This window comes from Streptomyces malaysiense (genome assembly GCF_000980885.2).
Taxonomy (GTDB): domain Bacteria; phylum Actinomycetota; class Actinomycetes; order Streptomycetales; family Streptomycetaceae; genus Streptomyces; species Streptomyces malaysiense.
Window position 1 is genome coordinate 283829 of the sequence record NZ_LBDA02000012.1, and the last position, 110120, is coordinate 393948.

The following is a 110120-nucleotide window of genomic DNA, read 5'->3' on the forward strand; positions in this document are numbered from 1 at the left end:
GTACTGAAGCGCGTCAAGGAGCAGCTGCGCGCGATACCCCGGCACGGCCTGGGCCATGACGCGCTGCGCCACCTGACCGGACCAGGCGGGGAACCCGGCACGCCGGACGCGCGGATCAGCTTCAACTACCTGGGCCGGATGGGGGTGTCGGCCGCACCCGACGGACTGTACCGGGGCACCGTCCGGCCGCTGGAGCTGGACGCCGACCCGGCGGCCGAGCGCCCGCACGTCCTGGAGGTCGTCGGCCGGCTCGTCGACGAACAGCTGGAGTTCACCTGGTTCTACTCGGACCGGCTGCACGCCGAGGACACGGTCGGGGAGCTGGCCGGAGGATTCACCGACGCGCTCGCGGACCTGGCCCGGTTCGCCGCCCGGCCCGGGGCCGCCGGGCGCACCCCGTCCGACTTCCCGCTGGCCCGGCTCGACCAGGACGCCGTGGACCGCCTCACCGGCACGGACCCGGCGGCCGTCGCGGACGTCCTGCCGCTCACCCCGACCCAGGCGGGCATGCTCTTCCACGGCCTGTCCCAGGACGACCGGGGCGTCTACTTCCAGCAGCTGACGTTCGTCCTGGACGGCGTGCCCGACCCGCGGGTCCTCGCCGCCGCCTGGCAGCGGGTGACCGACCGCGCCGAGGTGCTGCGCGGGCGGGTCGTCTGGCAGGACGTGCCCGAGCCGCTGCTCGTGGTGCGGCGGCACGCGGCCGTACCGGTCACCCAGCTGGACTGGCGGGACCTGACGGAGGAGGAGCGGCGCACCCGGCTGGACGACGTCCTGGCCCACGACCGCGCCGAGGGCATCGACCTCGGGCGGGCCCCGCTCCAGCGGCTGCTGCTCGCCCGGGTCTCCGACACCGCGGTGCGCGTGGTCTGGTCCTTCCACCACCTGCTGCTCGACGGCTGGAGCCTGTTCCAGGTCCTCTCCGACGCCTTCGCCCTGCTCGGCGGCGACGGTCCGGACGCCCTCCCGGACCGCCCGCCGTACCGGGACTACGTCGCCTGGCTGCGCGGACGCGACACCGCGGAGGCCGAACGGCACTGGCGGCACCGGCTGGCCGGCCTGACCGAGGCCACCCCGTTGCCGTACGACCGCGAGCCGCGCGAGAGCCACCGAGCCGAGTCCACCCACGCCGTGCGGGTCACCCTGCCCGGCACCGCCGGGCGGGCACTGGAGGAGCTGGCGCGGACCTCCGGCCTGACCCTCAACACCCTGGTGCAGGGCGCCTGGGCGCTGCTGCTGGCCCGGCAGTCCGGCCGGGACGAGGTGGTGTTCGGCACCACCGTGTCCGGCCGGCCGCCCGAGCTGCCCGGCGCGGACGCCATGACCGGCCTGTTCATCACCACCCTGCCGACCCGGGCCGCCGTCCCCGGCCACGGAACCCTCCTCGACTGGCTGCGCGCTCTCCAGCAGGACCAGAGCGAGGACCGGCGGTTCGACCACGTACCGCTCACCCGGCTGCGCGCCCTCACCGGACTCCCGGAACGCGTCGGCCTGTTCGACAGCATCGTCGTCTTCGAGAACTACCCGGTGGACGACGACCTCGCCGCCGCCCACGGACTGCGCCTGAGCGGACTGGAGGGGATCGAGACCACCAACTACCCCCTGAGCCTGACCGCCTACCCGGGGGAGGAGCTGACCCTGCGCCTGGGCTACGACCCCGACCTGTTCGACGCGGGGACCGCCGAGCGGCTGGCCGAATACCTGACCGTGCTGCTCGCCGGGATGCCCGACGGCATCCACCGCCCGCCCGCCCGGCTCCCGCTGCTCGCACCGGAGCGCCGCGAACAGGTGCTGCGCGCCTGGAACGACACCGCCACCGGCCTGCCCGCCGCCACCGTCGCGGACCTCTTCGCCGCGCAGGTGCGCCGTACCCCCGACGCCGTGGCCCTGGAAGCCCCTGACGAGCACCTGACCTACGGTGAACTCGACGCCCGCGCCGCCCGGCTTGCGGCCCGGCTGACCGGCCTCGGGGTAGGGCCGGAACGCCCGGTCGGGGTGCTGATGGACCGTTCCGTGGCACTGGTCGTCACCCAGCTGGCCCTCGTCCGCACGGGCGGGGTGTACGTGCCGCTGGACGGCCGGGCGCCGGCCGGACGGCTGCGCCGGATGCTGGCCGAGGCCGGCGCCGGACTGCTGCTCACCGACTCCGCCTGGGAGGAGACGGCCCGTCGGGTGCTGCCGGGCGACGGCGTGCTGCGCGCCGACGGGGCCCCGGAGACGGACGGCCCCGCACCCGCCCGCTCCGCGTCTCCCGTCCCCGCACCCGCCGTCCACGTGGCTCCCGTCCACCCCGACAACGTGCAGTACCTGATGTTCACCTCGGGCTCCACCGGCACCCCCAAGGGCGTCGCGGTGCGCCAGCGGGACGTCGCCGCCCTCGCCCGGGACCGCGCCTTCGCCGGGCACGACCGGGTCCTCGTGCACTCGCCGCACGCCTTCGACGCCGCCACCTACGAGGTGTGGGTGCCGCTGCTGCGCGGCGGCACGGCCGTGCTCGCCCCGCCCGCCGACCTGGACGCCGCGCAGGTGCGCAGGGCCGTCACGGAACAGCGGGTGAGCTGCCTGTGGCTCACCGCGGGGCTGTTCAGACTCCTCGCCCAGCAGGATCCCGGCTGCCTGCGCGGCGCGCGCGAGGTGTGGACGGGCGGCGAGGCGGTACCGGGCGCGGTCGTGCGCCGGGTGTTGGACGCCTGCCCCGGGCTGACCGTCGTGGACGGCTACGGCCCCACCGAGACGACCACATTCGCCACCCGCCGCGCCTTCCGCTCCGGCGACCCGCTGCCCGCCGTACTGCCCATCGGCCGCCCGCTGGACGACACCCGCGTGCACGTCCTGGACGCCGCCCTCCAGCCGCAGCCGCCGGGCATCCCCGGTGAGCTGTACATCGCGGGAGCCGGCCTGGCCCGGGGCTACGCGGGCCGGCCCGGGGCGACCGCCGCCCGCTATCTCGCCGACCCCTTCGGCCCGCCCGGGACCCGGATGTACCGCACCGGCGACATCGTGCGCTGGAGCGCCGACGGCGAGCTGCACTTCGTCGGCCGCGCGGACGACCAGATCAAGATCCGCGGCTTCCGCGTCGAACCCGCCGAGATCGAGGCCCGCCTCACCGCCCACCCCGCCGTCGCCGAGGCCGTCGTATCCCTCTACCAGGACGCCGGACGCAAGCGGCTGGCCGCCCACCTCGTCCCGGCCGCCGGCGCCGCGCTGCCGGCCGCCGCCGAACTGCGGGCCCACCTCGCGGACGGCCTGCCCGACTACATGCTCCCCGCCGCCTTCGTCACCGTGTCCGAGCTCCCGCTGACCGTCAACGGCAAGGTCGACCGGCGCCGGCTGCCCGCACCCGACTGGTCGGCCGGCGGCGAGCGGGCCCACCGCGCCCCGGGCACCGAGGCCGAGCGGCTGCTCGCCGGGATCTGGGCGGAGCTGCTGGGCGTGGAACGGGTCGGCGTCGACGACAACTTCTTCATGCTGGGCGGCGACTCGATCCTCAGCATCCAGGTCGTCTCCCGTGCCCGTGCCGCGGGACTCACGCTCACCCCGCGCGACCTCTTCCGGCACCCCACGGTGGCCGAACTGGCCGCCGCGGGCGGCTCCGCCGCGCCCGCCGTCGCCGGCACCGCACCGGTCAGCGGGGCGGCGGACCTCACCCCGATCCAGCACTGGTTCCTCGACCCCCGGCCGGCCCACGCAGACTTCTTCGACCAGTCCGTCGTCGTCGAGGCGGCCGGCCCGGTGGACGAGGACGCGCTGCGCCGCGCCCTCACCGCCCTGTGGACCCGGCACGACGCCCTGCGCGCCCGGTTCACCGCCGACGCCGACGGCACCTGGCGACAGGACGTCCCCGCCGCCGGTGCCCCGGCACCCGAACTGCTCCAGGTCCACGAGCCGCGCGCCGAGGAGCTGGTCACGGCTGCCGCCCACGCCGGACTCCGGCTGGAGAGCGGACCGCTGTTCACCGCCCGCCTGTTCACCGGCGACGGCACCCGGCCCGCCCGGCTGCTGCTGGTCGCCCACCACCTGGTGGTCGACGGCGTCTCCTGGCGCATCCTGCTGGAGGACCTGGAGACCGCCTACCGGCAGGCCGTGGCCGGACAGCCCCCGCGACTGCCCGCCCGCACCACCTCCGTGCACGCGTGGGTCCGCCGGCTGCGCGACCACGCCGGCACCTTCGCCGCCCGGCTCGACCACTGGGAGCGGACCGCCCGGCACTGCGCCGGCCCGCTGCCCGTGGACGGCACCGGCGGCAACACCATGGCCGACGTCAGGGAGGTGACGGTCCGGCTGGACCGCGACCGCACCGACGCCCTGCTGCGCCGCGTCCCCGGGGTCTACCGCACCCGCGTCGACGACGTCCTGCTCACCGCGCTGGGCCGGGTCCTCGCCGACTGGACCGGGCACGGCACCGTCGCCGTCGGACTGGAGGGCCACGGCCGCGAGGACCAGCTGTTCGAGGACGTCGACCTGTCCCGCACCGTCGGCTGGTTCACCTCCCTGTACCCGGTCGCCCTGACCGTCCCGGCCGGCGACTGGGGCACCGCCCTGAAGGCCGTCAAGGAGCAGCTGCGAGCCGTACCCGACCGGGGACTCGGTTACGGCGTCCTGCGCCACCTCGTCCGCGACGCCCGGCTCACCGACGCGCCCGCGCCCGCCATCAGCTTCAACTACCTGGGCCGCTTCGACTGGTCCGGGCCCGGCGGCACCCTGGTCGGGGCGGTGCCCGGCGGCCTGGGCGGCGCTGAGGCGCCCGGCAGCGAACGCCCGCACCTGCTGGACGTGGTGGCCCGGGTCGAGGACGACCGGCTGGAGATCACCTGGTACTACAGCGCCGGACGGCACCACGAGGAGACCGTCACCGGGCTCGCCGAGGGCGTGCTGCGGGCGCTGGGCGACATCGTCGCGCACTGCGGCCGCCCGGAGGCGGGCGGCCGCACCCCCTCGGACTTCCCGCTGGCCCGCCTGGACCAGGCCGCCGTCGACCACGTCGCCGGCACCGGCCGGGACGTCGCGGACGTCTACCCGCTCACCCCGATGCAGGCCGGCATGCTCTTCCACAGCCTGCTCGACCCGGCCGGCCGCACCTACGTCAACCAGGTGCAGCTGGTGCTCGACGGGGTCACCGACCCCCGGCTGCTCGCCGAGGCGTGGCAGCACACCGCGGACGCCAACCCGGTCCTGCGCACCCACCTGGTGTGGCGGGAGACCCCGGAACCGCTCCAGGTAGTACGGCACCGCGCCGTCGTGCCCGTCACCCACCACGACTGGTCCGGCCGGCCCGCGGACGGCCGCGCGGACGACCTGGACCGGCTGCTCGCCGAGGACCGGGAGCTGGGCATCGACCTGGACACCGCGCCGCTGATGCGGCTGACCCTGATCCGGCTGACGCCGCGGCGGGTCCGCCTGGTGTGGACGTTCCACCACGTCCTGCTCGACGGCTGGAGCGCGGCCCAGGTCTTCGACGAGGTGTGCGAGCGGTACGCCGCCCTTTCCTCGGGGCAGCGACCGCGGCTGCCCGAACGCAGGCCGTTCGCCGAGTACCTGCGCTGGCTCGCCGGACAGGACACCGGACGTGCCGAACGGCACTGGCGGTCCGCCCTCGCCGGCTTCCGGGCCCCCACCGAACTGCCCCGGGACCGGCGGCCCGCCGAGGCCCACCGCGCCTCCTCCTGCGGGACGGTGCGGATGACCCTCGGCCCCGACGTCTCGGCACGGCTGCGCGAGACCGCCCAGCGCTCCGGCCTCACCCTGAACACCGTCCTCCAGGGCGCCTGGGCGCTGCTGCTGTCCCGCTACGGCGGCGGCGACGACGTGGTGTTCGGCACGACCGTGTCCGGCCGGCCCGCCGACCTGCCCGGCGTCACCTCCATGGTGGGCCTGTTCATCAACACCCTGCCCACCCGGGCCCGCGTCGACGGGGAACGCCCGCTGCTGGACTGGCTGCGCGAGCTCCAGGCAGCCCAGTCCGAGGCCCGCCGTCACGACTTCGTCTCGCTCGCCCAGCTGCAGTCCTGGAGCGAGGTGCCCGGCGGCACCGGCCTGTTCGACTCCATCGTGGTCTTCGAGAACTACCCGTTCGACGAGAGCGCGCTGGCCCGCCACGGCCTGGCCATGGAACAGGAACGGGACCTGGAACCGACGAGCTACCCGCTCAGCGTGGTCGTCGCGCCCGGCGACACCCTGGCCGTGAACCTGGACTACGACCCGGACGCCTTCGACGCCGCGACCGTACGGGCGCTCGGCGAGAGCCTGCGCACCCTGCTGACCGGCATGGCCGACGACCCCGGCCGCACCCTCGCCGAACTGCCCCTGGTCGAACCGGCCGGGGAGCGGGCCCTGGTGGACCGCCTGGGCGGACCCGTGACGCCGCTCCCGCACGGCACCCTGCCCGAGGCGTTCCGGCGGCAGGCCGAGCGCACCCCGCACGCCGTGGCCGTCCGCCACGGCGACCGGAGCCTCACCTACGCCGGACTCGACGCCCGCGCCAACCGGCTGGCCCGGCGGCTCATCGCCGCCGGCGCCGGGCCCGAGCGCTTCGTCGCCCTGTGCCTGCCCCGCACCGCCGACCTGGTCGTGGCGCTCCTCGCGGTGCTCAAGAGCGGTGCCGGATACCTGCCGGTCGACCCCCAGTACCCGGCCGAGCGCGTCGCGTTCCTCTTCGAGGACGTACGGCCCGACGCCGTGATCACCGCCGCCGCGACCGCCGGCCGGCTGCCCGAGGGGCCGTTCACCCGCATCATGCTGGACGAGGAACCGGATACCCGGGTGCCGGACACCCCCGTCGGCGACGGCGAACGCCGTACCCCCCTGCTGCCCGGCCACCCCGCCTACGTGATCCACACCTCCGGCTCGACCGGCCGCCCCAAGGGCGTGGTCGTCAGCCACGCCTCCGTCCTGGCCCTGACCGACTGGGCGGCGGCCGAGTTCACCGGCCGCGGACTGGCCCACGTGATCGCCTCCACCTCGCTCAACTTCGACGTGTCGGTCTTCGAGATCTTCTCCCCGCTGCTCTCCGGCGGCTGCGTCGAGGTCGTCCGCGACCTGCTGGCGCTCGCCGAGCGCCCCGGGCCCTGGCGGGCCGGGCTGCTCAGCGCGGTGCCCTCGGCACTGGACCGGCTGCTCGCCGAGGACGCCGTACAGGTCACCGCCGACACCGTCGTCCTCGCCGGGGAGGGGCTGCCCGCACGGACCGTGCGCCGGGTCCGCGACGCCGTGCCCGGCAGCGAGGTGCGCAACATCTACGGGCCCACCGAGGCCACCGTCTACGCCACCGCCTTCACCTGCGACCCGGCCGACCCCGACCGCGACCCGCCGATCGGCCGGCCGCTCGGCGGTGCCCGCGCCTACGTGCTGGACGAGCGGATGCGCCCGGTGCCCGTCGGCGCGCCCGGCGAACTCTTCCTCGCCGGGACCGGTGTCGCCCGCGGCTACCTGCGCCGCCCCGGCCTGACCGCGTCCCGCTTCCTGCCCGACCCGTTCGGTCCGGCCGGCAGCCGCGTGTACCGCACCGGCGACCGGGTCCGCTGGACGGCCGACGGCGAACTGGTCTACCTCGGCCGCGGCGACGACCAGGTGAAGGTGCGCGGCTTCCGTATCGAACTCGGCGAGGTGGAGGCCGCGCTGGCCCGCCACCCGGCCGTGGCGGCGGCAGCGGCCCGGGTGGTGGAGCAGGACGGCCACCGCCGGCTCGTCGGGTACGCGGTGCCTCGTGCGGCCGGCCTGCCGGAACCCGCCGAACTGCGCGCCTTCCTCGCCGGCAGCCTCCCCGACCACCTCGTCCCCGCCCTCGTCGTACCGCTGGAGCGGCTGCCGCTCGGGGCCACCGGCAAACTCGACCGGCGGGCCCTGCCCGCCCCCGAGTGGGCCGCACCCGCCGTCGGCCCGGGAGCGGGCCGCCCGCCGCGCACCGCGGCAGAGCACACCCTCGCCGCCATCTGGTGCGAGGTGCTGGGCGTACCCGAAGTGGGCGCGGACGACAACTACTTCATGCTCGGCGGTGACTCCATCCTCGGCATCCAGATCGTCTCGGCCGCCCGCCGGTCCGGTCTCGCCCTGAACCCCCGGCACCTGTTCACCCACCAGACCCTCGCCGAACTCGCCGCCGCGGCCGAGCGGCTGCCGGACGGCGCCGCGTCCGCCACCGCCGAGCAGGGCCCGGTGACCGGCGAGGCCCCGCTCACCCCCGTGCAGCACTGGCTGCTCGACACGCTCGACGGAGACCCCGCGCACTTCAGCCAGACGGTCTCCGTCGAACTGACCACCGACCCCGACGAGACGGTGCTGCGCTCCGCCCTGGCCGCCGTGCTGGAGCACCACGACGCGCTGCGGCACCGCTTCGAACCGGCCGGGGACGGCCGGTGGCGGCAGCACGGCACCGCGCCCGGCGACACCGCCCCGCACCTGGAGGTGCACCGGGACGCGGAGCCGGGCGAGGTGGCCGCCGCCCTCGGCGCCGGATTCGACCTGTCCCGCGGGCCGCTGCTGCGGGCGGCCCTGTGCCGGACCGGCGGCACCGGACGGCCGGTGCTGCTGCTCGCCGCCCACCACCTCGTCGTGGACGCCGTGTCCTGGCGGCTCGTCATGGAGGACCTGGACACCGCGTACCGCGCCCTGCGGGACGGCGCACGGCCCGGACCGGGGGCCAAGAGCACCTCGTTCCAGGCATGGGCCCGGCGGCTCGCCGAACACACCGAGGCGGGCGGCTTCGACGCCGAACTCGCCCACTGGCGTGGTGTCGACGCCGGGACCGCCCTGCCGGCCGACCACACCGGCGGCGCCAACACCGTCGCCGTCGAGGAGAGCCTGACCGCCGGACTCGACGCCGAGGAGACCCGCCGCCTGCTCCAGGACGTGCCGGACGTGTACCGCACCCGCGTCAACGACGTCCTGCTCACCGCGCTGGGCCGGGTCCTGGCCCGCTGGACGGGCCGGGACCGGGTGGCGGTCACCCTGGAGGGCCACGGCCGCGAGGACCTCTTCGAGGACACGGACCTCGCCCGCACCGTCGGCTGGTTCACCACCGTGTACCCCGTCGCCCTGGACGTGCCACGGGACGCCGGCACCGGCGCCGTGCTGAAGTCCGTAAAGGAGAACCTGCGGGCCGTACCGCACGGCGGCCTCGGCCACGGCGCGCTGCGCCACCTGCATCCCACGGCGGGCGCCGCGCTGCCCGCGCTGCCGCAGGTGTGCTTCAACTACCTCGGCCGGCAGGACCGGACCCCTGCGGCGGGCGGCCTGCTGGGCGCACCCCACGGCGACGGCCTCACCGGCGGCATGGACCGCACGGCGGACCGCCCCTACCTGCTGGACGTCCTCGGCCGGGTCACCGGCGACCGGCTGGAATTCACCTGGTCGTACTCCCGCGAGGTGCACGACCGCGAGACCGTCGCCCGGCTGGCGGCCGAACTGGCCGACGAGCTCCGCGCGATCGTCCGGCACTGCGCCGAACCCGGCGCCGGCGGTCGCACCCCCAGCGACTTCCCGCTCGCGCCACTGGACCAGACCGCCGTCGACCGGCTCGTCGGCAGCGGGACGGACGTCACGGACGTGTACCCGCTCACGCCCACCCAGACCGGCATGGTGATGCACGGCCTGGACGAGGCCGAACACGGTCTGTACGTCGAGCAGATCACCTTCGTGGCGGACGGCGCCCGCGACCCGGGCACGCTGGCCGCGGCCTGGCGGCACGTCGTCGAGCACACCCCCGTGCTGCGCACCTCCGTCGCCCTGCACGGTGTCCCCGTACCGCTCCAGGTCGTCCACCGGGACGTGACCCCGCCGGTCACCGAGCACGACTGGAGCGCACTCCCGGCGGACCGGCGGGAGGTGGAACTGGAGCGGCTGCTCGCCGGCGAACGGGCCCGGGGCCTGGCCCTGGACCGCGCCCCGCTGCTCCGGCTCGCCCTGGTCCGGCTCGGTCCGGACGCGGTACGGGTGGTCTGGACCTTCCACCATGTCCTGCTGGACGGCTGGAGCGTCTTCCACGTCCTGTCCGACGTGCTGGCCGCCCACGAGGCCCTGGCCCTGGGCGAGCGGCCCCGGCTGCCCGAGCGCCGCCCGTTCGCGGACTACGCCGCCTGGCTGGCCGCGCGCGGCACCGGCCCCGCCGAGGAGCACTGGCGCGGGGTCCTGTCCGGCCTGCGCACGCCGACCCCGCTGCCGTACGACCGCAGGCCCGCCCCCGGCAGCACGGCCCGCTCGGGCACCTGGCTGTCGCAGCGGCTCGGCACCGAGGAGACCCGCCGGCTCCAGGAGTTCGCCCGCCGGCACCGCCTCACCCTGAACACCCTGGTGCAGGGCGCCTGGGCACTGCTGCTGGCCCGGTGGAGCGGGGAGGCGGAGGTGTGCTTCGGCACCACCGTCTCCGGACGGCCCGCCGACCTGCCCGGCGCCGACACCATCACCGGCCTGTTCATCACCACGCTGCCCGCCCGGATCGCCGTCGACGGCGGCGCCCCCGCGGCCGGCTGGCTGCGCGCGGTGCAGGAGGCACGGGCCGAGGACCGGCGCCACGACCACCTGCCCCTGAACATGCTCCGGGCCCTCACCGAACTGCCCTCCGGCAGTTCCCTGTTCGACAGCCTGGTGGTGTTCGAGAACTATCCCGTGGGCGACGCGACCGCGGGCGCCCACGGGCTCGCCCTGCGGGACCTGGACGCCCGGGAGGCCACCAACTACCCGCTCACCGTGGTGGTCTCGCCCGGCGACCGGCTCGCCGTCGAACTCGGCTACGACCCCCGGTGCTTCGACGCGGACACCGCGGGCTCGCTGGCCGCGCAGCTGCTGCACACCCTGCACACCCTGGCCGGCACGGACGGCACCGCCCGCCTCGACGACCTCGACGTGCTGCCGCCCGCCCAGCGCGAGCGGCTGCTGCGCGGGCCCTCCCGCCCGGAGCCCGCCGAGGTGCCCGCCGCCACCCTGCCCGCCCTCGTGGAGGCGGCCGTCGACCGCCGGCCGGACGCCCCCGCGCTCGCCGAGCCCGGCTCCCTGCTCACCTTCGCCGAGGCGGAGGCACGGGCGAACCGGCTGGCGCACCGGCTCATCGCCCGGGGCGCCGGACCCGGCGACGTCGTCGCGCTGCTGCTGCCCCGCTCCGCGGACATGGTGCTGGCCCAGCTGGCGGTGACCAAGGCGGGGGCCGCGTTCCTGCCCGTGGACCCCGCCTATCCCGAGGAGCGGATCGCGCTGATGCTGCGCGACGCGGCCCCCGCCCTGACCCTCGACGCCAAGGAGATCGCCGGTCTGCTCGCCGCGCCGCCGGACGAGGTTCCCGGACACCGGCCCGGCGACGCCGACCGCAGGCGTCCGCTGGACCTGGACGATCCGGCCTACGTCATCTACACCTCCGGTTCCACCGGCACCCCGAAGGGGGTCGTCGTCACCCACCGCGGCCTCGCCGCGTTCTCCGCCGCCGAGGCCGCCCACTACCAGGTGGCCGAGGGCGACCGGGTGCTGGCCTTCGCCACCCCCAGTTTCGACGCCTCGGTGCTGGAGCTGTGCACGTCCCTGCCGCACGGCGCCCGGCTCGTCGTCCCCCGGCCCGGACCGCTGCTCGGCGCCGAACTGGCGGACTTCCTGCGGGCCGAGCGCATCACCCACACCCTCCTCCCACCGGCCGCGCTCGCCACCCTGCCCGCCGGCACGCCCGGCACCCTGCCGGACCTGAAGACCCTGATCGTCGGCGCCGAGGCGTGCGGGGCCGACCTCGTGGCCCGCTGGGCGCCGCACCACCGCATGGTCAACTCCTACGGCCCCACCGAGGCCACCGTGGTCGCCACCTGGTCCGCGCCGCTGGCGGCGGACGGCGGCGCCCCGCCCATCGGCCGCCCGCTGCCCGCCACCGGCGCCTACGTCCTCGACGCCCGCCTGCGGCCGGTCCCCGACGGTGTCGCCGGCGAACTCTGGCTGTCCGGACCGGCACTGGCCCGCGGCTACCTCGGCCGCCCGGGACTGACCGCCGCCCGGTTCCGGGCCGACCCGTACGGGCCGCCCGGCACCCGCATGTACCGCACCGGCGACCTGGTGCGCCGCGACAGCGGGGGCGAACTGCACTACCTGGGCCGCACCGACCACCAGCTCAAGCTGCGCGGCCACCGCATCGAGGCGGGCGAGGTCGAGGCGACCCTCGTACGCCACCCGGACGTGCTGGACGCGGTGGTGACCGTGCGCGAGGACGAACCCGGCCTGCCGCGCCTGGTCGCCCACCTGCTGACCGCCCCCGGCACCGAACCCCTCGCCCCGGCCGCACTGCGGTCCCTGGCCGCCCGGTTCCTGCCGGGCCACATGGTCCCGACGGCGTTCGTGGCGCTCGACCGCTTCCCGCTCACCGAGAACGGCAAGACCGACCGGGCGGCCCTGCCCGCACCGGCACCCGCCGAGGAGCGGGAACGGCCCGAGCACGTGGCACCGCGCACGCCCACGGAGGAGGCACTGGCGGAGATCTGGGAGGAGACCCTCCGGACCGCCGTCGGCGCCGAGGACGACTACTTCCTGCTCGGCGGCGACTCCATGCGCGCCCTGCTCATCGCCTCCCGCGCCAACGACGCGTTCGCCATCACGCTGACCCCCCGCGACGTCCTGGTCTCCCGCACGGTCGCCGCCCTGGCGCGACTGGTGGAGGAGCAGATCCTGAGCGAGTTCGAGGAGGCCGCGTACGGCGACACCGACGCACCCGGCACCGGCCACGACGACGAAGACGCCGCGCTCGGCGGCAACGACCACGAACGGTGAGGATCCGACGACCATGACGTCTTCGACCCCTTCGAACCCTTCGAACCCCTCCGACTCCGCCCGCCCCAGCAGGCGGGACCGCGCCGAGGCACTGCCCGAACAGATGCGCGAGGCGCTGCGCCGGCGGCTCGCCGGCCGGGCCGGCGGCGCGGCCCCGGCCGCCCGGCAGGGCATCCCGCGCGCCGACCGGGACCGCCCGCTGCCGCTGTCCTTCGCCCAGCAGCGCCTGTGGTTCCTGGACCGGCTGCGGCCCGGCGACGCCCGCTACAACAGCGCGGTCGCGGTCCGCCTCACCGGCCCGCTGGACCGGGCGGCGCTGGAGGCCGCCCTGGCCGCAGTCGTGGCCCGCCACGAGGCCCTGCGCACCACCTTCGAGGAGACCGACGGCCGTCCCGCGCAGCGGGTGCACCCGGCGGGCCCGGTGCCGCTGCCGGTCCGGGACACCGCCGGCCCGGACGCGGACCTGAGAGCGGAGTACGCCCGCCCCTTCGACCTGCGGCACGGCCCGCTGCTGCGCGCCCTGCTGCTGCGCGAGTCCGCCGCCTCGCACGTCCTGCTGCTGACGGCCCACCACATCGTCACCGACGGCTGGTCCATGGGCGTCGTCCTGGACGAGCTGTGCACCGCCTACGACGCCCTCGCCCGGGGCGCCGCACCGCAGCTGCCGCCGGTCGCCACGCAGTACCCGGACTTCGCCGTGTGGCAGCGCGAGCAGCTCTCGGGCGACCGGCTCGACGGCCGGCTCGCGCACTGGAAGGAGCGGCTGACCGGCGCGGTGGCGCCGGAACTGCCCCTGGACCGGCCGCGGCGCGGCGAGGAGGCGGGCACCGGAGCCGTCCACACCTTCACGGTCCCCGCCGCGCTCACCACGCGGCTGCGCGCCCTCGCGCGGGAGCAGCACAGCACCCTGCACACCGCCCTGGTCGCGGCGACCCAGGCCCTGCTGGCCCGCTGGTCGGGGCAGGACGACATCACCGTCGGCTCCCTGACCCCCGGCCGCTCCCGCACCGAACTGGAACGCACCGTCGGCTTCTTCGTGAACACCGTCGTCCTGCGCACCGCGGTGGACCGCTCCGGCTCGTTCCGCGAGCTGCTGGTGCGGGCCGCCGACACGGTCAACGACGCCTTCGCGTACGGCGACACGCCGTTCGAGCGGGTCGTGGAGGCGGTGGGAGCACCCCGCGAGGCCGGCCGCAACCCGCTGTTCGACGTACTCGTCCTGCTGCACCCCGACCCGCCCGCCGCGTCCGCCCCGCACGGTCTCGCCACCGCTCCGGTCGACGTGCCCCGGCAGGCGGCCACCTTCGACCTGAGCGTCGAGTTCGTACCCGACGGGGAGGCCCTGACCGGGCTGCTGGAGTACCGCGCCGACCTGTTCGACGCGGCCACGGCCGAACGCCTCGCGGGGCAGCTGCTGCGCCTGCTGGAGGGCGCCGCCGCCACCCCGGACCGCCCGCTGGGCTCCCTGCCGCTGCTCTCCGAGGCGGAGACACGCCGGGTCCTCGCCTTCGGGACCCCCGGCACGCACCACCCCGTGCCCGACGCCACGCACATGGAACTGTTCGAGCGCCGTGCCGCCCGGACCCCGGACGCCCTCGCCCTCGTGGCGGGCGGCGAACGGCTGGACTACGCCACCCTCAACGCCCGCGCCAACCGGCTCGCCCACCACCTCATCGCGCGCGGGGCCGGCCCGGAGCGGCTGGTCGCGCTGCGGCTGCCGCGCACCGCTGACATGATCACCGCGATCCTCGCCGTCTGGAAGTCCGGCGCCGGCTACCTCCCGCTCGACGTGGCCCTGCCCGCGGAACGCGTCCGGTTCCTGCTGGACGACGCCCGCCCGGCCCTGGTGCTGGACGAGGACGCCCTGCGCGCCGTACCCGCGAGCGCCCCGGACACCGACCCGACCGACGCCGACCGTCGCGCCCCGCTGGACGGGGAGCACACGGCGTACGTCATCCACACCTCCGGCTCCACCGGCCGGCCCAAGGGCGTGGCCGTGACCCACCGCTCGGCGGCGCACCTGCTCGCCGCGCACCGGGCGGGTTTCGTCGCCGAGGCGGGCGGCGGCCCGCTGCGGGTCGCGCTCACCGCCTCGTTCTCCTTCGACACCTCCCTGGAGGGCGTGCTGCTGATGGCCGACGGCCACCCGCTGCACCTGGTCGACGAGGTGACCCGGATGGACCCGGCCGCCCTGGTCGAGTACGTCGTCGAGCACCGCGTCGACTTCCTCGACGTCACCCCCTCCTACCTGCGGCAGCTGCTGCCCGCCGGGCTGCTCACCGACCCCCGGCACCGTCCCCGCGTCCTCATGCTCGGCGGCGAGGCGGTCGGGCCCGCGCTCTGGCGGGAGCTGGCCGCCCACCCGGACGTGGCCGCCCACAACTTCTACGGCCCCACCGAGTGCACCGTCGACGCGCTCTCCTGCCGCGTCGACGGCGGAGACCGCCCGCTGGTGGGCCGGCCGCTGCCCGGCGTGCGGGCCTATGTGCTGGACGACCGGCTCCAGCCGGTGCCGCCCGGGGTCGGCGGCGAGCTGTACCTCGCGGGCGCCCAACTGGCCCGCGGCTACACCGGCCGGCCGGGACTGAGCGCCGCCCGGTTCCTGCCCGACCCCTACGGGCCGGCCGGAACCCGCATGTACCGCACCGGCGACCTGGCCCGGTGGACCGCGGACGGCCGCATCGACTACCTCGGGCGAGCCGACGACCAGGTCAAGGTGCGCGGCCACCGCATCGAACCCGGCGAGATCGAGGCCGCGCTGCTCGCGCTGGACGGCATCACCGCCGCCGCGGTGGTGGCCGTGCCCGACGCGCACGGCCACGCCCGGCTCGCGGCCTACGTCGTGCCCGCGCCCGGCGCTCCCCGGCCCGTCCCCGCCGACCTGCGGGCCGCCCTGCGCCGGGTGCTGCCCGACGCCTGGGTGCCGTCCTCCTTCACCGCCCTGGACGCGCTGCCCCTGACCACCAGCGGCAAGCTGGACCGCCGCGCCCTGCCCGCACCCGAGACCCCGGAGACGGAGCGGGAGTTCATCGCCCCCCGCACCCCCGAGGAGGAGACCCTGGCGGCCGTCTGGGCCGAGGTGCTCGGAGTGCCCCGGGTGGGCGTCACGGACAACTTCTTCGAACTGGGCGGCGACTCCATCCTGAGCATCCAGGCCGTCTCCCGGGCCCGCGCCGCCGGTCTGCGGATCGGCTCGCAGGACGTCTTCCGGCACCAGACGGTCGCCGACCTGGCCGCCGCGGCGGCCCCCCGCACCGCCGCCGTGCCCGCGCCCCGGCGCCCGCGGCAGGAGGGGCCCGCCCCGCTCACCCCGGTCCAGGAGTGGTTCTTCGCCACGCACGGCCCGCTGCGGCACTTCAGCATGTCGATGCTGCTCGACCTGCCGCACGACCTCGACGAACGGGCCCTGGAACAGGCGCTGGCGGCCCTGGTGGCCCGACACCCGGCCCTGCGCACCCGCTTCACCCGCTCCGGGGACACCTGGCTCCAGCACCCGGGCGCCGGCCCGGACACCCCGCCGCCGACCCGCCACGCCCCCGGCACCCCGCCCGCCGAGGCCGCCGAGGCGGCCCGCGCGGCCCTCGACCCGGCGACCGGGACGCTGCTGCGCGCGGCCCTGCTCACCGGCGGGGAGCGCCCGCGGCTCTTTATCACCGCCCACCACCTGGCGGTCGACAGCGTCTCCTGGCGGGTGCTGCTCACCGGCCTTGCGGAGGCCTACCGGCAGGCGGCGGCGGGGGAGGAGCCCCGACCGGAGCCCGAACACACCGCGTTCGCCGACTGGGCGCGCGAACTGACCGACCTGGTACGGGCCGGCGACCTGGACGACGACCTGCCCTACTGGACACGGGAGGCCGCCGAGCCCCGCGTCCCGCTCCCCGTCGACCTGCCCGGCACCCCGGTCGCCGGATCCGTGCGCACCGTCCGCACCCGGGTGGACCGCGCCACCACCGAGGCGCTGCTGCGGCGCGTGCCGGGGACGTACCGCACCCAGGTCAACGATGTGCTGCTGAGCGCGCTGGGCCGGGTGCTGGCCGACTGGACGGGCGCCGGCCGGGTGACCGTCGCGCTGGAGGGCCACGGCCGTGAGGAGGACCTGGCCGAGGGCACCGACCTGTCCCGCACGGTGGGCTGGTTCACCACCCAGTACCCGGTCACCCTGACCCCGGCCGGACCGGACGACTGGGGGAGCACCCTCAAGTCCGTCAAGGAACGGCTGCGGGCCGTGCCCCGCCGCGGCCTCGGCTACCAGGCACTGGCCCACCTCGGCTCGCCCCGGGAGGAGGCCCGCGCCCTCGGCGGACTCCCGCTGCCCCAGGTGTGCTTCACCTACCACGGCCAGTGGGAGGCGCCCGGCGGCGGCGACTTCGCACCCGTCGCCGACGTACCCGGCCGGGACACCGACCCCGGCGAGCCGCTCGACCACCTGCTGGACGTGTCCGCCCTGGTCGCCGACGGCGAGCTGGAGATCACCTGGCACTACAGCGACCAGGTGCACCGGGCGGCCACCGTACGGCGGCTGGCCGACGGCATGGTGCGGGCGCTCGGCGCCATCGCCGAACACTGCGCGCGACCGGACGCCGGCGGCCGTACCCCCTCCGACTTCCCGCTGGCCCGCCTCGACCAGGCCGGTGTGGACCGGATCGCCGGCGACGGCCGGGACACCGAGGACCTGCTGCCGCTCACCCCGCTCCAGGAGGGCATGCTCTTCCACCGGCTGGTCGGCGGACCGGACGACGTGTACGTCGACCAGGCCGCGCTGCTCCTCGACGGCGTCACCGACCCCGGTGCGCTCGCCCTGGCCTGGCAGCGGGTCACCGATCGCACCCCCGCCCTGCGCACCTCCGTGGTGTGGGAGGACGTGCCGGTCCCGCTGCAGGTCGTGCACCGCCGTGTCACCGTGCCCGTCGAGCAGGCCGACTGGCGGGAACTGGACGCGGCGGAGCGGGAGGCGCGCTGGGACCGGCTGCGCGCCGACGACCTCGCGCGCGGACTGGACCTCATGGCCGCCCCGCTGATGCGGCTCACCCTCGTCCGGCTGCCCGGGGACCGGCTGCACCTGCTGTGGACGTCCCACCACCTCATCCTGGACGGCTGGAGCCTGGCCCAGGTGCTCACCGAGGTGTTCGCCGAGTACACGGCGCTGACCACCGGCGCCACGTCCCGGCCCCCGGCCCGCCGACCGTTCGGCGACTACGTGCGCTGGCTGGCCGGACAGGACGGCGCGGCGGCCCGCGCGCACTGGCGGGACGTCCTCGCCGGGTTCGCCACGCCCACCCCGCTGCCCGCCGACCGGGCCCGGCGCCCCGGGCACGAGACCCGCTCCGCGGGCCTGCACACAGCCGGCCTGTCCGACGAGGTCTCCGCGCGGCTGGCCCGCGCCGCCCGCGCCGCCGGGCTCACCCTCGGCACCGTGGTGCAGGGCGCCTGGGCGCTGCTGCTGTCCCGCTACGGCGCCGAACCGGACGTGCTGTTCGGCACCACCGTCTCCGGGCGCCCCGACGACCTGCCCGGCGTCGAGTCGATGGTCGGCATGTTCATCAACACCCTGCCCACCCGGGTCCGCGTGGACGGCCGCCGTACCGCCACCGACTGGCTCGGGGAACTCCAGGAGGCGCAGGCCGACGCCCGGCGGTTCGCGGCGGTGTCCCTCGCCGAGCTGACCGCGCTGAGCGACGTGCCGTCCGGCAGCCCGCTGTTCGACAGCATGGTGGCCTTCGAGAACTACCCCTTCGACGAGGCCCGTTCGGGCGGTGCCGGGATACGCCTGGCGGACGTGTCCGCCCGCGACGCCACCAACTACGCCCTGGTGCTGCGCGCCTACCAGGGCGACCGCTTCGGCTTCGACCTCGCCTACGACCCCGGGCTGTTCGAGCCCGCGACCGTACGGGACCTCGCCGGCCGGCTGTGCCTGCTGCTCACCGAGCTGGCCGAGGACCCGGAGCGGCCCGTGCGCGAGCTCGCCTGGACCACCGCCGAGGAACGGCGGCGGATACCGGCGCGGTGGAACGGCACCGAGGAGGGCCGGCCCGCCGAGACCCTGGACGGCCTCTTCTCCGCCCAGGCCGCCCGCACCCCCGGCGCCGAGGCCGTCGGCTGCGGCGCCGACCGGCTCGACTACGCCACCCTCGACGCGCGTTCCGGACAGCTCGCGCACCGGCTCGCCGAACTCGGTGCCGGGCCCGAGACGTTCGTGGCCCTGGCGCTGCCCCGCTGCACCGACCTGGTCGTGGCCGTGCTCGCCGTGCTGAAGACCGGCGCCGCCTACCTGCCCGTCGACCCCCGGCTGCCCGCCGAGCGGGTACGGCACCTGCTCGCCGACGCCGCCCCGGTGGCACTGGTGACCACCACCGGCACCGACGCGGGCACGGCCGTACCGCTCCTGCCGCTGGACGACCCCGGCGTCCGCGCCGACCTGGCCCGCCGCCCGGAGACCGGCCCGGCCCGCCGCGCGCTGCCCGAGAGTCCCGCCTACGCCATCTACACCTCCGGCTCCACCGGCCGCCCCAAGGGCGTCGTCGTCCCGCACGCCAACGTGGTCCGGCTGTTCGACCGCACCCGGCAGTGGTTCGGCTTCGGACCCGACGACGTCTGGACGCTGTTCCACTCCTACGCCTTCGACTTCTCGGTGTGGGAGCTGTGGGGCCCGCTGCTGCACGGCGGCCGGCTGGTGATCGTCCCCGAGGACACCGCGCGTTCCCCGGAGGACTTCCTGCGGCTGCTCGCCGACGAAGGGGTCACCGTCCTCAACCAGACCCCCTCCGCGTTCTACCCGCTGGTGCGGGCGGACGCCGGACTCCCCGAGGTCGGCGCCCGGCTGGCCCTGCGCACGGTGATCTTCGGCGGTGAGGCGCTGGACGTGGACCGGCTCGCCGACTGGTACCTCCGCCACCCGGACACCGCGCCGCGGCTGGTCAACATGTACGGCATCACCGAGACCACCGTGCACGTCACCTACGCCCCGCTGGACCGCTCCACGGCCCGCACCGGTGCCGCGAGCCCCATCGGCACCGGCATCCCGGACCTGCGGGTCCATGTGCTCGACGAGCTGCTGCGGCCCGTGCCCCCCGGCGCCGTCGGCGAGCTGTTCGTCGCCGGCGAGGGCCTGGCGCGCGGCTACCTGAACCGGCCCGGCCTCACCGCGACCCGGTTCCTCGCCGACCCGTTCGGGCGGCCCGGCACCCGCATGTACCGCACCGGGGACCGGGCCCGCAGGCGGGCCGACGGCTCCCTGGAGTACCTCGGCCGCGCCGACCAGCAGGTGAAGATCCGCGGCTACCGCATCGAACCCGGCGAGATCGAGGCCGCCCTGCACGGCCACCCGGGTGTGGGCGCGGCCGCCGTCGGCGTGTACGAGGACGGCGCCGGGACCCGCCGGCTGGTCGCCCACGTCGTCGGCACCGGCACCGGCGAGCGCGTCGTGCCGCCCCCGCCCGCCGCCGGGCTGCGGGCCCACCTGGAGGGGCTGCTGCCCGCGCACATGGTGCCGGCGGCCTACGTGCCGATGGCCGCGCTGCCGCTCACCGTGAACGGCAAGCTCGACCGGCGCGCCCTGCCCGCCCCCGGCCCCGACGGCTTCGCCGCGGACCGCGAGCGGACCCCCCTGCGCACCCCCGCCGAACGGCTGGTCGCCGCCGCCTGGACGGACGTCCTGGACACCGACGAGGTGGGCGCCGACGACGACTTCTTCGCACTCGGCGGCGACTCCATCCTCGCCGTGCGGGTCACCTCCCGGCTGCGCGCCGCCTTCGGCACGGACGTCTCGCCCCGGCTGCTGTTCACCCATCCCACGCTGTCCGGCCTCGCGGCCGCGCTCGGCGCACCCGCGCCCGCGGACACCGCCGACGTCATCCCGGCCGTCGCCGCGGACGCCCCGGCGCCCCTCTCGTACGCACAGCAGCGCCTGTGGTTCCTCGACCGTTTCGAACCCGGCAGCACCGAGTACACCACCCTGTCCGCACTGCGGCTGCGCGGGTCCCTCGACACCGCCGCCCTCGGCGCCGCCCTGGACGGCCTCGTCGCCCGGCACGAGACCCTGCGCACCACGTTCGCCGAACACGACGGCCGGGCACGGCAGATCGTCCACCCGGCACGGCCCGTCGACCTGCCGGTGACCGACCTTCCGGACCCCGCGGCCCTGGACGGCTTCCTGGAGCGCGTGGCCGCCACCCCCTTCGACCTGACCACCGGACCGCTGCTGCGCGCCCGCCTCGCCCGCCTCGCCGCCGACGACCACGTCCTCGTCCTGGCCGTGCACCACATCGTCACCGACGGCTGGTCCGTCGGCGTGCTCGGCCGGGACCTGGGCGAGCTGTACGCGGCGGCCCTCGCCGACCGCCGGCCCGAACTGCCCGTGCTGCCCGTCCGCTACGCCGACTACGCCGCCTGGCAGCGCGCCCGCGCCGACCGGACCGAGACCGAACTCGCCCACTGGCGGACGGTCCTGGACGGCGTCACCCCGCTGGAACCGCCCACCGACCGGCCGCGCCCGGCCGTCCGCACCCGCGAGGGCGACCTGGTGACCTTCACCCTGCCCGCCGCGCTCACCGAGCGGCTGCGCGAGTGCGGCCGGCGGGCCGACGCCACCCTGTACATGACGCTGGTGACGGCCTGTCAGATCCTGCTCGCGCGCTGGGCGGGACAGGAGGACGTCACCGTCGGCACCGTGACCGCCGGCCGCGACCGGCCCGAACTGCACGACGTGGTCGGCATGTTCGTCAACACCCTGGTGCTGCGGTCCCGGATCCGCCCGGAACTGCCCTTCGGCGAGCTGCTGTCCGAGGTCCGCGCGACCGTCCTGGACGCGTTCGCCCACCAGGAGGTGCCCTTCGAGCGGGTGGTGGACGCGGTCCAGCCGGAGCGGGACACCAGCCGCACCCCGCTGTTCCAGGTGATGGTCGCCCTGCACAACCTGGGCGCCGAGCCGCCCCGGCTGCCCGGCCTGACCGCGGAACCGGTCACCCCGCCGGTCCGCACCGCCACCTTCGACCTGGCCTTCGACTTCGTCGAGACCGACGACGGCCTGACCGGCTACCTGGAGTACGACACCGCGCTCTTCGACCGCGACACCGTCCAGGGCCTGGCCGGCCGGCTGCGCGTCCTGCTGGAGGCCGCCACCCGGTCCCCGGAGCGGGCCGTCGGCGCGCTGGCGCTGATGACCGACGACGAACGGCGGCAGGTGCTCCGCCACGCCGAGGGCGCCCGGCTGCCGGAGCCGGACACCACCTTCCCCGCCCTGTTCGAGGCCCGAGCCGCCCGCACCCCGCACCACACCGCCCTGGTCGCCCGCGACGCCACCCTGGACTTCGCCACGCTCAACGAGCGCGCCAACCGGCTCGCCCACCACCTGATGGCCCAGGGCGCCGGCCCCGAGGACATCGTCGCCGTACGGCTCCCGCGGACCTCCGAGCAGGTGGTGGCGCTGCTCGCGGTCGCCAAGGCCGGTGCCGCACTCCTCAGCCTCGACCCGCAACTCCCGCGGGAGCGAATGGACCTCCTCCTTACCGACACCCGCCCGCACACCCTGCTCACCGGCCTCGAAGCGGTGCCCTGGGACCAGCTGCCCGCCCATGACCCGACCGACGCCGACCGCGTCCGGCCGCTGCTGCCCCGGCACACCGCCTACATCGTCCACACCTCCGGCTCCACCGGCCGGCCCAAGGGTGTCGTCGTCGAACACCGCCAGCTGGTCAACCTGTGCCTCGACCACGAGGCGGGACTGCTCGCCCCGCACACCACCGGCGGCCGCCGGCTGCGGGCCGCGCTCAGCGCCTCCTTCTCCTTCGACACCTCCTGGGAGGGGCCGCTGCTGCTCGCCCTCGGCCACGAGGTGCACCTCATCGACGAGGACGTACGCCTGGACCCCGAGGCGTTCTGCGCCCAGGTCGCCGACCGCCGCCTCGACCTGGTGAACGTCACCCCCTCCTTCCTGCGCGAACTCACCGCCGCGGGCCTGCTGGCCGCCGGCCGCCACCACCCGGGCCTGCTGCTCGTCGGCGGCGAGGCCGTCACCCCGGCCGGCTGGCGCGAACTCGTACGCGCGGAGAACGAGTTCCAGGTCGCGGTGTACAACATGTACGGCCCCACGGAGTGCACCGTCGACGCCGCCTACGGCCGTGTCGCCGACCGCCCCGAACGGCCCGTCATCGGCCGCCCCGGCGGCAACCTGCGTGCCCACGTGCTCGACGCCGCCCTGCGCCCGGTGCCGCCCGGGGTGCCCGGCGAGCTCTACCTGGCCGGCGCCCAGGTGGCCCGCGGCTACCTGGGCCGGCCCGGCCTCACCGCCGCGCGCTTCGTCGCCGACCCGTTCGGCGCGCCGGGGGAGCGGATGTACCGCACCGGGGACCGGGCCCGCCGGGACCGGGACGGGCTGCTGGAGTTCCTCGGCCGGGTGGACGAACAGGTCAAGATCCGCGGGTTCCGCATCGAGCCCGGCGAGGTGGAGGCCGCCCTCCTCGACCACCCGGACGTCACCGACGCCGCCGTCGCCGCCCGCGAACACGCCGGCCGCCGCATGCTCGTCGGCTACGTGGTGCCGGCCGGCGACCGCGTCCCGTCCGCCGACGACCTGCGCCTCGCGCTGCGCCGTACCCTGCCCGACCACATGGTGCCCGCCGCGTTCGTCCCGCTCGCCCGCATCCCGCGCACCACCAGCGGCAAGACCGACCGGCGCGCCCTGCCGGCCCCGCCCGCGCAGCCCGACGGCACCACCCCCTACGTCGCCCCCCGGCCCGGCACGGAGGAGCGCCTGGCCGCGATCTGGGCGCAGGTGCTCGGTGTCGAACGCGTCGGTGCACGCGACAACTTCTTCGCGCTCGGCGGCGACTCCATCCTGAGCATCCAGATCGTCGCCCGCGCCCGGCAGACCGGGCTCGCCCTCACCACCAAGGACGTCTTCCGCCACCAGACCGTCGCCGAACTGGCCCTGCGCACCGCGGAGTCGGCGCCCCGGACCGGGACCGCCGAGCAGACCGGCGAGGCGCCGCTCACCCCGATCCAGCACTGGTACCTGGACGGCCGCGAGCCGGGCCGGCGGCTCCGCTTCACCATGACCCAGCGCCTCGAACTCGCCCCGGGCACCGGCGAGGAAGCCGTCCGCGAGGCCGTCGACGCCCTCGTGCGCAACCACCCGGCCCTGCGCACCCGGTTCCGGCACACCCCCGGGTACCTGCGCCAGGAACCCCTGCCGCAGGCACCCGACGGCGTCTTCAGCCGGCACGACCTGGCCGGGACCGCCGACGCCGCGCTGGAGGCCGAGGTCCAGCGGCTCGCCGACGAGGCACAGGCCGCACTCGACCCCGCCGAAGGCCGCGTCGTCCGCGCGCTGTTTTTCGACCGGGGACCGGCACAGGCACCCCAGCTCGTCATCACCGCACACCACCTGGTGATCGACGGCGTCTCCTGGCGCATCCTGCTGGCCGACCTGGAGACCGCCCACCGGGCGGCCGCGGCCGGTCGGCCCGTCGAACTCCCCGCCGAGGGGACCTCCTTCGGCCACTGGGCCACCCGGCTCCAGGAGCACACCCGCACCGGGGCCCTGGACGCCGACCTGGCGTACTGGACGCGCGCCGCCGGCGTCCCGGCCGCACTGCCCGCGGGCCGGCCCGGCCCCAACACCCACGGCACCGCCGCCACCCTCACGGTCACCCTGGACGCCGCGACCACCGACGCCCTGCTGCGCCAGGTCCCGGACACCTACCGCACCCAGGTCAACGACGTCCTGCTCAGCGCCCTCGGCCGCACCCTGGCCCGCTGGTGCGGCCGCGACACCGTCCTGCTGGGCGTGGAGGGACACGGCCGGGAGGACCTGTTCGAGGACGTCGACCTGTCGCGGACCGTCGGCTGGTTCACCGCCGAGTACCCGCTCGCCCTCACCGCCGACCCGGACGCCGGGTGGCACGACACCCTCCGCTCGGTCAAGGAGCAGCTGCGCGCGGTGCCGCTGCACGGCCTGAGCCACGGCGCCCTGCGCCACCTCGTCCCCGACAGCCCGCTGACCGGCGCCCCGGCCCCGCGGATCGGCTTCAACTACCACGGCCGGTGGGACACCGGCGGCACCGGGAGCGGCGGTCTGGTCCGCGGCTTTCTGCCCCCGGCCGGCCGGGACACCGACCCGGACGAACCCCGCCCCTACCTGCTGGACATCACCGGGGTCGTCCAGGACGGCCTCCTGGAACTCGGCTGGACCTACCCGGCGGCCGTCTACGAGGAGGACACCGTCCGCCGGCTCGCCGAGGAGACCCTCGCCGCGCTGCGGGACATCGTGGCCCACTGCGCCGTGCCCGCGGCGGGCGGCCGCACCCCCTCCGACTTCCCGCTCGCCGGCCTCGCCCAGGACCAGCTGGACCGGCTCGTCGGCACCGGCCGCGACATCGAGGACGTGCTGCCGCTCACCCCGCTCCAGTCCGGCATGCTCTTCCACGGCCTCGTGGACACCGAGCACGCCTACTTCGACCGCACGGCCGTCCGGCTGGCCGGGGTGGCCGACCCGGGGGCCTTCGCCACCGCCTGGCAGCAGGTCGCGGACCGCACCCCCGCCCTGCGCGGCTCCGTGCACTGGCACGGCCTGCCCCACCCGGTGCAGGTGGTCCACCGGAGCGCCGAACTGCCCGTCACCCGGCTCGACTGGCGCGCCCTGACACCCGCACAGCGCGCCGAGGCCACCGAGCGGCTGCTCGCCGAGGACCGCGCGGCCGGCATGGACCTCACCACCGCACCGCTCACCCGGCTCACCCTGGCGGCCCTGCCCGGCGACGAGGTGCTGCTGGTGTGGTCCACCCACCACATCGTCCTCGACGGCTGGAGCACCGGGCAGCTGCTCACCGAGGTGTGCGAACGCTACGCCGTCCTGACCGGGGGCCCGGACCCGGCACCCCCGGCGCGGCGGCCGTTCGCGGACTTCCTGCACTGGCTCGCCGCACAGGACGAGACGGCGGCCGAACGGCACTGGTCCGAGGCGCTGGACGGCTTCACCGCCCGCACCCCGCTGCCGTACGACCGCACGCCCGCCGAGGCCCACCGCGCCCGGTCGGCCGCCACCGTGCACCACGAGCTGGACGCCGATGCCTCACGCCGGCTCCGGGAGGGCGCCGCCCGCGCCGGACTCACCGTCAACACCGTCCTGGAGGGCGCCTGGGCGCTGCTGCTGGCCCGCTCCAGCGGCCAGGACGACGTGGTGTTCGGCACGACCGTCTCCGGCCGTCCGGCCGAACTGCCCGGCGTCGAAGGCATGATCGGCATGTTCATCAACACCGTGCCCACCCGGGTCCGGATACCCGCCGGGCCGGTCCTGCCGTGGCTGCGCGGCCTCCAGGAACGGCAGAGCGACGCCCGCCGCTTCGACTTCCTCGCGCTGCCGCGCATCCAGGCCGTCAGCGACGTCCCGCCGGGGGAGCCCCTGTTCGACAGCATGGTGGTCTTCGAGAACTACCCGGTGGACGAGTCGGCGACGGCCCGTACCGGCGTCCGGGTCGAGGAGGTGCGCGCCGACGACGCCACCACCTTCCCCTGGTGCCTGCGCGCCCACCTCGCCGGACGGCTCGGCTTCGACCTCGCCTACGACCCCGCCCTGTTCGACCCCGGCACCGCCGAGCGCGCGGCGGACCGCCTGGCCGCGCTGCTGACCGTCCTCGCCGACGGGTTCGACACCGACCTGGCCCGCCTCGACCTGCTCGTCCCGGCGGACCGCGAGCTGCTCGCCGCCTGGAACACCACCGCCCGGCGGGCCGCCCCGCGCAGCCCGGTCGGCCTGTTCGCCGAGCAGGCCCGCCGCACCCCCGACGCGGTCGCCGTCCACGACGGCGAGCGGGAACTGACCTACCGGCAGCTGCACGACTGGGCCGCCGCGCTCGCCGGGCGGCTGCTCGCCGGCGGCCTGGCGGCCGAGGACCGGGTGGCGCTGCCGCTTGAGCGCTCCGCCGAACTCGTCGTCGCCCAGCTCGCGGTGCTCATGGCCGGCGGCGCCTACCTGCCCGTCGACACCCGGGCCCCCGAGGAACGCCGCCGTACGCTGCTCGACCAGGCCGGCGCGACGGTCCGGCTCACCGCCGCCGAGGTGGCCGCCGCCCGGACCGGCACCGCCGCGGGCCCCCTCCCGCCCGCCGACCCGGACCGGCTGGCCTACGTCATGTTCACCTCCGGCTCCACCGGCCGGCCCAAGGCGGTGGCGGTACGGCACCGGGACGTGGCCGCGCTCGCCACCGACAGCCGGTTCGCCGACGGCGTGTGCGACCGGGTGCTGCTGCACTCGCCGGTGGCCTTCGACGCCGCCACCTTCGAGGTGTGGGCGCCGCTCCTCAACGGCGGCCGCGTGGTCGTGGCGCCGGACGGGAGCGTGGACGCCGCCCTGCTGCGCCGGCACGCCGACGGCGGCGGGCTGACCGCGCTGTGGCTGACCGCAGGACTGTTCCGGCTGCTCGCCCAGGACGCCCCCGACTGCTTCCGCGGCCTGCGGCAGGTGTGGACCGGCGGTGACGTGGTGCCCGCCCCGGCCGTGCGCCGGGTCCTCGCGGCCTGCCCCGGCCTGACCGTCGTCGACGGCTACGGCCCCACCGAGACCACGACCTTCGCCACCTCCTTCACGCTCGCGGACCCGGAGGCGGTGCCCGGCGCCGTGCCCATCGGCCACCCCCTCGACGACATGCGCGTCCACGTCCTCGACGCCCGGCTGCGGCCCGTACCGCCGGGCTGCGGGGGCGAGCTGTACCTCGCCGGGGAAGGAGTCGCCCGCGGCTACCTGGGCCGCCCCGGCGACACCGCGGCCCGCTTCCTCGCCGACCCCCAGGGCCCGCCCGGCACCCGTATGTACCGCACCGGCGACCTGGCCCGCAGGCGGCCGGACGGCACCGTCGAGTTCCTCGGCCGGGCCGACGACCAGGTCAAGATCCGGGGCTTCCGGGTGGAGCCCGCAGAGGCCGAGACCGCGCTCGCGGCCCACCCGGACGTCACCGACATCACCGTGGTGGCCCGCGAGGACCGGCCGGGTGCCAAGCGGCTCGTGGCGTACGTCGTCGGACCGGCCGCCGACGCCATGGAGGAACTGCGGGCCTTCGCCGCCCGCACCCTGCCCGACTACCTCGTTCCCACCGCCTTCGTCCCCCTCGCCGCCCTCCCGCTGAGCCGCAACGGCAAGGTCGACCGCGCCGCCCTGCCCGCGCCCGAGGGGCGGCCGGGGCACGCGCGGGTGGCGCCCCGCACCGAGGCCGAGCGCCGCACGACGGCCGTCTTCGGCGAGGTGCTGGGCAGCGAACCGCCCGGTACGCAGGACGACTTCTTCCAGCTGGGCGGAGACTCGATCCTCAGCATCCGGCTCGCCTCCCGCCTCGCGGAGGTCTTCGACACCGAGGTCACGCCCCGCGCGGTGTTCACCCACCCCACGCCGGCGGCGCTGGCCCGGCTGCTCGGCGACCGGCAGGGCTCCGGCCGCCCGGCCATCGTCCCCGTCGCCCGGGACGCGGTCGTGCCGATGTCCCACGCCCAGCAACGCCTCTGGTTCCTGCACGAGTTCGAACCCGCGGGCGCCGAGTACGTCACCGCGCTCGCCCTGCGGCTGCGCGGCACCATGGACACCGGCGCGCTCCGCGCCGCCCTCGCCGCCGTGGTGGCCCGGCACGAGTCGCTGCGCACCACCTTCGACAGCGTCGACGGGCACGGCGTCCAGCGCGTGCACCCGCCGTGCGACGTCCCGCTGCCGGTGCACGACCTGACCGGGCTCGCCGCGGCCGACCGGGAGCCCGGACTGCGCCGCCTGCTCGCCGCCGAACGCGCCCGCCCCTTCGACCTGCGCGAGGGCCCGCTGCTGCGCGCCGGCCTGGTCCGGCTCGCCGCACACGAGCACGTGCTCACCCTCACCCTGCACCACATCGTCACCGACGGCTGGTCCACCTCCGTGCTGCTCGGCGACCTCGCCCACTTCTACCGGTCCGAACTGGGCACGGCCCAGGCGCCGTTGCCGCCGCTGCCGGTGCAGTACGCCGACTACGCGCACTGGCAGCGCGGCACCGGGGAGAACGGCGCGGACGAGCAGCTCGCCTACTGGAAGGAGCATTTGGCCGGCACCGCCCCACTGGAACTGCCCACCGACCGGCCCCGGCCGCCGGTGCGCACCAGCGCCGGCGCCACCGCCCGGCTGGTGGTACCCGCCCGGACCGTACGCGGACTGACCCGGCTCGCCCGCGACCACGGCACCACCCTGTTCACCACCCTCGTCGCCGCCGCCCAGGCCTACCTGGCCCGGCTGTCCGGCGCCGAGGACATCGCCGTCGGCACCGTCACCTCCGGCCGTGAGCGGCCCGAGACCCAGGCCCTCGTCGGATTCTTCGTGAACACCCTGGTGCTGCGCTCCCGGGCCGAGGCGGGGGCGCCCTTCTCCGGGTTCCTCACCGCCGTACGGCAGACCGTCCTGGACGCCTTCGCCCACCAGGACGTGCCCTTCGAACGGGTCGTCGACGAGGTGCGGCCGGTCCGGGACACCAGCCGCAGCCCGCTCTTCCAGGTCATGGTCGTCCTCCAGAACACCCCGGCCGCCGGCCTCGACCTGCCCGGACTCGACGTCACCGACGTCGAACCCGACTCGGACCAGGCCGCGTTCGACCTCACCCTGGAGTTCGCCGAGACCGGCTCCGGGGAACTGCACGCCCTGCTCACCTACAACACCGATCTGTTCGACCCGGCCACGGCCGAGCGGATGGCCGGCCAGCTCGGCACCCTGCTGCACGCCGTCGCCACCGACCCCGACCGCCCGCTGGGCTCCCTGCCGCTGTCCTCCGACGGCGAGCTGAAGGCACTGCTCGACCAGGGCCGGGGCGACTTCCGGCCGGTGCCCGAGCGCACCCTGCCGGAGCTGTTCGAACAGCAGGCCACCCGTATTCCGGACGCGGTCGCGCTGGTGGACGGCGACCGTGAGCTGAGCTACGCCGAGGTGGACCGGGCGGCCAACCGGCTGGCCCACCGGCTGATCCGGGACGGCGTCGGACCGGAGCGCGTGGTGGCCCTGGCGCTGCCCCGCTCGGCGGCGACCGTCGTGGCCCAGCTCGCCGTCGCCAAGGCCGGCGGCGCCTTCCTGCCGGTGGACCCGAACTACCCCGACCAGCGACGGGAGTTCATGATCCGGGACGCGGGCGCCCAGCTGGTCCTCGACGACCCGGCCGAGGTGTGGGCGGCCGAGGGGCCGCGGACGGCGCCCACGGACGCCGACCGCACCCGCGCGCTGCGCCCCGCCCACCCCGCCTACGTCATCTACACCTCCGGCTCCACCGGCACGCCCAAGGGCGTCGCCGTCACCCACCGGGGTCTGGCCTCCTTCGCCGCCGCGGCCGCCGAGCGGTACGCGGCGGGCCCCGGTGACCGGGTACTGCAGTTCGCCTCGCCCAGCTTCGACGCCTCCGTGCTCGAACTCTGCGTGTCCCTGCTCAGCGGGGCCGCGCTGGTGACCAGCGAGGAGGGACCGCTGGTCGGGGAGCGGCTGGCCGAGGTGCTCGCCGTACGGCGCGTCAGCCACACGCTGATCCCGCCGGCCGCGCTCGCCACCGTCCCGCCGGAGACCGCCGCGGCCCTGCCCCACCTGCGCACCCTGATCGTGGGCGCGGAGGCCTGCCCGGCCGACCTCGTCGCCGTCTGGGCCCCAGGCCGCCGCATGATCAACTCGTACGGGCCGACCGAGGCGACCGTCGTCGCCACCTGGACCGGACCACTCGAACCCGGCACGGGCGCGCCGCCCATCGGCCGCCCCTGCGGCAGCACCCGCGTCCATGTGCTCGACGCCGCCCTGCGGCCCGTACCGCCCGGCGTCACCGGGGAGCTGTACATCGCCGGCCCCGGCCTCGCCCGCGGCTACCTGGGCCGGCCCGGACTCACCGCCCAGCGGTTCGTGGCCGACCCGTTCGGCGGCCCGGGGGAGCGGATGTACCGCACCGGGGACCTGGTCCGCTGGACCGCCGAGGGCCTGCTCAGGTTCGCCGGACGCGCCGACGACCAGGTCAAGCTGCGCGGTTTCCGCATCGAGCCCGGCGAGATCGAGAGCGCGCTGCGCACCAGCCCCCTGGTGCGGGACGCCGTGGTGGCCGTACGCCCGGGGGAGACGCCCGGCGCCTCGGACCGGCTGGTCGGCTACGTCGTACCGGCCCGGCCGGCCGCCCCCGAGTCTCCCGGCGACGACGCGGGCCGGGTCCCCGGCACCGACCTGCCCGTCGGCGAGCTGCGGCTGCACCTCGCCGGGCTGCTGCCCCCGCACATGGTGCCGTCGGTGTTCGTACCGCTCGACCGGCTGCCGCTCACCCCGAACGGCAAGACCGACCGGCGCGCCCTGCCCGCCCCCGGGCCCGCGCGGGCCGCCGGCGGACCGCGCCCCGCGCCCCGCACCGACACCGAACGCCGGGTCGCCCGCATCTGGGCCGATGTCCTCGGCGTCGAGGAGGTCGGCGCCGACGACAACTTCTTCGCGCTCGGCGGCGACTCCATCCTCAGCATGCAGGTCGTCTCCCGGCTGCGCCGCGACGGACTGCACGTGGCCACCCGCGACCTGTTCACGCACCAGACCGTCGCCGAACTCGCCGCGGTGGTCCGCACCGCGCCCCGGCGGTCCCACGAGGGACCGGTGACCGGCGAGGTGCCGCTCACCCCGATCCAGGAGTGGTTCCTCACCAAGCCCCGCGCGGCCCACCACCACTTCAACCAGTCGGCACTGCTCGAACTCGACGGCGCCCCCGACCCCGAGGCGCTGCGCGCCGCGCTCGACGCCCTGCTGGACCACCACGACGCCCTGCGCATGCGGTTCACCCGGGACGAACACGGCTGGCGGCAGTTCAACCCGCCGCCCGCGCCCGGCCAGGACGTCCTCGCCCGGCACGACCTGACCGGACTGTCCGCCGAGGACGCCGACGCGGCCATGGCGAAGGCCGCCGACGAACTGCACGCCGGCTTCGACCTGGCCCACGGCCCGCAGCTGCGCGCGGCCCTGTTCACCGGCGACCCGGACCGGCCCGTGTTCCTGCTGCTGGTCGCCCACCACCTCGTGGTGGACGCCGTCTCCTGGCGCGTCCTGCGCGACGACCTGGAGACCGCCTACCGGCAGGCCCGCGCGGGCGGCCCCGTCGCCCTAGGGGAGCGGAGCACCAGCTTCCGGGACTGGTCCACGCGACTGTCCGCGTACGTCGCCGAGGGCGGCCTCGACCACGAACTGCCCTACTGGGAAGAGGCCGTACGCTCCGAACCCGCACCCGCCGCTCCCGCGCCCGCGGCCGGCGAGGGCCCGGCCGCCACCGTGAGCGTGGAACTCGACGAGGAGCACACCACGGCCCTGCTGCGCTCCGCGCCCACCGCCTACCGCACCCGCGTCAACGACGTACTGCTCGCCGCCCTCGCCCTCGCACTGGCCCGCTGGACCGGACACGACCGCATCCGCCTGGACCTGGAGGGGCACGGCCGCGAGGACCTGCTCGACGGCGTCGACCTGTCCCGCACCGTCGGCTGGTTCACCACCGTCTACCCGGTCGCCCTCCAGGTGTCCGACCCAGGAGACCTCGGCCCCGGCCGGGACTGGCGGTCCCTGGTGAAGTCGGTACGGCGCCAGCTGCGCGCCGTCCCCGGAAACGGGATCGGCTTCGGGGCGTTGCGCACCTTCGGCCCGCCCGAGGTCCGCGAACGCCTCGGCGCGCACGCCCACGGCCAGGTGGTGTTCAACTACCTCGGCCAGTGGGACGCCCGCCCCGAGACCGCGGACGGCGGCCTGGTCCGCGCCGAACACGGCTCGTTCGGGCAGGACCACGATCCCCGGGACCCCGGATCGCACCTGGTGGAGGTGGTGGGCGCGGTCCAGCACGGCCGGCTCGCCTTCACCTGGCACCACCGCCCCGGCGTCCACGACACGGCGGCCGTGCGCCGGGTGGCGGAGGACTTCGCCGAGGCCCTGCGCCACCTCGCCCGGCACGCCAGGGGAGGCCGATGACGGCGTTCCCCCACGGGACACCGCCCCGGCGGACCGTCCGGCACGGTCCCCGGGCCCCCCGCGCCCCGACCCCCGCCGGCGACCGCCCGCGGCTTCCGGCCGACTCACCCGAACCGAACACGAAGAAACCGAACACGAAGAAGGAGACAGAGATGGACGAGAACACCCGCTACCAGGTGCTGCGCAACGACGAGGAGCAGTACTCGCTCTGGCCCGTCGACATCGAGGTGCCCGCCGGCTGGCAGCCCGCGGGCAAGGAGGGCACCGAGGCCGAGTGCTCCGCCTACGTCGACGAGGTGTGGACCGACATGCGGCCCAAGAGCCTGCGCGAGCGCATGGAGAACGCGGGCGCCTGAGCGGCCGTACCACACCGCCCGCCGGGCCGGCCGCACCCGCGCCGGCCCGGCGGCGCACCGCACCCGCGCCCCCCACGCACGAACCGCCGCACCGGCGCCCCACCGCCCTCGGCCCTCACCGCACCGCATCACCCCTGAGGAGCCTGTCATGACCCCCGAACTGCGCACCGAACGCCTGGTGTTCCTCCCCTACCGGCCCGAGCACGAGGACGTCTTCGTGGAACTGCTGCGCGACGAGGAGGTGTGCCGCTGGATGGGCCAGGACCTCGTGCCCGAACAGCAGATCCGCGAGGTGTTCCGCGTGATCCTCACCGACATCTACCCCCAGGGGCGGTTCGACGTCTGGGGCCTGTGGCTGGCGGACCGTTACGTCGGCCACGCCGAGGTGAAGCCGACCGGCAACGTCGAGGGCCACGAACTCGTCACCGCCCTCGCCCCCGGTTACTGGGGGCGGGGACTGGGCGGCGAGGTGGTCCGCGGCCTGCTCCGGCACGCCGCCGACAGCCTCGGCCTCACCGAGGCGTACGGCATGGTGGGCGCCGAGAACACCGCCAGCCTGGCCATGTGCCGCCGCCTGGGCTTCCGCCATCTGCGCGATGTCGTCGGCGACGACGGCTCGGTGACGAAGCTGCTGGTCATCCCCACGGCGGCGGGCGGGGCGGGCCCCGCGCGGCCGCCGGCGCCGGACGCCGCGGACGGGCCGGTCCCCGCCGGAGCGCCGGGTGCCGAGGGCCTGGCCGGGGCGGCGAGCGCCGGGGAGGCCGGATGAGCCGGCCGCCGCTCGCCCAGGAGAGCGCCGGGACCGCGGGCACCGGCCCGCCGCCGGGGCTGTGGCGCAACCGCGACTTCAACCTGCTGTGGACCGGGCAGTGCCTGTCCGACCTGGGCGGCGCCATGGTCGACCTGGCCCTGCCGCTGCTGGTGCTGCAGCAGACCGGGTCCCCGGCACGGGCCGGGGTCGTCGGCACCGCGGGGCTCGTCACCGCCCTGGTGTGCCGGCTGCCGGCCGGCGTCCTCGCCGACCGGTTCGACCGGCGCCGGCTGATGATCGCCTGCGACGCGCTGCGGATCGCCGTGTACGCCCTGCTCGGCTGGGCGGTCCTCGCGGGCGCCGCCGGCCTGCCGGTGATCCTCGCGGTGGTGATCGCCGGCGCCGCCGCCACCGCCGTCTTCAGCACCGCCGAGCACGCCTCGGTGCGCAGCCTGGTCCGCCCGGACCAGCTCGCCTCCGCCGTCGCCCGCAACGAGGCGCGCACCTACGGCGTGTCACTGGCCGGACCGCCACTGGGCGGCCTGCTGTTCGGGCTCGGCCGGTTCCTGCCCTTCCTGGGCAACGCGCTGAGCTTCCTGGTGTCCCTGGCGGCCGTCTGCTGGATCAGGCGGCCGCTCCAGCAGCACCGCGAGAAGGTGGCCGCGCCGGTCGGCGCGGCCACCGCGGAGGGCCTGCGCTTCCTGCTGGGGCATCCGTTCCTGCGTGCCCTGCTCGCGATCGCGGCTCCGCTGAACATGGCCTTCACCGGCATGGTCTTCGCGATGACACTCGCCCTGCGCCGGGCCGGTGTGGCACCGGTCCTGGTGGGCCTCGCCGGCGCGATCTTCGCGCTCGGCGGTCTCCTCGGGGCCTTCGCCGCCCCGGCACTTCAGCGGCGGCTGCGGCTGCCCGTCCTGATCACGCTGCTGTGCTGGGCGACCGCCGCCCTGATGGCGGTCAGCACGCTGCTCTCCGGCACCGTCCTGGCCGCGGTGCCGCTGGCCGCGGCCGTGTTCCTCGGGCCCACCGCGAACGCCACCCTCTTCGGCCACCAGGCCGCCGTCACCCCCGACCACTTGCAGGGCCGGGTGGTCGGCGGCGTGCTGCTCGCCGCCGGCTCGGCCGCCGCGCTCGCCCCCGTCCTGGCGGGCGTGCTGCTGGCCCGCTGGAGCCCGGGGCCGGCCATGCTGGTCTTCCCGGCACTGGTCGTCCTCGCCGCGGTGACGGCGACCCTCAGCAAGGGCATCCGCACGATGTCCGCCTGACGCTCCGGTCGCGGGTGGCCGGCGCCCGGGGCGGGGCGGCGCGAAGCCGTCCGCGTGAGCGTCACCACATTCCTTGCATGATGCAAAAAGAGTGGCCGGCGATCCCGGGGCAGCCGCCGGCGCCCCTGGGGCACTCCTGCCGCCGGGACCGCTCAATCGTCCCAGGGGTCCACGCCGGACGTCAGCCGGACGAAGGGGATGGCGCGCCCGGCCTGCCGGAACCCCGCCTCGCTCCCGTTCGCCGGCAAGCCCATGAACGCGCACAGCCGTCGCGCGGTCCGCGGATGGCGCCGGCCGTACCGGGCCATGATGTCCGCGCCCTCCTCGGCGGCGGGGAAGCGGGCCGTGACGGCGTGGTGCCGGGCCCCCACCTGGATGACGGTCTTCGGACGGGCCCGCAGATTGCGGTACCAGTCGGCTTGCGGGCCGAAGCCGGAGGCGATGGTCCACCCCCGGCCGTCCGGTTCGCGTTCCACCACTTCGAGGACGGTCAGATGGCTCCGCCCGGTGACACGTCCCGTGTGGTGGAGCAGGAGGAGCCTGCCGCCGAAGAGCCCGCCCAGTCCCGCGCGGAAGGCGATGATCGGCAGTCGCGCGGCCGATCGCCGCCAGCCGCGCGGGGAGCGGGACTGCACGGACGCTGCGGGTCTGCTGGACATCTTCGCCTTTCGGCAGGTCGGACAGGGGCGGGTCACGGCTTCCGTCGGGTGAGCGGGGCAACCGAATGCTCACCACGAGAACCATTGCATAGTCTAAAGACGGGGAGGGCCTCTGCGGCAGAAGCGTCCGGGCGGCTCTCGGGCTGCGTTGGAGGACAGATGACCGTGGAAAGACCGGATGCGCCCGTGTCCGGCTCGGCGATGCTTTCGTGGTTGCCGGTGGGGGCGATGGCCGTGGTGGCCGTGGCCGATGTCGTCGCCGGGCCCGGAGTGGGCTTCCTGCCGCTGGTCTCGCTCGGGCCCGCCTTCTCCGGGCTCGTGGGCGGCTGGCGGCGCACGGCGCTGATCGGTGTGGCGGCCCTGCTGTTCTGCGTGGGCCTCGGCGTCTACGACGGACTGTTCGAGGAGCGGCGCGGTTTCACGGCCATGGCGTCCGTGGTGGGAGTCACGGGGGCGGGCATCGTCGCCGCCGTGATGCGTTCGCGCAAGGAGGCGGAGCTGGCCAGTGTGAGATCGATCGCGGAAGTGGCCCAGCGGGTGCTGCTGCGGCCCGTGCCGCGCACCGCGGGCCCGTTCCGGGCGGTGGTCTCGTACACCTCGGCGGTGGCGGAGGCCCGTATCGGCGGCGACCTCTACGAGGTGGTCGCGTCGCCCTACGGGGTCCGGGTGATCATGGGCGATGTCCAGGGCAAGGGGCTCGCGGCGGTCGAGACGGCCGCCGTGGTGCTCGGGGCCTTCCGCGAGGCGGCGTACGACGAACCCGACCTTCCCGGGGTGAGCGAGCGGCTGGAGCGCAGCGTGGCCCGGGAACTGGAGGGGGAGAAGTTCGTCACCGCCGTGCTCGCCGAGTTCGGCCCCGGGGAGGAGGTCGTCTTCCTCAACCACGGTCATCCGGCTCCGATGATCGTCCACGAGGACGGCGGCGTCGCCTTCCCCGAGCCGGAGGCCTTCGCCCTGCCGCTCGGTCTGGGCGGGCACGGTGGTGAGCGGCCCGCCCCGTACCGCGTGGACTTCGTGCCCGGGGACCAGCTGCTCCTGTACACGGACGGTGTCACCGAGGCCCGGGACCCCGGCGGTTCGTTCTACCCGCTCGCCGACCGCAGGACGCTGCTCATGACGCCCGACGCGGATCACGCCCTGGAGGCTCTGCGTGAGGACCTGGTCCGGTACGCCGAGGGTCCGCTCCATGACGACGCCGCGATGCTCCTGCTCCGCTATCACGGACACACGGAAGGGAAACCCGGTGCCCTCGGATGAGCAATTGGCGTGCCAGGCACGGTAAAAAGGAGTCATGCCGGAACGAGAGACCCCCGCGGACGCCCTGGACGATGTCGACGCGGTCACCAGAGCAGTACTGACGGCTTCCCGTCTGCTGGTGGCGGTCTCCGCGCGATCGCTCGCCGCCGTGGAGGACCGCGCGACCGTCGCCCAGTTCCGGATGCTCGTCGTGCTGTCCACCCGGGGCACGACCAAACTGGTGGAGCTGGCCGAACTGCTCCAGGTGGCACCCTCGACGGCCATGCGCATGGTCGACCGGCTCATCGCCACGGGGCTCGCGGACCGCCGGGCCAACCCCGCCAATCGCCGTGAGACCCTTCTGACGCTGACGGAGGAGGGCCGGCGGGTCGTCGAGGACGTCACCGCCAAGCGGCGGGCCGAGATCGCCGCCATCGTCGAACGGCTCCGCCCGACCGAGCGGCTCGCGCTCATCGAGGCCCTGGGCGCCTTCAACCGTGCCGGAGGGGAGCCGCAGGCTCCCAGTGCGGACGCTCCGGAGCCGCACCCGCTCGGATGGATCATGGACGGAGCGGTGACGCCCGGCGCCTGACCCCGGGTCCGGACGGGTGCCGCACGCGGCCGGCCCGCGCTTTTCTCCCCGAGCCATTTTTTGCATAATGCAAGAAAGCGGTGCGACGGACATCGGCTCGGGCAGAGGAATCGCGGAGGGGATCGCATGCGCCGCAGGCGTAGGCCGCCGGCTCCCCCCGAACCGCACCTCATGACGTACCTGCGGACCGCGGTGTGGGGGCCCGCCGAGTTCGTCGGGCCCCCACCGGCCCGGCTCGTCGGCAAAGGCGTCCTCGTGGGAGCCGTCGCGGCTTCGGCCATCCTCGGAACGGCGCTCCTGGGCGCGTGGACGGGCGTCACCGCGCTGGCCCGGGGTGAGGCCGGACTGGCGGTCGTGGCCGCTCTGGCCGTGTACCTGGTCTCCGTCGGAGCCGGCCGCGCCCTGGTCGGCGTCACCGCCCTGCTCGGCGTCTGCTTCGCCCTCCAGGCGCCGCAGGCGGCCGCCGGCATGGTGCTGGCGGAGCGCGGCCAGGTGCGGTCCGTGATGGTGACGTCCGTCGAGGCCGCCCGGATGGCGGGTGGCGGTGACGGCCACTACCTGTGCGCGGTGACGAACCGGGACGGCGTCCCGCTCGGGATCCGCATCTGGCGCGGCTGCGACGGGTCGATACGGCCCGGGGACACGATCGACGTCGTCTACGACCCCCGCGAGCGGGTGCCGCCGCGTGGTGCGACGGGTGGCCCCGGACCGTGGCGCGGCCCGGCGCGCTGGGGGGCGGCCCTGCTCGCCGCCGGTGCGACCGCCGTGGTGCGCTCGTACCGCCTGCCCGCTCAGTCCGGGACCGTGTGAGTCGAGCCCGTTGTCCCACCGCCCCGCGACGGGCGGTGGGACAACGGGCTCGACCGCCATCACGTCTCGTGCCGACGCGCGGAAGCCACCCGTCCCGGCCGCATGATGCGGATCTTGCGGCCCTCGCAGGCGGGGCAGCGCGGCGACTGCAGCGGGGAGGGCACGAGCCTGCCGTCGAGGTGGTAGACGGCGAGTATCTGCGCGTCGTCCTCCACGGTCAGGTCTATGTCGTACGTGTTCTCCCAGCCGTGTCCGCAGTCGAGGCAAGCGAACGAGTAGGCGCGGCGGACGTGGTCCTTTTCCACGGTTTACCTCCTTGGAGCGGTGTATCCATCGAGGTTCCCGATACCCAGTCTTGCACAGTGCAAAAGAGTCCGCGGGCCGATCGGTCCCCGCTCAGGCGGTCGCGTGCACGGCGCGCAGGGCGCTCTGGTGGCTGAGCCAGCCCACCGGGCTGCCCCGGTCGGTGTCGAGGACGGGTATCCCGGTTCCGGCGGAGGCCAGGAGGGTGTGCAGGGCCTGGGCGAGCGGCTGGTCGGCGGTCACCACGGCGGGCGGCTCGGCGAGCTGCCGCACGGTCGACGGCGCCGCGTCCGGCTGTTCCGCCAGGGCTTCGGCGACGGTCTGGGCGGTGACGACGCCGACGTACGCGCCGTTGTCGTCGACGACCGGGAGGGCGCCGTGTCCGGAGAGGCTGAGCAGGTCCGCGGCGTCCGTGAGCGGCGTGGCCGCGGGCAGCGGGGCGGGCAGTGGCTCCATGACGGTGCCGACGTGCTGGGCGCCGATGGCCGCTCCCTGGGCGGGGCCCTCCAGGTCGATGCCGCGGCGGCGCAGCTTGAGGGTGTAGATGGTGTCGCCGGAGAGCAGCCGGCTGGTGGCGGTGGCCAGCACGATGGCCAGCATCAGGGGCAGGATGATCGAGTACTCGCCGGTCAGCTCGAAGAGGATGACCACCGCGGTGATCGGTGCGCGGGCCCCGCCCGCGAACACCGCGCCCATACCGATCAGGGCGTACGCGCCGACCGCGCCGGCGGTGCCGGGCAGCAGGTGGTGGACGCCGATGCCGTAGGCGGAGCCGAGCATGGCGCCGATGAAGAGACTGGGCGCGAAGACGCCGCCCGAGCCGCCGATGCCGATGGTGAGGCTGGTCGCCACCATCTTGCCGACCAGCAGCAGGAGCAGGAAGCCGGCCGCGTAGCCGCCCGCGGTCGCCTTCTGCAGGACCGGGTAGCCGACGCCGTACATCTCGGGCAGGACGAGCAGGACCACGCCGAGCGCCAGTCCGCCGACCGCGGGGCGCAGCCACTCGGGGCCCCGCCAGAGCCAGTCGCAGGCGTCCTCGATCAGGTAGAGGAAGCGGGTGAAACTCATGCCGACGACGGCGGCGATGACGCCGAGCAGGGCGAACAGGCCGTACTGGGTCAGGTGGTCGACATGGAAGTCGGGCAGGTTCAGGAAGGCGTTGTCGCCGAACGCGGCGCGCCCGATCACGCTGGCGGTGACGCTGGCCAGTACGGTCGCGCCGAAGGCCTCCGCCGAGAAGGTTCCCAGGATCAGCTCCATGGCGAAGAAGACACCCGCCAGGGGAGCGTTGAAGGTGGCCGCGATGCCGCCCGCCGCGCCGCAGGCGACCAGGAGCTTCATCCGGCCCTCGGTCGCCCCGATCAGCCGCCCGAGGGTGGAGCCGAGCGCGGAACCGATCTGCACGATGGGGCCCTCGCGGCCCACCGAACCGCCGGAGCCGATGGTCAGCGCCGAGGCCAGCGTCTTGACCACGGCGACCTTGGGACTGATCCGGCCGCCGCGCTGGGCGACCGCGAGCATCACCTCGGGCACCCCGTGCCCGCGTGCCTCCTTGGCGAACCGGTTGACCAGCGGGCCGTAGAGCAGCCCGCCGACGACCGGGGCGAGGAGCACGAAGTACGGGCCCAGCCACGGTACGTGCGGATTCGTGGCCCCGGGGGAGGCCGCGTAGTCGCCGTGACCGGACAGCAGGCGGGTGAAGGTCTGGATGCACCAGCGGAAGACGACCGAGCCGGCACCCGCCCCGGCGCCGACCACCACGGCCAGTGCCATCACGATCCACGGGGCGTTGCGCAGCGCCGTGAGTCTCGGGGCGGGGGCGGGACCTGGTGTCTGATCGCCGGTCGGGTGCTTGCTGTCCAATGTCGCCGGTATGGCGCTCATCAAATCTCCTTCCTCACTTTTGCATTATGCAAAACAAGACGGAGGTACGCACCGGCTGTCCATCCATCGGGACGGTCCGGACCGAGATGCGGGCAGCCTTCTTGACGTCCCGGCTTTGCATAGTGCAAAAAAGAACAGTGTGCATGAGGGGGAGAACGGGGGAGAGGCGGGTGGATCGATGAAGGTCGTCATCTGCGGCGCCGGGATCGCGGGGCTCGCCCTGGCCGGCCGTCTGCACAACGTGCTGGGCTGGGAGGTCGTGGTTCTGGAGCGGGCGCCGCGGCCGCGCGCCGAGGGCTATGTGATCGACTTCTTCGGGCCCGGGTACGACGCGGCCGAGGCCATGGGGGTGCTTCCCTGGCTGGAGGAGCTCAGCCAGCCCGTCTCCGAGATGGTGCTCGTGGACGAGCACGGGCGGCGCCGGGCCGGACTCCGGTACGACGGTCTCGCCCGCTCCGTCCGCGGGCGCCTGCTCAGCATCGCGCGGCCCGACCTCGAACTGGCCCTGCGGGAGAGGCTGTCCCTGGCCGTCGGGCTCCGCTTCGGCGTGGGCCCGGCCCGTGTCGACGTCCGGCCCGATCGCGTGCGCGTGGACCTCACCGACGGCAGCGGCATCGAAGCCGACCTCCTCGTCGGCGCCGACGGCATCCACTCCACCGTCCGCGGCCTGGTGTTCGGCGACGAAGCACGCTACGTACGCCACCTCGGCTACCACACCGCGGCCTTCACCGTCGACGACCCGGTGAGCCACGCGGAGATCGGCGACCGCTTCTGCCTCACCGACACCCTGGGCCGGCAACTGGGCCTGTACGCCCTGCGCGACGGCAGGGTCGCGGTGTTCGCGGTGCACCCCGGCGGGGCGGACCGCCTTCCCGCCGACGCGCACGCGGCACTGTGCGAGGAGTACGCCGCGGCGGGCTGGCTCGCCCCCCGCGTCCTGGCCGCCTGCGATCCGTCCACGCGGATCTACTACGACCAGGTGGCACAGGTGGAGCTGCCCTGCTGGAGCCGGGGGCGGGTCGTCCTGGTCGGCGACGCCTGCCAGGCCGTGTCGCCACTGGCCGGCCAGGGCGCCTCCCTCGCGGTCGGCGGTGCCTATGTCCTGGCCGACCAACTGGCCCGGGCCGCCCGCGTCGAGGACGCGCTGACCGGCTACGAACACAAGTGGCGGCCGGTCGTCACCCGCGCCCAGCGCACCGCCCGGCAGGCCGCCCGCTGGTTCGTCCCGGAGTCGACGCGGGACCTGCGGCTCCGCCGCCTCGCCCTGCGGTCCTTCGGCCTGCCCGGCGCGCGCCGGCTGGCCGGCACCGCGTTCACCGGAAGGGCGGGTCCGCCGCTGCGCAGGCTGGCCACCATCCCGCCGTGGGTGACCGGCCGCGAACCCGTCGTCGGCCGCGAGAGCGCGGGTCCGCCCGGCCGGTGATCACCTCCGTACCGGGCGCGCCGGAGGTGATCACCCCCGTAGCGGCGCCCGAGCGGGGCCGGGTGAAAGGCTCAGACCGGACCGAAGTAGCGCAGCCACACGTAGCCGAGGGAGATCGCCACCGTCGCGGCGGTGACGATCAGGCCGTACTTGGTGAACTGCCAGAAGGAGATGGGCTGGTGGTTGCGTTCGGCGATGCCGAGGACGACGACATTGGCCGAGGCGCCGATGGCGGTGGCGTTGCCGCCCAGGTCGGCGCCGAGTGCGAGAGCCCACCACAGCACGTGGCCGCTCGCGCCTCCCATGTCGCGTACGAGGTCACCGGTGACGGGGGCCATCGTGGCGACGTACGGGATGTTGTCCACGACACCGGACAGGACGGCGGAGCCGCCGAGCAGGGTCAGGGCACCGCCCAGTTCGTTGCCGCCGATCAGATCGCCCAGCCGATGGGAGAGTTCACCGACGACGCCGGTGTCGATGAGCCCGCCGATCATGATGAACAGGCCCGCGAAGAAGGCGAGCGTGGGCCACTCGACCTCGGAGAGGACCTCCTGGGTGTCGACCGTGGAGACGGCGACGAGCAGCCCGGCGCCGAGCAGGGCGATGATGCTGGGCTCGTAGTGGAGCACAGGGTGCAGCACGAACCCCGCCATCACCAGGGCCAGCACGAACAGGCCCTGGACGAGCAGCCGGGGGTCCTTGATGGCCTCGCGCTCCTTCAGCTCCATGATCTCGGCCGCGCGTTCCTCGTCGTAGGCGAACGAGTCGCGGAACATCACACGGCACAGGGCGAGCAGGGCGAGGACCAGGACGACGGCGAGCGGGGCCAGCTGGACGACGAAGTCGTTGAAGGTCAGTCCGGCCCGGCTGGCGACGATGATGTTGGGAGGGTCGCCGACGAGGGTCGCCGTACCTCCGATGTTCGAGGCCATCACCTCGGCGATCAGGAACGGCGCGGACGGCAGCGCCAGGCGTTCGCAGACCAGCAGGGTGACCGGGGCGATCAGCAGAACCGTGGTGACGTTGTCCAGCAGCGCGGAGACGACCGCCGTGAGGACGACCAGCATGCTCAGCACGCGGAAGGGTTTCGCGTGGGCGCGCTTGACCGACCAGATGGCCAGGTACTCGAACATGCCGGTCTTCTTCAGCACGCCGACGATCATCATCATGCCCATCAGCAGGAAGATGACGTTCCAGTCGATGCCGGAGTCCTCCGAGTAGAAGGCGGAGATGTCGTCGGTCGCCCCGATGGCCAGCATGAGCCCGGCGCCGCCCAGGGCCACGGCGACCCGGTGGATCTTCTCGCTGATGATCAGTGTGTACGCGCCGGCGAAGACGATGATCGCCGCCCAGCTCTGCCAGTCCTTCACGGTCCTCCGGTCACGGGGCGGGCTCGGTGTGGTGCGACCCGGCCGGCGCCGCCGTCGCCGCGGGGCCGATCGTCAGTGGATGTGCTCGGCGCACGACGGGATGTCGAGCCGCCCAGGAGAGGAAGGGAGAGGTGGGGGAGAGGGGGAGGTGGAACGACCTCCGCCGCGGGTGCCGCCGGCGGGAGCGCACACGCTGTTATTGCACTCATGGCGAAGGCCCCCGATCGGAAGAGACAGTTATCCCCTGCTCGCCGACCAGACTTCCCGGCACACCGGGCGAAACTGTACCCTCTCTTGATGCGTTCTTGACAGATCGCTGACCGGATCGAGGCGTCGGGGTCAGGAGGCGGAGCCCAGCAGCCGGTGCAGCAACTGGGTCGCGGTGATCACTCCGAGGAGACGCGTCGCCGCCCCGTTCCGCTCCACGACCGCCACGAGAGGGCTGCGTACCCGGGCCATCAGCGCGGCGACTTCCAGGACGGTGGCGTCCGGGTCGGTCACCGGGGGCGCGGGTACGTTCGCCGACAGACACTCACGGACCGTGCGCCCCTCGAGGGCCTGGCACAGCCGGTCCGCGTGCCGTTCGTCGACCACCGCGGCCAGCGTCGGGTCCTCGACCACATAGCCCGGGACCAGGATCTTGACCATCTGCGAGGCGGGCAGGATCGCCTTCGGCGCGCCGCTGTCGTCGAGGACCAGGAGAGCGGGCAGTCCGTGCTCGGCCATGAGCGTCGCCGCCGCCGTGGCGTCGTCGTCGATACCGACGGTCTTGTACTCCACTGCCAGGTCACGTGCTCGCACGTCGTCTCCTGTCGTCCTTCCGGTGCCTGTGCGCAAGCGGCACGTGTACGCGGCGACCGGAACGACCCGCCGCGCGGCGAACCCCGACGGCCCACCGGGCGCGGGCGGTGCGGAAACCCCGCCCTCGCCGTCCCGCTGTGCCGGCCAAAGACCGCGCGCATCGTGCTGGACGGGATGATACGGCCCCGGTCCGGAGGTACGGGCGCGCCCGGCGGACCGGCCCGGAGCGACGCGGTGGGGTCCGGTCGAGCCTGGTGGTACCCGGCCGGGGCACCCGTTCGAGGCCGGGGCCGGGGCCGGGGCCGGGTCGAGCCGGGCGTGCCGGATTCAGGAGGTCCGCAGGTCCGCGGACGGCGGCTTCGGCGCTTCGATGCGCCGGCGCAGGGTGGCGGCGAAGTCCGCGGCGCGGGAGAGCTGGACGCGCAGCCTCTCCACCTGCTCCACGGCGTCCCGCTCGTAGCCGCGGACACGCTCCAGCAGGGCTTCGTGCTCCTCGGCGCCGAGGTCGTCATCGCCGTCGAGGCGGTCGATGGCGTCCAGCAGGTCGCGCATCTGCTCCAGGGTGAAGCCCAGCGGCTTCATCCGGCGGATCACCATCAGACGGGCGACGTCGTTCTCGGTGTAGAGGCGGAATCCGCCCTGGGAGCGGGCGGAGGGGGCGACCAGGCCGGTCTCCTCGTAGTGCCGGATCGTGCGCAGGGACAGCTCTGTGCGCGCGGCGACCTCGCCGATCTGCATGTGCTTGCCGTCCACGCCCGTCCTCCAGCCCTGCGCGCCGAGGCGGTGCCCGGTCCGTACGCCCGCCCATCCCTACCCTAACGTTAGGGTAGAGTTGCCGACGGCGAGGGGCGGCCTGCCGCTGTCTCGCCGTCGCTCTGCCGGGGTCGATGACGCCTCCGGCGAAGATCCGATTGTCGCAGGAGAAGCGTGCGCGAGCTGACGAGGCCCGGCGCCGCCGTTCTCCCCCCGTGATCCGCCGCTTCTGAAACCGGCCGCGCGCGAGGCCCCTCCCGCCCGGCGCCGGTTCCCGAAGACCTCCGGCCCGCCCGCGGCGGGCCGGTCAGCGGCCTGGCGTCCGGCCTGCCGCGTCCCCGTATCCGCGTCCCGGCGGGCTCCCGCCCCGGGGTGCGCCCGAGCACGACAGGTAACCGCCCCCTTGCCTTCTTCCGCGCCCTCGTCCCGCCTCTCGCCCACCGGGCTGCCGCGCCGGCCCGGCCGGCCCGCCTGGCTCTCTCCGGCCGTCTTCCGGACCGAGGCCCTTGCGGGCCTGGTGGTCGGTCTCGCTCTGATCCCGGAGGCGATCTCGTTCTCCGTCATCGCCGGCGTCGACCCGAAGGTCGGGCTGTTCGCCGCCTGCACCATGGCCATGGTGATCGCGTTCGTCGGCGGCCGGCCGGCGATGATCTCCGCGGCCACCGGCGCCGTGGCCCTGGTCGTGGCCCCCGTCGTCCGCCAGCACGGGCTGGGCTACCTGATCGCCACCGTCATCCTCGCGGGCGTCTTCCAGATAGTCCTCGGCGCGCTGGGAGTGGCCAAGCTGATGCGGTTCGTCCCGCGCAGCGTGATGGTCGGCTTCGTCAACGCACTGGGCATCCTGCTGTTCACCGCCCAGATCCCCAACCTGCGGGACGTGCCCTGGCCCGTCTATCCGCTGGTCGCCGGTGGTCTGGCGCTCATGCTGCTGTTCCCCAGGCTGACCAAGGCGGTGCCCGCGCCCCTCGTGGCGATCGTGATCCTGACCGCGATCACCGTCGCGGCCGGGATCGCCGTACCCACCGTCGGAGACAAGGGCAAGCTGCCGTCCTCCCTGCCCGTGCCGGGCCTGCCTGACGTGCCGTTCACCCTCCACACCCTCGGCGTCATCGCGCCCTACGCCTTCGCCATGGCCCTGGTGGGGATCATGGAGTCGATGATGACCGCGAAGCTGGTGGACGACCTCACCGACACCCCCTCCGACAAGACCCGTGAAGCGGTCGGGCAGGGCATCGCGAACATCGTCACCGGCGTCTTCGGCGGCATGGGCGGCTGCGGCATGATCGGCCAGACCATGATCAACGTCAAGAGCGGGGCCCGCACCCGCCTGTCGACCTTCCTGGCCGGCTTCTTCCTGCTCGTCCTGTGCATCGTCCTCGGCCCCGTCGTCTCCACCATCCCCATGGCCGCGCTGGTGGCCGTCATGGTCCTGGTGTCGGTCGGCACCTTCGACTGGCACTCGATCCAGCCCGCCACGCTCAAGCGGATGCCGATCGGCGAGACCGCCGTCATGGTCGTCACCGTGATCGTCGTCGTCGCCACCGGCAACCTGTCCATCGGCGTCGTCGTCGGTTCCCTGACCGCCATGGTGATCTTCGCCCGCCGCGTCGCCCATCTCACCGACGTCACCTCCGTCACCGACCCCGACGGCACCCAGGTCGTCTACGCCGTCAGCGGTCAGCTCTTCTTCGCCTCCTCCAACGACCTCGTCACCCAGTTCGACTACGCGGACGACCCCGACAAGGTCGTCATCGACCTCACCGGCACCCACATCTGGGACGCCTCGTCCGTCGCCGCGCTCGACGCCATCGAGACCAAGTACGCCCAGCGCGGGAAGACCGTCGAGATCATCGGCCTGAACAACCCCAGTGCCCACCTCCACGGCAGGCTCAGCGGCGAACTCACCGCCGGCCACTGAGCCGGCCGCGGGCCCGCCGGTCCCCCGCCCCCGGATCGAAGAAGGTCCCGGCGCGCCGCGGGGCGCCCGGCACGCGGCCGCGGACGTGAAGGCCGGGCGGGGACATGACGGCACCGAAGACGGGCTCGGCCGGGTCGCGGACGCCTGCCGGCCGGCTCTCGGGACAGGGGGCGGCCGGAGGGTGACCCGCGTCGCATCGGTGCGGACGAGGCTTGCTATGCAACGAGTTGCATAGAAAGATCGACGGCATGGCGCTCGAACACGCGATCCTGGTGTCGCTTCTGGAGAAGCCGGGCTCCGGCTATGAACTGGCCCGGCGTTTCGAGCGCTCCATCGGCTACTTCTGGACCGCGACCCACCAGCAGATCTACCGCGTGCTCAAGCGTATGGAGAACGACGGCTGGGTCGACGCGCGGGACGTCCCGCAACAGGGCCGGCCGGACAAGAAGGAGTACCGCGTCGCCGACCTCGGCCGCGCCGCGCTGTCCTCCTGGCTGCACGACCCGATCGAACCGGAGAGCGTCCGCCACGACCTGGCCGTCAAGATCCGGGGCGCCGCCTTCGACGACCCGGCCGCCCTGATCCGGGAGGTGGAGCGTCACCGCCAGGCCCACCGGGACCGGCTGGCGCACTATCTCGCGGGCCAGGCACGGGACTTCACGGAAACCGGAGCCGGCCCGGCAGGTCCCGGGGCGCCGCCCGACGCGGAGCGCGAGCTGCAGCACGCCGTACTGCGCGGCGGCATCGCCTACGAGCGGATGATGATCGGCTGGCTGGACGACGTGCTCGCCACGCTGGCCCGGTTCGGTCCGGACAGCTGACCCCCGCCGGTCCTGCCGGGCCCGACGGGACCGGCCGCCCGCCTCCCACCCGACCACCAGCCGAAAGGCGCCCTCACCATGGCTGACCAGCTGCTGTTCAACCCGCGCACGTACGACCCCGCGCATTTCGACCCGGAGACACGCCGCCTGCTGCGGGCCACCGTCGACTGGTTCGAGGAGCGCGGCAAGCGGCGGCTGATCGAGGACTACCGCAGCCGCGCGTGGCTCGGCGACTTCCTGGCCTTCGCGGCGAAGGAGAACCTGTTCGCCACCTTCCTCACCCCCTCCTCCGCCGCGGGAACGGACGAGCCGGACAAGCGGTGGGACACCGCCCGGATCGCGGCGCTCAACGAGATCCTCGGCTTCTACGGCCTGGACTACTGGTACGCGTGGCAGGTCACGATCCTCGGCCTCGGCCCGGTCTGGCAGAGCGACAACGCCGCCGCCCGCGCCCGCGCCGCCGGACTCCTCGACCAGGGTGAGGTGTTCGCGTTCGGACTCTCCGAGAAGGCCCACGGCGCCGACATCTACTCCACCGACATGCTGCTCGAACCCGAGGCCGGCGGAGGCTTCCGGGCCACCGGCTCCAAGTACTACATCGGCAACGGCAACGCCGCCGGACTCGTCTCCGTCTTCGGCCGCCGCACCGACGTCGAAGGCCCCGACGGCTACGTCTTCTTCGGCGCCGACAGCCGCCACCCCGCCTACCACCTGGTGAAGAACGTCGTCGACTCCTCGAAGTTCGTCAGCGAGTTCCGCCTGGAGGACTACCCGGTCGCGGCCGAGGACGTCCTGCACACGGGCCGCGCCGCCTTCGACGCGGCCCTCAACACCGTCAACGTCGGCAAGTTCAACCTGTGCACCGCCTCGATCGGCATCTGCGAGCACGCGATGTACGAGGCCGTCACCCACGCCCGCAACCGCGTCCTGTACGGCCGTCCAGTCACCGACTTCCCGCATGTGCGGCGGGAGTTGACCGACGCGTACGTCCGGCTCGTCGGCATGAAGGCGTTCAGCGACCGCGCGGTCGACTACTTCCGCTGCGCGGGCCCCGACGACCGCCGCTACCTGCTCTTCAACCCGATGACGAAGATGAAGGTGACCACGGAGGGCGAGAAGGTCATCGACCTGATGTGGGACGTCATCGCCGCCAAGGGCTTCGAGAAGGACAACTACTTCGCCCAGGCGGCCGTGGAGATCCGGGGCCTGCCGAAGCTGGAGGGCACGGTCCACGTCAACCTGGCGCTGATCCTGAAGTTCCTGCGCAGTCACCTCCTCGACCCCGCCGAGTACCCCGCGGTGCCGACCCGCCATGACGCGGCGGACGACGACTTCCTGTTCAAGCAGGGCCCGGCCCGCGGCCTGGGCTCGGTGCGCTTCCACGACTGGCGGCCCGCCTTCGACGCGTACGCGCACCTGCCCAACGTGAGCCGCCTGCGCGAACAGGCCGACGCGCTCTGCGCGTTCGTCACGACCGCCGCTCCCGACGCGGAGCAGAGCCGCGACCTCGACCTCCTCCTCGCGGTCGGCCAGCTCTTCGCCCTCGTCGTGCACGGTCAGCTCGTCCTGGAGCAGGCCGCCCTGACCGGGCTCGACCCGGACGTGCTCGACGAACTCTTCGCCGTCCTCGTGAGGGACTTCTCCGCACAGGCCGTCGAACTGCACGGCAAGGACTCGGCGACCGAGGAACAGCGGAACTGGGCCCTCGGCGCGATCCGCCGCCCCGTGCCGGACCAGACCCGCACGGACCGGGTCTGGCAGCGCGTCGAAGCGCTGTCCGGGGCGTACGAAATGGCCCCGTAGCCCCGACTCCCACTGCGGGAACTCCGACTGGATGATCAACCTGGCCGACTCGCCGACGGGGTGGGCATCCGCACGGGGGAGCGGTACCCGGCCCAGGCGTCGGCTACCGGGTTCTTCGCCCGCGGGCTCCTCGTGGCAACCTGACGATGGCCGGCAACCGCACCAGGAAGGTGGCAGGATGAAGATCTCGGTGGACGACCTCTCCGGACCCGAGATCATCGACTTCCTCGACGCGCACGTCAGGGAGTTGAGGTCGATCACTCCCCTGGAGAGCAAGCACACACTTGACCTGGAAGGGCTGCGCAAGCCCGAGGTGACCTTCTGGACGATCGAGGACGGCGGAACCCTGGTGGGCTGCGGCGCGATCAGACGACTCGATGTCGGCCACGCCGAGGTCAAGTCGATGCGAACGGCCCCCTCGCGCAAGCGGAGCGGAATCGCCTCGAAGCTGCTCGCGCACATCATCGCCGAGGCCAGGCGCATGGGGTGCTCCAGGCTGAGCCTGGAGACCGGTACGACCGACTTCTTCCGGCCGGCCCGAGCCCTGTACGAGAAGTTCGAGTTCGAGTACTGCGCGCCCTTCGCCGACTACAAGGAAGACCCCAACAGCGCGTTCATGACGCAACTGCTCTAGGGCGTGTATCGGAGGTGCTGGTGTGGCAGCTGCGGTCAACTGCTCACCGTGAGATCGCGAGGGCCCCGGCGGCTCTCGCGCCGGGACCCCGGCCAGGGGTTCATGGCTGCTGGTCGGCGGCTGCGAAGCGGCTTCGGGTGAGGGTGGCGAAGCAGATCAGGGCCAGGGCTGCGGCGAGGGTCTGGATGAGGGCCATGGGGACGGCGCTGTCGGTGAGACCGGCCAGGGGCGATACGAGGGCGCCGATGAGGAAGCTGGAGGACCCGAGGAGTGCGGCGGCGGCTCCGGCGCCGTGGCTGGTGCGGTTCATGGCCGGGGCGTTGGCGTTGCCGATGAGCAGCCCGAGGCTGGAGATCAGGACGAACGGCACCGCGCAGACGACCGTCAGGCTGGGGTGGCCGAATACGCCGGCTGCGAGGGCGAGCATCGCCAGGCTGGCGATGAACAGGAGGGCGAGTCCGGTGGTGGCGATCGCATGGACGGGGAAGCGGCGGGGAGCACTTGGCCGTTGAGCTGCCGACGCCGACCATCCCGGCGGCGTTGAGTCCGAAGAGCAGGGCGTAGGTCTGGGGTGTGGCGCCGTAGAGGTCCTGGAGGACGAAGGGGGACGCGGCGATGCCTTCCCGAAACCCTCCCCGCCGCCGCGCGCCGGACACACGGCCTGGGCCTGGCCCAGATGCGGAGCTTGGTCGCCGACCGCGCACGGGCGCCGCGGAGTTTCTGCACTGTTCCTGGATCGCCCCCGAGACGTCCATCGAGGCCCTGCACGACGCTTACTCGCTCTGCCTGCTCTCCGCATGCTCTCCATGCGGGCACGGTGCGTGCGTATTTCGCGTTCCAGCGGACCGAGGGTGTCGCTCGCCGCCCGGTCCGGTGGCACCGCCACGAGAACGTCGCGTCGCCGGCGAGAGCCGCCCGGTAGCTCGCCCGCCCGTCCCGGGTCCGGAGCGCCGTTTTGCCGGAGCGGCAACAGGAGTGGTGCGGCCGGCGCGTGGTGGGTGACGGTGGGTCCCGTGACCGACGACATCGCTGAAGAATCCCCCGGGTCCACCGCTCCCTCGGCCGCCGGCGGGTACGCCGGAGACCCCGCGCTCCGGGCGGAGTGGGACGAACGGTACGCCGAACGGCCGCAGTTGTGGAGCGGCCGGCCCAACGGTGCGCTCGTCGCCGAGACCGCCGGGCTCACCCCTGGACGGGTGCTCGACGTGGGCTGCGGCGAAGGCGCGGACGCCGTCTGGCTCGCGCGCGCCGGATGGGAGGTGACGGCGCTGGAGGTCTCGGGCGTGGCGCTGGAGCGGGCGGCCGGGCACGCGCGGGACGCCGGCCTCACCGTTCACTGGGTCCATGCCGCACTTACGGAGGCCGGGCTTCCGCCGGCCTCCTTCGACCTTGTCTCCGCGCAGTACCCGGCCCTGCTGCGCACCCCCGATGCCGCGGCCGAGCGCGCTCTGCTCGCGGCCGTCGCGCCCGGCGGTGTGCTGCTGCTCGTGCACCACGCGGGGATGGACGACGGGCAGGCGCGCGACAGCGGCTTCGACCCGGCTGACTACGTCTGGCCCTCGGCCGTCGCGGAACTGCTCGACGGCGACTGGCGGGTGGAGGTGGACGAGCGGCGGCCACGCGTGGCACCCGAGGGCGGTGCCGGCGCACACCATGCCGACGACCTGGTGCTGCGCGTGCGGCGACTGCGCTGAGGATCCCTCGGCCCGCGGCCGGCCGCCCGGCGCCGCCCCGCGAGCCGTGCGCCCTTTGGCGACGGCTTCCCGGAGGGGTGGTGTCGGGTGGGGCCGAGCGCCGACTACGGTCCGGCCGTGCCGGTGGTGTCCGCCGGCGTGCGGGCGACGGCCCAGGCCGCCTCGATCATCCGGAAGATCTCGTCCAGGGCGGCGTCCGGGTCGGACGCCTCGCGGGCCAGTGAGTAGGCGTCGATCACGAACCTCGCGATCGTCCGGTTCGCCGTCGTGCCCTTCGACAGGCCGGGATCGCCGGCGATGGCCGCCGCCAGCGACTCCGCGTGGCGCAGCCTCATCGACTCCTCGTACTCCCGCAGGGCGGGAGACCCGTCGATCAGTCGCCGGACCGGGAGGGCGCTGTCCGCCGTGCAGTGCCGGACCAGGGACTGGACCTCGCGGTGCAGCGCGGGGACGAGCGGCTCGTGCGGCGCCCGGCCGGTGACCGCCCGCGTGAGGCATCGCTCGAAGTCGTCGTCCCGTTCGAACACCAGGGCCTCTTTGGCGGCGAAGTGGGAGAAGAGCGTGGTGACGGCCACATCGGCCTCGGCGGCCACGTCCCGGATCCCCACCGCCTCGTACCCGCGCTCCAGAAAGAGCCGGAGGGCGGTGTCGGCGATCTTCTTGCGGGTCGCGGCCTTCTTGCGTTCACGGCGTCCGATCGGCACGGTCATGCCGGGACACTATCAAATACGAATCTGCAACAGATCCAAAAACATAACCGTTAGTGTTACGATCTCCGCATGAGAAAAGTGAGCTTCGACGAGTTCGGCGGTCCGGACGTCCTGCGCCTCGTGGACGCCGAGGAGCCGCACGCGAGTCCCGGCCGGATACGCGTCGCCGTGCGGGCGGCGGGCGTGAATCCCGTCGACTGGAGGATCCGCGAGGGCCAGAAGCTGGGGGCCCATCCGGTCGAGTTGCCCTCCGGAGTCGGGCTGGACGCCGCCGGTGTGGTGGACGAGGTCGGCGAGGGCGTCGAAGGAGTCGAGATCGGCGACCCGGTGTTCGGCGAAGGCTCCAGCACCTACGCCGAGTTCGCCGTGCTGTCGGCCTGGGCCCGTATGCCTGAGGGGCTGACGTTCGAAGAGGCGGCCGGATACCCCTCCGTGGTGGAGACCGCGCTGCGCGTCATCCGCGAGGTCGGTGTGCGGTCCGGGCAGACACTGCTGGTCAGCGGCGCGTCCGGGGGAGTCGGCTCGGCGGTGCTGCAGATCGCCCGCGACCGCGGCATCACCGTGATCGGCACGGCCGGGGCCGCGAACCAGGACTATCTGCGCGGCCTGGGCGCCCTCGCCACGACGTACGGCGAGGGCTGGGCCGAGCGGGTGCGGCGGCTCGGCGCCGTCGACGCTGCCCTCGACCTGGCCGGTTCCGGCGTGGTCCGCGAACTGGTCGAGCTGACCGGCGACCCGCGCAAGGTCGTCTCCATCGCCGATCTCGGCGCGCCGCGGCTCGGTGTCCGGTTCTCCGGCGTGGCCGGGAGCGTGCCCGATGCGCTCGCGGTGGCCGCCGACCTCATCTCGCGGGGAAAGCTCCACATCCCGGTCGAGAAGTCGTATCCGCTCGCCGAGGCCGCGGCGGCGCACATCGACAGCCGGGCAGGCCACACTCGCGGACGCCGCGTCATGGTCGTCTGAGAACGGGGCGACCGGCGGGCGCGTCCGCCGGGCCGGTCCGTCGGGACGGGGCCTGCCACTGTGCCCCGCGGACCACGGGTACGGAGTCGCAGACGCGCAGCCGCGCGTCCCTGCGGGCCCGGCCCGGGGACGCTCCGGCACCCACCACGCGGCCGTCGGCGACGGCCGGCCACTCGCCCAGGGCCGAAGGCCCGGCGGTGGTAGGGGGTGTGCCGGACGGCGGCGCGGGCGGTGGCCGTGGGCCGTGCATACGTGCGCCGGCCGCGCACCGGCCGCGTGATCCGCGGCGTGCGGCGGGGCCGGCGCGGTCGGGCACGCACAGCGCGCGGCGTCAGGCGCGCTCCGTCCCCGTGGTCTCCTCGGTGCCCCTGGACCGGGCGCGACGGCGGCTCACCAGGGTGCTTCCCACGATCACCAGACCGATGGCGACGACCCTGGCGGCCCCGTAGTAGCCGGCCGCCGGCTCCTGCGGGGTGCCGGGCAGCCGAAAGGAGACCCACACCGCCGCGAGAGCACCGAGGACGATCAGCGCGACGGCCCCCCACGCGCCGAGGTCCGCCCACCAGGACACCGGGCCGCGACCCGGGTCGTGGCTCTGCTCAACGCCTCTGTCCGTCAAGGTGAGTTCTCCGGTTCGAGAGTGGTGGCGGTCGCCGGGGAAGACGCGGATCCGGCGGGGGAGGTTCACGCGGGACGTCGCCGAACCGGCCGGCCGCCGCCGGCGACCGCTCGGGCCCCGGGCCTCAGGCCCGCCGCAACCGCAGCGTCACCAGTTCGAACGGCCGCAGGCGCAGCGTGATCCGGTCGCCGTCCCGCCGTGGTGCCGCCGCCTCGGGCAGGTGCCGCTCCAGCAGGTTCGTCACCGTGACCCCGGCGACCTCGAACCCGGCGGTCAGCGTGGCGCTGGTCCGGCCGCCGAGGGCCTCGTGGAAGCGCACCACCACGTCGCCGCTGCCGTCGTCGGCCAGCTTCACCGCCGTCACGACCACCGCGTCCTCCGCCACCGACACCAGCGGCGCGACGTCCCCGGCGCCGGCCGCCCGCCGCTCGGGCACGTTGATCCGCCAGCCCTCGCGCACCGCGTCGCCGATGCCCGCACCCGGCACCAGGGCGTGCCGAAAGCGGTGCACACCCTGGTCCGTCTCCGGGTCGGGGAAGCGGGGAGCGCGCAGCAGCGACACCCGGACCGTCGTGGTGGTGCCGCGGTCGCCGTCGGTGCGGACGGTCCGGGTCACGTCGTGCCCGTACGTCGAGTCGTTGACGATCGCCACGCCCCAGCCCGGCTCCTCCAGGTGGACGAAGCGGTGGTTGCACGCCTCGAACCTGGCCGCCTCCCACGAGGTGTTGGTGTGGGTGGGCCGGTGGAAGTGCCCGAACTGGGTCTCGGACGCGTACCGTTCGGCGTGCACGTCCAGCGGGAAGGCGAGCTTGAGGAACTTCTCCGTCTCGTGCCAGTCGACCTCGGTGTCCAGCACCAGCCGCCGCTCACCCGCCGCCAGCGACAGTACCTGGGTGACGCGGGAGGAACCGAAGGACCGGACGATCCGCACCGATGCGCCGTCCTCGCCGGGCGTGACCGACTCGGTGCCGGTCAGGTCGGTGACGGTGTTGCGGTAGAACTCGTCCACGTCCCAGGCGTCCCACATGTTCGGGAAGTCGGGGTGCAGCTGGAGGAGGTTCGCCGCCCCGCCGGGCGCGATCGACTCACGGCCGGCCTCGTTGTCGTACGCCGAGACGACCAGGCCGCGGCCGTCGATCCCGATGCGCAGCAGGCCGTTGTCCAGGACGTACCCGCCACCCTCACGGGACGTCAGGCCGCTGCGGCCCGCCCCGACCGGGGTGGCGGCGGCACCGGCCGGTACGCCCGCGCGGGCGTGCGGAGCCGCGTTGAAGACCAGCGGTGTGCTGCCCTCGCCCGCCAGCGCGCGCTGGGCGGCCTCGATGATCGCGTCCAGCTCCCGGCCGACACTCCGGTAGGTCGCCCGTGCCTCGCGGTGCACCCAGGCGATGGACGAGCCGGGCAGGATGTCGTGGAACTGGTGGAGCAGCACCGTCTTCCAGATCCGGTCGAGATCCTCGTACGGATAGGGGAACCCGGTGCGTACGGCCGCCGTCGCCGCCCACAACTCGGCCTCCCGCAGCAGGTGTTCACTTCGCCGGTTGCCCTGCTTCGTCTGGGCCTGGCTGGTGAGGGTGGCGCGGTGCAGCTCCAGGTAGAGCTCGCCGACCCAGACGGGCGGCTCGGGGTACTCGGCCTCGGCCTTGTCGAAGAAGGCCCGCGGGGTCTCCCACACCACCCGCGCCGAGCCCTCCAGATCACGCAGCCGGGCGGCCTTGGCGACCATCTCGCGGGTGGTCCCGCCGCCTCCGTCGCCCCAGCCGGTGGGGGCGAGCGAGTGCCGTGCGACGCCCTTGTCCTTGAAGTTGCGGGCGGCGTGCGCGATCTCGCTGCCCTTCATCGAGCAGTTGTAGGTGTCGACGGGCGGGAAGTGCGTGAAGATCCGGGTGCCGTCGATGCCCTCCCACTGGAAGGTGTGGTGCGGGAAGGTGTTCGTCCGCGACCAGGAGATCTTCTGCGTCAGCAGCCGGGTGGAGCCCGCCGCCCTGATGATCTGCGGCAGCCCGGCGGCGAAGCCGAAGGTGTCGGGCAGCCACGCCTCGTCGTTCTCGATGCCGAACTCGTCGAGGAAGAACCGCTTGCCGTGCACGAACTGCCGGGCCATGGCCTCCGAGCCGGGCATGTTGGTGTCGGATTCCACCCACATGCCGCCGGCCGGCACGAACCGCCCGTCGGCCACCGCCTCCGTCACCCGCGCCCACACCTCGGGCCGGTGCTCCTTGACCCACGCCCACTGCTGCGCCTGGGACATGGCGAAGACGAACTCCGGTTCGTCCTCCAGCAGGGCGGTCATGTTGGCCGTGGTCCGGGCCACCTTGCGCACCGTCTCGCGCAGCGGCCACAGCCAGGCGGAGTCGATGTGCGCGTGCCCGACGGCGCTGACCCGGTGCGCGGAGGGCACGGCGGGCGCGGCCAGCACACCGCCGAGCCGTGCGCGGGCCCGGTCGGCGGTGCCGTTGACATCCTGGAGGTCGACGGCGTCGAGCGCCCTGTCCACGGCGCGCAGGATCTCGTGGCGGCGCGGGGAGTCCACCGGCAGCTCGGCCATCAGCTCGCCGAGCACCTCCAGATCGATCACCAGCTGCCACACGGTCTCGTCGAAGACCGCGAGATCCATGCGGGTCAGGGTGTACTGCGGCTCGCCGCCCGCGGTCTCCTTGTCGCCGAGCTGTGTCGGCAGGAACGGGTGGTAGTCGAGGACGACCGGGTTGGAGGCGGCCTCGATGTGCAGTCGTACCTCCTCGCCGCCCGCGACGGGCGCGCCGACGCGCACCCACTGGTTGCGCGGGTTGAGACCCTTCACCGGGGTGCCGTCGGGGCGGTAGACGAGGCCCTCGCACTGGAAGCCGGGCATGTTCTCGTCGAAGCCGAGGTCGAGGAGTGCCTCCACGGTCCGCCCGGCCCATTCGCCGGGCACCGTACCCCTCACCCGGAACCAGCTGGTGCCCCACGGAGCACCCCACCGGGCGCCCACCCGGATCGGTTCCGGCTCCGCGGCCAGCGCGTCGGCGACCGGAACTGGCTCGCCGGGCGCGTGCCACACCGCGACCTCGAGGGGGACGGACTCGGGGTACACGGCGGGGCGGATGCGCTCGTCGAGGACCCGCTTGAGGCGGGCTTCGGCCAGACTGCGGTCGTCATGCATGCGGGATGCTCCGTAGGTCGGGTTTCGGCGGGTGGGGGACCGGCGGATGGTCAGCGCGGGTGGATGACGGTCGAGGGGGCGGACGAGGTGTACAGCTCTCCTACCGCCCGCACCTCGATCCGTACGGCGGACTCGCCCGGTGCGGGCGCCTGGCCGCCGGTGAAGTACGCCCGCTGGCCGGTACCGCCCAGGAAGCGCCGGGTGCCGTCGGGCAGCACGCGGTGCAGGGTGTAGTGGCGTACCGTGCCGGGGGCCGGGTGGTCCCAGGCGAGGCGCAGGTCGCCGCCGGACGCCGCGGTGATCCGCAGGCCACGAGGGGCGGCCGGGGTGTCGGTGCGGTCGTGGACGGAGAGGGCGCCGAGCCGCCAGCCGACCGGGCCGCCGCCGGTGGCGGTGAGCCGGACACCGAGGGCGTGGACGGTGCCGGACAGGCCGTCGAGCCGGACGGCCGAGATGTGCCAGCCGTCGCCCGGCCCGGCCGGCACCGGCAGGTAGGTGTACGGCGGTGCGGCACCGGCCGTGTCCGGCTCCGCGGTCGCCACGGCCAGCTCGACCCGGACGGCCCCCGTGTCCGTGCGATGGGTCAGCTCGACGACGGTGCCGGGGCGGACCGGCAGCCGTGTCGCGTACAGGTCCAGCACGGCGGGACGGTCCAGCGCGCCGTCCACGAGGACGCTGCTGCCGCCGCGCCAGGCGTCCGCGAAGTCGAGGGCGACCGTGGGCCGCCCGCCGTCGGTGCGCACCACCCAGCGCCTGGAGGGCAGCCGGTCCTGGAGGCCGAGATGGTTCCAGGGCCTGTCGGAGGTGACCTCGCCCTTCTCGTACCAGCGCAGTCCGTGGCCGGTGTTGAAGACGCTCGCGAACGGCAGCGAGGCGACGGTCGACCGGTCGGCGACGGACACGGCGGGGGCTCGCCAGCCGTCGGTGGTGTCGGGACGGGACGGGTCGAGGGAGCGCCCGGTCCAGAACCGGTCGTCGGCGGCGTGGAAGTCCTCCGGGGTGTGGCCTGCGGGCAGGTGTCCGCGGGTCCACTCGGGCCGGTACAGGCCGAGGGAGGTGACGTGCGGGCGGTCGGCCGGCACTATGGCGTCCCAGTCCACCGAGGTGTTCCAGCCGCCCGACTCCACGTCGACGCCGGCCCACAACTCGTACCGGTCACGACCCAGTCGTACGGCCTTGTGTCCGGAGGAGGCGAGCGAGGAGGCGCTCCAGCGGAAGTCGACGAACATGTCGTCGGCGGACTGGAAGAGGGCCTGGTTCCGTTCGTTCAGCGCGCCCTGCCAGCTCACCGAGCCGTTCACGGTCATCGCGTCGTACCAGGTGATCCGCTGCCCCGCGGCGGTGGCGAGCCGCTTCAGCTCCGTGACGAAACCGAGCATGTCGGCGCCGAGGGCGCTGTCGCCGCCGCCCGTCTCGGCGTTGACGAACCAGCCGTCGAAGCCGTGCGCCGATGCGACCGCGACGAGCTGGGCGGCGAGCGGGTGGTGGCCGGCGGCGTCCCTTCGCACCAGGTCGCGGATCCACCGGAGCTGTCCGCCGTAGGCGGCGGGCGGCAGGAAGACGTTGCCGAGGACGGGAACGCCGTGCCGGTGGGCGGCGTCCACGACGGGCGCGTTCGGCGCGAGGATCAGGCCCTCCCCGGACGAGCCGCCCCAGAAGACCAGTTCGTCCATGTAGGCCCAGTGGGTGAGGGCGTAGTAGTCGGCGGTGTCCGAACCCTGGGAGGGGTTGGAGGAGGTGGGTCCGAACGAGACCAGGCACTGGACGCGGGCCTGCCCGGCGCGGGCGGTGGTGTTCACCGGGGTCGGGGTGAAGCGGGGCGCGAGCGGGGTGGCGGCGGCGTTGAAGGGCAGGTCGGCGTCGGTGGCGGCGCGCCAGGTCTTCAGGCTGCGCCAGGTGATGCCGGGGCCGGGGCTGCCGGCGGGCAGGGAGTCCGGGAACCAGTAGGAGGCGTACGGCTGGAGTGCGGCCGTCGTCTTCGGGGCGGCCTCGGCGGTGCCGGCGGGCGGCGCGGACAGGAGCGCGGCGGCGCCTGCGAGCAGGACGGTGCGTCTGGTGGGGTTCACGAGCGGGTGCCTCCTCGGGGTGTGCGCAGTACCCGGTCGGGCGTGACGACTTCCCGGAGCGCGCGGGCGGTCAGGTGGTCCCGGTCGGTCGCCCGGGTGTCGAGGACGGTGGTGGGGCGGGCGCCGTCGGCGGTCAGCCGGAAGAACGCCTCGAAGACATCGCCGCCGGGGGCGCAGCGGGAGCGGGCGGCCGGGTCGGCGGGAACGGTGAGGGCGGTGGTGCGCGGGGCCGGCGCGTAGGTGTGGCCGCGGGCCGCGCGGGACAGGACGCGGGCGAGGTCCTTGGGTCGGCGGTCGTTGGTCAGCAGGCCGAGGCCGTATTCGAGTTCGGGGAAGTCGGCGAGGTCGCGGGAGACGTCGTGGGAGCACCACCAGGTGATGCCCCACAGGTCGGGGCAGTCCAGCGCGTTCGCCACGGTGGCCTCGGCGAAGGCGGCGGCGTGCTCGGCGGGGACGAGGGGGGCAGGGGCGCCGACCTCCTGGAGCCAGACGGGCCGGTGCGGGTCCCCGGCCCAGGCCTTGCTCAGCTCGATCAGGTACGCGGCGTGGTGCTCGGTGGCCACGGAGGCGCGGCCGTGGCGCTGGGCGGTGCCGTTGAAGACCCAGGAGTGGACGGCGGTGAGGGCGCCGCGCCGGGCCGCCTGGGCCGGGGTGAAGGGCATGTCGTCCTGGTACCAGGTGGCGTCGTAGCCGGCGTGCAGGTGCGGCTTGCCGGGGGCGCCCTTCTCGCAGGCGGCGAGCATGCGCTCCAGCCAGGCGTCGATCTGGTCGGCGGTGGCCCGGTCGGGGTCCGGGTGGGGGCCGGCGGCGAACTGGTTGACCTCGTTGCCGAGGGTCATGCCGAGGAAGCCCGGCCGGTCGGCCAGGGCGGCGGCGAGGGTGTGCAGGTAGGCGGCCTGCCCGTCGAGCACCTCGGGGTCGGTGAAGAGGTTGCGACGGTGCCAGGTGCGGGTCCACGCGGGCAGGAAGTCGAAGCTGGAGAGGTGCCCCTGCAGGCCGTCCACGTTGACGTCGAGCCCGCGTTCCGCGGCGGCGTCGACCAGGTGCACCAGATGCTCCACGGCGCGGGGGCGGATGAGGGCGCGGTCGGGCTGGAAGTACGGCCACAGCGGGAAGACCCGGATGTGGTCCAGGCCGAGCGCGGCGACGGAGTCCAGGTCGGCGCGTACGGCGTCGAGGTCGAAGTCGAGCCAGTGGTGGAACCACCCTTGGCTCGGGGTGTAGTTGACGCCGAAGCGCACGGCAGAAGGCATACGGGGGTCCTTGCGGCAGTGGGGTCCGGGAGGGGGCCTGGGGCCGGTCGTGCCGGCCGGTCCGGGATCAGCCCTTGACCGCGCCCTCGCCGACCCCGCGGAAGAAGTAGCGCTGGAGGCAGGCGAAGAGGGCGATCAGCGGTGCCACGGCGATGATCGTGCCGGCCGCGACGAGGCGTTCGTCGTTGGCGAAGGTGCCGTGGAGGTAGTTGAGGCCGATGGTCAGGGTGAACCTGGACGGGTCGCTGAGCACGATGAGCGGCCAGAGGAAGTCGTCCCAGGCCCCCATGAAGGCGAAGATCGCCACGACGGCGAGGGTGCCCTTGACCGAGGGCAGCGCGATGCGCAGGAACCGCTGCCAGACGTCGGCGCCGTCGACGTAGGCGGCCTCCTCGATCTCGTAGGGCAGGTTGAGGAAGGCGTTGCGCATGAGCAGGACGTTCATCGCGGCGATGGAGCCGGGCAGGACGACGCCGATGAGCGTGTTGTTCAGGCCGAGTTCGCGCATGGTCGTGAACTGGGCGATGACGATGCCCTCCGCGGGCACCAGCATCGCGAGGACGAAGACCAGGGCGGCCGCCCGGCGGCCCCGGTAGCGCAGCCGGGCCAGGGCGTAGCCGGCGAGGGCGGAACCGACGCAGTTGGTGACGACGTTGGCGGCGGCGACCTTGAGGGAGTTGAGGGCGTAGTCCCAGACCGGGATGGTCTCGGACACCCGCTCGTAGTTGTGCAGGGTGGGGTGGCCGGGCAGGAACTTCGGCGGGGAGCTGAAGATGTCCTCGGTGGGGCCCTTGAACGAGGTGGACAGCTGCCACACGAACGGGCCGACGGTCAGGACGAGTACGGCGGTCAGCAACACGTAGCGCAGGACCAGTTCCCACCCCGGCACGCGCCGGCCGCTGTCGTCGGTGAAGCGGGGCGCGCGGGCACGGTCCGGCCGCGCGCCGCTCTCCGGTGCCTTCTCGGCGACGCTCACGGCTCCTCCCTCCGGTCGGCGCGCAGCACGAGCAGCATCAGGACGACGGTGACGGCGAAGACGACGAGTGAGATCGCCGAGGCGTAGCCGACCCGGCCGGTCAGGCCGGTGCCGGTGCGCTGGACCAGCATCACCAGGGTGGTGTCCTCGCCCGCCGGGCCGCCGCTCGGCGACGCCAGCAGGTACACCTCGGAGAACACCTTGAAGGCGGAGACCGAGGAGAGCGCGGCGACCAGGACCATGGTGGAGCGGATGGCGGGCACGGTGACGGTGCAAAGGCGCCTGACCGGGCCCGCGCCGTCCACGGCGGCGGCCTCGTGCAGCTCGCGCGGCACGTTGGCGAGCGCCGCCAGGTAGATGATCATGTAGTAGCCGAGGCCCTTCCAGACCGTGACGGCCATGGCGCTGAGCAGCAGCAGCCACTGGTCGCTGAGGAATCCGACCTTGCCTACGCCGATCGTCTCCAGGAGCGAGTTCACCAGGCCGCGCTCGTCCAGCAGCCACACCCAGATCAGCCCCACCACGACGATGGACGCGACGACCGGGGTGTAGAAGGCGGACCGGAAGAAGGTGATGCCGGGGATGTTCTTCTGCACCAGCAGGGCGAGCAGCAGCGGCAGCAGCACCAGCGCCGGGACGACGCCGACGACGTACAGCACGCTGTTGCGCAGGCCGATCCAGAACATGTCGTCGTGCAGCAGCTCGCGGAAGTTGGCGAGGCCGACGAACCGGCCCGGGAGCAGCGTGCGGCGGTCGGTGAAGGCGTTGATCACCGTGGAGACGAACGGGTAGAGGATGAACCCGCCGGTGATCACCAGTCCGGGGGCGGCGAACAGCCAGGGACTGGTGGGCAGTTGGCGCCGGATCCGGATCGCCCGGCGCCGCTCCGGGGGCCGCCCTGGACGCGACGCATGCGTCCGGGGGGCGGTCGAGGTGGCCATGGCGTGCTATCCCTGCTGCTTCAGTAGCCGGTCGCACGCCCTGACAGCGTTGTCGAGCGCGGCCTTCGGGCTCTGCCTGCCCTGCAGCGCCTTGCCGACCTCGTTGCGCAGCGCGGTCTTCATCTGGTCGCTGAACAGTACGGGCGTGTAGTTGACCGCGCTCTTCAGCGACTTGGCGGCGGCGACGCGCACCCGGGTCTCGTCGGTGCCGTCCTCCTCGGTGAAGTACGGGTCGTCGAGGGAACCGGCGGTGGACGGGAAGATGGCGACCTTCTTGGCGAAGGACATCTGGTGCTCGGCGTCGGTGACGTAGTGGGCGAAGGCGACGGCCGCGGGCGTGTGCCTGGTCCGGGAGTTCACCATCAACCCCATCACGTACATGTTGACGTGGCCGGTGTTGGTGATCTGGTCGGTGATGCCGATGTTCTTGTACAGGCTCGGCGCCTGCTTCTTGAAGTTGTCCAGGTCCAGGGCGCTGCCGGGGTTCATGGCGACGGCCTGGGTCAGGAACTCCTTCCCGGCCGACTCGGGCGTGGCGTTCAGCGCCCGCGCGTCCAGGGCCTTGGCGTCGTACAACTGCTTGTACCTGGTCAGGAGTTCGACGCCCTTGGCGTCGTTGAAGGTGAAGCCGGTGCCCGCCTTGTCCATGAGGGAGGCGCCGTAGCGGCCGAAGTCCTCGATGGTGGGGATGTTGGCGAGGGTGGCCACCCTGCCGCCCGACTCGTCCGCCATCCGCAGCGCGTCGGCGAAGAGTTCGCCGTACGTCTTCGGGGGCTTCTCCGGATCCAGCCCCGCCTTCTCGAACAGGGCCTTGTTGTAGAACAGCGGGCCGGTGTTCAGGTACCAGGGGAAGGCGTACGTGCCGGTCATCCCGGGGACCTGGTGGCCGGCCCAGGCGCCCGGCAGGTACTCGCCCTTGTACTTCGCGGCGGCCTTGTCGAGGTCCATGGCCAGGCCCGCCCTGGCCAGCGGTGCCACCAGGTCGGGGGAGACGTTGACGACGTCCGGCAGGGTGCCGCCGGCCGCGTCGGCGCTGATCTTGTCGGCGTAGCCCTCGGCGGGCTGGTCGACCCACTTGACGTGGGTGCCCGGGTACTTCTTCTCGAAGTCGCCGATCAGGCCGTCGAAGTAGTCCTTGAAGTTGGCGCGCAGGTTCCAGGTCTGGAAGGTGATGTCGCCCTCCACCTTGCCGGAGGCGTCCGTCGAGCCGCCACCGCCGCCGGAGCCGCAGGCGCTCAGCGGCAGGACGAGGGCGGTGACGGCGGCGGCGAGTGCTCTGCGGGACATGGGCACGGTGACACGGCTCCCTTGCGGCGTCTTCGGCTGGTGTCGGCAAGGACCATGCCCGCCACCTCCGGGGGAAGTCAATGGATTTGAAGTCACTAAAGCTGTCTGTGGAACATCAGTGCAGGTCAGAGAGGAATCCGAGAGTATTGCCAAGCAACACTAAAGCGCTTTAGGCTTCATCTGCTCAAGCGCTTTAGTGATCACTGCTGAGAAAAGAGGCGAGCATGCCGGCCAAGCGGTCCCCGGCGCGTCGGCCGACGATGAAGGACATCGCGCGCCGCGCCGGTGTCTCGGAGAGCGCCGTCTCCTTCGCCCTCAACGGCAGACCGGGCGTCTCCGACGTCACCCGCGAACGGGTGCGCCGGGTCGCCGAGCAACTGGGCTGGCGGCCCAGCACGGCGGCCCGCGCGCTGTCGGGGGAGGGCGCGGCCACGGTCGGTCTGGTGCTGGCCCGGCCCGCCGACACCCTCGGCGTCGACTCCTTCTTCCTCCAACTCGTCTCCGGCATCCAGGAAGTGCTGGCGGAGCGTCACCTCGGGTTGCTGTTCCAGGTGGTGGAGGGCGTACCGGACGAGTGCGCGGTCTACCGCAGGTGGTGGGCCGAGCACCGGGTGGACGGCGTCCTGGTGGTGGACCCGCGCACCGAAGACCCGCGCCCGGACCTGCTCGACGAACTCGGCCTGCCCGCCGTGGTGATCGGCGGCGCGCCCGACGAGCGGCACCCCGGGCTGTCCACGGTGTGGGCCGACGACGCCGGCGCGATGGCAGCGGTGGTGGACGGGCTGTACGCCCTCGGCCACCGGCGGATCGTGCACATCGCCGGGCTGTCCGGCCTCGCCCACACCGAGCGGCGGATCCGGACACTGCGGGCCGAGGCCCGGCGGCGCGGGCTCACCGGCGTGGAGTCGATCACCACCGACTACTCGGACGCGGCGGGCGCCGCCGTCACCCGCCGTGTCCTCGGCTCGGCCGCTCCCGCGACCGCCCTGATCTACGACAACGACGTCATGGCCCTCGCGGGCGTCGCCACCGCCGCCGGACTCGGCTTCTCCGTGCCGGCCGACGTGTCGGTGGTGGCCTGGGAGGACTCCGCCCTGTGCCGCATGGTCAAGCCGTGGCTGTCGGCCCTGTCCCGGGACAGCGTGGAGTTCGGCCGCACCGCGGCACGTGAGCTGACCGCACTGCTCGACGGCGGCCCGGCCAGGACGGTCAGGGTGCCGGTGCCCCGCCTGATCGAACGGGAGAGCACGGGGGCGGCGCGGGGGGCATGACGTCCATCGCGCCGGACGGGACCGGCGTGCGCCCGTGCTCCTCGGTGGCCCGGACCTCGTCCGGCCGAACCGACGGCTGGAACTGAGGGACCGTCATGTCTTCGCTCCCCCACCTCCGTTGGGTGGCGAGTTCGGCGTGTCGATCCTGAACCCTGCTTGAGCTGGAAGGACTGGGCAAACGGGTCATATTGGGGAATCTCTGACATCGGTGCGGGTAGCGGGAGGTGAAAGCCACTCCAGTTGGGAGGCGCATCGCATGACACCGACCCGGGATGTCGTCGAGATGATCCTGGAGGATCACCGGGCGATGGAAGAGCTGCTCCGTCTCATGCGCAGCACGGAGGCCGATCGCCGGAGCGCGCTGCATGACTTCGCGCACCTGATGGTCGCTCACGGTGAGGCCGAGAGGGCCTCGGTGCACCCCGTCCTCGCCTCCTTCGAGGACGCGGACGCGGACACGGTCGAGCACATCGAGAACGCACACCTGCAAGCCGTCAAGGTCCTCTACGCGCTGCTGCGGGTGCGGGAGATCGGCTCGGCCGAATGGGACTGGAGGCTCCAGCAACTGGCCTCCGCCACGGCCCGCCACAACGACGAGGAGGAACGCACTCTCGTCAACAAGGTGCGGGAGAGCCTCAGCCGGCACTGCCGGGAGGAACTCGGCGCCGGTTTCGCCCGGACGGAAGCCGACCTGCTGACGGCGCGCTGCGGCAGCGTCGCCAACGTGCACCGCATGGTGCGGACCGCCGCCCCCGCGTGACGCCCGGTGCGTACCGGCCGTACCGGCCCGGACGATCCGGACCGCCGCGGGGAGAGACCTACGACAGGAGCCGCCATGGAAATGAGCCTGGACACCTTCATCACCCAGGTCACCGCACGCGCACGCTACGACAGACCGCAGGAGGGAGCCAGGGCCGTGCGGAACGTGCTGGAGGTTCTCGGCGCCCACCTGGTGGGCGCCGACCGCACGGACCTGGCCGCCCTGCTCCCCGCGGGGTGCGGGCCGCTGCTGACCGCTGCCGAGCCGGCCGGCGAAGCGCTGTCGCCCGCGTCGTTCGTCCGAGCCGTGGCCGACCACAGCAACGAGGACGTGGCCGAGGCCAGGCGCGAGATCGACGCCGTACTGCCCACCCTCGCCGAGGCCGCGGACCACGCGCTGCTGCGTCGGCTGCTCACCCAGCTGCCACCGGGGCACGCCGGCCTGTTCGGTCGCACGGACCCCGGATGACCTGCTGGGCGGGGCGGGGCTCGGGCGCCGGCGGCCGGCGCCCGGGGTCAGTCGCCGACGGCCTGGACGATGTCCCGCGGATCCAGGCCGGTCAGCTGGGCGATGCGCGGCGCGGGGACACCGGCGGTCAGGGCGCGGTGCACCAGCGACTGCCAGTCGTGGGTGGTGTCCCGGAAGCTGAGCAGCTCGGACTCCATGTCCGTCAGGGACGCGGGCGCGCAGGCGTGCTCGACCCGCAGTGTCTCCTCCTCGCTGAGAGGGACCGGCAGCCGCTCCGCCTCCTCGGGGATGAGCACCTCGGAGCCCGCCGGAACGATCCTGACGCGCTCGGAGGAAGCGGGTGTCCCGTGCGCGTGGAGCCAGCCCAGTACCGCCGGACTCTCGGCGCAGTCCAGCTCGCCGACCGCCGACAGGGCCGCCCCCAGACGCGGATGGCGTTCGGGGAGGAGGAACAGGCAGGCATCGTCGGCCATGGCCGTGACACCCCTTTCGGAGAAGCAGGGCAGGGACGTCATCACTATCCCCTCAGAATGCGCTCTGCCCGCGCATGCCTCGCCCACTCGCCCGGATCACTCCTCCGGGTTCAACTCCAGGTGCGCCGCCACCCGTCTTTCCCGGCCGGACGACGCGGGCCCGGGGCAGCCGCCGATGCCGGGCGCGACACCGGTGCACGGAAGATCACGCGCACGAGGAGGGCGGCTCCCCGCGGGAGCCGCCCTCCTCGTGCGTGGTCAGCGCGAGCGCCCCGACACCACTCGGTAGAGCAGCAGCACGATCACGGAACCCACGATCGCGGCGATCCAGGTGGAGAGGCTGAAGAAGCCGTTGATCGAATGGACGCCGAAGATCACCTTGCCGAGCCAGCCGCCCAGCAGCCCGCCCGCGATGCCGATCAGCATCGTCACCAGGCAGCCGCCCGGGTCCTTGCCGGGGGTCAGTGCCTTGGCGATGGCGCCCGCGATGAGACCGATCAGGATCCAGGCGATGATGCCCACGAGGATGTTCCTTCCGTTCCGCTGTGTGCCCCCGGGGCGGGGCTCTCACATGCCTGCGGATATCCCACATGGAGCGGCGTATGCGAGACCGGGGTCCTCGACTTCTTCCCGGGACCGAAGATCCTCCCGGGTCCTCGGCGAAAGCGCGTCCTCAACGAAAGCGCGTCCTCGGCGGGAGCACGTCCTGGTCGAAAGCACCCTTCGGTGAAAGAGGGACGGCGGCCGCCGCGTACCCGTTTCGCGGCCGGACGGGGGGAGACTCCTGACACTGCACCCACATACGCAGACTTCCCTGGGCACGACGCGGACAACCGAGGAGTGGTTCCCATGCGGCCGGCACCCGGATCCGGGCGGAGACCCCCGTACGAACACATCGAGACCCGCGCGCTGCGAGCGGGGACCGCCGCGGAACGCACCGAGCCGACGGCCGCCCGGACGCTCATGCGGACGCGGGCCGCACCGCTCGTCCGCGACCCGACGCGGGCAGGTCTCCCGAGGCCCGGCGGGGAACCGCCGGCGCGACCCGGGTACCGGCCATGAGAGTCCTGGAGCGCGTCGACGGCTTCCAGCGGCGCCACCACTGGGTGGGCCTGCCGCTCGCCGTCGTGTACAAGTTCTACGACGATCAGGGCGTGTACCTCGCGGCCCTGATCGCCTACTACGGCTTCCTCTCGCTCTTCCCGCTCCTCCTGATCCTCGTCGCCGTCCTGAGCACCTTCCTCAGCGGTGATCCGGCTCTTCAGCAGCGGGTCATGGACTCGGCGCTGAGCGAGTTCCCGGTCATCGGCGACCAGCTCGGGCACAACATCCACTCCTTCCACGGCAGCGGGGTCGCACTCGCCGCGGGCATCGTGGCCAGTGTCTACGGTTCGCTCGGTGTCGCCCAGGCCGCGCAGTACGCCCTCAACAAGATCTGGGCGGTCCCGCGGCACGCCCGTCCGGACCCGCTCCGGTCACGGCTGAAGGGACTGGTGTTCCTGCTGCTCCTCGCGGTCGGGTTGTGCGCGTCCACGCTGCTCTCGGTGGTGGCCGCACAGAGTTACCTGCTGGGCGTGCGGCTGAGGGGCGGAAGCTGGATCGCCGCGACCGCGGGGTCCGTGTGCCTGAACGCCTTCCTGCTGCTTCTGAGCTACCGCTTGCTGACCCAGCGCGCGCTGCCCCTGCGCCGGCTCACCGCAGTGGCGCTGGGGGGTGCCCTCGCATGGCAGGCGCTGCAATGGGTGGGGTCCTACTACGTCAGTCACGTGCTGCGCGGGGCCACCGCCACCTACGGCATGTTCGGCATCGTCCTCGGCCTGCTCGCCTGGCTCTACGTCGGAGCCCTGATCTTCGTCGCGGCGGCCGAGGCGGGCGCCGTGCGGGTCATGCGGCTGTGGCCCCGCAGCCTGCTGACGCCGTTCACGGACCGGGTGCGGCTGAGCGCCGCCGACCGCCGCGCCTACCGGTCGTACGCCGCCACCGAGGCCTTCAAGGGGTTCCAGAAGGTGAGCGTGCGTTTCGAGCCGCCGCCCGGGCCCCGGCGGGAGGAACCGCCGGACGACCGGCCCTGAGGACGGCCCCCTCCACCCGGCGGGCCCGCCTACCCCCACCGGCCGCGTCGATGACTTTGAGGCGCCCCGGTCACGACGCCGGCCGGTGCCAGGCCGGCCGTCACCGCGGTGCGGGGTGTGAGGCGGTCCACGCCGGCCCGGTCCTCCCGCGGTTCCACCGGTAGCGCGGCGGTCGTACGCCGGGAGCGGGACGAGAGTGGGACGGGTGTCGTCGAGGCGGGCGTTCCCCGTGCGTGACTACGGGCGCCGGATCGCACCCTCCGCCGAGATACGGGCGGCGTGCGGGCCGAAGTCCTCCTCCGACACGCCGGAGACGAGGTCGATCGCGTCGCCGCCCGGCTCCGGTGTGCCGGGCTCCACGATCCGGGTCGGGCGCAAGTGCCCGGACACGTAGGTGCCGTCGGCGCCGAGGGTGACCTGCAGCACGCCGCTGGTCGAGAGGGTACCGCCGAGGCCCAGCACCCCGTAGCCGGTGAAGTTGCCGAGGCTGTAGGCGATCAGCCGTCCCTTGTAGAACTCCATTCCCCGCATCACGTGCGGGCCGCTGCCGATGACGAGGTCGGCCCCGGCGTCGATCACCGCATGGCCGAAGCGGTGGCTGTCGCCCCGGTTCTCGCCGAGGAAGTACTCGGTGCCGGGCTCCACGTGTGTGCGGTCCGAACCCTCCGCGCCGGCGTGCATCGTGACGATCACGACATCCGCCATCGTCGTGGCGCGGGCGGTGAGTCGCTTCGCGGCCGGGATGTCCGTCAGGTCGTTCGCCCCTCGGTCGGGGGCGAACCCGATCAGCGCGACCCTGATGCCGTGCACCCGCTGGATGGTGATCTGGCCCAGCCGTCCGGTGAACCGCACGTTCGCGGAGCGCAGCGCGTCGAACGTCTCGCGCCGCCCCTCCGCCCCGAAGTCGTCGATGTGATTGTTCGCCGTGTTCATGACCGTGAACCCGGCCTTCCTGAGCCAGTGGCCGTAGGACGGCGGGACGTGGAACGCGAAGCAGTTCGGGCCGTCGATGTGGTCGCACTTGCTGGAGCCGCCGGTGGCGAGCGTGCCCTCCAGGTTGCCGAGCACCACGTCCCCGGTGAGCAGGTCGTCGACGGGGTCGAAGAACGAGGCGCCGCCGTCCGGCGGCAGGTCGTCCGGCAGCGAACCCATGACGACGTCGCCGACGGCGGCGATTCGTACGGTGCCGTGCGGGAACGGCGCCGCCGGCGCACCGGACGCCGTGGTCCCGGCCCTGCGTGCGGAGGGCCGGGCAGAGTCGGCGGGGGACGGATCCCCCGGGCCGCCGTGGAACCCGCACGCCGCGACGACCCCCACGCCGGCCCCGAGCAGGCAGAGGGCGAGCAGGCGGTGCCATACCGACCTGTGCCGCGGGCGCCGTTGCTGCGGACACTGTCCGCCGGACGTGATCACCGGATCATGCTACGAAGCGGCCACGCACCCTTCACGGAAGGTCACCGGCGTGTTCCGGCCCGTCTCCGTTCCGTGTGGGCGGTGTCCGGACCGCCGGCACCGAAGACGTCCGAGGGAGCCCACCTTCGTCGTGGCCGACTCGGACCGGTCCCGGCCTTTCGAGGCCGGCCGGAACCTGTCGCGGCCGAGCGCGTCGAAGACGTCCGGTACGACGCCGCCGAGAGCCGGAAGGCGACGAGCGAGCCTGCGGAGGCGACCCTGACGAAGGGTGAGGTCCCGCGCTTCGGGCGCGGGCCACGCGGCCTGGACGTCGCGGCACTGAACGGCGCTGCCGAACAGCGGCGTCGGGCCCTCGGCACGGAACCTTCACATCATGACCCGCACCACCCGGACAACCCCCGCCGCCGTACCCGCGTCTTGATCGACAACAGACCGACACACCCCGGTCCTCCCGGACGGGGCGTGTCTCCGACTCCCTATGCACGTTGTGTATACACGGCGTGCATAGAAAGGCATGTATGTACGGCAAGGCTTTCGCGCCCGAGTACCAGGGCGCCCTGACCACCCTGTCCGTGAACTCCTCTCTGACGGATGTACTGGCGGAAGGCATCGAGAAGCTGCGCGAGGCCGAGCGTTCCGGGCATCCGGCCGAGGCCGCCCGCTGCGGGCTCGCGGTAGCAGAGGCGCACCGGCGGCTCGGAAACGTGCGGGAAGCCGACCAGGCATGGAAGGCGAGCTACCGCACCGCTCGGGAGGCCGGTGACACCGGGGCGATGGCGTGGGCGCTGTGGAGCGGCGGCACCCTCGCCCGGCAGCGCGGGGCGTTCCCGCTGGCCTGGCGGCTGCTCGGACTCGCGGCCGAACTCGGCGAGCGGGCCGGTGACATCGTCTGCCGGGGCTACTCGCTGGCCGGACTCGCCGAGACCGGCCGTATCCAGGGCGACTACGAGGCGGTCGGCCGGCTGCACGAGCAGCTCCTGGCCGAGGCCCGCAGGCGCGGCGAGGCCCGGCACACGGTGTGGGCGCTGGAGGGCATCGCCCAGATGCACCGCAACACCGGGGACTACGACCGGGCGTACGAGCTGTTCGAGGAGGCGGCGGAGATAGCCGACCGGGCCGAGGACCGGCGCGGCCACGCCTGGGCGCTGCGCGGCCTTGCGGACATCCTCTCGGTACGCGACAAGGACACCGAGAAAGCACTGGAACTGCTGTCGCGGGCCGAGGCCGGCTGCCGCGCGATGAGCCTGTCCAGCGCGCTGGCCTACAACCACAAGATGCGAGGCAACGTCCTGTACCGGGCCGGACGTCACGAGGAGGCCCGGCAGATGTACGAGCTGGCGCTGACGGAATTCCGTGCGATGAGCGAGCCGCGCGGCGAGGCCCTCGCCCGCCTGGGCCTCGCCAAGTCGCTGGCGCGGCTCGGCCGGGACCGCGACGAGACGGCCGCCGAACTCGCCCGACTGGCAGGCTCCTTGGAGGGCAGCGGACTCAAGCACGTGCACCGGCTGGTGGTCCGCGCCCAGGAGGAGTTCGAACTCGACACGGAGGCCGTACGGTGACCGCGCTGAAGGCTCCGCCCGGCGCGCCCGAAGTCCTCGCCCGCTGCGCCGCGTTGGTGCGCCCGGCCCTGCGCCGGGCGGTGGGCCGGCTGCATCCGTGGACCGCCGAGATGGCCGCGTACTCCTTCGGCTGGTGCGAGGTGGGCGGCGCACCGGCCACCACACCGGGTGGCAAGGGCGTACGGCAGACGCTGGCGGTCCTCGGCGCTCGGGCGGCGGGTGCCGACGCGCGGGCCGGGATCCCGGCGGCGGTCGCGGTGGAACTGGTGCACACCTTCTCGCTGCTGCACGACGACATCATGGACGGCGACGCGACCCGGCGCCGCCGCCCGGCCGTGTGGAAGGCATACGGCACGGGCCCGGCGGTGCTCGCCGGTGACGCCCTGTTCGCGCTGGCCGTGGAGACCCTCGCCGCCGTGCCGCAGGGCGCCCGTGCCGTGCGGCTGCTGTCGGCGGCCCTCACCGACCTGGTGCGCGGACAGGCCGACGACCTGCTCTTCACCGGCCGGCCGTGGACCGGGCCGGACAGGGTGACGGTCGAGGAGTACCGGGCGATGGCGGAGGCCAAGACGGGTGCCCTGCTGGGCTGCGCCTGTGCGCTGGGCGCCCTGCTCGGGGGAGCGGACGAGGACACCACCGGCACGCTGGACCGGGCCGGGCGGCATCTCGGCATCGCCTTCCAGCTGGTCGACGACGTGCTCGGCATCTGGGGCGACCCCGCCGTCACGGGGAAGCCCGCGGGCGGCGACCTGCGGGAGCGCAAGAAGACCTACCCGGTGCTGGCCGCTCTGGACACCCCGGCGGCCCGCGCCCTGCCCGAGCTGCTGGACTCACCGGAGCGGGCCAAGGAGGCCGCCGAGCTGATCGAGACGGCCGGCGGCCGCACGGCGGCACTGACCGAGGCCCGCACGCACACGGCCACCGCCCGCACCCTCCTCGCGCGCGCACCGCTGGCCGCCGGAGCAGCGGAGGATCTCCTCACGCTGCTGGACTTCCTGGTCGGCCGCGAGTTGTAGGACCGCGCCCGCGGACCACGAGACGGAGAAGCGGTGACGGCGGACACCCGCGACGGCTGCGGGCCGCGGACCCGGTGCGACACCAGGGTCCGCGGCCGCGGGTCCCCTCAGGTCGTGCCGGTGCCCCGGTGCCGCGCGGTGGCCAGCCGTGCCTCGGCCTGGACCAGGAGGGTGTCCAGCATGACCGGATAGGCGCTGTGGTTCATCCGGTCCGCCAGCAGATGTGCGGTGGCGGCGATGTGCGGATGGGTCTCCGCGGGCAGTCGGGCGTACGTCGAGGTCCACATGTCCTCGTCCGCCTCCCTGACCTCGTCCTTGATGGCGAGTGCGCCCGCGTCCAGGGCGGCGAAGGCCAGCGCCAGGTCGATGAAGGCGTGGTACACGCCGACGGCGTCCGCGTCATCGAAGCCCGCCCCGCGCAGGATGCCGAGGATCGTCTCGTCGACCGCGATCTCGCGGGGCCGGCCGGTGACGCGGCTGGCCGTCAGCAGTGCGGCGTGCGGATGGGCGAGGTACGAGGCGTGCACGGCCAGGCCCAGGGCGCGCAGGTCGGCGCGCCACTTCCCGGTGGGCGTCCAGCTGTCCAGGGCCCGCCCCATCAGTTCCTCGCCGATCGCTCGGGTCAGGCCGTCCAGGCCGGCGAAGTAGCGGTACAGCGTGCTCGGGTCGGCCCCCAGAGCGGTGCCCAGGCGGCGGGCGGTCAGCCCGGAGGCTCCGTGCTCGTGGAGCATCCGCAGAGCCGTCCGCACGATCAGCCGCTCCGACAGCACGGTGCCCTGCCGGGTCGGCCGCCGCCTGCGCCGCTCCGCCTCCGGAACCACCTTCTTGGGCACCGTGTCACCGCCTCGCGTTCCTTATGCCAACGCCGTAGACCTTAACAAGCCGCCTCGTGTTCCATCGGGTCACCTCCCAGGGCTCCCGCCCACGGGACCGTCTCAACGAAATGGTGTGTGACATGCGCGTGCTTCTCGTCGGTGCGGGCGGAGTCGGAACCGCCGTCACCCGTATCGCGGCCCGTCGCGGCTTCCTGACCCACATGATCGTCGCCGACTACGACCTCGCCCGTGCCCGGACGGCCGTCGCCACGCTCGACGACCCGGACGGCCGCTTCAGCCCGTGCCGCCTGGACGCCTCCGACGAGGAAGCGGTGCACCGCCTCCTCGTCGCGGAACGCTGCGACGTCCTGCTCAACGCGACCGACCCGCGGTTCGTGATGCCGCTGTTCAACGCCGCGCTCGCCGCGGGCGCGCACTATCTGGACATGGCCATGTCGCTGTCCGTGCCGCACGCGACCGCCCCCTACGAGCGGTGCGGGGTGAAGCTCGGCGACGAGCAGTTCGCCCGCGCCGCGGACTGGGAGAACGCCGGCCGCCTCGCCCTCGTCGGGATGGGAGTGGAGCCGGGCCTGTCGGACGTCTTCGCCCGCTACGCCGCCGACGAACTCTTCGACGAGATCGAGGAACTCGGGGTCCGGGACGGCGCGAATCTCACCGTCGAGGGCTACGAGTTCGCACCCTCCTTCAGCATCTGGACGACCATCGAGGAGTGTCTCAACCCGCCCGTGGTCTACGAGAAGGACCGCGGCTGGTTCACCACGCCGCCGTTCAGCGAGCCGGAGGTCTTCGACTTCCCCGAGGGCATCGGTCCCGTCGAGTGCGTGAACGTCGAGCACGAGGAGGTGCTGCTGATGCCCCGCTGGGTGGACGCGCGCCGGGTGACGTTCAAGTACGGTCTCGGCGACGACTTCATCGCCAGGCTCAAGACCCTCCACGAGCTGGGACTCGACTCCACGGCGAAGGTCGCCGTCCCCGGCGCGGACGGACCGGTCGAGGTCTCGCCGCGCGACGTGGTCGCCGCCTGCCTGCCCGACCCGGCCACGCTCGGCGAGCGGATGAAGGGCAAGACCTGCGCGGGCACCTGGGTCAAGGGCACGAAGGACGGCGCCGCGCGCGAGGTGTACCTGTACCACGTGGTCGACAACGAGTGGTCGATGCGCGAGTACGGCTCCCAGGCCGTGGTCTGGCAGACGGCCGTCAACCCGGTGATCGCCCTTGAACTGATCGCGAGCGGTACGTGGAAGGGGAGCGGCGTCCTCGGCCCCGAGGCGCTCCCGCCCAGGCCGTTCCTCGACCTGCTGGCCGAGTACGGGGCGCCGTGGGGGCTGCGCGAGGAGCGCTGAGCCCCGTCCGCGGGCGGCGAAGGCGCCGGCACCGCGTGTGCCGTGCCGGCGCCCGGCCCGTGGTCGCCGGCCTGCTCGGGCCATGACCACGGCGCGGCCCCGGCCCCGGGCACGACTCCCCACCGTCCTCGTCGAGCGGCTCATCGAAGAGGAGAGCGAGGCACACCGGCAGACCCCCTGCCGGCCCCCGCCCTCCCCTCCATGCCGCAGGCGTCCCCGGTCGTGCTGCCGACTCCCCTCGAGTCCGCCGCGGGCAACCCGGGAGGTCCGCCCCGCCGCTCGCGGGGCAGACGGCCTTCGACCGTGGCCCGCCCCGGGTGTGACGTCGCCGCGAGGCGCTGACCATGGGAGTCCCGATGCCGACCGCCGTGCCGGAAAATATTCGCAGCACCGCGTGGCGACGTACGGGACGGGCCGGAACCGGAACTCACCGGCCCACGACCGAACCCGGGGCCCCGGCGCACGACCGCACCGCCTGACCCTTCCGCGCTCCGGCCCGTCCCGGCCGGAACACGACGCCCGACGGCGGCCGGAACCAGCAGGTATGCCCGGTGACTCACGGGTAACCCGTAGGTCATGATCCCGCAGACAGGTTCCCGCCGGCAGCCGCACACCGAGACAGGGAGGTAGGCCATGCTCTTCCTGGTCGTCGCGTTCGTCGTCCTCGCCATGGTCGTCGGGTCGGCCATGTACCTTCCGTGGCCCGTCACCCTGGTCGCGGCCTTGATCGTCCTGACCTGGCTCGCGGTGTTCGCCGTCAAGGAGCGGCATCGCCGGGCCGCGACGAGGGGGGCCTGAGCCATGCGTCTGACGGCACCCCCATCGGCGGCGACCGGCCGCCGCGACACCGAGGGCATGGCGGTGGCCTCCTTCGTGCTGGGACTCGTGGGCCTGCTGGTCCTCAATCTGGTACTCGGCCCCCTCGCCATCGTCCTCGCCTGTATCGCCCTCAAGCGGGACACACCACGTCGCTTCCGCGCCCGGTTGGGGCTCGGGCTCGGGATCGCCGACCTCGTCGTCTTCGCCGTCATCGTGTCGCTGCACGGCGGCATGTCCTGGCAGATCACCGGATGACGCCGACGGTGGCCGCGAGGACGGTCACCGCCACGAACGCGCAGCACCGGGACACGGCCGCGCCCGCACCGCCGGCATCCCTGCCCCTGTCCGGTGTTCCCGCTCGACCGTGCCCGTCCCCGCTCCGGCCACCACCGGTGGCCGACACCGTAGCCTGCCGTCTCCAACTCCCCCTGAGCGAGAACCACTCCGCCCCCGGCGTCGGTCGCAAGCGCCTGCGGGCCCCGGGAACGCCTGGCCGAGGTCCGGGTCACGGCAGGCGCCCGCCCCTGTCGGACCCTGCACCTAGGCTGACGGGAGATCGATCGAGGAGCGGGCAGTGCGAATAGAGCGTCACCGCCGCCGAGGAGCGGGAGGCCTTCGACGCCGCGCTGGCCGGCCTCCTGGCCGAGCACGCCACCCGGCACGGCGCGACGGCCTCCCCGAAGACCCTTCTCCCGCTGGTCCCCGTCGCCCTCGCCGCTCTCGCGTACCGGACGCTGGGCTGGGCACCCGCCGTCCGCAGCGGCTACCTCCCGCACGCCCTGATCACCGGCTTCGAGACGCGAGGACCGCGGGTCGGGGCGTTCGGCCGCGACCGGCGGCCGGACGCGGTCGCCGCGCTCGCCGCGGGTCCGCTGCTGGTGGAACGCCCGGCCTGCGAGCGGACCGTGCACCCGCAGACCGAGGCCATGTACGAGGAGGACGTCGAGAAGGCGTTCACCACCGACGACGGAGAGCCCCTCGCCGTCTGGCGCCTCGGCGGGGTCATGAACGACCAGGAGCGCCTGTTCAAGTGGCGTGCGGGAGATCCCGGCGATCTCACGGAGGTCCGGCTCGCGCCGCTGCGGCTGGCCTCCCGGGCGGGGGCCGCCCTGTTCCGCATCGCCCTGGCCGAGCCGGAATCCGAGGTCGAGGTGACCGTCGACGGCCGCACGCTGCGCTACCCGGCCACGCGCGCCGAGGAGGCCGGCGCCCACAACTGGCAGCGGGCCGTCGCCCTCGCCCTGATCACCGGAGCACGTGAGGACCCCGCCCCGCTGGTCCTCACCGGCCCCGCTTTCGCCCGTCCGGACGGTTCCGCCTGCAGCGCCTACCGCGAGGCACTGCACGCCTGCCTGACGGGCACCGAAGCCGAACCGGCCGTACGACGGGCGCTTCAGCAGACCGAGAAGGCCGCGGACACGGGCTTCACCACGCCGCCGACCGTGCTGTTGTCGCAGCTGGTGGAGGGCGACGAGGAGAGCTTCAACCTCGCCCTGGCCGACGCTCTCGAAGCCCACCGCGCCTACTACGCGGTCGCCGACCGCGGTGCCGCCCCGGACGCCTCCGTCGACCTGGACATTCTCGCCCTGGCCTGCCACGCCCGCCGCCGGGGCTGGGCCGTCCGCGTGGAGTCCGGCTACCTTCCTACGGGTCTCCTGCGGGCCGCCGAACCCTTCTGACGGAGGCGGCCCTCAGCCGGAGGCTGTCACGTCGACCACGCTCCCGTCAGGTCGGCCCGGCGGGGGACGGACCCGCGACGCGCTTCGGACGAGCGGGCTCACCCGGGCATTCGCCGGACGCTGAAGCGGCCCTCGTCCGATCATGTGCTCCGACCAGGGACGCACGCGACCACCGCGGATCCCGGTCCGTCGCCCGAGCGACCCGCAGGCCCGAAGTGAGGCCGAGCCCTTCCGGTGCCGAAAGGAGGGCGGCCCGGACGGCCGTGCCGTGCCGTCGTCCTCAAGGGAGATCGCCGGCGGGCTCGGTCGCGTATCGGCTCATCGCGTCGATGCCGGCCTGAGGCGTCAGCGGGCGGCCGTCGGCGAGTACGTCCTGGAGGTCCCGGAAGTACTGCACATACAGGTCGGGCGTGAACGTGCTGAGCATCACCGCGGGTTGGTCGGCCGGGTTGGCGAAGGTGTGCGGGGTACCGGGCGGAACCATCACGAGCGTGCCCGTGCCCGCGTCGTACTCCTCGTCCCCGACGGTGAACCGCACGGTCCCCGACAGGATGTAGAAGCCCTCGTCGTGTCGGGCGTGGCGGTGCTGCGGCGGCCCCTGGGTGTGCGGGGCGAGGACGGACTCGGCGATCGCGAGGCGGTGCCCGGTGTGGCTGCCGTCCTCCAGGACCCGCATGCGCGTGGTACCCAGCACGATCACCTCGCCCTCGCCGGGGCCCCGCACCGATACCGCGGGGTGGGGCCGCCGCTCGCTGGTCTTCGCTTCTTCGGTCATGCCCCGAGTCCACCGCCGGGACCCGAGAGCTGTCCAAGACCTGTCCTGCGGTGCCGATACCTCACCGGTATCGTTGCAGCGTGGAGCTACGGACCTTGCGCTACTTCGTGGCGGTCGCCGAGGAACTCCACTTCGGCCGGGCCGCCACCCGGCTGCACATGAGCCAGCCGCCTCTGAGCCGGGCGATCAAACAGCTGGAGTCCGATGTCGGGGCCCCGCTCTTCGACCGCTCGCCCGCCGGCGTGACGCTCACTTTGGTGGGCGCGGTGCTGCTCGGCGAGGCGCGGGCCCTGCTCGACCACGCCGACCGCGTCCGGGAGCGCGTGAGCGCGGCGGCCGGCGCCGCGACCATCACCATCGGCATCCTGGGCGACGGCACCGACCCCGGAGTGGCCAGGCTGGCCGCAGCCTACGGCCGGCACCACCCCGGCATCGACATCCGCATCCGTGACACCGATCTGACCGACCCCACCTGCGGGCTGAGCGCAGGACTGGTCGACATCGCGCTGACCCGGGCACCGTTCGACATGACCGCCCTGACGGTGCGCGCACTGCGGACCGATCCGGTCGGCGTGGTCCTGCGCGCCGACGATCCGCCGGCCCGCCACGACCGGCTGCCGCTGGCCGAACTGGGCGACCGCCGCTGGTTCCAGTTCCCGCGCGGCACCGACCCCGCCTGGCAGTCGTACTGGAACGGTGGCAGGCCGCGCGAGGGCCCAGTGGTGCGCACCGTCCAGGAATGCCTGCAAGCCGTGCTGTGGAACGGCACGGTCGGTCTGGCGCCACTCGGACACGAGCTGCCCGCGCAGCTGGCCGTGGTGCCGCTGACCGACATGCCGCCGAGCCGAGTGGTGGCGGTGTGGAACGAGGGTGACACCAACCCGTTGATCCGGTCCCTCGTCGAGATCGCGACGACCGCGTACCGCCGGTGAGCACCGGCGACCGGTGCTACCCGGCGCCGGCCGGGGGACGAGCACGAGGACGCGCGGCCCGGGGCGGGGTGGCCACCCCGGGCTTGCGACTTTCCGCTGCCGGTTACAGTCCGACCGGGTCGATGTAGGTACCCGGGTGGGTGGCGCCGTCCTGCTTGAGGATCTGACCGCCGAACGGCCACTTGAGGGTGAAGTGCGTCGTCTCGTTCGGCGGCGTGACGAGGAACTTCGCCGGGACGAACTTCTCCTTGTGCGCCGTGGACCTGGCCACGGGCAGCAGCGTGATGCTGAAGTCGACCGTGTCACCATGCTGGAGGGTCATCTTCGGGGGCTTCTTCGCGGAGCGCATCAGGGACCAGGTGCCGTCGGTCTTCTGGGCCCCGACCATGTCGACACCGGCGAAGCCGGCCATGGTGCAGGCGTGCTTGCTCTTGTTGGTGAACCAAATGTACGCCTGGGTCTGCTTCTTGGTCTGCCCCATCTCGGGCTTCGCGTCGCCCCCCGTGGCGAAGCCGGCCTTCAGGTCGGCGGTGTGGCAGCGGGTCGGCGCGGCGGGTGCGGCCGAGGCCGGAACGGCGGCAGCGGCGGTGCCGGCGACGACGACGGCTGCCAGCGCCACGGCGGTCAGCTTGCTCTTCATGAAGATTCGGTCCCCTTCGACTTCGAATCGGCGCGCGAGGTCAGTGCGCACCTGCACACCTGAAGATGCACGAAGACCGGGAAAGGTTCGGTGGGGGAAGACAGTCCTTCACGGCCGATGGGGGGAGCGCTTTGCCGCCGGCGTGCGGGCGGCGGATCCGGGGCGGCCGCTTCCCTGGCACGGCCACGGTCCGGCCGCGACGTCACGGCCCCGTCCGACCGCGGCTGTGGCCGCGGCCGCGGCCGCGTGAAGTCGTACACCGCCCAGTCGGTCACCGGTACGTATCCGAGCCGCTGGTACAGGGCGTTGCTCGTCGTGTTGGCCGCGTTCGTGAACAGGACCACGCTCTCGGCGCCCGCCGCCTGCGCCGCCCGGCTGACCTCCACCGTCACGGCCCCCGCGTAGCCGCGTCCCCGGAACCGGGCCGGGGTGTAGACGGGATCCACCTGGGCCACCCCGGCGAGCACCGGGTTCACCCCTGCCATGGAGACCGGCACGCCGCCGGGTGACTCCCAGAACGTGTACCGCTTGCGGGCGAACCGTGTGCCCGCCCAGGTACCGGCGTCGATGGTCACGTCCTCCTCGACGTCGGCCGCGAACTCCCGGCACCAGCTCATCAGCTGCTCCCGATCACCCTCGCCGACGAGCCGCCCCCGCCCCGCCGGAACCGGCCGCGGCGGTGTCAGTTCCCCGAGCCGGTACAGACACAGCCGCACCCGCACCGCCGCCCCCACCCCGGCGTGCCGCTGCCATGCCTTCGCGAACGCGGCCGCGGTGTCGCGGTCCGCGCTGACGTACGGCAACGAACATCCGAGGCCGGCGAGTCGGACGGCGAGAGCGCCGGCCTGCGCGGGGGAGAGGGGGGTGAGTCCGATGCCGCCGGAGGGCAGGTGGTAGAAGGTCCCACGGACCTCACCGGCCCGCTCCACCCACCCGAGGACGGGTGCGTGCGTCCTGTGCGCCGGGGTCCGCGTGTCGTTCACGGGGGTTTGTGCGCCGCTCGTGTCCGCTCGCCGCTCTCGCAGCCTCTGGAGCGCGGACAGAGTCACGATGTGCCGGACGGGTCGTGCGTGCAGGAATGTACCTGCCTGGTCGAGGAATTCGTCGACATCGTGGGTGTGGTGCCAGTCGTCCGCTCGCATGCTTCACCCTCTCCGACCGCCCCGCCGGGCGGGTAGACCTGATCCGGCGCCGGAGGCATGACGCGCGCCGAGGAATCCGCGCCGGACCTCGGGCCAGGACGTCAGCGGTTCGAGCGCGTCCAGGGCCGTGCGGTCTCGTGCCCCGGATGTATCCGTTTCCAGGTCCGGGATATCGTCGAAGTCATGTCGCCTCGGGAATGCTCTATAACGGACGCTTTGAGCCTTGTGGGGGAGCGTTGGGCTCTTCTTGTCGTGCGTGAACTCAGCCACGGTGTCCGGCGTTTCGGGGGGATCGCGAGAAACACGGGGGCGCCGAGGGACATTCTGACGACTCGGCTGCGCAAGTTGGAGGCCGTCGGCATCGTGCGCCGTGAGCTCTACAGTGAGCATCCTCCTCGCTACGAGTACCACTTGACCGAGGCGGGCGCGGAACTCAACGACGTGCTCCTGACGTTGATGGCGTGGGGCGACCGGCATCTGAACGCAGCGGACCCGCCGATGCGTTTCCAGCACACGTGCGGACACCGTTTCCAGGCGGCGGTTGTGTGCGCGCATTGCGGTGGTCCGGCCCGTGAGCAGCTCCACTCGCCCTCCGGTCGCGGCGTCATCACGGAACCGGCCTCCTGAGTCGTCTCCCTTGTCCGCGGGCCCGGTCGTCGGCCTGCTGGAGCAGCGGGCGGGAGGCCGGTGCGGGCGGCACCCCCCCGGACCGCCGGCTGGTCTCCCGGATGCCGGCGTCGGTGTCCGCGCCCGCTCCAGCTGCTCCCCCAGTGGGCCGGTGCCCACGTGCCCACGCCGCCCCTGGGCCGCCGGCCTCGGGGCGTAGGTGGTTCAGAGCTGTTCCATGACGAAGTCTTCCTTGCTCGCTCCGCATGCGGGGCATTCCCAGGTGTCGGGAATTTCCTCCCAAGGGGTGCCTGGTGCGATGCCTTCTTCGGGGAGGCCGAGGGCCTCGTAGTAGACCCAGCCGCACAGCAGGCACATCCATGCGCGTTTACCTGGGGTGTCGCTCATACGATTCCTTCACGGTGCAGGTTCGGGTGCGGGCCGTCTCCGGCGGCCAGGTGCTGTGCGGTGAACCGGGAGACGGCGGCGGCGGTGCCGTGGTTCATGAGGATGCCGGCGTGGCCGCCCGTCCGGTCGGCCAGGCGGGCGTTCCTCAGTCCGGCCGCCACCTTCTGGGCGTCGGTGTAGGGGACCATGGGGTCGTCGGGGTCGTGGAGGATCAACGTGGGGAGATCGAGTGAGGCGCCGAGACCGGTGAGGTCCCAGTGGCTGACGGGGACGCCGTTGCGGCGGTGCAGTTCGCCGTAGATGCCTTCGATCAGTGGCCGGGTGAGTCGTAGCCCGGCGCCGTCCCAGCGTTCGAGTACGTCGCCGAGGGTGGCGGGCGGCGCGATGAACACCGCGCACTGTGGTCTGTGGCCGGTGTGCGCGGCGATGGCGCCGATCGCGGCGATGGAGCCCAGGGAATGGGCGACGACCACGCGTACGTCCCCGAGGGTGTCGAGGACGGCGCCGACGGAGTGCGTGTACTGGGTCATGGTGGCCTGGTCACCCTTGCGGACCCCGTGTGCCGGTCCGTCGAACGCGGCGACGCGCAGGTCCAGTTCGCGCAGTGAGGGCACGAGGGAGTGCATGCTGCTGCTGTTCGCCGCCCACCCGTGCACCAGCAGGGCGCTGCCCTGGCCGCCGTCCTCGTTCCAGGTGAAGCCGTCGGTGACGTGGTCGTCGCCGTGGACGGTGAAGTGGGCGGCGCCGAGGGGCAGGACGTCGTCGGGGCGCAGTCCGTAGGTGCGGGTGCTGCTGAAGACGCTGGTGGCCCATCGTGCCGCCGCCCCGGGCGCGAGGGCGCCCAGGGCGGTGTGCGCGTGTCTGCGCAGCCGTCGGGTGGTCACTGGGCGCCCTCGGCGGTGCGTGCGGTGAGGTGGGGCTCGACCTTGTTGCGGGCGAGGTCGGCGTAGAAGCCCGACTCGGTGTCGTAGAAGTGAAGGTGGCGCACGATCTCCCACATCTGCCCGAAGGAGAAGCGGCGTTCGCGGACCATGCCGGGGTAGCGGGCTTTCAGCGTGGCTTGGGCCTTGGGGAGGTTGTAGTAGGGGACGACGGGGGCGACGTGGTGGGCGGTGTGGATGGAGATGTTGTGGGTGAGGAAGAGGAGCCAGCGCGGGTAGACGTAGTCGGTGGTGACCAGGAGGCGGCTGGCGTTGCGGGTCCAGTGTTCTGCGGTCAGGTAGGGGATGTCGCTGGCGCTGTGGTGCATGAGGGTGGTCGCGCTGAACCAGGCGTGGGTGGCGATCCAGGGGGCGACGAAGTAGATCAGGAGCCCGGTGAACCCGGTGAAGTACACCAGGACCGCGGCGTAGGGGAGGGCGACGGCGGCGACGAAGAGCATGGAGCGGCGGACTTCGCGTCGCTGGCCGGCCTTGGGGAAGAAGCCGGGGCGCAGGGCGGATTCGGCCCAGTAATTGATGGTGCCGCCCCAGAACGCCCAGGTGCGGGTGGAGACGTAGACGGTCTTGTCCCACAGGGACATCCGCTCGAACATGCCGGCGGGCACAGGCCGCCAGTCGGTGTCGAACTCAAGGTGGTTGGTGCTGCTGTGGTGCATGTTGTGGACGTGCCGCCAGGCGTGGAAGGGGTAGATCAGCGGCAGCAGCGAGATGTGCCCGACGGCGTAGTTGAACCTGCGTGAGCGGGAGAAGGAGCCGTGTCCGCAGTCGTGGGCGATGCAGTGCAGGCCCCATCCGCCGAGTCCGGCCACGATCCACAGCGGGATCCACAGCAGCCAGGTCGGTGAGTAGGCGATCCCCACCAGGGCGCCGGCGTAGAGGAGCCAGCTGACGGCGAAGCCGATCAGGCCTCTGCCGACGCGGGGTTCGAAGTATTCCTTGGGTATGGATCCGGCCAGGCGTTCGCCCTCGAGTTGCTGCGACTGGCGCAGAAACGCCTTGAAACTTTCCTCCGGTGCCGAAGGGAAGTCGAATGCCCCCATGTTCTCGTTCTCCTTTTCGACGTCAGAGCTTGAGTTCGGCGGTGAGGTAGGCGGTGAGTGCGTCGATGGACTGGTGTTCGTACAGCAGGCCGGGGGAGAGACGGCGTTCGATGACCTTCTCCAGGGCGCCGGAGACCTGCACGGCGACGCGTGAGTCGAGGCCGTAGGCCTCGAAGGTCTTGGAGGTGTCGATGTCCTCGCGGGGTATCTCGACGTGGACGACCAGGTAGTCGACCAGCCACTGACGCAGGGCCTGCTCGGTGAGAGGTCCCTGGGGACGCTTGATCTTCTTGCGGTTGAACATGCTTGTGCCTTTCCTCGTCGTGCTGCTTCGTGCTGCTTCGTGCTGCTTCGTGTCTGGCGCTGTCCGGTGCCCGGCGTGCGTGTGTTGCCTGTCGGGGTGGGGGTGTCAGGCGGCGCTCCTGGCTTCCTGCCTGCGCTGGGCGATGGCTGCCTTGTCCGGTTCGCGGAGGCTCCATACGACGCGGAGTCGGCCGAGTCCCATCAGGAGCCAGCCGCTGAGGTCGGGTTCCCACCAGGTGACGCCGTGCCGGTAGGAGCCGGGGAAGGCGTGGTGGTTGTTCTGGAGTCCCTCGCCGAAGGTGAAGAGGGCGACGGGCCAGTTGTTGGCGCTGCGGTCCTCGTTGTCGAAGGGGCGTCCGCCGAAGGCGTGGCAGACGGAGCCGACGCACCAGGCGGCCTGGTTGGCCACGAAGATCCGGGCGAGGCCGCCGAAGACCAGTCCGCCCACGAGTGCCATGGGGGTGCGGACGATCGCGAAGTCGATCAGGGCGGGGATCGCGAGGCCGGCCAGGACCCACTGGGGGTAGGTGCGGTTGAAGAACATCAGCCGCCGGCTGCGCAGTACGTCGGGTCCGAACACGGTGACCTTGCTGGCCTCGGGGCTCAGCATCCACGGCATGTGCGCGTACCACAGGCCGCGCATACGGGCCTTGAACGCCCAGCCGTGGAGGTTGGGGGAGTGGGGGTCGCCCTCCTGGTCGCTGAAGCGGTGGTGGCGGCGGTGGGTGATGACCCAGAACATCAGCGGGCCCTGCGCGCCCACCGACCCGGCGATCATCATGACCGCCTCGAAGACGGGCGAGGTCTTGAAGGCCTTGTGGGCGAGATAGCGGTGGAACCCCACGGTGATGCCGAACATGTGCACGAAGTACATGGCGGCGAACAGCCACAGGTCGGTCGCGGTGTAGCGGCCGGTCCACAGCAGGTATCCGGCGGCCGCGGTTCCGATCAGCGGCAGGGTCATGGTGGTCAGGGCGGAGAACCGCTTGATCCGCAGGCTGACGGGATCGAGCCTGACGACTGCGTTCGCGGCCGCGGTCGCGGACATCGTCAACTCCCTTCCTCTCGTTCCGAGACGTGATGCGAGACATGCGCGGACTGCTCCGGCGCGGACTGCTCCCGGGCGCGCCCGGGTTGGTCGTCCGGTGTGGGTGTGGACGGGTCTGGTGTGCGCCCGCTCCGCTCTGTGGCGGCGCTGTCAGGGCGCATCCGTTCGGGGTAGCGGGCGTCGCGGACGAGGCCGACGGCGTCGAGTGCGCGGATGACGGCTCCGGTGGGGTCGATCTGGAGGAGGGTGTGCCGGTTGTGGGCGAGGGAGGGCCGGGCGTGGTGGTTGTTGTGCCAGGAGCCGCCCACGGAGATCGCGGCCAGCGGCGCGACGTTGCGGCTGGTGTCGCGGGTGCGGTAGGGGCGCGCGCCGACGGTGTGGCCGATGGAGTTCACGGCCCACGTGACGTGGTCGAGGAGGAAGATCCGGGCGAGTCCGCCCCACAACAGTCCGCCGATCGCGCCGTGTGCGGTGCCGCCGGTCAGGAGCCAGCCGGCGAGTGCGGGCAGGGCGAGTCCGGACAGTACCCAGAGGAAGTAGTACTGGTTGAGGCGCATGACGAGCCGGTCGCGGACCATGTCGGGGGCGCGTCGGGCCCAGTCCTGGCGTTGGACCGTGAAGAGCCAGCCCACGTGTCCGTGCCAGAATCCGCGCAGCCGTCCGGCGAGCCCGGGGCCCAGCGCGCGCGGGGAGTGGGGGTCGCCGTCGCGATCGGTGAAGGCGTGGTGCTGGCGGTGGATGGCGACCCAGAACACGACGGGGCCTTGCGCGGCCATGCTTCCGGCGATGGCCCACGCGGTGGTCACGACCGGGCCGGCGGCGAAGGAGCGGTGGGAGAAGAAGCGGTGGAAACCGCCCTCGACGCCGAGGGAGGTGATGGCGTACATCACCACCAGGAGGAACGCGTCGGTCCAGGTGAAGCCGTAGCGTACGGCGAAGACGATCGCGGCCGCGGTGCCCAGGGTGGGCACGCCGACGGTGACCCAGGCAAGTCTGCGGGCCCCCCGGTCGACCTGTGCCGGTGCCGTGGTGCGGGGCAGTGCCCGGCCCGCGTCCGTCCGGGCGCTGCTCATGACACGCCCGCCGGTGCGCCCGCGGGTGTGCCGTTCGGTGCCGGGGCGGGAAACGTTCTGAGGGTGCCGTCGAGGTAGGCCTTGCGGGTGTCGCGGCGGCGGACCTTGCCGCTGGTGGTCATCAGGACGGTTCCGGGGGGTCCGATGTGGACGCGGCCGGGCCGTACCCCGTGGTCCTCGGTCACCGCGGCGGTCATCCGCTGGAGGAGTTCCTTCTCCTGGGCGGCGAATTCCGCGGCGGTCCCGCGGAATTCGGCGACCAGGACGACTTCCTCCTCGTCGCGTGTCTCGCTGCGTACGGCGAACGCGGCGATGCGGCGCAGGTCCTGATGGGCGCGCAGGACGGAGTGTTCGATGTCCTGGGGGTGGAGATTGCGGCCGCTGATGACGATGAGGTCCTTCAGACGTCCGGTGACGAAGAGTTCCCCGTCGAGGAAGAAACCGAGGTCTCCGGTGCGCAGATAGGCACGGTCGTCGGTGGTGCCGGCGGGGCGGGCGCCGAAGGTCTCGGCGCTCAGTTCGGGGCGCGACAGGTAGCCGGCGGCCACATTGGCACCGTGGACCCAGATCTCGCCGATCTCGCCGTCGGTGAGGGGCATGAGGGTGTGCGGGTCGACGATGATCACGTGGTGGTTCTCGGCGACGACTCCGCAGCTGACGACTTCGACCACGTCGGAGGCCGTGGTGCCGGGGGCGGGGACGCGGCGGGCGTGGCCCCTTTCGAGGGCGTCCTTGTCGAGGAGCTCGGTGCGGATGGTGTCGGCCGCCTCGGGTTTGCCGGAGACGAACAGGGTGGCTTCCGCGAGCCCGAAGCAGGGGATGAGGCTGCCGGCGTCGAACCCGACGGGGGCGAACCGCTCCTCGAAGCGTTCCATGGTGTTGCCGGAGACGGGTTCGCTGCCGCAGAACACCTGCCGCAGCCGGCTCAGGTCGAGGGTCGCCAGCTCCTCGTCACCGATGCTCTGGGCGCACAGGTCGAACGCGAAGTTCGGGCCGACCGAGATGGTCACCTTGTGGTCGGTGATCGCTTTGAGCCACCGGTAGGGGTCCTGCACGAAGTGGATGGGGGAGAGCATCACCAGCGGCCAGCCCCCGTGCACGGCGAGCATGATGGTGCCCATCAGGCCCATGTCGTGGTACGGCGGCAGCCAGGAACAGCCGACGCGGTCCTCTTCGTATCCCATGTGGGCGTCCAGGACACGGCAGTTGCTGAGCAGGTTCGCGTGGGTGAGGACGATGCCCTTGGGGTCGCCGGTGGAGCCGGAGCTGTACTGGATCAGTGCCGGCTCCACCGCCCGCGACGGCACCGGGCTGTCGTCGGGCAGCTGGTAGAAGTCCGCCTCGGGGAAGATCCACTGGGGGCGTTCGGCGGCGGGGGTCAGCTGCTGGTGGAACTGCTCGACCTGTCCGGCGAAACGGGGGTCGGTCAGGACGGCGCGCGGCGCGCAGTCGTCGAGGACGGACAGGAAACGGGCGGTGGCGCGCCGCCCGAACGGGGGGAAGCAGGGTACGGCCGTGCAGCCTGCCTGCATGATGCCGAACAGTCCGGCGACGTAGTCGAGTCCGGGGTCGAGGGCGAGGACGATGTGGCCCTGGGTGAGGCCGCGGGCGTGGAGGTGGGCGGCGACCGCCCCGGCCCGCTTCGCGAGTTCGCCGTAGGTCCAGTCGACGGGGTGGTCACCGGTCCCGTCGGGCAGGAAGCGGAAGGCGAGCCGGTCGGGTGTCTGCGTCGCGCGGTGTTCGAGGACGTGCACCAGCGAGGTGCGGGCGGACGGTGGCAGCGGTCTCACAGGAATACGGCCTTTCGGGTCGGTCTGCGTGTGGGACACGTGCGTGATCTGTGTGCGGCACCGGGAACGCGCGGGTCGGCGGCACGTGGACGCGAGGGCCCGTGGCGGCTCGGCACCTGGGCGCGTGGACGTACGGGTCCGTGGCGTGCGGACACGTGGGTCCGTGGTGAGCAGGTGCCGGCGGACGGGCGCGGGGGGTGTGTCAGACGGCGCGGACCACGCGCAGTTGCTGGGCGCTGCCCAGGTGGGTGCCGTCGGCGCCCCAGGCGTCGACCTGCTCGTCCACCCATCCGTCGGGACCGGCGGCGCGGGTGGTGGCCCGCAGCAGGATCCAGGGGGAGGCGGCGCCGGCCAGTCCGGGGCCTGGGCGCACGGTCAGTTCGACGGTGGGCACGACGGCGAGGGCGGACAGGACCGCCGCGTAGGAGGGCGCGAGCGCGTCCATCAGCAGGACGAAGCGCAGCAGGTCGGGGGCCTCGTCGTCCTCGACCAGCCGCACCCACGCGATCAGTTCGGGCTCCGGGCCGCCGGCGTAGGGGCGGGCCGTGCCGACGGGACGGATCTCCATGCTGGTGGCGATGGGCACGAACTCCGCCGGGATGGCGAACACCTCGCACTCCTCGGGCCCCGGCGCCGCGGGAGGAGCGGGGCTGACGGCCTGCCAGGTGCTCTCACCGCGGCGGGCGAACACGGCGGACGCCTCGATCGCGGTGCCCTTCTCGCTCTGCGCGTGGGCGCGTACCACGCTCAGGGTCCGTCCGGCGCGCACCAGGGAGCTGCCCACGGTGAAGCCGGGGTCGACGGGCCGGTCGAACCGGCCGGTGACGCTCTGCAGTTCGAGTCCCGGCGCGTGTTCACGCATCGCGGAGGTCAGCAGGGCGAGGGCGAGACCGCCGTGGAACCCGCCGAAACCGCGCAGATGCGCGTCCGCCTGCAGCCACCCGTTCACCGGTTTTCTCAGGAGGGCTCCCGGTGTCGCCCCGTCAGTGTTCAGCATGCGAAGACAGCGTCCCGTTCGAGTGTGTAGGGAAAGGAAGGGAGTGCCCTACGGCCGCCCGCAGCCTGTCGGAGGGGCGGGGCCGTACGGGGTGCCGGCCGGGCGGGCTGTACAGGAGCCCGCCCGGCCGGGCCGGGATCAGCCGAAGAACGCGGACAGCTCGGCCGCGACGGTCTCGGGCTGCTCCTCCACCATGTAGTTGCGGGTGTTCTTGACCTCGACGACGCGCACATCGCTGCCGCAGGCGGGCAGCACCCGGTTCATGTAGTCGAAGAACCCGCCGTAGGCCAGGCCGAGCACGGGCACGGACAGCTTGCCGTAGCCGCGGAAGTCGTCGATGTCCTGCTGGTAGGCCTGGAACCAGGCCTGGCTGGAACGGATCGCCTCCGGGGTGTCGTACGCGTGCGCGTACACATCCCGGTCCGCGGGCAGGACGGCGTCGGGGTTGACCAGGCTCAGGCCGAGCATGTAGTCGACCATGACGCGGTAGCGGCCGGCGAGTGCCTTCTCGGGGAAGCCGGGCACGATGTTGAAGGCGAGCCACCAGCGGTGCGGGCCCGGGTCCTCGGGCTTCGGCATCAACCGGAACTGCTGGTAACTGTCGTCGATGTGCGTGGTGTTGATGATCGCGAGACGCTTGGTGGCCGCCTCGTGGTTCGCGGCGTAGGCGAAGGCGACCATGGCGCCGATGCCGTGCCCGGCGATGTTGATCCGCTCGTACCCGAGGTGCTCGGCCAGGGCCCGGATGTCAGCCGCCATGCTCTTCTTCTCGTAACCGGCCTCCGGACGGCTGGAGCCGCCCATGCCGCGGATGTCGACCGCGACGACCCGGTATCGCTCCGCGAGCACCGGCATCACCTTGCGGTACTCCCACCAGGTCTCCGGCCAGCCCGGCAGCAGGAACAGCGGCTCGCCCCGCCCGCCGGTCACATAGTGCAGCCGCACCCCGTTGACGTCGGCGTACTCGCTGGTGAAGTCGCCTTCGAGTGATGCCGCGAGTTCTTCGTCGGACCGTACGTTCGTGCCCATCAGTGTGCTCTCTCCCTCGTCTCCGTGGTGCGGGCGGCCCTTCCGGGGGACGCCCGCAGAGGGGCCGCCGCGGCGGCCCCGGATGGCGCGCCGCTCAGCCGGCCGTGACCGGCAGCCGGCCGTGGCCGCGCTGGACGATCTGGTCGCGGAACGTCGCCTCACCGGCGAGCCGCAGTCCGGGCAGCCGCCGCAGCAGCAGCGGTACGACCGTCTCCGCGGACATCCGGGCCAGCGCCGCGCCCAGGCAGAAGTGGGCGCCGCCGCTGAAGGTGAGCGGGCTGTTGTCGGTGCGGGCGGGGTCGAAGACGCCCGGATCGGTGAAGCGGCGCGGGTCGCGGTTGCCGGCGGCGATGAGCAGGGTCAGCGGTACGCCCTTGGCGACCTTCACGCCGAAGAAGTCCAGGTCGCGTGAGGCGACGCGGTTCAGGATCTGGGCCGCCGGCTCGAAACGCAGTGTCTCGTCGGTGAAGCCCGCCGCGAACTGTGCGTCGGTGCGCAGCCGTTCGGCTTCGGCGGGGTGCTCGACGGCGAGGCGGACCATGTTGCTGAGCAGGTCCTGCGGTGCCTCGGTGGCGGCGACCAGCAGCAGCATGAGGTTGGCGACCAGTTCGGTCTCGCTCAGTTCCCCGCCTTCGTCGCGGGCCGCGACGAAGGCGCTGGTCAGGTCGGCTGCGGGCCGGGCGCGCCGGCGGGCGACCAGGTCGCCGAAGTAGACGGCGAGGCGTTCCATCGCCGCGTCCCCGGCGCTCAGCTGGCCCATGTCGCGGATGGGTTCCAGGGTCAGCGTGATGTCGCCGACGTCCGCGCGGAACGCGTCGTGGTCCTCGTCGGGGATGCCGAGCAGTTCCCCGATGACCCCGACGGCCATCGGGAAGGAGAACTCCGCGACCAGGTCGACCGGTTCCCCGCCCGCGGCGAGGCGGGCGACGCGCTCGACGGTGTTCGCGGCCCGGCGTTCCACCAAGGGCCGCCAGGCCTCCACGCTGCGCGCGGAGAAGGCGCTGGAGAAGAAGCGTCGGTAGCGCTCGTGGTCCGGGTCGTTGGAGAACAGCATGTTCTTCGTCAGCCACGACCAGGAGGCGTGTTCGCGCCAGCCGGGCAGCTTGCCGTCCTGGACGGCGGCGTCGGTCGACAGCAGGTCCACCTCGCGCAGTGCCCGCGCGCATTCGGCGTGGCCGGTGACGAAGAGGTGGGCTCCGCCCACGTCGACGACCGGTCCGTGGGCACGCATCTGCTCGTACAGCGGGTAGGGGTCCTGCTTGCCCTCGAAGGACAGCAGACGGCCCATCACGTCGATCGGATCTGCCATGGTTTCGGTGGGACTCACTCTCACTCCGGGTATTCGACGGCAGCCGGGCATGCGGTGCGTGCGGTACGGGGGTGTTCTTGCGCGGTACAGGGCGAGTTCGGAAAATTCCGGTGGTACGCGGTGCATCAGCGTGTCCGAGGCAGGTGATCCGGCCGGGCACGTGGTTCGCGGTGCAATGGTGCAGAGCCCGAACTCAAAGGGCTCTCTGTACTCGTCGTACTCGGTCGAGTTGGAATGTCCAACTCGATTGTTCGAGCGACAATAACAATCTTCGTCGCCCCCGGGCAATCCCTACGATCAGCGGATACGCAAGAGTTACGCGCCGGTAAGGTCGCGTCCGCCGGGAATGTGTATCGAGGGCATGAAGTCGCTTCGTGGGGCCGTGAACACTCCTACGGAATAAGGCGGTCCGTATCCGTGGAAGCCGAGACACCGTTGTCATCGACCCGCTCCGGCATTGTGTGGCGTACGCCATGTCTCCACGTTTCGAACGGATGCCACGGTCGTGAATCCCCGCGCCCTCCATGGACCGAACACCCCGCGCGAAAACGGAATTCGATACTGCGGTTCCGGAAAAGGCTGACGGCCGGTCAGATCCATGGATCTGACCGGCCGTCGGACACGGGCCGCCTGGCCGGCTCGGAGCGGCCGGGGTTTGCCGCCCTCACTCGCCGTCACCGCCCCCACCCCGTGGGCGTGGGCCGTGACGGCCGCCGCTCACGCCCCGTCGGCCGCCTGGGCGGGCTCGGCGGACTCGGCCGCGCGGGGGGTCTTGCCGACGCTGCCGACGAAGAAGCAGGCGATCGCGGCGGCCGCGGTGGCCCCCAAAGTCATCTCCCAGCCCCGGTCGAAGGAGTGCACCTGGTGGGCGGTGGAAGCGCCCATGGTGGCGACCAGGAGCGAGATGCCGAGGACGGTGCCGGCCTGGCGGGCCATGGTGATGACGCCGGAACCGGTGGAGAAGCTCTGCGGCGGCAGACCGGAGACACCGGCGCTGATCAGCGTGGGCAGGGTCAGGCCGACGCCGATGCCGGTGAGCAGCATGCCGGGCAGCATCCCACCCGCGTACCCGGCGTCCGGCTCGAGGAACGTGAGCCACCAGGCGATGCCCGCGCCGAAGACGACGCACCCGGTGAAGGCGACCACGCTGGAGCCGAAGCGATGGATGACCGGCCCGATGCTCATGGCCAGCGCGGGCGGCAGCAGGGTCCCGGGGAAGATCGCGAGCCCGGTCCGCACCGCCGACCAGTGCCACACGTCCTGGCACCACAGCACGGTCGACAGCAGCATGGCCGCGAAGGCGACGGCGAACAGGACGTTGGAGAACGAGGACGGACTGAAACCGCGGAACCTGAACAGCGGCAGCGGCAGTACCGGCGAGGCGTGACGGGCGGAGCGCACCGTGAACCAGACCAGCAGCAGCACTCCGACCACCAGGGCGCCGATGAACCTCTCCGACGCCCAGCCCCAGTCGTCACCCTTGACCAGGCCGAGCGCGACCAGGGCGATGGCCACGGTCAGCACGACGGCACCGAGCACGTCCGCCCGCGGCAGGTCCCGCGACGGCACGCGCGGCAGCACCCGCAGGCCGCCCAGCAGCGCGGCCACACCGATCGGCACGTTCACCAGGAAGACCCAGTGCCAGCTCAGATCGGTCAGCAGCCCGCCCAGCACCGGACCCAGGGCACTGGCCACACCGCTGATCGCCGTCCACCCGCGCACCGACGCGAGACGCTTCTCCGGCGGGGCGGTCGCCAGCAGCAGACCCAGCGAGGAGGGGATCAGCATCGCCGCACCGACCGCCTGCAGCACCCGCGCCCCGACCAGGAACCAGATCCCCGGCGACAGCGCGCACAGCGTCGAAGAGAGCGTGAAGAGCACGATGCCGGACAGATAGGCGACCCGAGGATTGACCCGGTCCGCGAAATTGCCCGCCGGCACCAGCAGCGCCGCGAACACCACCGCGTACGCGTTCAGCACCCACGACAGGGACGCCAGTGACGTCCCCGAGAACTGGCGCCCGATGTCCGGCAGCGCCACATTGACGATGAACACGTCCAGGTTGGCCATCGCCACCCCGGCGGCGATCACCGTGAAGACCACCCCGAGCCGCGGTCGTTCCTCCGGGGGACTGAGGGTGTCGGCGGTCCGGCCGTCAGGGAGGCTCATGTTCGTCCCATCTCAGTTTGGAATTCCAACTCACTTGCGCAGTGAAGCTAGCAACGAACGAACGCACAGGGCAACGTCCACCAGCGCGCTGTGACGCGTACCTCTTCCAGCACGTCAGACATCCCCGGCACGAACGATGACACCCCGTCAGACGGCGAAGGCCACCATGACGAACACCACAACTCATCTACCGGGCACCCTCGTTACCCGTCACCACGGCTACCGGCTACCGGCTACCGGCCATCGGCCACCAGTAACTCCCGGTACGAGAACCGCTGAAGGTCCGTCGGTACCCCCGTTCGTGGTTCTCGGCGGATGCGGTGCCTGCCTGACTCACCGCGTCCAGGCATGCAGCGGCTACCTTGTCGAGCACGCGGGATTCCGCCTGCGCATCGACCCCGGACACGCCACGCTGCCACGCCTGCCCGACCGCGGCAGCGTCGACGCCGTTCTGATCAGCCACGGGCACCCCGATCACCGCGCCGACCTCGACGCCTGGTGCGTGCCCGCGGACTGAGCGACGCGCCCCCGCCGGTACTCCCCCCGGGCCGCTCGTCATCACGGACAAAGGCGTCGCCTTCAAGGAGTTCGAGGACGGTCAACGACGCACCGAAGGGGCAGTCAGTCGGACCTGGAACAGCATGGTGGACGCACCTTCAAGGGCATCGCTGTCCTCGGCCGGCGAAACGGCCTCTCCGGGCAGCGTTCACGAGCGGTCGGTGGCGGGTCCGGGCGGGCCTGCCACGCCGATGCGTGCTTCGTCGCCCTCGGGGTGTACCCGGTTCGACGGCGCCTCGGCATCGTTCACCAGGCGGCTGCCGGCTGCCGGCTGCCGCCTGCGAACGCGGCCGCGATCCGCGCCTCGGCCTCGTCATGGGGTACAGGTCCTCAGGGAGCCGGCGAGGGTGTCGATGGTGACCCGGTCCGTCTGCACGGCCGACGGACCAGCCGGTGTGAACCGGGCGCCGGCCGCGAGCGACCCGGTGCGGAAGTACGCACATGCCGGCCCGATGCGCAGGCTCTTGCTCTCTGCGCAGGTCACGCGCTCAACGTAGCGTGCAGGTCGGACAACCCCTCTTCGCCCATCCGGCATCGGAACCACTCGTCTAGTCGTCCTGGGGGTGCGGGCCGTGCTGGAGGAGAGGAGCGGCCGGTTCGCGGGGCCGTCCGTGCTCGGGACGTGGCCGGCCGAGTTCGTCCGAGACGGTGCCGGGTTTGGTGTGGAGCACTTCGCGGGCCTGGTCCGCGGCGCGGGTGAGGTTCTCGGAGACGAAGTCGAGGAAACGGCTGATGTTTTCCAGGCGGTTCGCGGCCGGGGTGCCGGGGACGAGGATGCCGATGCCCTGGCGCGCGGTCCGGGCGACCTGGGCGGTGGCGCGGGCGCTGGCGATCATGGACTGGTACCAGACGTCGTCGTCGATGGAGTAGCGCTCGCGGCGGCGTTCGTCGCGCTCGCGGCGGACGAGGTCCTGGCTCTCCAGGAAGGCGATGGCCTTGGAGACGGACGCCGGGCTGACCTGGAGGCGCTGGACGAGTTCGGAGGCGGTGAGGGTGCCCGCGTCGCTGACGCACAGGCAGGCCATCACCCGGGCCATCATCCTGGGGGTGCCCGACTGCATGAAGACGGTGGTGAGCGTCTCTTCGTACTCGCGTACCGCCCCGGCGTCGCGCCCGTAGGCCTGCTGCGGTGTCCGCGGCCCTCGGGGCGCGGGCTGTCGGCGACGCTGGGCGCGGCGTTCGGTGGCGCGGTGGGCCAGGTCGGCGCGGTATGCGGTGGGCCCGCCGTTGCGCATGACCTCGCGGGTGACGGTCGAGGTGGGGCGCTCGAGCCGCCGGGCGATCTCCGCGTAGGCGAGGCCGTCGGCGAGGCCCAGTGCGATCTGCTGGCGTTCGGGCTGGGTGAGCCTGCCTCCCGGCATCGCGGTCTCCTTCGTGCTCGACGGAACCGCCAGCATAGCGTTCACTCTTGACTCATTGCAACGAGTGCCCTGGTGTTCGTTGCATTACCTGTCAGATCGACGCAACGATATCCCAGCCTTGAGCTGCGCATTCTCACGTGAGGCGCAACAAGTGCATTGCCTGACTGGTAAACGCAACATAGCGTTTCTCATGTCGGAAACCTGAAGAGAAGCCGGAGATCATGATGCAGAAGTTCGACACCCCCGCCCCGATCACCGCCGTCCTCACCGTCCCCGCAGGACGCGTACAGTTCATCGCCGCCGACCGGGCCGACACCACGGTCGAGGTCCTCCCCGCCCAGGTGTCCAAGGCCCGCGACGTGAAGGCGGCGGAGCGCACCACCGTCGAGTACACCGGTGGTGTCCTGCGTATCGACACCCCGGCGGGGAACCAGCACCTCGGCCCCACCGGGGCCATCGAGGTGACGGTCAAGCTGCCCGCCGGCTCCCGTGTCGATGCCAGGAGCGCCGGTGCCGAACTGCGCACCGTCGGCCGCCTGGGCGACGTCACCTTCGACGGCGCCTACCGCCGGATCAAGCTGGACGAGACCGCGAGTCTGCACCTCACCGCCATCGACGGCGACATCGAAGTCGGCCGTCTGGGCGGACCCGCGAAGATCGACACCACACGAGGCGACATCCAGATCACCGAAGCCACCCACGGCACCGTCGTCCTGCGCACCCAGTCCGGCGACATCACGGTCGGCGCCGCTCCCGGCACCTCCGCGGCCCTGGACGCCGGCACCGCCCACGGCCGCATCGACAACACCCTCCGGAACGACGGCACGCCCCGACTCGACATCCGCGCCACCACCTCCCACGGCGACATCACCGCCCACAGCCTCTGAACAGCCACGCCCAGGGCACCAGTCGGGTCGGCGGTTGCTGTGGCGCTGGTTTTCGGGGGTGAGGTCGGTGTGTCGGCGGGGGCGTTTCGGGGTGTGGGGGGTCGGGGCGTGTGTTCAAGGCCGGCGCGTCAACTCCCGGGTGGACAGCACCGCCGTCAGAAGCGCCGTGTCGAATGGGGACCCGATGGCGAGCTGGGCGGTGTTGGCGTAGGAGTTCAACGCCTTCTTGGTCATACGCAGCGCCAGTGGTGAGCGCCGGGTGAGGGGTTTGGTCCATTCTTTGATGGTGGGGTCGAGTCGGTCCTGGGGTACGACTTTGTTCAGCAGGGACAGCTCTTTCGCCGTCGGCGCGTCGAAGGCGGCGCAGGTCAGGAGGAGTTCGCGGATGCGGGGTTGTCCTCCTTCGCGCAGGAGGCGGGGGAGGATTCCGCCCCACGCGGGTGGGACACCGAGCCCCAATTCCGGCATGCGGAAGCGGCAGTTGTCCGCTCCTACTCTGAGGTCGCAGAGTACGGCGAGTCCCAGGCCGGCTCCGATCACTTGTCCGTGGAGCCGTGCGATGGTCACCAGCTCGGTTCCCCTGAGGGCGTCGCAGAGGCGTTCCGCCTTGGTCAGGAGCGCGCTGAGCGCTTCGCCCGTGGGATCCTCCGCGAGGAGCGTGGAGAACTCGGTGCGGTCTCCCCCCACGCTGAAGTCGTTCCCGGCACCGGCCAGTACGAGCACGCGGATACCTGGATCGGCCTCTGCGTGGAACAGGACGTCGAGGAGGTCGTCGAGAACTTGCCCTGATATGGCGTTGTCGGTTTCGGGGATGTTCAGCTGAACGGTGAGGACGGAGGATTCGAGGGTGACGAGGAGCGTCTTGTAGCTGTTGATGTTTCCGCTGCTTTCTTCAGGCTCTGCGCGTCGAGATGATCGTTCTTCAGTCGAGGGTCAGCTGCAGTGATGTCATGCGGCGGAAGGCGATGCGCGGTTCCCATCGGGGGGGAGTGCTGATACGCGGCCGTGCGTCCTGTTTCAGGAGCGAGTTGAGGAGAGCGGTCGCTTCCAGCCGGGCGAGGGCGTTTCCCAGGCAGTAGTGGATGCCTCCGCCGAAGCTGAGATGGGCCTGGGTCCGGTGGATGTCGAAAACATGGGGGTCGGTGTAGTGCTCCGGATCGTGGTGGGCCGCGCCCGTCATGAGCTGGACCATTTCTCCTTCGCGTACGAGTACGCCACCGACTTCGGAGTCTTTCGATGCCACCCGGCTGATCATGTGGATCGGGGCATCGTATCGGAGTGTCTCCTCGACCGCGCGGGGGACGTCCTCAGGGTGCCGGCGCAGCCATTCCCATGTGTGGGGGTGGCCGGCCAGCAGGCGTACGCTCGCGGACAGCACGTGCGAGGTCGTCTCCAGAGCCGCGAGAATCATGAACAGTGCGAGGGAGTGGACGGCGGCGTCGGCTCGGGCACGATCAGGCTCGGTGCTGTCCCAGGCCCGGAGCCAGGAAGAGATCGGGTCTTCCCCTGGATTTTTCCGGCGTTCCTGGACGGCTTCGGTGAAGTACTGGCGGAGCCGGGCCGTGGCGGCGTCGGAAAGAGCCAGTTGGCTTCGGGAGGGGAAGAGTTCCTGTGTGTGGACCTGGTCGTGGGTCAGCGTGCGCAGCAGTCCGTGATCCGCTTCGGGAAGTCCCATCCAATGCCCGATGGTCATGACGGGGAGTTCATCGGCGACGATCGAGCAGAATTCCGCCGGTCCCTGACGGGCTTCCTCGCGGAACCGGTCCGTGAGCCGATCCGCCGTTTTCTCTATGAATGGCCGCAGCCTGGCCAGTGAATGACGGTCGAAAATATTCCCGAGCGATTTCCGCGTCATCGTATGATCGGGAGGGTTCAGCATCGGAAGAGAGGCGGCCATCTGGCGTGAAGCGGGAGAACTCCAGCGTGCGGAGTCATCCTGGCTGAGACGCCAGTGCAGATCCGGAACCCGCCATGATCTGTCACGCAGGACTTGGTGGCAGAGCCGGTGGGAAGTCACCAGATAGCCTCCCCAGGGCGCCGGAAATACTTCGCCCAGTTTCCTGAGCTCCTGATAGGAGGCCAGGGGATTTGACTGTCCTCGGCTGGTGCGCAGGCGAGAGAACAGCGGGACAATTATGTGCCGGCTGGTGTTCGGGAGGGAAAGCGTTGACTCCACTATATGAGGCTCTCTCGTGAGAATGTGTTCATGACCTGTCGGTTCTGTGAGATTTATTTCGCGCTCCGCTGGAATCCTCCCGACAGGCATCACGGCCCGGCGTTCGGCCTGGCACCGATGCGTGGCCATGGAAGCCGGCGGAATGCGAGGCGTCCGTCTCTCGACGTGCCGGGGGAGGGGGGATTGGTCATCCACTGCGGACGGCCGGGGGTGCCCTTCGGGAAACCTTCACCCGGCCTGCGGCCCCGGACGTGAGAGGGGCCGGTTCGGATGCGAAATCACGAGTGGGCGATCGGGTCTCAAGGCTTTCGGGATGACCGACGATCGCGTCAGGGGCCGAACGGGACCTGCCCGCGGACCGGCGATGCGGAAAGCCCGCTGCCCGCGAGCGAAGCCCCGTCGAACCCCTCCTCCTGAACTCCCGCCCCGCCCGGAACCAAAGGCTTTCCGGATGCCCTCCATGGCACGCAACCGCTGCCTCCGCCTCACCCGATCCGGCTCTGTCATCTCGTTCACCATTTCCCACCGGCCTGCGGCGGTGCGGCCACTGCTCGGCTCTTGCCGGCGCAGTGAGCTGCGCACTGATTTCCTCGGCCGAGGATCCTGGATTTCGCTCCGCATCTGCTGATCGAATAGTGGGACATGACTTCCGGGTCGGTTTCGGTGTCACGTAGGAAACTCGACGTATGGTAACCCTCACCCTCGGTAGTGAAGCTGTCGGGAGGGAAGTAAAATTCGCAGATCGGACAAGTCTCGTATACGGGGAATATTTTCTCGATGGTGCACTATCTCCAGCTGAAAGGGGCGAAGTGGATGCAGGGAGCCTGGATTGCATTGCATGGATCCTCCTGTTGGCGACGTCGGTATATGACTTCTTCTCTCCGGCGGTGGATAAACCAGGAGTTGGTCCCTAAAAGCGTGTGGCGTGTCAGGACGCGTCCTTACGGAGCTTTGCTGGTGTCGGCGGTCCGGCAGATGTCCCGCGGCGGCCTGCCCGCCGCCCGGCAAGGGCGACGCGCGGCCGGAGAGCCTGGGAGGCCGGGGAACCCGGGGGGTCCGTCCGTATGAAGCGCGTCCTGTCCGACGTCGACGGCACGCCGATCGCCCCGGTGAGCAACCGGCCTCGGATCCGGGGGTCTGTGCTCAGCACCATGCCCCTGACAGGCCATCAGAACCACGACTCCGCCACGCTGGCGGTGACCTCGAGCCCGGAGGCGGGTCTCCCAAGGCACGTGCGGCGACGAAGCCCCGCGGAACGGGATGCTGCCGCCCCCGGCCACGCACAGCGTCGGTGGCGCCCTCCGGGTCACGCGCTCGGACGCGGAGCTTTTTCGGCGTGGCCAGTGAGCGTTTTCAGCGAGGCCGCTGACCGGTTGGCGGGGCGGTGTGAGGGCGGGGAGCGGGCGCACAACGGACGGGGCCCCGTGCCGTCGAGGGAGGTGTTCGACGTCTCAATCCGTCGGCGCAGCAGCCCTGTTGGCTCCGTATCCCGCCGCACTCGACACCCCACACGCCCTGGTCGAGTGGGCCACGATGCTCATCGTCACGCGCGAGGGTGACCGGCGGCGCAGATTCCCGCCGCACCGGCGTACGCTTGTCCCTCTCGTGTACCTGCGCCGTCACGACAGCCTCGCGAGTCGCGGCCGGTTTCGGGATATCCGTCGGCACAGCTGACGCCTACGTCACCGCCGTCACCGGCTTGCCGGCCGACCGGGCCCCGGGCCTGCCGAAGATCCTGCGAGATCCCGAACCCGATCTCGTCCTGCTCGGCGGGCCCCTCGTCGAGTGCGACCGCGTCGGTGACAGCCGTGCCGATTACTCGGCCAAGCATCGCCGGCACGGTGTGAACGTGCAGGCCGCCACCGACCCGGACGGGAACCTGCCGTGGACCTCGCCCGCCCTGCCAGGCCGCACCCACGACCTGACCGCGCCCCGCATCCACCGGATCATCCGAATCTGCGAACGCCAGGGCATCCCGGTCCTCGCCGACCGCGCCTGCACCGGCACCGGCGCCTGGGTCATCTCCCCTCCTCAATCGGCCGCCGGGCGGGGAGCTCACCTCCGCCCAGCGCACCGTCAACCGCGCCCTTGCTCAGGCCCGAGCGCCCGTCGGACGCGCCATAGCACGTCTGAAGTCCTGGCAGATCTTCCGCAGATCCCGTGACCGCCCTCGGCGGTCACCGGCAGCAGTTGAGGTTCGCGGCCGCGTTGTCCGGGGCGCGGCCGGCAGGCGGCCTTCTCCTGGCGGGACGTCTCATGACCGTACGCAGGCCGTCCGCATGCTGTACGCCGCAGCGTGCTCCGGGAACGCGGTCTGCGGGAACGCCGCCCGCCTGCCCCGCCGCACCGCTCCTTGGCGCTTTCCCCTTCCGTGCCTTCGCTGTCATGCTGCTCCTCCGCGCCGGGAGCGGGGGAGGGGACGACGCTCTCCGGGACGCCGGTCTCGATTGCGGGGAGGATCTCGGACCCGGCCGCTTTGCTCAGACCCGGTGCTCTGACCGGGAAGGCTCACCGGGTTGCCGGGACGTTGGACGGCACGCGACGACTTCCCGGCGGCGGAGATCCGCCCCCATGGGAACTTGAACCCAGGCACGGATGTCGGAGGGCAGGCAGGGAAGAGCCGCGGATACGCCTCGCCAGTGGTGATGTGTGGCTGGAACTGGCTCGCACCGGCGGCGACATCTGTCAGGTCGGCGCAGATTGCTGCGTGTGGCCGGCAGTTGACTTCACCGCGGATCTCCGTGCCGCCGAGGTCGTGGCCGTCGCGGCCCGCATGCTCTCTCGCTCGCGGACTCCGTCGGGTGCACGTTTCTCGGCGGTGGTGACTCCCGGCCGGAACAAATCCGCTGACGTTGACAGCGGAGCCCGCTGGGGACGGTTTCGTCTTCGTGGTGCGGCTGGTTCCCGGCGGCGACGACGTGTGCCGTGCGCAGATGGAGATCGACCCGATCGCCACGCGGGAACTCTGTGAGAGATTCACCGGACTGCACGCTGCGCTGATGTTCCGAGCGTCCGGAGCGATCTGGCCAGGCCACAGCCGATGAACCGGCGTGTACACCACGGCGTATGCCTTCCGCGCTGCGTATGCGGGCACGTTCCCGACGCTGCCCGGCCGGCACGCCAAGGTGCCGGACATCGTAATAGGCATGGCGTCACCACAGACAGACGCGCATAGGGCCCGGCTCTGCACGGTGCGGTCGGAATGGCTGGAGCCGGCGGTGGCGAACCGCCGAAGCGATCCGTAGCAGGCTTCGACCGAGTACGCCCCCGAGGCGCAGATCGGTAGGAGGCACGAGGCACAAGACGACCTTCATCTTTGCCCGGCGGCGGATGCCCACGGCCTTGTGCGCGGACCCGTGGTCCGGGATCACGTGCACGAGCGCGCCGTCGGCCCGGTCGCACGGAACGCTTCCGGTGCGGCAAGCGTGTTCGCGGCACTTTGCCTCCCGCGGTGGACGCCCTGCAGCATGTCGTGGCCGGCCAAGTAGCAGCCACAAAAGCGGCACACGCCCCGCCCTGGGCGCGGTGATCCGTGGCAGGCAACCGGGCGGGGTGCTTTTTCGCCGCCCGTGCCCGAGGCCCGCGCCCGCAGCCCGGCCTGAGTCCGCGGCGGTCCCGGATCCTGAGCGGGCCGAACTCACCGAAGGCGAAGATCCGACCCGACCCGAGCCGCCCTGACCCGAGCCGGGCCGCCGCGGCAGGGACCGCCGTCCCGGGCGGGTGATGTCGCCGCCCGCCCGGTCGCTTCAAGGCCGCCGCCCGCCGCCCGACTGCCGGCCGACGGCCGCCGCCGACATCGTCAGGCGCTGAACGCCCGGGTCGTCAGGCGCTGAGCGAGCCCTGCGCGCCCGCCTTCCGCGCGGGGGAGCGGGCATTCGCTCCGGCAGCCGTCCCGGACCCGGGATGCGCGTCGGCGCGGAGCCGGCCGGCGGACGACGGCTCGTGCCCGCCGAAGGCACGGCGGTAGGCGGCCGGCGACACCCCGAAAGCCGTTCTCATGTGCGCGCGCAGCGAGTTCGCCGTGCCGAACCCGGCCCGGTACGCGACCAGGTCGATCGGCAGATCGGTCGTCTCCAGCAACTGCTTGGCGAGCTCCAGACGCTGTGCGGTGAGCCACTGCACCGGGGTCTTGCCGACCTCGTCGCGGAACCTGCGGGTGAAGGAACGCAGACTCATCCGGGCATGCTCGGCGAGCCGGGCCAGGGTGAGCGGCTCGCCGAGGTGCTCCAGGGCCCAGGCACGGGTCGCGGTGGTGCTCGCGACGGTGGGTTCGGGGACCGGACGGTCGATGTACTGGGCCTGCCCGCCGTCCCGCCAGGGCGGCACCACACACATGCGGGCGGCCCGGTTCGCGGCGGCGGCCCCGTGGTCACGGCGGACCATGTGCAGGCACAGATCGACACCCGCGGCAACTCCCGCGGAGGTCAGCACGTCGCCGTCGTCGACGAAGAGGACCTCCTCGTCGAGCTTGACCTCGGGGTAGACCCGGCGGAACTCCGGGGCGAGGTTCCAGTGGGTGGTGGCCGGACGGCCGTCGAGCAGCCCGGCCGCGGCGAGGACGTAGGACCCGGTGCAGATGGACACCAGCCGGGTATCGGGCCGGATACCGGCGATGGCCGCGGCGACCTCGGCGGGCAGTGGTCCGCCACGGCTCAGTTCGGGCATGGCGTGCGTGGGCGGGACGATCACGGTGTCCGCCGCCGCCAGGGCCTCGGGTCCGGCCGCGGGCTGGACCGTGAAGCCGGCGTCACTGGGCACGGGTGCACCGTCGGCCGTGCAGACGGTGACCTCGTACAGCGGGCGGCCCCCGGCGTCCTGCACGCTGCCGAAGACACGCGAGGGGATACCGAGCTCGAACGGCGGGACTCCCGGCAGCGCCAGCACGGCGATCCGGTGCCGCCGCGGAACGCCGTCCGCGCGTCCGGGCCCGCTCTCCGTCACCGCCCACCGCGTGCCACCCATGGCCAGATCCTGTCACATAGTGGCCGTACGGCCAACACCGTGACGGATCACGCCGGCCCATCCTGGACTGCGTCGCGCCGACAACCGTCCGGCGCGAACCGGAATCGAGGCGAACAACAGTGGACAACGGCGAAGGGCGAGGAAAGACGATGCGCACGGTGGTCGTGGAGCAGTGGGGCGGGGCCGGGAACCTGGTCGAGCGCGAGACCCGCCGCCCGGAACCGGGACTCAACGAGGTCCTGGTCCGGGTACACGCGGCCGGGGTCAACCCGGTGGACTGGAAGACACGTGCGACCGGGGCCCTCATCGAGTGGGGCCCGGTACCGGCGGTCGGATGGGACGTGTCCGGCACCATCGAGGCCGTCGGCCCCGGTGTGGGCATGTTCCGCCCCGGTGACGAGGTCTTCGGAATGCCGTCGTTCCCCCGCCAGGCCGGCGCCTACGCCGAGTACGTGGTCGCACCGGCCCGGCATCTCGCCCCCAAGCCGACGACCCTGACCCACGTGGAGGCGGCCGCCCTGCCACTCGCGGCGCTCACCGCCTGGCAGGCCCTCGTCGACACCGCCGGTCTGCGCCCCGGCGAGCGGGTGCTGGTGCACGCGGCCGCCGGCGGAGTCGGCCACCTCGCCGTACAGATCGCCAAGGCCCGCGGCGCGCACGTCACCGGCACGGCCAGCGCCGCCAAGCACGACCTGGTACGCCGGCTCGGCGCGGACGAGGTGATCGACTACCGCACCGTGCGGTTCGAGGACGCCGTGAGCGACATCGACGTGGTACTGGACGGACTCGGCGGAGAAACAGCCGAGCGGTCCCTGAAGGTTCTGCGGCCCGGCGGCCGGCTGATCACCCTGCCGGGCCCGGACGACGTCCCCGCAGCCCAGGACGGAGTGCGGGCGCAATGGCTCCTGGTCGAACCCGACCACTTGGGCCTGCGTGAGATCACCGCCCTCGTGGAGCAGGGTGCCCTCAAGCCCGTGGTCGATACCGTCCTGCCACTGGCCGAGGCCGCGAAGGCGCACGAGATCGGCGAACAGGGCCGCACCACCGGCAAGATCGTACTGACGGTCGCCTGAGCCCCACACCTGATCAGCCTTCGCTCCGGTGCCAGAGGCCACAGTTCTCCACCCCGGCGCCCGGCGACCACCGGGACCCGCGCGGCACACGACTCCACCCCCGTGCCCGATCTGACCGGTGTCAGCGGCCCTCTCCCGTACCGTCCCCACACACAAGGACGAGGCCGCCTCAACCGGCACACCCAACTCGTCCGCATGGATGTCGCTGTAGGCGAGCGGGAGTGGTCGTCGTCGGCGGTGTGCAGGTAGCTGTGGCCGAGGTTGGAGCGGCCGTGACGGATGCGGGGCCGTGCGGGGTCGCGCTGTGCGGAGCTGTTCCGGCTGCTCTGGGCTCTGTCGTGGGCCTTGTGGACCGCCGCCGTCGGGACTGTTGTCCAGCTTCTTGATGTCGACGTGGACCAGTTCGCCGGGCCGGTCGCGTTCGTAGCGGCGGACCACGTGGCCGGTGGCCCGGTCGGTTCGGCGGCCAGTTCCGGGCACGACCAGCGGGCCAGGGGTACGCCGGTCTCGGCCGGGAGCTGGCAGACCGGGGCCTTGGCCTCGGCGACCTGCACGGGAGTGAAGCGGGCGGGGCGCCCGCTGCGCTTGCGGTCTGCCAGGGCCGACAGCCCGCCGTGGGCGAACCGGCCGCGCCAGGTCCGCACGGTGTCTATGTGCAGCCCGGTCTCGCGGGCGATGCGTGCGTTGGACCGCCCGCGCGCCGCGTGCAGTACCACCTGGGCCCGTACCCGCAGCCGGTACTCGGTCTTGAGGCCGAAGGCCATCGTCTGCAGTCTCTTGCGCTCGGCTGCGGTCGGGAATATCGGGCCGGCAGTGGTCATGGGCATGGCGGGAAGGTCGGCCCTCGGAATCAGCCCGTCAGCGCCGGAGGTCGGCCAAGTCCTGCTCGGTGAGGCTGAGATCGGCGGCGGCGAGATTCTCCTCCAGGTGATCGGGTGATCCGGTGCCTGGAATCGCTAGCACCGACGGGGACATCGCCAGCAGCGAGGCGATCGCCGCCTGTGCGATGGTCGCGCCGAGGCGCGCTGCGACCTTGCGGAGCCGCTCCGTGTGGGGCGGCTCTCCACCGCCGCCGAGCGGGAAGTACGGCACGTAGGCGATACCCGTTTCCTGACATGCGGTCAGCAGCGCCATGTCACCAGTGTGACGGTTCTGCACCGCCGCGACGGGCGCGATCGCCTTCGCCTCGGCGAACTGGGCGGCGTCGACGTTGCTGACACCCAGATGCCGGATCAGCCCCTGAGCGCGGAGTTCGGCGAGCACCTGGAACCGTTCGGCGATCGACTTGCCACCCGGTCCGCCCATCCCGCCGACGCGCAGATAGACCAGGTCGAGCCGGTCCAGCCCGAGAGAGCGCAGATCCGCCTCCACCAGGCCGCGCAACTGCTCAGGTGTCGCTTGTTCACTCGGCAGACCCTTCGGACCACGCAGCGGGCCGACCTTCGTCGCGATCACCAGGCCGTTCCGGTACGGCGTCAATGCCCTACGGATCAGCTCATTGGCCTGCACCGGCCCGCGGCCGTAGAAGCCGGCCGTGTCGATGTGGTTCACACCAAGCTCCACGGCGCGCCGGAGCACCCTGATGCCGGTCTCCGGCGCTCGCACCGGGCCGTCGAAGGTCCCCATCGCCAGGCGCATCGCACCGAAGCCGAGGCGATTGATGGTCAGATCCCCGCCGAGGGAGAAAGTCTTGATCGTCATGAGGCCCATGCTGTCCGCCCCCGGCCACGCCCCGCGAACGCGTGGCAGCTTGCTGCCAGACTGGAGCAATGCGGAAAGAACAGGTGTTCTCCGTCCGAGGGGACGCAGAGCTGATCACACGCGCCGGGCACCTCTTCGAGTCTGCGCAGGCCGAGTTTCTGTGCGGCGCCCGGGACCTCAGGACCTGGTCGCAACCGCAGGCCAGGGCAGCGATCCGCAACCGGATGCGAGCCACGGACTCGACCGGCTTCACCTCCCGCAAGCTGCTCAGCCCGGTCGCCCTCGCCGACGAGGAGGACCGCGCGCACCTGCGGATGGTGCAGCGCAAGGGCGCTGCCGTCCGGATCAGCAGCTCGCCGATGCCGCACGAGACCATCCTCATCGACCGGCGCGTGATGATCCTCGCCGGCCGGCACACCCCCACCGGCCGCGAATACACCGTCACGACGTCACAGCCCCTGGTCGACGGCGTCCACTCGCTGTTCCAGGCGATCTGGGACACCGCCACCGATCTCAACACCTACCTGCACAGCAACGCCCCACACCTCGACGCAGACGGACGCTTGATCCTCCAAACACTCGCATCCGGACTCACCGACGCATCGGCTGCCAAACGCCTCGGCATCTCGCTTCGCACCTACCGGCGGCGCGTGGCCGACCTGATGGCCAAACTCGAGGCCGACTCCCGATTCCAGGCCGGGCTACGGGCAGGCGAACTGGGCATACCTCGCAAAAAATAGTGATCGCCCCTCGTCAGCGCCCCAGGCGCAGATGTCGCAAGTCAACCACCATGTCAAGCCCCGAAGGATTTAGGGGGCGATACGGGAGTTGATCTGGCTTTCGCAACTTACGTTGGGTGAGGTTCGCTGATCGCGGAGGCACCGGATGTCCTACGGCCGGGTCTGGGCGAACAATCCGGGTTCGAGCTCGTGGAGGATACGGCGGGCGACGAGACGCTTGGACTTGGAACGGACGCCTTCGATGTTTTTTCGGCAGAAGGCCGAGCTCGAGGGCTTCGCACAGGTCACGTGCCCGCAGAGTGCTGTTTCTGCGGGGTGTGCCAGCTGGTTGCGGGTAGTGCCGATCAGGCGCCGAGTCGCCCTCTCATAAGCTAGCCCCGCACAGCAACCGCCAGCCGGGACAAGGGGATCAGTGTGGGAACGTCCGGGACAGCAGGCAGTGCCGGGGCCGCACACGGAGCCGCGGACCCGAGCCCCACTCCGCCCCCCGCACCACCACGCGCGCTGAACTCCCTGCTGTGGGCGTTCACGGTTCCGTTGGTGGCCGTGGTGGGCGCGGTCCTCGCCCAGTTCCCCTGGCACTGGATCGGAATCGCCATCGTGGTCATCGCAGGGTTCACCGCCCCCATCGTGGCCGGAGGCGCGTGGAACCGCGCGGGGGCAGCGACCCTCGCGGCTGTCACCACGTTCGCGCTCGGGCTCTTCGCGGGGCCCACCCTGTACGAGACCTACGTCAAGCTGTACGGCGAGAAGGCCGACGCCTTGGTCGCCGACACCGCGAAGTACGAGAACGCCAGGAGGAACAACGAGCGCAACGTCTGCCGCGTGGTGGACACCTCGGGCAAGGTCCAGGACCTGTCCGAACAGCAGAACTGCCACGGTCAGTTCAAGCCGGGGCAGCACATCATCCTGTACAAGGATCCGCTCGGCGTCCTCGAGCCGTGGGCCGAGGCCACGGACGACCGCAGTTTCAAACCCGTCAACCTATCGGCCACCGGCGGCCTGTTCGCCGCCACCGCCGCGACGCTGTTCTACGCCGGGATGCGGCGGCGCTCGGACCAGGAGATGGACGCGAAAAAGCTTCGCAAGTACGGCCCCCCGCGGCGATCGGAGCCGTAAGACGCCATCCGCTTTCCGAACGCGATCGCTTGGTTCGGGCTGGGTGGGCATGAACTGCGGCTGACGGCGGGAGAGATGCGGACGGTTCGCTCGTGTCGCTTGTGGAGGTGGCTGGTGCCGTCGGTGCTCGGTCTGCTGGAGGCTCGGGAGAAGAAGGTGCGGGAAGAGGTCGCACGGTTGCAGGAGGAGGCCGAGCGGGTGCAGGCCGCGCTCGGCGAGGCGGAACGCGCGCTTCAGCGTCTGGTGGATGCCCGTGCAACGGTGACCGAGGTACTGGCCGAGCCGCCGGCCGCGGTGGCGGAACCAGTGCGGAGTGAACCGCCCCGTGTCAGGTAGAGACTCGATTCCGTGAAAGGATCGAGTCATGGCACGACCCTCCCGTTATCCGCTTGAGCTGCGCCGTCGCGCGGTGCGCGTGGTCGCCGAGGTGCGCGACGACTACCCGAACGAGACGGCCGCCCTGCAGGCGGTGGCGGACAAGCTCGACATCGGTTCCCGCGAGACGCTGCGGAACTGGGTTAAGCAGTACGAGATCGACGCGGGGCAGCGTCCAGGGACGACGACGGAGGAGTCCGCCCAGCTCAAGGCGTTGAAGAAGGAGAACGCCGAGCTGAAGCGGGCGAACGAGATCCTGAAGGCCGCCGCGGGTTTCTTCGCGGCCGAGCTCGACCGGCCACATACGCGCTCGTAACGTTCATCGACGAGCACCGGGACCGCTTCGGCGGCGTCGAGCCGATCTGCAGGACGCTCACCGCACACGACTGCGGGATCGCCCCTTCCACGTACTACGCCCACAAGAAACGCCTCGAAACTCCCTCTGCCCGTTCCGTGCGCGACGAGGAGCTCAAGGAGAAGATCAAGGAGGTCTACACGTCCAACTACCGTGTCTACGGGGCCCGGAAGATCTGGCGCGAGCTGAACCGGCAGGGACACGCGGCGGCCCGCTGCACCGTCGAGCGCCTGATGCGCGAGCTCGGCATCCAGGGCGCAGTGCGCGGCAAACGCGTCATCACCACGATCCCCGGCGGACAGGCCGAGCGGGCCCCGGACCTGGTCGACCGCGACTTCGTCGGCGGCGCCCCGAACCGCTGCTGGTTAGCCGATTTCACGCACGTGAAGACCTTCGCCGGCGTCGTCTACGTCGCGTTCGTCGTGGACACCTTCTCGCGCCGGATCGTGGGCTGGTCGGCCGCCGCGGTGAAGGAGACGGTGTTCGTACTGGACGCCCTGGAGATGGCGATCTGGCAGCGCGACCGTGACCAACATCCCATCCAGCCGGGCGAGTTGATACATCATTCGGACGCCGGGTCGCAGGGCGGATTCAACTGGTCGTCGCAACACCTCGTGACCAGCGAGGTGTTGGATGGTGCGTTGTCAGCAAGCGGCCGATCGGGCGGTGCGCCCGAAGTTGCGGTCCCCTGGGCATCCGAAATTCCAGCGTCATATCGAAACGGCGTTCTGGGACGAAATCGCCAAGGGTCTTCTCGCCGAGGAAGCGGCCGGGGTTGTCGGCGTGGCGCCGGCGGTGGCGAACCGCTGGTATCGACAGTGTGGCGGCATGCGACCGTTCGATCCGAAGCCGCCTTCGGGCAGGTACCTGTCGTTCTCTGAGCGGGAGGAGATCGCGCTCCTCAATGCCCAGGGCAAGGGCGTGCGCGAAATCGCTCGGCAAGTCCGCCGCGATCCGGGGACGATTTCCCGGGAGTTGCGACGCAACGCGGCCACCAGGGGCGGGAAACGCGATTACCGAGCGTCGGTCGCGCAATGGAAATCGGTCATGGCTGCACGCCGCCCGAAGACGTCGAAGCTGGTCGCCAATCCGCGGTTGCACGCCTACGTTCAGGAGCGGCTGTCCGGACAGATCAGCGCGCCATGCGGAACGGCGATTGCAGGACCGGCGACGGGCGCGTGGACGGGGCGGAACAAGCCGC

At 72.7% G+C, this 110120-nt stretch carries 74 protein-coding genes and 5 pseudogenes (1 of these 79 cut by a window edge); 38 read left to right on the forward strand and 41 right to left on the reverse strand.

What is annotated here, in order from left to right; genetic code table 11:
- From VT52_RS07105 to VT52_RS07125, 5 genes are all read left to right on the forward strand, one after another.
- Positions 1-12726, forward strand: the 3' portion of a protein-coding gene (locus VT52_RS07105) for a non-ribosomal peptide synthetase (protein WP_071387416.1). It extends 5970 nt beyond the left edge of the window; only the last 12726 of its 18696 coding nucleotides appear in the window; the start codon falls outside the window, past its left edge; it ends in the stop codon at positions 12724-12726.
- Between the two features lie 13 nt (positions 12727-12739).
- The gene (locus tag VT52_RS07110; protein WP_046421778.1) at positions 12740-32668 is read left to right on the forward strand and encodes a non-ribosomal peptide synthase/polyketide synthase; all 19929 of its coding nucleotides are present in this window, start codon (positions 12740-12742) and stop codon (positions 32666-32668) included.
- 152 nt (positions 32669-32820) lie between these two features.
- Positions 32821-33024 (forward strand): MbtH family protein, encoded by a 204-nt coding sequence (locus tag VT52_RS07115; protein ID WP_046421857.1) that lies wholly within the window; start codon positions 32821-32823, stop codon positions 33022-33024.
- 148 nt (positions 33025-33172) lie between these two features.
- Positions 33173-33793, forward strand: a complete 621-nt coding sequence (locus VT52_RS07120) for a GNAT family N-acetyltransferase (RefSeq protein WP_079174889.1) — start codon at positions 33173-33175, stop codon at positions 33791-33793.
- On the forward strand, positions 33790-35040 hold the full coding sequence (locus tag VT52_RS07125) for an MFS transporter (protein WP_079174890.1): 1251 nt from the start codon (positions 33790-33792) through the stop codon (positions 35038-35040). Before VT52_RS07120 ends, VT52_RS07125 begins: the two co-directional genes overlap by 4 nt.
- A 152-nt stretch (positions 35041-35192) precedes the next feature.
- Here VT52_RS07125 and VT52_RS07130 read toward each other — a convergent pair whose 3' ends face one another.
- On the reverse strand, positions 35193-35699 hold the full coding sequence (locus VT52_RS07130; RefSeq protein WP_046421779.1) for a nitroreductase family deazaflavin-dependent oxidoreductase: 507 nt from the start codon (positions 35697-35699) through the stop codon (positions 35193-35195).
- A gap of 159 nt (positions 35700-35858) precedes the next feature.
- Here VT52_RS07130 and VT52_RS07135 point away from each other — a divergent pair, with 159 nt between their 5' ends.
- From VT52_RS07135 to VT52_RS07145, 3 genes are all read left to right on the forward strand, one after another.
- Complete coding sequence (locus tag VT52_RS07135) at positions 35859-36956, forward strand: PP2C family protein-serine/threonine phosphatase (protein WP_046421780.1); 1098 nt, start codon at positions 35859-35861, stop codon at positions 36954-36956.
- 34 nt (positions 36957-36990) lie between these two features.
- Complete coding sequence (locus tag VT52_RS07140) at positions 36991-37527, forward strand: MarR family winged helix-turn-helix transcriptional regulator (RefSeq protein ID WP_046421782.1); 537 nt, start codon at positions 36991-36993, stop codon at positions 37525-37527.
- 171 nt (positions 37528-37698) lie between these two features.
- Entirely contained in the window at positions 37699-38337 is a 639-nt protein-coding gene (locus tag VT52_RS07145) for a hypothetical protein (RefSeq protein WP_046421783.1), read from the forward strand.
- Between the two features lie 59 nt (positions 38338-38396).
- On the opposite strand, the gene VT52_RS07150 is transcribed toward VT52_RS07145, so the two are convergent.
- Together VT52_RS07150 and VT52_RS07155 are read right to left on the reverse strand one after the other, a co-directional pair.
- Entirely contained in the window at positions 38397-38642 is a 246-nt protein-coding gene (locus tag VT52_RS07150; RefSeq protein ID WP_046421785.1) for a hypothetical protein, read from the reverse strand.
- A 91-nt stretch (positions 38643-38733) separates the two neighbouring features.
- The gene (locus VT52_RS07155) at positions 38734-40413 is read right to left on the reverse strand and encodes a chloride channel protein (protein WP_206306456.1); all 1680 of its coding nucleotides are present in this window, start codon (positions 40411-40413) and stop codon (positions 38734-38736) included.
- A 289-nt stretch (positions 40414-40702) separates the two neighbouring features.
- Between VT52_RS07155 and VT52_RS07160 the strand changes: the two genes are divergently transcribed.
- Positions 40703-41947: an FAD-dependent monooxygenase gene (locus VT52_RS07160; RefSeq protein ID WP_046421788.1), complete on the forward strand. Its 1245-nt coding sequence runs from the start codon at positions 40703-40705 to the stop codon at positions 41945-41947.
- Positions 41948-42018: 71 nt separating this feature from the next.
- Here the strand turns inward: VT52_RS07160 and VT52_RS07165 are convergent, their stop codons facing one another.
- The 3 genes from VT52_RS07165 to VT52_RS07175 all read right to left on the reverse strand — a co-directional run bounded on the left by VT52_RS07165 (position 42019) and on the right by VT52_RS07175 (position 44871).
- Positions 42019-43317: an ArsB/NhaD family transporter gene (locus VT52_RS07165; protein ID WP_046421789.1), complete on the reverse strand. Its 1299-nt coding sequence runs from the start codon at positions 43315-43317 to the stop codon at positions 42019-42021.
- A gap of 339 nt (positions 43318-43656) precedes the next feature.
- Positions 43657-44118 carry a CBS domain-containing protein gene (locus VT52_RS07170; protein WP_046421792.1) on the reverse strand — a complete coding sequence of 154 codons (462 nt, stop codon included), beginning with the start codon at positions 44116-44118 and terminating at the stop codon, positions 43657-43659.
- 327 nt (positions 44119-44445) lie between these two features.
- Positions 44446-44871 (reverse strand): MerR family transcriptional regulator, encoded by a 426-nt coding sequence (locus VT52_RS07175; RefSeq protein WP_206306451.1) that lies wholly within the window; start codon positions 44869-44871, stop codon positions 44446-44448.
- Between the two features lie 403 nt (positions 44872-45274).
- Between VT52_RS07175 and VT52_RS07180 the strand changes: the two genes are divergently transcribed.
- From VT52_RS07180 to VT52_RS07195, 4 genes are all read left to right on the forward strand, one after another.
- Entirely contained in the window at positions 45275-46789 is a 1515-nt protein-coding gene (locus VT52_RS07180; RefSeq protein ID WP_046421794.1) for a SulP family inorganic anion transporter, read from the forward strand.
- Positions 46790-47037: 248 nt separating this feature from the next.
- A complete protein-coding gene (locus VT52_RS07185) occupies positions 47038-47610 on the forward strand; it encodes a PadR family transcriptional regulator (RefSeq protein WP_046421795.1) in 573 nt (190 codons plus the stop codon).
- A gap of 78 nt (positions 47611-47688) precedes the next feature.
- Positions 47689-49413, forward strand: a complete 1725-nt coding sequence (locus VT52_RS07190; RefSeq protein ID WP_046421796.1) for an acyl-CoA dehydrogenase family protein — start codon at positions 47689-47691, stop codon at positions 49411-49413.
- Positions 49414-49591: 178 nt separating this feature from the next.
- Positions 49592-50047 (forward strand): GNAT family N-acetyltransferase, encoded by a 456-nt coding sequence (locus tag VT52_RS07195; protein ID WP_046421797.1) that lies wholly within the window; start codon positions 49592-49594, stop codon positions 50045-50047.
- A 100-nt stretch (positions 50048-50147) separates the two neighbouring features.
- Here VT52_RS07195 and VT52_RS07200 read toward each other — a convergent pair whose 3' ends face one another.
- A complete protein-coding gene (locus VT52_RS07200; protein ID WP_053055510.1) occupies positions 50148-50474 on the reverse strand; it encodes a hypothetical protein in 327 nt (108 codons plus the stop codon).
- A 586-nt stretch (positions 50475-51060) separates the two neighbouring features.
- On the opposite strand from VT52_RS07200, the gene VT52_RS07205 reads away from it, so the two are divergent.
- On the forward strand, positions 51061-51741 hold the full coding sequence (locus tag VT52_RS07205; RefSeq protein ID WP_046421862.1) for a class I SAM-dependent methyltransferase: 681 nt from the start codon (positions 51061-51063) through the stop codon (positions 51739-51741).
- Between the two features lie 104 nt (positions 51742-51845).
- Here VT52_RS07205 and VT52_RS07210 read toward each other — a convergent pair whose 3' ends face one another.
- The gene (locus tag VT52_RS07210; RefSeq protein ID WP_046421799.1) at positions 51846-52451 is read right to left on the reverse strand and encodes a TetR/AcrR family transcriptional regulator; all 606 of its coding nucleotides are present in this window, start codon (positions 52449-52451) and stop codon (positions 51846-51848) included.
- Between the two features lie 69 nt (positions 52452-52520).
- Between VT52_RS07210 and VT52_RS07215 the strand changes: the two genes are divergently transcribed.
- Positions 52521-53414: an NADP-dependent oxidoreductase gene (locus VT52_RS07215; protein WP_046421800.1), complete on the forward strand. Its 894-nt coding sequence runs from the start codon at positions 52521-52523 to the stop codon at positions 53412-53414.
- A gap of 331 nt (positions 53415-53745) precedes the next feature.
- Here VT52_RS07215 and VT52_RS07220 read toward each other — a convergent pair whose 3' ends face one another.
- The 7 genes from VT52_RS07220 to VT52_RS07250 all read right to left on the reverse strand — a co-directional run bounded on the left by VT52_RS07220 (position 53746) and on the right by VT52_RS07250 (position 63707).
- Positions 53746-54033: a hypothetical protein gene (locus tag VT52_RS07220; protein ID WP_046421802.1), complete on the reverse strand. Its 288-nt coding sequence runs from the start codon at positions 54031-54033 to the stop codon at positions 53746-53748.
- A 124-nt stretch (positions 54034-54157) separates the two neighbouring features.
- On the reverse strand, positions 54158-57178 hold the full coding sequence (locus VT52_RS07225; RefSeq protein ID WP_046421803.1) for an alpha-mannosidase: 3021 nt from the start codon (positions 57176-57178) through the stop codon (positions 54158-54160).
- Positions 57179-57228: 50 nt separating this feature from the next.
- Positions 57229-59244 (reverse strand): endo-beta-N-acetylglucosaminidase, encoded by a 2016-nt coding sequence (locus tag VT52_RS07230; protein WP_046421805.1) that lies wholly within the window; start codon positions 59242-59244, stop codon positions 57229-57231.
- Positions 59241-60497: a glycoside hydrolase 5 family protein gene (locus VT52_RS07235; RefSeq protein ID WP_107481256.1), complete on the reverse strand. Its 1257-nt coding sequence runs from the start codon at positions 60495-60497 to the stop codon at positions 59241-59243. Before VT52_RS07235 ends, VT52_RS07230 begins: the two co-directional genes overlap by 4 nt.
- Positions 60498-60564: 67 nt before the next feature.
- Positions 60565-61473 (reverse strand): carbohydrate ABC transporter permease, encoded by a 909-nt coding sequence (locus tag VT52_RS07240; protein ID WP_046421807.1) that lies wholly within the window; start codon positions 61471-61473, stop codon positions 60565-60567.
- Positions 61470-62414, reverse strand: coding sequence for a carbohydrate ABC transporter permease (locus VT52_RS07245; protein WP_046421809.1), 945 nt, complete (start codon positions 62412-62414; stop codon positions 61470-61472). Before VT52_RS07245 ends, VT52_RS07240 begins: the two co-directional genes overlap by 4 nt.
- Before the next feature lie 6 nt (positions 62415-62420).
- Positions 62421-63707: an ABC transporter substrate-binding protein gene (locus VT52_RS07250; protein WP_046421810.1), complete on the reverse strand. Its 1287-nt coding sequence runs from the start codon at positions 63705-63707 to the stop codon at positions 62421-62423.
- 218 nt (positions 63708-63925) lie between these two features.
- Between VT52_RS07250 and VT52_RS07255 the strand changes: the two genes are divergently transcribed.
- From VT52_RS07255 to VT52_RS07265, 3 genes are all read left to right on the forward strand, one after another.
- The gene (locus tag VT52_RS07255) at positions 63926-64972 is read left to right on the forward strand and encodes a LacI family DNA-binding transcriptional regulator (protein ID WP_046421811.1); all 1047 of its coding nucleotides are present in this window, start codon (positions 63926-63928) and stop codon (positions 64970-64972) included.
- Positions 64973-65228: 256 nt separating this feature from the next.
- Positions 65229-65732, forward strand: a complete 504-nt coding sequence (locus VT52_RS07260; protein ID WP_046421812.1) for a hemerythrin domain-containing protein — start codon at positions 65229-65231, stop codon at positions 65730-65732.
- 75 nt (positions 65733-65807) lie between these two features.
- Positions 65808-66200 (forward strand): DUF2267 domain-containing protein, encoded by a 393-nt coding sequence (locus VT52_RS07265; RefSeq protein WP_046421813.1) that lies wholly within the window; start codon positions 65808-65810, stop codon positions 66198-66200.
- Positions 66201-66247: 47 nt separating this feature from the next.
- Here the strand turns inward: VT52_RS07265 and VT52_RS07270 are convergent, their stop codons facing one another.
- Both VT52_RS07270 and VT52_RS07275 read right to left on the reverse strand, forming a co-directional pair.
- A complete protein-coding gene (locus VT52_RS07270; RefSeq protein WP_046421864.1) occupies positions 66248-66673 on the reverse strand; it encodes a DUF6003 family protein in 426 nt (141 codons plus the stop codon).
- Positions 66674-66931: 258 nt separating this feature from the next.
- The gene (locus VT52_RS07275) at positions 66932-67195 is read right to left on the reverse strand and encodes a GlsB/YeaQ/YmgE family stress response membrane protein (RefSeq protein ID WP_046421814.1); all 264 of its coding nucleotides are present in this window, start codon (positions 67193-67195) and stop codon (positions 66932-66934) included.
- A 536-nt stretch (positions 67196-67731) separates the two neighbouring features.
- On the opposite strand from VT52_RS07275, the gene VT52_RS07280 reads away from it, so the two are divergent.
- Positions 67732-68745 (forward strand): YihY/virulence factor BrkB family protein, encoded by a 1014-nt coding sequence (locus tag VT52_RS07280; RefSeq protein WP_046421815.1) that lies wholly within the window; start codon positions 67732-67734, stop codon positions 68743-68745.
- A 237-nt stretch (positions 68746-68982) separates the two neighbouring features.
- Here VT52_RS07280 and VT52_RS07285 read toward each other — a convergent pair whose 3' ends face one another.
- Positions 68983-70158 (reverse strand): CapA family protein, encoded by a 1176-nt coding sequence (locus tag VT52_RS07285; RefSeq protein ID WP_053055511.1) that lies wholly within the window; start codon positions 70156-70158, stop codon positions 68983-68985.
- 518 nt (positions 70159-70676) lie between these two features.
- Here VT52_RS07285 and VT52_RS07290 point away from each other — a divergent pair.
- Positions 70677-71717 (forward strand): tetratricopeptide repeat protein, encoded by a 1041-nt coding sequence (locus VT52_RS07290; RefSeq protein ID WP_046421816.1) that lies wholly within the window; start codon positions 70677-70679, stop codon positions 71715-71717.
- Positions 71714-72733, forward strand: a complete 1020-nt coding sequence (locus VT52_RS07295) for a polyprenyl synthetase family protein (protein ID WP_046421817.1) — start codon at positions 71714-71716, stop codon at positions 72731-72733. The genes VT52_RS07290 and VT52_RS07295 overlap by 4 nt, the downstream gene beginning before the upstream one ends.
- Before the next feature lie 107 nt (positions 72734-72840).
- Here VT52_RS07295 and VT52_RS07300 read toward each other — a convergent pair whose 3' ends face one another.
- Complete coding sequence (locus VT52_RS07300) at positions 72841-73566, reverse strand: TetR/AcrR family transcriptional regulator (protein ID WP_046421818.1); 726 nt, start codon at positions 73564-73566, stop codon at positions 72841-72843.
- A 122-nt stretch (positions 73567-73688) separates the two neighbouring features.
- Between VT52_RS07300 and VT52_RS07305 the strand changes: the two genes are divergently transcribed.
- From VT52_RS07305 to VT52_RS07315, 5 genes and pseudogenes are all read left to right on the forward strand, one after another.
- The gene (locus VT52_RS07305; protein WP_046421819.1) at positions 73689-74912 is read left to right on the forward strand and encodes a saccharopine dehydrogenase family protein; all 1224 of its coding nucleotides are present in this window, start codon (positions 73689-73691) and stop codon (positions 74910-74912) included.
- Positions 74913-75545: 633 nt separating this feature from the next.
- Positions 75546-75710, forward strand: a complete 165-nt coding sequence (locus tag VT52_RS37845) for a hypothetical protein (protein ID WP_046421820.1) — start codon at positions 75546-75548, stop codon at positions 75708-75710.
- Between the two features lie 3 nt (positions 75711-75713).
- On the forward strand, positions 75714-75986 hold the full coding sequence (locus VT52_RS07310; RefSeq protein ID WP_046421822.1) for a hypothetical protein: 273 nt from the start codon (positions 75714-75716) through the stop codon (positions 75984-75986).
- A gap of 353 nt (positions 75987-76339) precedes the next feature.
- A pseudogene (locus VT52_RS39370) lies at positions 76340-76501 on the forward strand (Imm49 family immunity protein); the annotation flags it as partial.
- A gap of 108 nt (positions 76502-76609) precedes the next feature.
- Positions 76610-77410 (forward strand): immunity 49 family protein, encoded by an 801-nt coding sequence (locus VT52_RS07315; RefSeq protein WP_240509668.1) that lies wholly within the window; start codon positions 76610-76612, stop codon positions 77408-77410.
- Positions 77411-77690: 280 nt separating this feature from the next.
- On the opposite strand, the gene VT52_RS07320 is transcribed toward VT52_RS07315, so the two are convergent.
- Positions 77691-78185 carry a cupin domain-containing protein gene (locus VT52_RS07320; RefSeq protein WP_046421823.1) on the reverse strand — a complete coding sequence of 165 codons (495 nt, stop codon included), beginning with the start codon at positions 78183-78185 and terminating at the stop codon, positions 77691-77693.
- 80 nt (positions 78186-78265) lie between these two features.
- Between VT52_RS07320 and VT52_RS07325 the strand changes: the two genes are divergently transcribed.
- Positions 78266-79117 (forward strand): LysR family transcriptional regulator, encoded by an 852-nt coding sequence (locus VT52_RS07325; RefSeq protein WP_240509669.1) that lies wholly within the window; start codon positions 78266-78268, stop codon positions 79115-79117.
- A 103-nt stretch (positions 79118-79220) separates the two neighbouring features.
- Here the strand turns inward: VT52_RS07325 and VT52_RS07330 are convergent, their stop codons facing one another.
- Entirely contained in the window at positions 79221-79757 is a 537-nt protein-coding gene (locus VT52_RS07330) for a DUF4232 domain-containing protein (RefSeq protein WP_046421825.1), read from the reverse strand.
- Positions 79754-80740: a GNAT family N-acetyltransferase gene (locus tag VT52_RS07335; RefSeq protein ID WP_071387417.1), complete on the reverse strand. Its 987-nt coding sequence runs from the start codon at positions 80738-80740 to the stop codon at positions 79754-79756. Before VT52_RS07335 ends, VT52_RS07330 begins: the two co-directional genes overlap by 4 nt.
- A 216-nt stretch (positions 80741-80956) precedes the next feature.
- On the opposite strand from VT52_RS07335, the gene VT52_RS07340 reads away from it, so the two are divergent.
- Positions 80957-81526, forward strand: a complete 570-nt coding sequence (locus VT52_RS07340) for a winged helix-turn-helix transcriptional regulator (protein WP_338059180.1) — start codon at positions 80957-80959, stop codon at positions 81524-81526.
- A gap of 204 nt (positions 81527-81730) precedes the next feature.
- Here the strand turns inward: VT52_RS07340 and VT52_RS07345 are convergent, their stop codons facing one another.
- The 11 genes from VT52_RS07345 to VT52_RS07395 all read right to left on the reverse strand — a co-directional run bounded on the left by VT52_RS07345 (position 81731) and on the right by VT52_RS07395 (position 93612).
- On the reverse strand, positions 81731-81913 hold the full coding sequence (locus VT52_RS07345; RefSeq protein WP_046421826.1) for a rubredoxin: 183 nt from the start codon (positions 81911-81913) through the stop codon (positions 81731-81733).
- The gene (locus VT52_RS07350; RefSeq protein ID WP_046421827.1) at positions 81910-82797 is read right to left on the reverse strand and encodes an alpha/beta fold hydrolase; all 888 of its coding nucleotides are present in this window, start codon (positions 82795-82797) and stop codon (positions 81910-81912) included. Before VT52_RS07350 ends, VT52_RS07345 begins: the two co-directional genes overlap by 4 nt.
- Positions 82794-83894, reverse strand: coding sequence for a fatty acid desaturase (locus VT52_RS07355; protein WP_046421829.1), 1101 nt, complete (start codon positions 83892-83894; stop codon positions 82794-82796). Before VT52_RS07355 ends, VT52_RS07350 begins: the two co-directional genes overlap by 4 nt.
- A 22-nt stretch (positions 83895-83916) precedes the next feature.
- A complete protein-coding gene (locus VT52_RS07360) occupies positions 83917-84198 on the reverse strand; it encodes an acyl carrier protein (protein WP_046421830.1) in 282 nt (93 codons plus the stop codon).
- A gap of 105 nt (positions 84199-84303) precedes the next feature.
- Positions 84304-85245: an acyl-CoA desaturase gene (locus tag VT52_RS07365; RefSeq protein ID WP_046421831.1), complete on the reverse strand. Its 942-nt coding sequence runs from the start codon at positions 85243-85245 to the stop codon at positions 84304-84306.
- Between the two features lie 2 nt (positions 85246-85247).
- Positions 85248-86318, reverse strand: a complete 1071-nt coding sequence (locus VT52_RS07370; protein WP_079174893.1) for an acyl-CoA desaturase — start codon at positions 86316-86318, stop codon at positions 85248-85250.
- Positions 86315-88108 carry a fatty acyl-AMP ligase gene (locus VT52_RS07375; protein ID WP_046421833.1) on the reverse strand — a complete coding sequence of 598 codons (1794 nt, stop codon included), beginning with the start codon at positions 88106-88108 and terminating at the stop codon, positions 86315-86317. The genes VT52_RS07370 and VT52_RS07375 overlap by 4 nt, the downstream gene beginning before the upstream one ends.
- A gap of 202 nt (positions 88109-88310) precedes the next feature.
- Positions 88311-89105, reverse strand: coding sequence for a thioesterase family protein (locus VT52_RS07380; protein WP_240509670.1), 795 nt, complete (start codon positions 89103-89105; stop codon positions 88311-88313).
- A gap of 138 nt (positions 89106-89243) precedes the next feature.
- Positions 89244-90134 (reverse strand): alpha/beta fold hydrolase, encoded by an 891-nt coding sequence (locus tag VT52_RS07385; protein ID WP_046421834.1) that lies wholly within the window; start codon positions 90132-90134, stop codon positions 89244-89246.
- 94 nt (positions 90135-90228) lie between these two features.
- Positions 90229-91443, reverse strand: a complete 1215-nt coding sequence (locus VT52_RS07390) for a cytochrome P450 (RefSeq protein ID WP_046421835.1) — start codon at positions 91441-91443, stop codon at positions 90229-90231.
- 717 nt (positions 91444-92160) lie between these two features.
- Complete coding sequence (locus VT52_RS07395; protein ID WP_046421837.1) at positions 92161-93612, reverse strand: MFS transporter; 1452 nt, start codon at positions 93610-93612, stop codon at positions 92161-92163.
- Between the two features lie 301 nt (positions 93613-93913).
- On the opposite strand from VT52_RS07395, the gene VT52_RS38645 reads away from it, so the two are divergent.
- Positions 93914-94129 carry an MBL fold metallo-hydrolase gene (locus VT52_RS38645; RefSeq protein WP_046421838.1) on the forward strand — a complete coding sequence of 72 codons (216 nt, stop codon included), beginning with the start codon at positions 93914-93916 and terminating at the stop codon, positions 94127-94129.
- 354 nt (positions 94130-94483) lie between these two features.
- Here VT52_RS38645 and VT52_RS37850 read toward each other — a convergent pair whose 3' ends face one another.
- Both VT52_RS37850 and VT52_RS07405 read right to left on the reverse strand, forming a co-directional pair.
- A complete protein-coding gene (locus VT52_RS37850) occupies positions 94484-94654 on the reverse strand; it encodes a hypothetical protein (protein WP_167377661.1) in 171 nt (56 codons plus the stop codon).
- A 64-nt stretch (positions 94655-94718) separates the two neighbouring features.
- Complete coding sequence (locus VT52_RS07405) at positions 94719-95531, reverse strand: helix-turn-helix domain-containing protein (protein WP_046421873.1); 813 nt, start codon at positions 95529-95531, stop codon at positions 94719-94721.
- Between the two features lie 224 nt (positions 95532-95755).
- Here VT52_RS07405 and VT52_RS07410 point away from each other — a divergent pair, with 224 nt between their 5' ends.
- Entirely contained in the window at positions 95756-96418 is a 663-nt protein-coding gene (locus VT52_RS07410; protein ID WP_046421875.1) for a DUF4097 family beta strand repeat-containing protein, read from the forward strand.
- Between the two features lie 114 nt (positions 96419-96532).
- Here VT52_RS07410 and VT52_RS07415 read toward each other — a convergent pair whose 3' ends face one another.
- Together VT52_RS07415 and VT52_RS07420 are read right to left on the reverse strand one after the other, a co-directional pair.
- Entirely contained in the window at positions 96533-97294 is a 762-nt protein-coding gene (locus VT52_RS07415; RefSeq protein WP_046421839.1) for an enoyl-CoA hydratase/isomerase family protein, read from the reverse strand.
- A gap of 46 nt (positions 97295-97340) precedes the next feature.
- Entirely contained in the window at positions 97341-98297 is a 957-nt protein-coding gene (locus tag VT52_RS07420) for a cytochrome P450 (protein WP_338059181.1), read from the reverse strand.
- A gap of 1773 nt (positions 98298-100070) precedes the next feature.
- Between VT52_RS07420 and VT52_RS35360 the strand changes: the two are divergent.
- Positions 100071-100771: pseudogene (locus tag VT52_RS35360) on the forward strand (transposase family protein); the annotation flags it as partial.
- Positions 100772-102416: 1645 nt separating this feature from the next.
- On the opposite strand, the gene VT52_RS07430 reads toward VT52_RS35360, so the two are convergent.
- Positions 102417-103556 carry a GlxA family transcriptional regulator gene (locus tag VT52_RS07430; RefSeq protein ID WP_079174895.1) on the reverse strand — a complete coding sequence of 380 codons (1140 nt, stop codon included), beginning with the start codon at positions 103554-103556 and terminating at the stop codon, positions 102417-102419.
- Between the two features lie 149 nt (positions 103557-103705).
- Between VT52_RS07430 and VT52_RS07435 the strand changes: the two genes are divergently transcribed.
- On the forward strand, positions 103706-104629 hold the full coding sequence (locus VT52_RS07435; protein WP_046421843.1) for an NADP-dependent oxidoreductase: 924 nt from the start codon (positions 103706-103708) through the stop codon (positions 104627-104629).
- A gap of 328 nt (positions 104630-104957) precedes the next feature.
- Here the strand turns inward: VT52_RS07435 and VT52_RS36775 are convergent.
- The 3 genes and pseudogenes from VT52_RS36775 to VT52_RS07445 all read right to left on the reverse strand — a co-directional run.
- Positions 104958-105108: pseudogene (locus VT52_RS36775) on the reverse strand (IS481 family transposase); the annotation flags it as partial.
- A gap of 42 nt (positions 105109-105150) precedes the next feature.
- A pseudogene (locus VT52_RS35365) lies at positions 105151-105456 on the reverse strand (helix-turn-helix domain-containing protein); the annotation flags it as partial.
- A gap of 31 nt (positions 105457-105487) precedes the next feature.
- Complete coding sequence (locus VT52_RS07445; protein WP_046421877.1) at positions 105488-106330, reverse strand: oxidoreductase; 843 nt, start codon at positions 106328-106330, stop codon at positions 105488-105490.
- Positions 106331-106398: 68 nt separating this feature from the next.
- On the opposite strand from VT52_RS07445, the gene VT52_RS07450 reads away from it, so the two are divergent.
- The 6 genes and pseudogenes from VT52_RS07450 to VT52_RS35370 form a co-directional block, all read left to right on the forward strand.
- Entirely contained in the window at positions 106399-107070 is a 672-nt protein-coding gene (locus VT52_RS07450; protein ID WP_046421846.1) for a helix-turn-helix domain-containing protein, read from the forward strand.
- A gap of 540 nt (positions 107071-107610) precedes the next feature.
- A complete protein-coding gene (locus VT52_RS07455) occupies positions 107611-108189 on the forward strand; it encodes a hypothetical protein (RefSeq protein WP_046421847.1) in 579 nt (192 codons plus the stop codon).
- Positions 108190-108303: 114 nt separating this feature from the next.
- Positions 108304-108525 (forward strand): hypothetical protein, encoded by a 222-nt coding sequence (locus VT52_RS07460; RefSeq protein ID WP_240509671.1) that lies wholly within the window; start codon positions 108304-108306, stop codon positions 108523-108525.
- Between the two features lie 28 nt (positions 108526-108553).
- Entirely contained in the window at positions 108554-108880 is a 327-nt protein-coding gene (locus VT52_RS07465; RefSeq protein ID WP_046421848.1) for a transposase, read from the forward strand.
- Positions 108881-108885: 5 nt separating this feature from the next.
- Positions 108886-109491, forward strand: a pseudogene (locus tag VT52_RS37495) (IS3 family transposase); the annotation flags it as partial.
- A gap of 61 nt (positions 109492-109552) precedes the next feature.
- A partial coding sequence (locus tag VT52_RS35370) for a helix-turn-helix domain-containing protein (protein WP_143070846.1) occupies positions 109553-110120 on the forward strand: 568 nt, incomplete at its 3' end.

What these genes read in the sequence shown, in the direction of transcription:
- VT52_RS07110 (WP_046421778.1), top strand. Translation starts at nt 12,740, where the DNA reads ATGACGTCTTCGACCCCTTCGAACCCTTCGAACCCCTCCGACTCCGCC.
- VT52_RS07115 (WP_046421857.1), top strand. Translation starts at nt 32,821, where the DNA reads ATGGACGAGAACACCCGCTACCAGGTGCTGCGCAACGACGAGGAGCAG.
- VT52_RS07120 (WP_079174889.1), top strand. Translation starts at nt 33,173, where the DNA reads ATGACCCCCGAACTGCGCACCGAACGCCTGGTGTTCCTCCCCTACCGG.
- VT52_RS07125 (WP_079174890.1), top strand. Translation starts at nt 33,790, where the DNA reads ATGAGCCGGCCGCCGCTCGCCCAGGAGAGCGCCGGGACCGCGGGCACC.
- VT52_RS07130 (WP_046421779.1), bottom strand. Translation starts at nt 35,699, where the DNA reads ATGTCCAGCAGACCCGCAGCGTCCGTGCAGTCCCGCTCCCCGCGCGGC.
- VT52_RS07135 (WP_046421780.1), top strand. Translation starts at nt 35,859, where the DNA reads ATGACCGTGGAAAGACCGGATGCGCCCGTGTCCGGCTCGGCGATGCTT.
- VT52_RS07140 (WP_046421782.1), top strand. Translation starts at nt 36,991, where the DNA reads ATGCCGGAACGAGAGACCCCCGCGGACGCCCTGGACGATGTCGACGCG.
- VT52_RS07145 (WP_046421783.1), top strand. Translation starts at nt 37,699, where the DNA reads ATGACGTACCTGCGGACCGCGGTGTGGGGGCCCGCCGAGTTCGTCGGG.
- VT52_RS07155 (WP_206306456.1), bottom strand. Translation starts at nt 40,413, where the DNA reads ATGGCACTGGCCGTGGTGGTCGGCGCCGGGGCGGGTGCCGGCTCGGTC.
- VT52_RS07160 (WP_046421788.1), top strand. Translation starts at nt 40,703, where the DNA reads ATGAAGGTCGTCATCTGCGGCGCCGGGATCGCGGGGCTCGCCCTGGCC.
- VT52_RS07185 (WP_046421795.1), top strand. Translation starts at nt 47,038, where the DNA reads ATGGCGCTCGAACACGCGATCCTGGTGTCGCTTCTGGAGAAGCCGGGC.
- VT52_RS07190 (WP_046421796.1), top strand. Translation starts at nt 47,689, where the DNA reads ATGGCTGACCAGCTGCTGTTCAACCCGCGCACGTACGACCCCGCGCAT.
- VT52_RS07195 (WP_046421797.1), top strand. Translation starts at nt 49,592, where the DNA reads ATGAAGATCTCGGTGGACGACCTCTCCGGACCCGAGATCATCGACTTC.
- VT52_RS07200 (WP_053055510.1), bottom strand. Translation starts at nt 50,474, where the DNA reads ATGCTCGCCCTCGCAGCCGGCGTATTCGGCCACCCCAGCCTGACGGTC.
- VT52_RS07210 (WP_046421799.1), bottom strand. Translation starts at nt 52,451, where the DNA reads ATGACCGTGCCGATCGGACGCCGTGAACGCAAGAAGGCCGCGACCCGC.
- VT52_RS07215 (WP_046421800.1), top strand. Translation starts at nt 52,521, where the DNA reads ATGAGAAAAGTGAGCTTCGACGAGTTCGGCGGTCCGGACGTCCTGCGC.
- VT52_RS07225 (WP_046421803.1), bottom strand. Translation starts at nt 57,178, where the DNA reads ATGCATGACGACCGCAGTCTGGCCGAAGCCCGCCTCAAGCGGGTCCTC.
- VT52_RS07235 (WP_107481256.1), bottom strand. Translation starts at nt 60,497, where the DNA reads ATGCCTTCTGCCGTGCGCTTCGGCGTCAACTACACCCCGAGCCAAGGG.
- VT52_RS07245 (WP_046421809.1), bottom strand. Translation starts at nt 62,414, where the DNA reads ATGGCCACCTCGACCGCCCCCCGGACGCATGCGTCGCGTCCAGGGCGG.
- VT52_RS07255 (WP_046421811.1), top strand. Translation starts at nt 63,926, where the DNA reads ATGCCGGCCAAGCGGTCCCCGGCGCGTCGGCCGACGATGAAGGACATC.
- VT52_RS07260 (WP_046421812.1), top strand. Translation starts at nt 65,229, where the DNA reads ATGACACCGACCCGGGATGTCGTCGAGATGATCCTGGAGGATCACCGG.
- VT52_RS07265 (WP_046421813.1), top strand. Translation starts at nt 65,808, where the DNA reads ATGGAAATGAGCCTGGACACCTTCATCACCCAGGTCACCGCACGCGCA.
- VT52_RS07270 (WP_046421864.1), bottom strand. Translation starts at nt 66,673, where the DNA reads ATGGCCGACGATGCCTGCCTGTTCCTCCTCCCCGAACGCCATCCGCGT.
- VT52_RS07280 (WP_046421815.1), top strand. Translation starts at nt 67,732, where the DNA reads ATGAGAGTCCTGGAGCGCGTCGACGGCTTCCAGCGGCGCCACCACTGG.
- VT52_RS07290 (WP_046421816.1), top strand. Translation starts at nt 70,677, where the DNA reads ATGTACGGCAAGGCTTTCGCGCCCGAGTACCAGGGCGCCCTGACCACC.
- VT52_RS07305 (WP_046421819.1), top strand. Translation starts at nt 73,689, where the DNA reads ATGCGCGTGCTTCTCGTCGGTGCGGGCGGAGTCGGAACCGCCGTCACC.
- VT52_RS37845 (WP_046421820.1), top strand. Translation starts at nt 75,546, where the DNA reads ATGCTCTTCCTGGTCGTCGCGTTCGTCGTCCTCGCCATGGTCGTCGGG.
- VT52_RS07310 (WP_046421822.1), top strand. Translation starts at nt 75,714, where the DNA reads ATGCGTCTGACGGCACCCCCATCGGCGGCGACCGGCCGCCGCGACACC.
- VT52_RS07320 (WP_046421823.1), bottom strand. Translation starts at nt 78,185, where the DNA reads ATGACCGAAGAAGCGAAGACCAGCGAGCGGCGGCCCCACCCCGCGGTA.
- VT52_RS07330 (WP_046421825.1), bottom strand. Translation starts at nt 79,757, where the DNA reads ATGAAGAGCAAGCTGACCGCCGTGGCGCTGGCAGCCGTCGTCGTCGCC.
- VT52_RS07340 (WP_338059180.1), top strand. Translation starts at nt 80,957, where the DNA reads ATGACGCGCGCCGAGGAATCCGCGCCGGACCTCGGGCCAGGACGTCAG.
- VT52_RS07345 (WP_046421826.1), bottom strand. Translation starts at nt 81,913, where the DNA reads ATGAGCGACACCCCAGGTAAACGCGCATGGATGTGCCTGCTGTGCGGC.
- VT52_RS07355 (WP_046421829.1), bottom strand. Translation starts at nt 83,894, where the DNA reads ATGGGGGCATTCGACTTCCCTTCGGCACCGGAGGAAAGTTTCAAGGCG.
- VT52_RS07360 (WP_046421830.1), bottom strand. Translation starts at nt 84,198, where the DNA reads ATGTTCAACCGCAAGAAGATCAAGCGTCCCCAGGGACCTCTCACCGAG.
- VT52_RS07365 (WP_046421831.1), bottom strand. Translation starts at nt 85,245, where the DNA reads ATGTCCGCGACCGCGGCCGCGAACGCAGTCGTCAGGCTCGATCCCGTC.
- VT52_RS07370 (WP_079174893.1), bottom strand. Translation starts at nt 86,318, where the DNA reads ATGAGCAGCGCCCGGACGGACGCGGGCCGGGCACTGCCCCGCACCACG.
- VT52_RS07380 (WP_240509670.1), bottom strand. Translation starts at nt 89,105, where the DNA reads ATGCTGAACACTGACGGGGCGACACCGGGAGCCCTCCTGAGAAAACCG.
- VT52_RS07385 (WP_046421834.1), bottom strand. Translation starts at nt 90,134, where the DNA reads ATGGGCACGAACGTACGGTCCGACGAAGAACTCGCGGCATCACTCGAA.
- VT52_RS07390 (WP_046421835.1), bottom strand. Translation starts at nt 91,443, where the DNA reads ATGGCAGATCCGATCGACGTGATGGGCCGTCTGCTGTCCTTCGAGGGC.
- VT52_RS07395 (WP_046421837.1), bottom strand. Translation starts at nt 93,612, where the DNA reads ATGAGCCTCCCTGACGGCCGGACCGCCGACACCCTCAGTCCCCCGGAG.
- VT52_RS07405 (WP_046421873.1), bottom strand. Translation starts at nt 95,531, where the DNA reads ATGCCGGGAGGCAGGCTCACCCAGCCCGAACGCCAGCAGATCGCACTG.
- VT52_RS07410 (WP_046421875.1), top strand. Translation starts at nt 95,756, where the DNA reads ATGCAGAAGTTCGACACCCCCGCCCCGATCACCGCCGTCCTCACCGTC.
- VT52_RS07420 (WP_338059181.1), bottom strand. Translation starts at nt 98,297, where the DNA reads ATGCTGAACCCTCCCGATCATACGATGACGCGGAAATCGCTCGGGAAT.
- VT52_RS07430 (WP_079174895.1), bottom strand. Translation starts at nt 103,556, where the DNA reads ATGGGTGGCACGCGGTGGGCGGTGACGGAGAGCGGGCCCGGACGCGCG.
- VT52_RS07435 (WP_046421843.1), top strand. Translation starts at nt 103,706, where the DNA reads ATGCGCACGGTGGTCGTGGAGCAGTGGGGCGGGGCCGGGAACCTGGTC.
- VT52_RS07445 (WP_046421877.1), bottom strand. Translation starts at nt 106,330, where the DNA reads ATGACGATCAAGACTTTCTCCCTCGGCGGGGATCTGACCATCAATCGC.
- VT52_RS07450 (WP_046421846.1), top strand. Translation starts at nt 106,399, where the DNA reads ATGCGGAAAGAACAGGTGTTCTCCGTCCGAGGGGACGCAGAGCTGATC.
- VT52_RS07465 (WP_046421848.1), top strand. Translation starts at nt 108,554, where the DNA reads ATGGCACGACCCTCCCGTTATCCGCTTGAGCTGCGCCGTCGCGCGGTG.